This is a genomic window from Campylobacter sp. RM16188 (genome assembly GCF_012978795.1).
Taxonomy (GTDB): Bacteria; Campylobacterota; Campylobacteria; order Campylobacterales; family Campylobacteraceae; genus Campylobacter_A; species Campylobacter_A canis.
Window position 1 is genome coordinate 1 of the sequence record NZ_LIWQ01000009.1, and the last position, 115343, is coordinate 115343.

General features: G+C 38.8%; 116 protein-coding genes (1 of these 116 running past the window's edge). 31 read left to right on the plus strand and 85 right to left on the minus strand.

What is annotated here, in order from left to right; genetic code table 11:
- From CDOM16188_RS06290 to groES, 3 genes are all read right to left on the minus strand, one after another.
- On the minus strand, window positions 1-536 hold a 536-nt coding region (locus tag CDOM16188_RS06290), incomplete at its 3' end, for a retention module-containing protein (RefSeq protein WP_172200404.1).
- A gap of 222 nt (window positions 537-758) precedes the next feature.
- A complete protein-coding gene (gene groL / locus CDOM16188_RS06295; RefSeq protein WP_172200406.1) occupies window positions 759-2396 on the minus strand; it encodes a chaperonin GroEL in 1638 nt (545 codons plus the stop codon).
- Window positions 2397-2433: 37 nt separating this feature from the next.
- Window positions 2434-2694, minus strand: coding sequence for a co-chaperone GroES (gene groES, locus CDOM16188_RS06300; protein WP_169943145.1), 261 nt, complete (start codon window positions 2692-2694; stop codon window positions 2434-2436).
- Window positions 2695-2862: 168 nt separating this feature from the next.
- On the opposite strand from groES, the gene CDOM16188_RS06305 reads away from it, so the two are divergent.
- Entirely contained in the window at window positions 2863-5487 is a 2625-nt protein-coding gene (locus tag CDOM16188_RS06305) for a hypothetical protein (protein ID WP_172200409.1), read from the plus strand.
- A 472-nt stretch (window positions 5488-5959) separates the two neighbouring features.
- Here CDOM16188_RS06305 and CDOM16188_RS06310 read toward each other — a convergent pair whose 3' ends face one another.
- The 7 genes from CDOM16188_RS06310 to CDOM16188_RS06340 form a co-directional block, all read right to left on the minus strand.
- Window positions 5960-6478, minus strand: coding sequence for a tetratricopeptide repeat protein (locus CDOM16188_RS06310; RefSeq protein ID WP_172200412.1), 519 nt, complete (start codon window positions 6476-6478; stop codon window positions 5960-5962).
- A gap of 125 nt (window positions 6479-6603) precedes the next feature.
- Window positions 6604-7251, minus strand: a complete 648-nt coding sequence (locus tag CDOM16188_RS06315; protein ID WP_172200415.1) for a tetratricopeptide repeat protein — start codon at window positions 7249-7251, stop codon at window positions 6604-6606.
- 14 nt (window positions 7252-7265) lie between these two features.
- A complete protein-coding gene (locus CDOM16188_RS06320) occupies window positions 7266-7886 on the minus strand; it encodes a tetratricopeptide repeat protein (RefSeq protein ID WP_172200418.1) in 621 nt (206 codons plus the stop codon).
- A complete protein-coding gene (locus tag CDOM16188_RS06325) occupies window positions 7883-8524 on the minus strand; it encodes a tetratricopeptide repeat protein (protein ID WP_172200421.1) in 642 nt (213 codons plus the stop codon). Before CDOM16188_RS06325 ends, CDOM16188_RS06320 begins: the two co-directional genes overlap by 4 nt.
- A 141-nt stretch (window positions 8525-8665) precedes the next feature.
- On the minus strand, window positions 8666-9253 hold the full coding sequence (locus CDOM16188_RS06330) for an NUDIX hydrolase (protein ID WP_172200424.1): 588 nt from the start codon (window positions 9251-9253) through the stop codon (window positions 8666-8668).
- The gene (gene mgtE, locus CDOM16188_RS06335; protein ID WP_172200427.1) at window positions 9238-10611 is read right to left on the minus strand and encodes a magnesium transporter; all 1374 of its coding nucleotides are present in this window, start codon (window positions 10609-10611) and stop codon (window positions 9238-9240) included. The genes CDOM16188_RS06330 and mgtE overlap by 16 nt, the downstream gene beginning before the upstream one ends.
- Window positions 10598-11794, minus strand: coding sequence for a peptidoglycan DD-metalloendopeptidase family protein (locus CDOM16188_RS06340; protein WP_172200430.1), 1197 nt, complete (start codon window positions 11792-11794; stop codon window positions 10598-10600). The genes mgtE and CDOM16188_RS06340 overlap by 14 nt, the downstream gene beginning before the upstream one ends.
- Before the next feature lie 114 nt (window positions 11795-11908).
- Between CDOM16188_RS06340 and CDOM16188_RS06345 the strand changes: the two genes are divergently transcribed.
- Together CDOM16188_RS06345 and CDOM16188_RS06350 are read left to right on the plus strand one after the other, a co-directional pair.
- Window positions 11909-12628 carry a plasminogen-binding N-terminal domain-containing protein gene (locus CDOM16188_RS06345; protein WP_169943136.1) on the plus strand — a complete coding sequence of 240 codons (720 nt, stop codon included), beginning with the start codon at window positions 11909-11911 and terminating at the stop codon, window positions 12626-12628.
- The gene (locus tag CDOM16188_RS06350; protein WP_172200433.1) at window positions 12628-14010 is read left to right on the plus strand and encodes an FAD-linked oxidase C-terminal domain-containing protein; all 1383 of its coding nucleotides are present in this window, start codon (window positions 12628-12630) and stop codon (window positions 14008-14010) included. The genes CDOM16188_RS06345 and CDOM16188_RS06350 overlap by 1 nt, the downstream gene beginning before the upstream one ends.
- A 15-nt stretch (window positions 14011-14025) precedes the next feature.
- On the opposite strand, the gene CDOM16188_RS06355 is transcribed toward CDOM16188_RS06350, so the two are convergent.
- From CDOM16188_RS06355 to CDOM16188_RS06365, 3 genes are read right to left on the minus strand one after another with little or no spacing between them, the layout of a single operon-like run.
- Complete coding sequence (locus tag CDOM16188_RS06355; RefSeq protein WP_172200436.1) at window positions 14026-14406, minus strand: hypothetical protein; 381 nt, start codon at window positions 14404-14406, stop codon at window positions 14026-14028.
- Complete coding sequence (locus tag CDOM16188_RS06360) at window positions 14403-14942, minus strand: hypothetical protein (protein WP_172200439.1); 540 nt, start codon at window positions 14940-14942, stop codon at window positions 14403-14405. Before CDOM16188_RS06360 ends, CDOM16188_RS06355 begins: the two co-directional genes overlap by 4 nt.
- Window positions 14943-14957: 15 nt before the next feature.
- On the minus strand, window positions 14958-15347 hold the full coding sequence (locus CDOM16188_RS06365) for a hypothetical protein (RefSeq protein WP_172200442.1): 390 nt from the start codon (window positions 15345-15347) through the stop codon (window positions 14958-14960).
- Window positions 15348-15466: 119 nt separating this feature from the next.
- Between CDOM16188_RS06365 and CDOM16188_RS06370 the strand changes: the two genes are divergently transcribed.
- Window positions 15467-15667, plus strand: a complete 201-nt coding sequence (locus CDOM16188_RS06370) for a hypothetical protein (RefSeq protein WP_172200445.1) — start codon at window positions 15467-15469, stop codon at window positions 15665-15667.
- Between the two features lie 47 nt (window positions 15668-15714).
- Complete coding sequence (locus CDOM16188_RS06375) at window positions 15715-16542, plus strand: YihY family inner membrane protein (protein WP_172200448.1); 828 nt, start codon at window positions 15715-15717, stop codon at window positions 16540-16542.
- A gap of 15 nt (window positions 16543-16557) precedes the next feature.
- On the opposite strand, the gene CDOM16188_RS06380 is transcribed toward CDOM16188_RS06375, so the two are convergent.
- From CDOM16188_RS06380 to CDOM16188_RS06415, 8 genes are all read right to left on the minus strand, one after another.
- Window positions 16558-17838: a ComEC/Rec2 family competence protein gene (locus CDOM16188_RS06380; RefSeq protein WP_172200452.1), complete on the minus strand. Its 1281-nt coding sequence runs from the start codon at window positions 17836-17838 to the stop codon at window positions 16558-16560.
- Window positions 17839-17925: 87 nt separating this feature from the next.
- Window positions 17926-19305, minus strand: coding sequence for a replicative DNA helicase (locus CDOM16188_RS06385; RefSeq protein ID WP_216656255.1), 1380 nt, complete (start codon window positions 19303-19305; stop codon window positions 17926-17928).
- 168 nt (window positions 19306-19473) lie between these two features.
- Window positions 19474-20532 carry a flavodoxin-dependent (E)-4-hydroxy-3-methylbut-2-enyl-diphosphate synthase gene (ispG, locus tag CDOM16188_RS06390; RefSeq protein ID WP_172200458.1) on the minus strand — a complete coding sequence of 353 codons (1059 nt, stop codon included), beginning with the start codon at window positions 20530-20532 and terminating at the stop codon, window positions 19474-19476.
- A 114-nt stretch (window positions 20533-20646) separates the two neighbouring features.
- Window positions 20647-22500 (minus strand): primosomal protein N', encoded by a 1854-nt coding sequence (locus CDOM16188_RS06395; RefSeq protein ID WP_172200712.1) that lies wholly within the window; start codon window positions 22498-22500, stop codon window positions 20647-20649.
- Window positions 22500-22922, minus strand: a complete 423-nt coding sequence (locus tag CDOM16188_RS06400; RefSeq protein WP_172200461.1) for a type II secretion system protein — start codon at window positions 22920-22922, stop codon at window positions 22500-22502. The genes CDOM16188_RS06395 and CDOM16188_RS06400 overlap by 1 nt, the downstream gene beginning before the upstream one ends.
- A gap of 154 nt (window positions 22923-23076) precedes the next feature.
- A complete protein-coding gene (locus CDOM16188_RS06405) occupies window positions 23077-23523 on the minus strand; it encodes a type II secretion system protein (RefSeq protein ID WP_172200464.1) in 447 nt (148 codons plus the stop codon).
- Between the two features lie 117 nt (window positions 23524-23640).
- Window positions 23641-23871 (minus strand): hypothetical protein, encoded by a 231-nt coding sequence (locus CDOM16188_RS06410; RefSeq protein WP_172200467.1) that lies wholly within the window; start codon window positions 23869-23871, stop codon window positions 23641-23643.
- On the minus strand, window positions 23871-24104 hold the full coding sequence (locus tag CDOM16188_RS06415; RefSeq protein ID WP_169943128.1) for a hypothetical protein: 234 nt from the start codon (window positions 24102-24104) through the stop codon (window positions 23871-23873). The genes CDOM16188_RS06410 and CDOM16188_RS06415 overlap by 1 nt, the downstream gene beginning before the upstream one ends.
- A 69-nt stretch (window positions 24105-24173) precedes the next feature.
- On the opposite strand from CDOM16188_RS06415, the gene uvrB reads away from it, so the two are divergent.
- Window positions 24174-26150: an excinuclease ABC subunit UvrB gene (uvrB, locus tag CDOM16188_RS06420; RefSeq protein ID WP_172200470.1), complete on the plus strand. Its 1977-nt coding sequence runs from the start codon at window positions 24174-24176 to the stop codon at window positions 26148-26150.
- Between the two features lie 135 nt (window positions 26151-26285).
- On the opposite strand, the gene CDOM16188_RS06425 is transcribed toward uvrB, so the two are convergent.
- From CDOM16188_RS06425 to rpmB, 5 genes are all read right to left on the minus strand, one after another.
- The gene (locus tag CDOM16188_RS06425; RefSeq protein ID WP_301538607.1) at window positions 26286-28382 is read right to left on the minus strand and encodes an RNA degradosome polyphosphate kinase; all 2097 of its coding nucleotides are present in this window, start codon (window positions 28380-28382) and stop codon (window positions 26286-26288) included.
- Window positions 28383-28631: 249 nt separating this feature from the next.
- Entirely contained in the window at window positions 28632-28859 is a 228-nt protein-coding gene (locus CDOM16188_RS06430) for a YdcH family protein (protein WP_172200476.1), read from the minus strand.
- A gap of 56 nt (window positions 28860-28915) precedes the next feature.
- Window positions 28916-30097 carry a bifunctional glutamate N-acetyltransferase/amino-acid acetyltransferase ArgJ gene (gene argJ, locus CDOM16188_RS06435; protein ID WP_172200479.1) on the minus strand — a complete coding sequence of 394 codons (1182 nt, stop codon included), beginning with the start codon at window positions 30095-30097 and terminating at the stop codon, window positions 28916-28918.
- Window positions 30090-31220: a TrkA family potassium uptake protein gene (locus CDOM16188_RS06440; protein ID WP_169942099.1), complete on the minus strand. Its 1131-nt coding sequence runs from the start codon at window positions 31218-31220 to the stop codon at window positions 30090-30092. The genes argJ and CDOM16188_RS06440 overlap by 8 nt, the downstream gene beginning before the upstream one ends.
- 21 nt (window positions 31221-31241) lie before the next feature.
- Window positions 31242-31436, minus strand: a complete 195-nt coding sequence (gene rpmB, locus CDOM16188_RS06445; RefSeq protein WP_169942076.1) for a 50S ribosomal protein L28 — start codon at window positions 31434-31436, stop codon at window positions 31242-31244.
- Between the two features lie 186 nt (window positions 31437-31622).
- On the opposite strand from rpmB, the gene CDOM16188_RS06450 reads away from it, so the two are divergent.
- The 4 genes from CDOM16188_RS06450 to CDOM16188_RS06465 are packed head-to-tail and all read left to right on the plus strand — an operon-like array spanning window position 31623 to window position 35222.
- Window positions 31623-32408, plus strand: coding sequence for an HDOD domain-containing protein (locus tag CDOM16188_RS06450; RefSeq protein WP_172200482.1), 786 nt, complete (start codon window positions 31623-31625; stop codon window positions 32406-32408).
- Complete coding sequence (locus tag CDOM16188_RS06455; protein WP_172200485.1) at window positions 32398-33762, plus strand: STAS domain-containing protein; 1365 nt, start codon at window positions 32398-32400, stop codon at window positions 33760-33762. Before CDOM16188_RS06450 ends, CDOM16188_RS06455 begins: the two co-directional genes overlap by 11 nt.
- 12 nt (window positions 33763-33774) lie before the next feature.
- A complete protein-coding gene (gene rpe, locus CDOM16188_RS06460; RefSeq protein WP_172200488.1) occupies window positions 33775-34422 on the plus strand; it encodes a ribulose-phosphate 3-epimerase in 648 nt (215 codons plus the stop codon).
- On the plus strand, window positions 34419-35222 hold the full coding sequence (locus tag CDOM16188_RS06465; RefSeq protein WP_172200491.1) for a 3'-5' exonuclease: 804 nt from the start codon (window positions 34419-34421) through the stop codon (window positions 35220-35222). The genes rpe and CDOM16188_RS06465 overlap by 4 nt, the downstream gene beginning before the upstream one ends.
- A 70-nt stretch (window positions 35223-35292) precedes the next feature.
- Here the strand turns inward: CDOM16188_RS06465 and epsC are convergent, their stop codons facing one another.
- The 15 genes from epsC to yajC are packed head-to-tail and all read right to left on the minus strand — an operon-like array spanning window position 35293 to window position 51947.
- Entirely contained in the window at window positions 35293-35832 is a 540-nt protein-coding gene (gene epsC / locus CDOM16188_RS06470; protein ID WP_172200715.1) for a serine O-acetyltransferase EpsC, read from the minus strand.
- A gap of 9 nt (window positions 35833-35841) precedes the next feature.
- Window positions 35842-36753, minus strand: a complete 912-nt coding sequence (gene cysK, locus CDOM16188_RS06475; RefSeq protein ID WP_172200494.1) for a cysteine synthase A — start codon at window positions 36751-36753, stop codon at window positions 35842-35844.
- A gap of 9 nt (window positions 36754-36762) precedes the next feature.
- Window positions 36763-37866 carry a glycosyltransferase family 4 protein gene (locus CDOM16188_RS11435; protein WP_172200497.1) on the minus strand — a complete coding sequence of 368 codons (1104 nt, stop codon included), beginning with the start codon at window positions 37864-37866 and terminating at the stop codon, window positions 36763-36765.
- Between the two features lie 4 nt (window positions 37867-37870).
- Complete coding sequence (locus tag CDOM16188_RS06485; protein ID WP_172200500.1) at window positions 37871-38539, minus strand: 3-methyladenine DNA glycosylase; 669 nt, start codon at window positions 38537-38539, stop codon at window positions 37871-37873.
- 8 nt (window positions 38540-38547) lie between these two features.
- Window positions 38548-39354 (minus strand): TIGR00282 family metallophosphoesterase, encoded by an 807-nt coding sequence (locus CDOM16188_RS06490; RefSeq protein WP_172200503.1) that lies wholly within the window; start codon window positions 39352-39354, stop codon window positions 38548-38550.
- Window positions 39351-40115 carry an ATP-binding protein gene (locus CDOM16188_RS06495; protein ID WP_172200506.1) on the minus strand — a complete coding sequence of 255 codons (765 nt, stop codon included), beginning with the start codon at window positions 40113-40115 and terminating at the stop codon, window positions 39351-39353. Before CDOM16188_RS06495 ends, CDOM16188_RS06490 begins: the two co-directional genes overlap by 4 nt.
- A complete protein-coding gene (gene mfd / locus CDOM16188_RS06500) occupies window positions 40112-43060 on the minus strand; it encodes a transcription-repair coupling factor (protein WP_172200508.1) in 2949 nt (982 codons plus the stop codon). Before mfd ends, CDOM16188_RS06495 begins: the two co-directional genes overlap by 4 nt.
- A complete protein-coding gene (locus CDOM16188_RS06505; protein ID WP_172200510.1) occupies window positions 43050-44228 on the minus strand; it encodes a Mur ligase family protein in 1179 nt (392 codons plus the stop codon). Before CDOM16188_RS06505 ends, mfd begins: the two co-directional genes overlap by 11 nt.
- Window positions 44218-45774 carry a GGDEF domain-containing protein gene (locus CDOM16188_RS06510; RefSeq protein ID WP_172200512.1) on the minus strand — a complete coding sequence of 519 codons (1557 nt, stop codon included), beginning with the start codon at window positions 45772-45774 and terminating at the stop codon, window positions 44218-44220. The genes CDOM16188_RS06505 and CDOM16188_RS06510 overlap by 11 nt, the downstream gene beginning before the upstream one ends.
- Window positions 45758-46294: an LPS assembly lipoprotein LptE gene (locus CDOM16188_RS06515; RefSeq protein WP_172200514.1), complete on the minus strand. Its 537-nt coding sequence runs from the start codon at window positions 46292-46294 to the stop codon at window positions 45758-45760. The genes CDOM16188_RS06510 and CDOM16188_RS06515 overlap by 17 nt, the downstream gene beginning before the upstream one ends.
- Before the next feature lie 2 nt (window positions 46295-46296).
- Window positions 46297-48762, minus strand: coding sequence for a leucine--tRNA ligase (gene leuS, locus CDOM16188_RS06520; protein WP_172200516.1), 2466 nt, complete (start codon window positions 48760-48762; stop codon window positions 46297-46299).
- Window positions 48763-48770: 8 nt separating this feature from the next.
- Window positions 48771-49109 carry a DUF6394 family protein gene (locus tag CDOM16188_RS06525; RefSeq protein WP_169942044.1) on the minus strand — a complete coding sequence of 113 codons (339 nt, stop codon included), beginning with the start codon at window positions 49107-49109 and terminating at the stop codon, window positions 48771-48773.
- A gap of 9 nt (window positions 49110-49118) precedes the next feature.
- Window positions 49119-50090: a protein translocase subunit SecF gene (gene secF / locus CDOM16188_RS06530; RefSeq protein WP_172200518.1), complete on the minus strand. Its 972-nt coding sequence runs from the start codon at window positions 50088-50090 to the stop codon at window positions 49119-49121.
- Window positions 50091-50092: 2 nt separating this feature from the next.
- The gene (gene secD, locus CDOM16188_RS06535) at window positions 50093-51673 is read right to left on the minus strand and encodes a protein translocase subunit SecD (RefSeq protein WP_172200520.1); all 1581 of its coding nucleotides are present in this window, start codon (window positions 51671-51673) and stop codon (window positions 50093-50095) included.
- Complete coding sequence (gene yajC, locus CDOM16188_RS06540; protein ID WP_172200522.1) at window positions 51666-51947, minus strand: preprotein translocase subunit YajC; 282 nt, start codon at window positions 51945-51947, stop codon at window positions 51666-51668. Before yajC ends, secD begins: the two co-directional genes overlap by 8 nt.
- On the opposite strand from yajC, the gene CDOM16188_RS06545 reads away from it, so the two are divergent.
- Window positions 51920-53221, plus strand: coding sequence for an apolipoprotein N-acyltransferase (locus CDOM16188_RS06545; RefSeq protein WP_172200525.1), 1302 nt, complete (start codon window positions 51920-51922; stop codon window positions 53219-53221). The two genes, yajC and CDOM16188_RS06545, sit on opposite strands and share 28 nt — an antisense overlap.
- A 12-nt stretch (window positions 53222-53233) precedes the next feature.
- On the opposite strand, the gene CDOM16188_RS06550 is transcribed toward CDOM16188_RS06545, so the two are convergent.
- Together CDOM16188_RS06550 and metK are read right to left on the minus strand one after the other, a co-directional pair.
- A complete protein-coding gene (locus tag CDOM16188_RS06550; protein WP_172200528.1) occupies window positions 53234-53833 on the minus strand; it encodes a hypothetical protein in 600 nt (199 codons plus the stop codon).
- A 134-nt stretch (window positions 53834-53967) separates the two neighbouring features.
- A complete protein-coding gene (gene metK, locus CDOM16188_RS06555; RefSeq protein WP_169942032.1) occupies window positions 53968-55170 on the minus strand; it encodes a methionine adenosyltransferase in 1203 nt (400 codons plus the stop codon).
- 144 nt (window positions 55171-55314) lie between these two features.
- On the opposite strand from metK, the gene sstT reads away from it, so the two are divergent.
- The 3 genes from sstT to CDOM16188_RS06570 all read left to right on the plus strand — a co-directional run bounded on the left by sstT (window position 55315) and on the right by CDOM16188_RS06570 (window position 58840).
- Window positions 55315-56571 carry a serine/threonine transporter SstT gene (sstT, locus tag CDOM16188_RS06560; RefSeq protein ID WP_172200531.1) on the plus strand — a complete coding sequence of 419 codons (1257 nt, stop codon included), beginning with the start codon at window positions 55315-55317 and terminating at the stop codon, window positions 56569-56571.
- Window positions 56572-56684: 113 nt separating this feature from the next.
- Window positions 56685-58403, plus strand: coding sequence for a M3 family oligoendopeptidase (locus tag CDOM16188_RS06565; RefSeq protein ID WP_172200534.1), 1719 nt, complete (start codon window positions 56685-56687; stop codon window positions 58401-58403).
- The gene (locus tag CDOM16188_RS06570) at window positions 58397-58840 is read left to right on the plus strand and encodes a hypothetical protein (RefSeq protein WP_172200537.1); all 444 of its coding nucleotides are present in this window, start codon (window positions 58397-58399) and stop codon (window positions 58838-58840) included. The genes CDOM16188_RS06565 and CDOM16188_RS06570 overlap by 7 nt, the downstream gene beginning before the upstream one ends.
- A 31-nt stretch (window positions 58841-58871) precedes the next feature.
- On the opposite strand, the gene CDOM16188_RS06575 is transcribed toward CDOM16188_RS06570, so the two are convergent.
- Window positions 58872-59744, minus strand: coding sequence for a LysR family transcriptional regulator (locus tag CDOM16188_RS06575; protein WP_172200540.1), 873 nt, complete (start codon window positions 59742-59744; stop codon window positions 58872-58874).
- A gap of 182 nt (window positions 59745-59926) precedes the next feature.
- On the opposite strand from CDOM16188_RS06575, the gene CDOM16188_RS06580 reads away from it, so the two are divergent.
- The 13 genes from CDOM16188_RS06580 to CDOM16188_RS06640 all read left to right on the plus strand — a co-directional run bounded on the left by CDOM16188_RS06580 (window position 59927) and on the right by CDOM16188_RS06640 (window position 71180).
- Window positions 59927-62005 carry an ATP-dependent helicase gene (locus CDOM16188_RS06580; RefSeq protein WP_172200543.1) on the plus strand — a complete coding sequence of 693 codons (2079 nt, stop codon included), beginning with the start codon at window positions 59927-59929 and terminating at the stop codon, window positions 62003-62005.
- Entirely contained in the window at window positions 62002-62823 is an 822-nt protein-coding gene (truB, locus tag CDOM16188_RS06585) for a tRNA pseudouridine(55) synthase TruB (RefSeq protein WP_172200546.1), read from the plus strand. The genes CDOM16188_RS06580 and truB overlap by 4 nt, the downstream gene beginning before the upstream one ends.
- Window positions 62817-63047, plus strand: coding sequence for a carbon storage regulator CsrA (csrA, locus tag CDOM16188_RS06590; RefSeq protein WP_172200549.1), 231 nt, complete (start codon window positions 62817-62819; stop codon window positions 63045-63047). Before truB ends, csrA begins: the two co-directional genes overlap by 7 nt.
- Window positions 63044-63787: a 4-(cytidine 5'-diphospho)-2-C-methyl-D-erythritol kinase gene (locus CDOM16188_RS06595; RefSeq protein ID WP_172200552.1), complete on the plus strand. Its 744-nt coding sequence runs from the start codon at window positions 63044-63046 to the stop codon at window positions 63785-63787. The genes csrA and CDOM16188_RS06595 overlap by 4 nt, the downstream gene beginning before the upstream one ends.
- A gap of 7 nt (window positions 63788-63794) precedes the next feature.
- Complete coding sequence (gene smpB / locus CDOM16188_RS06600; RefSeq protein ID WP_172200569.1) at window positions 63795-64250, plus strand: SsrA-binding protein SmpB; 456 nt, start codon at window positions 63795-63797, stop codon at window positions 64248-64250.
- Window positions 64251-64305: 55 nt separating this feature from the next.
- On the plus strand, window positions 64306-64911 hold the full coding sequence (locus CDOM16188_RS06605) for a TlpA family protein disulfide reductase (protein ID WP_172200572.1): 606 nt from the start codon (window positions 64306-64308) through the stop codon (window positions 64909-64911).
- Entirely contained in the window at window positions 64901-65215 is a 315-nt protein-coding gene (locus tag CDOM16188_RS06610; RefSeq protein WP_172200575.1) for an ATP-dependent Clp protease adaptor ClpS, read from the plus strand. The genes CDOM16188_RS06605 and CDOM16188_RS06610 overlap by 11 nt, the downstream gene beginning before the upstream one ends.
- Window positions 65215-67380, plus strand: a complete 2166-nt coding sequence (locus CDOM16188_RS06615; protein WP_172200578.1) for an AAA family ATPase — start codon at window positions 65215-65217, stop codon at window positions 67378-67380. The genes CDOM16188_RS06610 and CDOM16188_RS06615 overlap by 1 nt, the downstream gene beginning before the upstream one ends.
- Before the next feature lie 23 nt (window positions 67381-67403).
- The gene (gene aat, locus CDOM16188_RS06620; RefSeq protein WP_172200581.1) at window positions 67404-68078 is read left to right on the plus strand and encodes a leucyl/phenylalanyl-tRNA--protein transferase; all 675 of its coding nucleotides are present in this window, start codon (window positions 67404-67406) and stop codon (window positions 68076-68078) included.
- Between the two features lie 65 nt (window positions 68079-68143).
- Window positions 68144-68581 carry a flagellar basal body rod protein FlgB gene (gene flgB, locus CDOM16188_RS06625; RefSeq protein WP_169942006.1) on the plus strand — a complete coding sequence of 146 codons (438 nt, stop codon included), beginning with the start codon at window positions 68144-68146 and terminating at the stop codon, window positions 68579-68581.
- An 11-nt stretch (window positions 68582-68592) separates the two neighbouring features.
- Window positions 68593-69087, plus strand: coding sequence for a flagellar basal body rod protein FlgC (flgC, locus tag CDOM16188_RS06630; RefSeq protein WP_172200584.1), 495 nt, complete (start codon window positions 68593-68595; stop codon window positions 69085-69087).
- Between the two features lie 5 nt (window positions 69088-69092).
- Window positions 69093-69389, plus strand: coding sequence for a flagellar hook-basal body complex protein FliE (gene fliE, locus CDOM16188_RS06635; RefSeq protein WP_172200587.1), 297 nt, complete (start codon window positions 69093-69095; stop codon window positions 69387-69389).
- Window positions 69390-69395: 6 nt separating this feature from the next.
- Entirely contained in the window at window positions 69396-71180 is a 1785-nt protein-coding gene (locus CDOM16188_RS06640; protein ID WP_172200590.1) for a penicillin-binding protein 2, read from the plus strand.
- A gap of 77 nt (window positions 71181-71257) precedes the next feature.
- Here the strand turns inward: CDOM16188_RS06640 and CDOM16188_RS06645 are convergent, their stop codons facing one another.
- The 5 genes from CDOM16188_RS06645 to CDOM16188_RS06665 all read right to left on the minus strand — a co-directional run bounded on the left by CDOM16188_RS06645 (window position 71258) and on the right by CDOM16188_RS06665 (window position 76928).
- Window positions 71258-71842, minus strand: a complete 585-nt coding sequence (locus CDOM16188_RS06645; protein WP_172200593.1) for a hypothetical protein — start codon at window positions 71840-71842, stop codon at window positions 71258-71260.
- Window positions 71843-71973: 131 nt separating this feature from the next.
- Entirely contained in the window at window positions 71974-72441 is a 468-nt protein-coding gene (locus tag CDOM16188_RS06650; protein WP_172200596.1) for a response regulator, read from the minus strand.
- Between the two features lie 100 nt (window positions 72442-72541).
- Window positions 72542-74800: a molybdopterin oxidoreductase family protein gene (locus CDOM16188_RS06655; RefSeq protein WP_172200599.1), complete on the minus strand. Its 2259-nt coding sequence runs from the start codon at window positions 74798-74800 to the stop codon at window positions 72542-72544.
- 308 nt (window positions 74801-75108) lie between these two features.
- Entirely contained in the window at window positions 75109-76041 is a 933-nt protein-coding gene (gene hemH, locus CDOM16188_RS06660) for a ferrochelatase (protein ID WP_172200602.1), read from the minus strand.
- Window positions 76038-76928, minus strand: coding sequence for a Gfo/Idh/MocA family oxidoreductase (locus tag CDOM16188_RS06665; protein WP_172200605.1), 891 nt, complete (start codon window positions 76926-76928; stop codon window positions 76038-76040). The genes hemH and CDOM16188_RS06665 overlap by 4 nt, the downstream gene beginning before the upstream one ends.
- 174 nt (window positions 76929-77102) lie before the next feature.
- On the opposite strand from CDOM16188_RS06665, the gene alaS reads away from it, so the two are divergent.
- From alaS to CDOM16188_RS06685, 4 genes are read left to right on the plus strand one after another with little or no spacing between them, the layout of a single operon-like run.
- Window positions 77103-79646, plus strand: coding sequence for an alanine--tRNA ligase (gene alaS, locus CDOM16188_RS06670; RefSeq protein ID WP_172200608.1), 2544 nt, complete (start codon window positions 77103-77105; stop codon window positions 79644-79646).
- A 51-nt stretch (window positions 79647-79697) separates the two neighbouring features.
- Entirely contained in the window at window positions 79698-80192 is a 495-nt protein-coding gene (locus CDOM16188_RS06675; RefSeq protein ID WP_172200611.1) for a 3-isopropylmalate dehydratase, read from the plus strand.
- On the plus strand, window positions 80192-80737 hold the full coding sequence (gene maf, locus CDOM16188_RS06680; protein WP_172200614.1) for a septum formation inhibitor Maf: 546 nt from the start codon (window positions 80192-80194) through the stop codon (window positions 80735-80737). The genes CDOM16188_RS06675 and maf overlap by 1 nt, the downstream gene beginning before the upstream one ends.
- Window positions 80734-82665, plus strand: a complete 1932-nt coding sequence (locus CDOM16188_RS06685) for a transglycosylase domain-containing protein (RefSeq protein ID WP_172200617.1) — start codon at window positions 80734-80736, stop codon at window positions 82663-82665. Before maf ends, CDOM16188_RS06685 begins: the two co-directional genes overlap by 4 nt.
- 88 nt (window positions 82666-82753) lie before the next feature.
- Here the strand turns inward: CDOM16188_RS06685 and CDOM16188_RS06690 are convergent, their stop codons facing one another.
- The 36 genes from CDOM16188_RS06690 to CDOM16188_RS06865 all read right to left on the minus strand — a co-directional run.
- The gene (locus CDOM16188_RS06690; RefSeq protein WP_172200620.1) at window positions 82754-83278 is read right to left on the minus strand and encodes a hypothetical protein; all 525 of its coding nucleotides are present in this window, start codon (window positions 83276-83278) and stop codon (window positions 82754-82756) included.
- An 18-nt stretch (window positions 83279-83296) separates the two neighbouring features.
- Complete coding sequence (locus CDOM16188_RS06695; protein WP_172200623.1) at window positions 83297-85675, minus strand: hypothetical protein; 2379 nt, start codon at window positions 85673-85675, stop codon at window positions 83297-83299.
- Between the two features lie 24 nt (window positions 85676-85699).
- Window positions 85700-87190: an NADH-quinone oxidoreductase subunit NuoN gene (gene nuoN, locus CDOM16188_RS06700; protein ID WP_172200626.1), complete on the minus strand. Its 1491-nt coding sequence runs from the start codon at window positions 87188-87190 to the stop codon at window positions 85700-85702.
- Entirely contained in the window at window positions 87183-88700 is a 1518-nt protein-coding gene (locus CDOM16188_RS06705; protein ID WP_172200629.1) for an NADH-quinone oxidoreductase subunit M, read from the minus strand. The genes nuoN and CDOM16188_RS06705 overlap by 8 nt, the downstream gene beginning before the upstream one ends.
- Entirely contained in the window at window positions 88693-90537 is a 1845-nt protein-coding gene (nuoL, locus tag CDOM16188_RS06710; protein ID WP_172200718.1) for an NADH-quinone oxidoreductase subunit L, read from the minus strand. The genes CDOM16188_RS06705 and nuoL overlap by 8 nt, the downstream gene beginning before the upstream one ends.
- Before the next feature lie 8 nt (window positions 90538-90545).
- Window positions 90546-90851, minus strand: coding sequence for an NADH-quinone oxidoreductase subunit NuoK (gene nuoK / locus CDOM16188_RS06715; RefSeq protein WP_169941973.1), 306 nt, complete (start codon window positions 90849-90851; stop codon window positions 90546-90548).
- Entirely contained in the window at window positions 90838-91371 is a 534-nt protein-coding gene (locus tag CDOM16188_RS06720; RefSeq protein ID WP_172200632.1) for an NADH-quinone oxidoreductase subunit J, read from the minus strand. Before CDOM16188_RS06720 ends, nuoK begins: the two co-directional genes overlap by 14 nt.
- Window positions 91364-92098 (minus strand): NADH-quinone oxidoreductase subunit NuoI, encoded by a 735-nt coding sequence (nuoI, locus tag CDOM16188_RS06725; RefSeq protein ID WP_172200635.1) that lies wholly within the window; start codon window positions 92096-92098, stop codon window positions 91364-91366. The genes CDOM16188_RS06720 and nuoI overlap by 8 nt, the downstream gene beginning before the upstream one ends.
- Entirely contained in the window at window positions 92095-93084 is a 990-nt protein-coding gene (gene nuoH / locus CDOM16188_RS06730) for an NADH-quinone oxidoreductase subunit NuoH (RefSeq protein WP_172200638.1), read from the minus strand. Before nuoH ends, nuoI begins: the two co-directional genes overlap by 4 nt.
- Entirely contained in the window at window positions 93081-95429 is a 2349-nt protein-coding gene (locus CDOM16188_RS06735) for an NADH-quinone oxidoreductase subunit G (RefSeq protein ID WP_172200721.1), read from the minus strand. Before CDOM16188_RS06735 ends, nuoH begins: the two co-directional genes overlap by 4 nt.
- 14 nt (window positions 95430-95443) lie before the next feature.
- Window positions 95444-96178: a hypothetical protein gene (locus CDOM16188_RS06740; RefSeq protein ID WP_172200641.1), complete on the minus strand. Its 735-nt coding sequence runs from the start codon at window positions 96176-96178 to the stop codon at window positions 95444-95446.
- A 10-nt stretch (window positions 96179-96188) separates the two neighbouring features.
- Window positions 96189-96413 carry an NADH-ubiquinone oxidoreductase subunit E family protein gene (locus tag CDOM16188_RS06745; protein WP_169941964.1) on the minus strand — a complete coding sequence of 75 codons (225 nt, stop codon included), beginning with the start codon at window positions 96411-96413 and terminating at the stop codon, window positions 96189-96191.
- On the minus strand, window positions 96410-97636 hold the full coding sequence (gene nuoD / locus CDOM16188_RS06750; protein WP_172200644.1) for an NADH dehydrogenase (quinone) subunit D: 1227 nt from the start codon (window positions 97634-97636) through the stop codon (window positions 96410-96412). The genes CDOM16188_RS06745 and nuoD overlap by 4 nt, the downstream gene beginning before the upstream one ends.
- Window positions 97637-98431 carry an NADH-quinone oxidoreductase subunit C gene (locus CDOM16188_RS06755; protein WP_172200647.1) on the minus strand — a complete coding sequence of 265 codons (795 nt, stop codon included), beginning with the start codon at window positions 98429-98431 and terminating at the stop codon, window positions 97637-97639.
- Window positions 98431-98940, minus strand: coding sequence for an NADH-quinone oxidoreductase subunit B family protein (locus CDOM16188_RS06760; RefSeq protein WP_169941957.1), 510 nt, complete (start codon window positions 98938-98940; stop codon window positions 98431-98433). The genes CDOM16188_RS06755 and CDOM16188_RS06760 overlap by 1 nt, the downstream gene beginning before the upstream one ends.
- A complete protein-coding gene (locus CDOM16188_RS06765; protein ID WP_172200650.1) occupies window positions 98922-99311 on the minus strand; it encodes an NAD(P)H-quinone oxidoreductase subunit 3 in 390 nt (129 codons plus the stop codon). The genes CDOM16188_RS06760 and CDOM16188_RS06765 overlap by 19 nt, the downstream gene beginning before the upstream one ends.
- Window positions 99312-99431: 120 nt before the next feature.
- Window positions 99432-100115, minus strand: a complete 684-nt coding sequence (locus CDOM16188_RS06770) for an aspartate/glutamate racemase family protein (RefSeq protein ID WP_172200653.1) — start codon at window positions 100113-100115, stop codon at window positions 99432-99434.
- Between the two features lie 64 nt (window positions 100116-100179).
- Complete coding sequence (locus CDOM16188_RS06775; RefSeq protein WP_172200656.1) at window positions 100180-101523, minus strand: anaerobic C4-dicarboxylate transporter; 1344 nt, start codon at window positions 101521-101523, stop codon at window positions 100180-100182.
- A gap of 93 nt (window positions 101524-101616) precedes the next feature.
- On the minus strand, window positions 101617-103017 hold the full coding sequence (locus CDOM16188_RS06780; RefSeq protein WP_172200659.1) for an aspartate ammonia-lyase: 1401 nt from the start codon (window positions 103015-103017) through the stop codon (window positions 101617-101619).
- 417 nt (window positions 103018-103434) lie between these two features.
- Window positions 103435-103767: a cupin domain-containing protein gene (locus CDOM16188_RS06785; protein ID WP_172200662.1), complete on the minus strand. Its 333-nt coding sequence runs from the start codon at window positions 103765-103767 to the stop codon at window positions 103435-103437.
- A gap of 534 nt (window positions 103768-104301) precedes the next feature.
- Window positions 104302-104658, minus strand: a complete 357-nt coding sequence (rplS, locus tag CDOM16188_RS06790; RefSeq protein WP_169973607.1) for a 50S ribosomal protein L19 — start codon at window positions 104656-104658, stop codon at window positions 104302-104304.
- Window positions 104655-105359, minus strand: coding sequence for a tRNA (guanosine(37)-N1)-methyltransferase TrmD (trmD, locus tag CDOM16188_RS06795; protein WP_172200724.1), 705 nt, complete (start codon window positions 105357-105359; stop codon window positions 104655-104657). Before trmD ends, rplS begins: the two co-directional genes overlap by 4 nt.
- Complete coding sequence (gene rimM, locus CDOM16188_RS06800; RefSeq protein WP_172200665.1) at window positions 105359-105889, minus strand: ribosome maturation factor RimM; 531 nt, start codon at window positions 105887-105889, stop codon at window positions 105359-105361. The genes trmD and rimM overlap by 1 nt, the downstream gene beginning before the upstream one ends.
- Window positions 105879-106124 (minus strand): KH domain-containing protein, encoded by a 246-nt coding sequence (locus CDOM16188_RS06805; protein WP_172200668.1) that lies wholly within the window; start codon window positions 106122-106124, stop codon window positions 105879-105881. Before CDOM16188_RS06805 ends, rimM begins: the two co-directional genes overlap by 11 nt.
- A 5-nt stretch (window positions 106125-106129) precedes the next feature.
- Window positions 106130-106360 carry a 30S ribosomal protein S16 gene (gene rpsP, locus CDOM16188_RS06810; RefSeq protein ID WP_169941939.1) on the minus strand — a complete coding sequence of 77 codons (231 nt, stop codon included), beginning with the start codon at window positions 106358-106360 and terminating at the stop codon, window positions 106130-106132.
- Between the two features lie 73 nt (window positions 106361-106433).
- Window positions 106434-107774, minus strand: coding sequence for a signal recognition particle protein (gene ffh / locus CDOM16188_RS06815; RefSeq protein ID WP_172127848.1), 1341 nt, complete (start codon window positions 107772-107774; stop codon window positions 106434-106436).
- 146 nt (window positions 107775-107920) lie between these two features.
- Window positions 107921-108679 (minus strand): pseudouridine synthase, encoded by a 759-nt coding sequence (locus CDOM16188_RS06820; protein WP_172200671.1) that lies wholly within the window; start codon window positions 108677-108679, stop codon window positions 107921-107923.
- Window positions 108657-109811 (minus strand): lipid IV(A) 3-deoxy-D-manno-octulosonic acid transferase, encoded by a 1155-nt coding sequence (waaA, locus tag CDOM16188_RS06825; protein ID WP_172200674.1) that lies wholly within the window; start codon window positions 109809-109811, stop codon window positions 108657-108659. Before waaA ends, CDOM16188_RS06820 begins: the two co-directional genes overlap by 23 nt.
- A 9-nt stretch (window positions 109812-109820) precedes the next feature.
- Window positions 109821-110531: a zinc ribbon domain-containing protein gene (locus CDOM16188_RS06830; RefSeq protein ID WP_172200677.1), complete on the minus strand. Its 711-nt coding sequence runs from the start codon at window positions 110529-110531 to the stop codon at window positions 109821-109823.
- Window positions 110532-110546: 15 nt separating this feature from the next.
- A complete protein-coding gene (locus tag CDOM16188_RS06835) occupies window positions 110547-111275 on the minus strand; it encodes a Nif3-like dinuclear metal center hexameric protein (protein ID WP_172200694.1) in 729 nt (242 codons plus the stop codon).
- Window positions 111276-112148 carry a glycine--tRNA ligase subunit alpha gene (gene glyQ / locus CDOM16188_RS06840; protein WP_172200697.1) on the minus strand — a complete coding sequence of 291 codons (873 nt, stop codon included), beginning with the start codon at window positions 112146-112148 and terminating at the stop codon, window positions 111276-111278.
- A gap of 8 nt (window positions 112149-112156) precedes the next feature.
- Complete coding sequence (locus CDOM16188_RS06845; protein WP_172200700.1) at window positions 112157-112579, minus strand: effector binding domain-containing protein; 423 nt, start codon at window positions 112577-112579, stop codon at window positions 112157-112159.
- Window positions 112579-113049: a DUF3972 domain-containing protein gene (locus tag CDOM16188_RS06850; protein ID WP_169941916.1), complete on the minus strand. Its 471-nt coding sequence runs from the start codon at window positions 113047-113049 to the stop codon at window positions 112579-112581. Before CDOM16188_RS06850 ends, CDOM16188_RS06845 begins: the two co-directional genes overlap by 1 nt.
- 11 nt (window positions 113050-113060) lie before the next feature.
- Complete coding sequence (gene purE, locus CDOM16188_RS06855; protein WP_170019159.1) at window positions 113061-113558, minus strand: 5-(carboxyamino)imidazole ribonucleotide mutase; 498 nt, start codon at window positions 113556-113558, stop codon at window positions 113061-113063.
- Entirely contained in the window at window positions 113555-114814 is a 1260-nt protein-coding gene (locus CDOM16188_RS06860; protein ID WP_172200703.1) for a peptidase U32 family protein, read from the minus strand. The genes purE and CDOM16188_RS06860 overlap by 4 nt, the downstream gene beginning before the upstream one ends.
- On the minus strand, window positions 114811-115343 hold the 3' portion of the coding sequence (locus CDOM16188_RS06865; RefSeq protein WP_172200706.1) for a chemotaxis protein. It continues 190 nt past the right edge of the window; 533 of the gene's 723 nt are visible here — the last part of the coding sequence; its start codon lies off the right edge, out of view — the gene reads right to left on this strand; the stop codon is at window positions 114811-114813. The genes CDOM16188_RS06860 and CDOM16188_RS06865 overlap by 4 nt, the downstream gene beginning before the upstream one ends.

Sequence of the window (115343 nt, forward strand, 5' to 3'; positions counted from 1 at the left end):
GACTCATTGCCTGAATTAGAATTTATCTCTTCAACACCTGCTTCCGAAGCAAAATTTCCATTTCCACTTGAAGAGCTAAATGGCTGAGCATCGGAGTAAGAATTGTCCAAATCTCCGTATCCTTCAAACACATTGCTGATATTGCCCGAACTTGTAAAATTCTCAGAACTCAAGCTTGTTCCTTCGCCGCCGGCTATTGATCCGCCACCCGCAGCCGTAGCTTCAAGAGTATTTAGATCTTTACCTTCAATGATAGCCTTTTGCAGATCGCTAATCTCATCGGCACTGGCAAACACATTTGAAATTCCTTGTGAAGATAAGAAATTTTGATCAAGCACAAGCAAATCTTCTCCTACCAGAACAACCTCTTCGCCATCTTTCATAGAAATTACGACTTTGGACTTGATATCAAGCGTTTCAACGCTCTCTCCTAGCAATATTTCATCGCCCAAATTTAGTGTCCTTGCTACTCCTAGTTCGTCTTTTGCAACTACGGAACCTGAAATTTCTTTTACTACACCTACTATATTTGGCATTTTTACACCTCTATATTATTTAAAATTTTAAAAGAATCTTACTAAATTTTTAAAAAATAGTATATTGTACTCAGGTACAATAGAAAACAAATTATATATAAATTGTAAACAAAACTCAATAATGTATTTTTAGAATTTAAATCATGAAATATCGTATAAACAAAAAAAGAATTCCCTTGCAGAAAGCAAGGGAAAGAAAATTATAAAATAAGGCAGAGTAAATTACATCATTCCGCCCATGCCACCCATTCCGCCCATATCAGGCATAGCAGGCATTGCAGGCTTATCTTCTTTTAGTTCGCTTATAGTAGCCTCTGTTGTAAGAAGAAGACTTGAAACGCTAACCGCGTTTTGAAGTGCCACACGCTCAACTTTAACAGGGTCGATGATGCCTGCTTCAAACATATTTACATACTCGCCAGTAGCTGCGTTAAATCCGAAATTCGCATCTTTGCTTGTGCTGACCGCATTTGCAACAACACCAGCATCAAAGCCTGCGTTTTCAGCTATTTGGCGAAGTGGAGCAGTTAAAGCGCGTCTTACGATAGCAGCACCGATTGCCTCATCACCGCTTAAATCAAGCTTTACTCTAGAGCTTGCTTGGATAAATGCAGCGCCACCGCCAATTACGATACCCTCTTCTACAGCGGCTTTTGTAGCGCTTAGTGCGTCATCTACGCGGTCTTTTTTCTCTTTCATCTCAGTTTCTGTTGCCGCACCTACTTTTATAACAGCCACACCGCCGCTTAGTTTGGCTAAACGCTCTTGAAGTTTTTCTTTATCATAATCACTTGTAGTTTCTGCGATTTGAGCCTTGATTTGAGCTATTCTTGCATCTATAGAAGCTTTTTCGCCCGCTCCGTTTACGATAGTCGTGTTATCTTTATCGATAACTACGGTTGAGGCTTGTCCAAGATCGCTTAAATTTGCTCCTTCAAGCGTTCTGCCAAGCTCTTCGCTTATCACTTCACCGCCTGTTAAGATAGCGATATCTTCAAGCATCGCCTTTCTTCTATCTCCAAATCCAGGAGCCTTAACGGCAGAGATATTTAGCACGCCTCTAAGTTTATTTACAACCAAAGTCGCAAGAGCCTCTCCCTCGATATCTTCGGCTATGATTAAAAGCGGTTTGCCGGTCTTTTGAATTTGCTCTAAAATAGGCAATAAATCTTTTAAATTTGTAATCTTCTTATCAAATAGCAATATATAAGGATTGCTTAGCTCTACTTGCATTTTTTCAGCGTTTGTGATGAAGTAAGGGCTTAGATATCCACGGTCAAACTGCATACCTTCAACCACATTTAGCTCATCATGGATTGATTTTGCTTCCTCAACTGTTATAACACCGTCTTTACCTACTTTTTCCATCGCGTCAGCTATCAATTCACCTATTGTAGCGTCTGAATTTGCAGAGATTGTAGCGACTTGAGCTATCTCTTTTTTATCCGTTACTTTTCTAGCCATAGCTTTTAGCTCGGCTATGATAGCAGCGGCTTCTTTATCCATTCCGCGTTTTACTTCGATTGGATTTGCACCTGCAGTGATGTTTCTAAGACCCTCTTTAAATATAGCGTTAGCTAAAACTGTCGCGGTTGTAGTTCCGTCACCTGCTTCGTCAGCCGTTTTGCTTGCTACTTCTCTTACAAGCCCTGCACCCATATTTTCAAGAGCGTCTTTCAGCTCAACCTCTTTAGCTACGCTAACGCCGTCTTTTGTGATGGCAGGAGCACCAAAGCTCTTTTGGATAAGCACGTTTCTACCGCGTGGTCCCATAGTTACTTTTACGGCGTCATTAAGCTTTCTAACACCTTCGTATAGTCTATTTCTAGCTTCATCTGAAAAAAATATCTCTTTTGCCATTTTCTTTTCCTTAAGTATTAATTTTTAAAATCAAAATTTATTTAATAACGCCCAAAACGTCGTCTAAATTTAACACAAGATAAGTTTTACCCTCAAGCGTTATCTCTGTTCCGGCATATTTGCCAAACACCACGTCATCGCCTGTTTTTACGTTTTCCACTTCGCTTGATACTGCTAGAACTTTACCGCTTAAAGGTTTTTCTTTTGCATTATCGGGTATAATAATACCTGTTGCTGTTGTCTTAACGTCTTCAAGGCGTTCAACTAAGATACGCTTGCCTAATGGTTGAAAATTCATAATTCATCCTTTGGTATAATATTAATTTTTAGCACTCTTGTTTTTTGAGTGATGAAATTATATGATAGTTTTTTAAATTTGTCAATGATTTCAGCTAAATTTATAATAAACTCTTAGTTAGTTAAACTCAACTTATATGAATTTATAAATTAAATTTAAAGGATAGTCATGAAAAAATTTTTAGTAGTTTTGCTCGGGCTAATAGTCGTTTTGATTATCGGCGCCTATACTGTTTTATTCACCGACTTTGGAAACGGTATAGTAAAGCCTTATGTTGAAAATATTATTAAAGAAAAAAGCGGATATAACGTAAAATTTGAGAAATTTCAAATTCGCCCGACTACAATCGATATAGTAGCTAAGGCAAATGACGAAATAACGCTAAACACAAACGGAACGCTTTCTGTATTTAGCCAAAGTATCGATCTAAAATACGATGTAGAAGTTGCGAATTTACGCTCGCTTGGAGTCGAGCTTAAAGAAAAAATGCTCTTTGCCGGACTCGTAAAAGGTGTATTTAAAGACTTTAACGCTAACGGCGTGGGCAACCTGCTTGGATCAAACGTTAAATTTAACGCAGATATCAAGGAACTTAAGCCGCTTGCTCTTAATCTAGACGCTAAAAATTTAGAGGTGGATAAAGCTCTTGCACTAGCGGGTAAGCCGATTTATGCTAACGGCAAGATCGATATAACCGCAGATATAAAAGATAACGGCGGCAAGCCTGACGGCATGGCAAACATAGATATCGTAAATATACTAACCGATAACGCCCTAATCGCAAAAGATTTTAACCTCACTCTGCCTGCAAATTTTAACCTAAAAGGCGCGATTAAAGCAGATGTTAAAGACTGGATAGTAAATGCAAAAAGCGCTTTTGTAACGCCGATTGCCGTTGCGGGGAGTGAAAAATCGATATACGATATAAATTCTCAAACTCTAAGCAGTGATTTTAGGCTTGTAGTGGATGATTTAACCAAACTTGAGCCGATAATAAAGCAAAAGATCGCAGGCGCGCTAAACGTAAAAGGCAACACGATCGTTGCGCAAAATCAGCTTAAGAATTTGGATGCGGACATAAACGGGTTTGGCGGCACGGTAAAGGCTGTTTTAAACAACGACAAGCTTACGGCCAAAATCGACTCGCTTAAGCTTGACGAATTAATAAAAATAGCCGCTCTTCCTGCGTTTGCAAGCGGGGTTATAAACGGAGAAGCAGTGCTAAACGATATAAAAAATACCAAAAATATCGCAGGCTCCCTTAAACTAACGACTCAAAACGGCAAACTTAACGCAGGCGAGTTTAAAAAACTTACAAATTTAAATATAGCAAACGGCGTAACATTTACTTTAAACGCCGATGCGGACGTGAAAAACGGAGAGGCGAAATTTGATGCGGCGCTGCTTTCAAATTTAATGAATTTAAAAAATCTAAAAGGCAGCTACAATATAGATAAAAAAGCGCTTGATAGCAAATTTACGCTAAATGTCGATGATCTTGGCAAGCTTGAGAGTCTAGTCGGTCAAAAACTAGCGGGCAAAGTCGATATAAACGGCGATGTAAGCTTGCTTAACAATCAGCTAAAAGGTCTAAATGTGGACGGAAATGCACTTGGCGGCAATATAAAGGCGAATTTAAAAGACGAGAAGTTGGTTGCCAGCTTAAATTCTCTTTTACTTAAAGACGTTTTTATCCTCATAGGCTCAAAACCGCTTGCAAATGCGACTTTAAATGCCGATATCAACCTAAACGGACTTGACGCTAAAAACCTAAACGGAACTATAAAAGCAAACGTTAAAGACGGAGTAGTATATGAAGCCGAAGCTAGCAAAGTGCTTGAAAAAAAGCTTCCAGCAGGGCTTAAATTTAACGCAAATAGCGATATAGCCTTGCAAAAAAGTGTAGCAAATTTTGATGTGCTGGCAAATTTAATATCAAGCAATAATACAAATTTAATAGCCGTCAAAAACACAAAAGGAAGCTTTGATATCAACCAAAATATCTTAAAAAGCGTTTTTGAGCTTGAAATTCCGGAACTTAAAAACATAAGCTTTTTAACAGACAGAGTGCTGCACGGAAATATAAATTTAAAAGGCGACATGCAAAAACAGGGCGAAAATTTAACCGCAAACGTTACATCAAAGCTGTTTAACGGGGATTTGAAAGCTAATTTAAAGGATGATAAGCTAGTTGCAAACCTAAGCAAATTTACGACCAAGGGCTTAACCGATCTGCTGGGGCTTGATCATATTTATGACGGAGTTGGTGACATGAATGCAAACTACGATCTTAAAACTCAAGGCGGAAAATTTGACGTGATTATAGATGAAGGAAGGCTTGCTAAGACAAAATTTACCGAAAATTTCATGACGTTTACCGGCAGGGACATAACGAGCGAAATTTATAAAAACAGCAAAGTTTATGGAACGATTGATAAGCAAATGATAAATTTTAATGCCGAAATGAACGCTACAAGAAGCAATCTAAACGTAGCAAACGGTAAATTTAATACCGCCACAAAAGCTATAAACATACCGGTAAAAATGAATTATGAAAAAACGGATATCGCCATTGATATCACGGGCACAAGCGACAATCCAAAATACAGCATAGGCTCGGAATACATCAAAAACAAAGCCTTAAAAGAGCTTGATAGATTTTTAGATAAAAAGCTTGGCGGCAAAAACCAAGAAGGAAGCTCTAGCACTGATAACGCCGAAGGCTCAAGCGGTCAAGACACAAAAGATCAAGGCAAAGATATCGTAAAAGATCTGATAAAAGGTCTATTTTAGATTCAAGGAGGGTTTGGCTACTTGCATGTCAAACCCTCCTTGCATAAGCCAATAAATTTTAGCGATCAAATTTAGCTATACTACTTAGTTTACTCCTCAAAGCATAAATTTAATGCAGATATCTTAATTATGTAGGTATAGAGATTTGACCCAGATACAAACAAATCGCTGTAAAAATTTTCTTTAACTACGAAAAGTACTTGTAGATGCTAATTTCGATAAATTTTGTTACGGCATTAATATATTGGAATTTAAAATTCCAAGAAAAACCAAAGCTATCTAGCCAAGCTTGATAAAATATAAAATTAAGTATTTTTGATTGTTTTGCGAGGTTTAATTACGAAATTTACTTTTAAATTTAATCTTTGCGGTCATTTTATAAAGTTTAATAGCTTAAGTAGCTCAAATTTTAAAATTAATTGCGACAAGAGGTCATTGCAAAGTGCAAATTCCTCTTGTCAAATAAAATTACTTATTTTAAAGCATTAGCAGAGTTACAGGCTTGTTCATTACCGTATCTGCAGCCTTTTTCAAATAGCTCAATTGCTTTTTTATTATCCTTTGCAACCTCTTTGCCTTCGCTATATATAAATCCGGCTTTAACGCAAGATACGTCATCGCCGTGAGCGCAACCCTTTTCATAAGCCTCTATCGCAAGCTTCATATCTTTTTGAACGGCACTGTTGCCCTTTTCATAAATTCTACCTACGGCGCCACATCCAAAGCCCAGCTTGTTCTCGCAACTTTTTTTGTAAATTTCAAGAGCCTTTTTTTCGTCTTTAAAGACACCTTTACCTTGCTCATAGAAATTTGCTAAGTTAAAGCAGTTGTACATATGTCCTTTTTCGCACGAAATTTGGAAAATTTCAACCGATTTTTTATACTCACCATCCAGTATCGGATCGGGCGAAATAAGCTCCATAGGATTGCCCGACCCCATAGAAAACGCAAAAGAACAAACCGTCGCCAGACAAAAAATAGTTTTTTTCATCCTTTTCCCCTTAAATTTGAATTTTAATCTTATTTTTTAACAATACGAATCTCATTGTAACAAACAAAGACTAAATTTAAGGATAAATTATGAAATTTAGCACTTAAAATATTCATTACAAAAGCTTATTTTTTATCTACGGTTTTAGATAGTTTTCTAAATTTAGAGCAAGCGTCACTTGCGCCGTAATCGCACGCCAAACCGTAAAATTCCATTGCTTCTTTAGCGTTTTTCTCAACACCTTCGCCCACTTCATACATATCGGCTAAATTGTAACATCCATCGCTATTTTTACCGTCGCAAGCCATTTTGTAGTATTTAGCCGCAGTTTTGAAGTCTGACTCCACTCCAAGTCCGCTATCATAAAGAGTGCCGACCTTTAAGCATGCATCGCTTACCTCAGCTTTGCAAGCCTTACTATAAAATTCCATAGCTTTTGCGTAATCTTGCTTCATGTCATTTAAACCATCATAATACATATCTCCAACCATCTTACAACCATCCATATCGCCCATATTGCAAGATTTTATGTATAGATCGCTTGATTTGTAAGCAGTCGAGTTATCGTCTAAAACACCGCCTCTTTCAAGCTGAAGCGCAAATATATAGCAAGCAGCCGCATTCTTTTCATCTTCACAAGAGCGTTTATATAGCTCCATAGAAGCTGTAGAATCATAACTATCCTTGACATATCTTTTTGTCGCCTGCTCAAACAAATTTGCACCAAATACGCCGCTTATCAAAGCAGCAATTAAAATCAATTTTTTAACCATCTCTTCTCCTTGTTTTAATTTTTACTTAAGCGTCTAAACTGGACGCACCCCTCATCATACCCAAGATCGCAAGCCTTTCCGTAAAATTCGGCTGCTTTTTTCATATCTCTTTTTATCTCTTCACTCCCATCTTTATAAACAATAGCGATAGTTAAACAGCCTTGCAGATTGTCCATATTGCAAGCCTTCTCGTAAAGCTCGGCAGCTTTTTTATGATCCTCCTTAATCCCGCCTATGCCGCCATTATAATGATATGCAAGCATCATACAAGCTGAGCTTATCTGGGCATTGCAAGATCTATCATAAAGCTCTCTAGCCTTAGCGTAATCAACCTCAAAACCGCCAAAACCTTCGTTATACATGTCGCCAACCGTCTTGCAAGCGTCCATATCACTCATGTCGCAAGCCTTTTTATATAACTCATCGGCTCTATTTTGATCGCCCATACTACCTAAAATAATGCCCGCGATATTACAAGCGGCGGCTACTTTATCATCATGGCATGATTTTTCATAAAGGTTTAAAGATACTGCATAGTTACTGTTGTGGAAAAGAAATTTCTTAACAGCCTTTTCAAAGTTACTTTGAGCATATACCAAAACCCCAAGCGACAATAAAACGATAAATTTTCTCATCTTCTATTACCTCCTATGATTTTGCTTATGCGATCAGAATCCTCGCAAGCTTCGTATATACCCCCGTCGCATGCTTGCATGAAAAACACCAATGACCTTTTTAAATCTTTTTTGATACCTGATTTTGAGCCTTCATACATCTGTGCAAGCATATAGCAACCGTAAGGAGAGTCGTTTTGGCAAGCAAATTCATAAAGCCTAACGGCATTTTTGAAGTCTTTATCAAGCTTATAAAAATGCCCAAGCTCAAAGCAAGCGTCGCCAAGTCCCGCTTCACAAACCTTTTCGTATGTCTCGCGAGCTTTTTTATGATCTGTTGCGACACCGTCTCTTCCTTCATTATATATATCACCTATAGCTTTGCAAGCATCCATATCGCCCATGTCGCAAGCTTTTTGATATAGTTTAAAAATTTGTCCGGTATCTTCTTGAGGCATATAGCCTTCTTCTTGCTTTTTTGCAACTATATAGCAAGCCGCGGCAACTTGATCTTCTTCGCACGCTTTTTTACAAAGCTTCAAAGCCACCTCTTGATCTCTTTCATCATGAAACATAAATTTCAAGGCCGCTTTTTCGAAGTTATTTTGAGCAAATGCGGATAAAGTAAAAAAGATAAATAGTATAAATTTTCTAGACACGCCATCTCCGATTGATATGTTTAGTTTTGATTTGTATATTTTATTTAATTAATATCAATACAAAGTATCACAAATAAAGATTTTTATCATATGGATTTTTGATTTATAAATATGAAATTTATCGCTTATAAACAGCTTTGCTTATTTTGAAAATTTATCAAAAAACCACATAAAAGCAAAGAGAAGTCCGGGTGCTTTTACTTTTTTCTCATCACGCATAAACTCTCTTGCATGAGAAATTTTTATATACACGCTTTCTATCTTTTCTCCGTCTATTCCACCGCCCTTTGAAACTCTCATACTCTCGTTTATTTTGGCAAAAAACATAGTTTGCTTATTGCCTCCAAAACCAAGCGCACCATGAGTAACGGCTATCTTTTCAACTTGATCCAGTCTAAACCCAACCTCTTCGATAGCCTCTTCCTTGATCGTCTCTTCTTCGCTTAAGCCTTTATCCATAAGTCCTGCGCAAAGCTCGTAAGTATAGCCCATATCCTCATATTTTTCACCCTCTTTTTGCAGGTTATACCAAACAGCCGGGCGAAACTGCTTAACCAGCAAAAAGGCGTCTTGTTCTTCATGATACAAAAGCACGGACACGCTACTATGCACATGAACGCAGTCCCAATATCTTTTAACTCCGTCCATCTTGTATCCAAGCCTATAAGGTCTAATAAATTTAGACTCCTTAAGTCCTAAAATTTCTATATCTTCTATAATAGTATCCATTTAGCAAGCCCCAAGAAACTAAAAAATCCCACCACATCCGTAACCGTCGTAAGAAGCACGCTTGAGCCTACGGCCGGATCGATATTAAATTTCTTTAAAGTTAAAGGTATGAAAGTCCCAAAAAACCCTGCAAAAAACAAATTTATAAGCATTGAAGCTCCTATTACAACGCCAAGCATAGGGCGAGAAAACCAGATGGAAGCGATAATACCCATCATCACGGCAAATATAAATCCGTTTAAAAGCGCTATAGAAAGCTCGCGCTTTAATACATCTTTGGCATCTTTAAATTCGATATCCCCAAGAGTTAGCTTTCTAACCGTTACCGTTAGCGCTTGAGTGCCGGTGTTGCCGCCCATGGAAGCTACTATCGGCATCAAAACGGCAAGTGCCACATAGCTTGCGATCGTCTCATCAAACAGCCCTATGATACTTGAAGAGACTATAGCCGTAAATAAATTTATAAAAAGCCAAATTCCACGCGATTTGGTTGCTTTAATAAGGCTATCTTCCTCTTCTTCGTCCGCATCACCAACGTTTGCAAGGTTATAAATTTGCTCCGTAGCGCTCTCTTGGATAAAGTCGTGTATATCGTCCGTTGTGATACGACCAAGTAAAACGCCTTTGCTATCAACAACCGCTATGGAGTTCATATCATAGTCCTGAACTCTCTCTACGACATCCTCTATAGGCTCATTATCAACCGCCACATGAGGCTTATACTTATCCTCTTCACTTCTTGCAATGATATCTTTAAGAGTGGAGTTAAAGTTAAATAAAATCAGATCCTCAAGCGGTATAGCATAACGCAAAATTTGCTCTTCATCTACGATAAAAAGCTGAGATACGTTTTCAAGTTCGCCGTTCTCTTTTTGAACTCTTAGTCTATCGACCGCAGATTGAAGTTTTTCTTGTAAATTTGCGCTAAAAAGCTCGGTTTGCATATAAGCGCCGGCTTCATTTTCATCATAACTTCTAATACGTAAAATTTCTTCTTGATCATCCCTATCAAGCCCGTCAAAAAGTTCCTTCGCCTTTTGCTCATCGATATCTTCGATATACTCTAAAAGCTCAGCGGCATCGTCGCTTTCTAGCTCCTCGATAGCTTCGATAATCTTTTCGCTAGGCAAGGTTTCAATCACATCTTTAAGCATGTGATCGGGAAGCTCGATAGCCACATCGCCTAAAATTTCAGGTTCAAGCTTTTCTATATATTCTGCAAATAGCTCTTCATCGTGCTTTTTAACGGTTCTTAGATGTTGAGCCAGATCGGCTGCACTAAGCTCCTCATCAATAGTGTCGTTTAGGTGAGAGTCTATAAGCTCTTTGGCTTCAAGCAGTTGATCATTTTCGTTCATCTATATCCTTAAACTCGATAAAGTTATCAAAGACTTCCTCTTTTTCGCTCTGAATATCTTCTACGATATATTTTTTCATCTTTGCATCGTTTTCATCGACAACTTTTTTAAATTTACCGCTCTCTTTTGAGCCGGAGCTCGTTACGATAGCCTTTTTTGACTTAAGCATTTTTTCGGGATTTATGGCTTGTTGGTTTTTATAAAGACCAAAGTGAAGGTGCGCTCCCGTGCTAAGCCCCGTATTTCCGACATAGGCTATAACCTGCCCCTGTTTTACTTTAGCACCTGATTTCATGCCTTTAGCAAAGCCGTTTACATGAGCGTAAAGCGTCTCGTATCCGCCGCCGTGATTTATGACTATGGTTTTACCGTATCCGTTTTTTCTGCCTACGAATTTCACCTTGCCGTCGCCTGCTGATTTGATAGGAGTTCCTTTTGGCGCACCGTAATCAACTCCTAAGTGAGCTCTATATCTCTTAAGCACGGGATGATATCTTTTAAGAGTAAAAGGCGATGTTATCTTAGCGTTTCCAAGCGGTCTTATTAAGAAAAATTTATCGTTTTTCTTACCGCTTTTGTTATAAAATTTATTTTCAAATTTATAAACCGAGTAGCGTTTTTTACTTGCTTCTACCATAGCCGAATGAATTTCAGGCATACCGAAAACTCGCCCCAAGCGACGCTTTTGAGTATAGACTATAATTATCTTATCGCCTTTTTTAAGCTTTCTAAAATCAACTTCACCCTTCATAGCCAAAGAAAAAGCATTTGCAAGTCCTATGCTTCCGGTGTGATCAACGATATCTTTATACGGAGAGCTTTCAAGCTTGATGCTTAAAATTTTATCCTCAAGCTGATAGGATATAGGGGTTAGTTGTATCTTAAATTTATCGTATTCGTCTTTAAAAATTTGAATCTGAAGCTCTTCGTTTACAGGTATTAAAACCTGACGAATGCCGTCTTGTTCATCTCTTAAAATTTGATACTTAACGCCCGCCATGATCTCGCTTGCGATCTCTTTATCTTCTCTGTCAAGATTATAATAAAGCGAAAGAGGGATTGAATTAGCTTCTAAAAACGTTAAAAAAGTAGAGCCGTTTGGCCAAGAAAGCTCTTCTACGCTAAGTTTAGCGGCGCAAAGTTGAAGGCTTAAAAATATACCGACAAAAAAAATTCTAACCATACGCTCCCCTGAATAAATAATAGGGATAATTTTACTTTATGCTTGCTTATATTTTGCAAAACTAAGCTGTTTTAAGTTATAATCGTTTGAAATTTTTAAATTTTAGGAGCAAATTTGAGACGGATTTTGTTTATCTTAACTGCAATTTTTACATTTGTTTTCTCGGCGGAATTTAACATAAAAGAGTATCAAACTCCGATAATTGAAGCAAAAGACGGATTTGGAACTATCATCGACAGTCCTGATATAGTAGTAGGTTCAAGTGGCATAGTCGTGCATAAATTTGACGCTCGCAAAAGCTCTATCATAGCTCGCGTTAGCGTAACCGAAAAAGGCGGCGGATTTGCAAAAATTCGCTTTGAAGTATTTGACAGCCTAACTCAAAAAGCGCTTCCGATCCCGGGAATTCTTCCCGCAAGCGGAGATACGGTCATACTAAACTACCTTTACAACCGCTCTTTAATCATAGTTCCAAACAAAGAAATTTACAACGAAGTCATAAGCGCTTTTAAAGATATGGAGTTTATTCACCCAGATATAGTGGGCTCATACTTAAGTTACGAATATAAACCAAACCCGAGCCGAGACGATTTCCGCAAGATGTGCTCACAAAGCGCTGCGGGGCTTATATTTATCGCGATGAATAACGAAAGTCTGTTTGCGGACTGCCAAAGCTTTGAAGTGCTTAAAAAATTTCAAAGCGGAAGCGTGGCGTACTATCAGCTACCTTTTTATACGAGAGTTAAAGATATAGACACGGTATTTTGGAAGCTTGGATCAAGCAAGATAAGCGACTTTGATCGCCATTATAAATCACTTTTGAAAGAGAAGTAATGGAAAAAAGACATATTGATTTTTTCACTAAACTACTAAATCAAGATAACGCATATTTTGATAAAGCACACTTGCTGGCTTACAGCTATGATGCGACCAGAAAGCGCCATTTGCCTGATGGAGTGCTATTTCCAAGAGATGAAAGCGATGTAAGCGAAATTTTAAAATACTGCAACGAGCATAAAATCCCAGTTATCCCAAGAGGTGCCGGAAGCGGCTTTACGGGAGGATCTTTGGCGATAGACGGCGGTATCGTGCTTGGATTTGAAAAGCATATGAATAAAATTCTTGAGATCGATATGCAAAACATGGTCGCAGTAGTTCAACCCGGCGTTATAAACATGGACTTGCAGCGTGCAGCCGAAGAGGTAGGGCTATTTTATCCGCCAGATCCCGCTAGCCAAGACTACTCAACAATAGGCGGCAACGTAAGCGAAAATGCAGGCGGCATGAGAGCCGCAAAATACGGCATAACCAAAGACTACGTAATGGCGCTTCGTGCCGTGCTTCCAAACGGAGAGGTCATAAGAGCGGGCAAACGCACGATAAAAGATGTCGCGGGATATAATACGGCGGGAATTTTGATAGCTAGCGAAGGAACTCTTGCAGTGATAACCGAAATCACCCTAAAACTAATCGCAAAACCTAAATTTCAAAAAACGGCGATGGGTGTATTTGATAGCGTAAATTCAGCCATGAACGCCGTTTATAAAACTATGGCAGCGGGCGTAACTCCAGTGGCGATGGAATTTTTAGACAATTTAAGCATAAGAGCGGTTGAAGAGAAATTTCAAAAAGGCTTGCCTGTAAATGCGGGCGCTATCTTGATAACTGACGTTGATGGCGATATACAAACGGGGCTTGATCAGGATTTAGCGACGATAGAAAGAGTATTTAAAGAAAACGGCGCAAGCGAATTTAAAGTCGCACGCGATGATGCCCAGAGGCAAGATATCTGGTTTGCACGTAGAAACTGCTCGCAAAGCATTACGATTTACGGAAATTTAAAGCTAAACGAAGATATCACCGTGCCACGCTCAAAGCTTCCCGAATTGCTTGATAAAATTTCAGAGGTTTCTAAAAAATACGGCGTTAAAGTTCCGTGTTTTGGTCATACTGGTGATGGAAACGTCCATACGAACGTAATGGTTGTGGATAAAACCGATCCCTTTCAAGTAGAAAACGGACACAAAGCGATAGAGGAAATTTTTAAGATCACGGTTGATCTTGGCGGCACGCTTAGCGGCGAACACGGTATAGGAATAAGCAAAGCAGAATTTATGCCGCTTGCTTTTAGTGAAGCTGAAATGCAGCTTTTTAGAGCGATAAAAAAGGCGTTTGATCCAAACAATATCCTAAATCCAAATAAGATGGGGCTATAAAAGCCCCCGTAAAATTTATAAATTTAGATAATAAAACTGCACGGGAGCTTTAAATTTAGGATCAATATCTTTAGGATCAAGAGATTCTTTATATTTCACTGCTTTTTTAATCTTAACGGCATATACTATTTCACTATCATAATACTTATAAAATTGACCCTTGCTCAAGCATGAATTTTCTCCTGTAGCCTCCCAGATACTATCTCTATCCGAGCTTAAAATTTGCCCCACTTCAAGCTCTCCTATTATTTTAGCAATAGGCTTTGGTGCATATACATAAATTTTTTGAAATCCTTTTGAAAATTTACGCTTTCTATGAATAACACTCTTTTGCCCCGATACAAGCATATCACAAGACGGTCTGTGAATAGACATCACTATCGCAGAAACTTTCATCTATTCTCTACCTCTACGAAGCTCTCGCCTCTACCGTTATCATACATATCATATACAACAACTTCTTGTGAGCTAGGATTTTCATTTATACTTTTTATTAGTTCATCTTTTCTAAACTTCAAACCCTGTTCTATCTCTTGAAAAAATTTATCTTTTATCTCTGAATTATTTTTTGCATTTAATATCATGCCGTTAGTCTGAATAAGCTTTTCCATGACAAGAACAACCTTTGCCATAACTTCAAATTCTTTTTCGTTTTTTGGATTATCTATTATATAAGTGGCCTTGCAAGTTGAGCGTTTAGTTTTATCGTCGATATTTAAAATTTCTCTTTTTTGAATTTTTATAGCAGAGAGCGAATCGTCTAGAATTCTATCTAGTCTTGGATCAAATTTATTATACATAGCATCATATGATTGAATTCTTATCGCGGTTAAACTTGCATCATCGCTATCACAGTTATAGCTACTATCATTACCGCATCCTACCAAGAGCAACATCGCAGTTATAGGTGTTAAAATTTTTACTTTTTGCATTAAGTTTTTCTCCTTTTAAATTTCTTTTTTACTACTTACTATATAAGAATTGCTAAATCCACAGTTCTTGCATTGAGTATAGACTCTAAATTTGCTTATCTGAAAGACGGCATTAACAGTTTTTTTATTGCCATTTTTAAGCTTTATTTCTTTGTTTCCTTGGACAATATCTTCGTTTAAAAGCTTTTTCTCTATTATTTTGGTACTAAATTTTTTATTACACTCTTTGCATTTTGAAAACCAAGCCATAATACAAAAGGCAACAAACCACCCAGAAATACTCCACATAAACCGATCATAGTTAGCATACTCGTATCCCAAAACAAACCAAACAATAACTCCTAGTATTAAAGCTAAAAAGGTAGCTTTAAGTTCGCTCATAGCACGAAAATCAACTTCACTCATTCTCTTTCCTATTAAATTTTAAAATAAGCATATTCTAAGACATTATTTCTAAATTTACTATAAATTTAAGAATTTATGTCGCAATTTACTATTAAATTTATAAAAGCTAAACTTTCAATATGAAATATAGCCAGCAAGATAAAGCAAGAATTTTAAAGATCACGACCAGAACCCTACAAAGATGGAAAACTACAAAACCCGAGCTTTATGCCATCATAGAAGCAAGCTTTAAAATGCGTGAATTTATCGATATGGAAGAAGAAAACATATCTGAAATCAAAAATATTATAAGAAGCTCAATCCCATCTCAAAAACCATAGTTTCAACTTAAAAATAGTAAAATAAGCCTTAAGACAAAAGGATTATTATGATAAAAAAACTCAACAAAGAAGAACTAAAAGCATATGTCAAAATCGCACTTAGTATCAAAGACAAACAGCTCTTTCACTACGCCTCAAGCCTTAGCTTTCACACTATGCTTTCGATTATCCCTGTGCTTCTCATCTCATTTTCCATTTTTACGCAGATGCCAAGCTTTAAAGTGTATTACACCAAGATCAAAGAGTTTATTTTTTCCTCTCTTTTGCCTTCAAATCAAGACGTGATAAGCGAATACATAGAGACATTTTTGCAAAACAGCTCAAGTCTGGGCATGCTAGGACTTGGCGCTATCATATTTACCTCGGTAATGTTTTTCGTAGATTACGAATACGTCATAAACAAAATCATGAAAACCGAGGGCAGAAGCTTTTGGCACTCTTTAAGTTCGTATTGGACGCTTATCACCCTTGCTCCGCTTGGACTTGGGCTTAGTTTTTATCTGTCAAATTTGCTTCAGGATTTCTTAAATGCGACATACTACACAAAGTGGATAAACTTCTTAAGCATATTTCCGTATCTTATAATTTGGGCGATATTTTGTATAACGTATCTCATCTCCGTAAGTCGTCCTATAGCGGTTAAAAACGCCTTGTTTAGCTCGTTTGTAGCATCTTTAATCTGGTATTTTGGCAAAAGCCTATTTGTGTTTTACGCAGTAAATAACAAAACCTATCTTAGCATTTACGGCTCTTTTTCGGTTGTACTGTTCTTTTTCGTATGGGTCTATGTTTCGTGGATTATATTTTTATACGGAGTGAAATTATGCAGCTTTTTAGAGCAAAAAGATAGGGCGAAAAAGACTATCGACAAATAACAAATTTTGCAAATTTCAAAGCAAGACTAAAAAACAAAACAAATTTAATACCACGACAAAAATAGCCAAATTTCGGCTTTTAATGCTGATTAACGCGCAGATGTTATATGCTAAAAATATCCAAAAATTAATATTTAAATTTACGCTTGGCAAACGCAAAGACAAAAACCAAACTAAAAATTCATCAAATACTCCGCCTAAATTTAGCACGTGCAGCAAGGCGGAAACAGGATAAAAAACAGTAAAAATTATGCTTAAAGGAAGCAAGCTAAACTGCTGAAAGCTAATAAGCGGGAAAAAATAAAGCACAGGAATAATCATCGCAAAAAACACCCACAAATTTAAAAGCAAGACGTGAATTAAATTTGAAAATTTATCCTTAAAATGGTGCAAATAAAGATAGATAAAAAACACTCCCGCGCAAGAGAAATAAAACCCCACACTAAAAGCCAAGCTTGGCATAAAACTAACCGCCAAAGCAACTATAACGGCGAGGATTTCAAAGCTTATTATGCGTATATTGCGGCTAAAGAGATAAAAGACGAGCAGGCTCATCAAAAACGCTCGCAAAAACGACGGCACAAAATCAATAAGCCACAGATAACTAAACAAAATAGCAAAAATCACCGCGCTTAAATCAAATTTTTCACTTCGATACGGAAAATATCTAGCCTGAAAATATCTATAAAAAGGACGCAAGCAAAAATACATCACGCCAAAAATCAGACCCAAATGATAGCCTGAGATCGCCACGAGATGAGCGATTCCAAAGTGATTTACATCATCTCTAAGCTCTTTTGAAATCGGCGTTGCGAGAAAAAGTGCCGCATAAAGCTCTTTGGCTTTTGATTCATCATGCTGACCTGCGATAAATTCATAAAATTTATCCCTTAGATTTTCTTGCAAACTGTTTTGTGAGTTTTTACTTTCCCTAAGCTCAAGCAAGCCGAAGTTAGGCATATAAAAATTCTCGCTTAAATACTCTATGAATTTTACGTTTTTTTGAGCGGGACGAACCAAAATTCGAGCATTTATCTCAGGCTCAAACTCCGCTTTTGAGGTGGTGTAGAAGCTAAATTTATGAGTCTTTAGCTTAAGAACTCGGTAATTTTTGCCCTTATCGTTTTGTTTAGTATAGCTTTGAAGCACTTTTGCGTTTAGTACAAGATATCTGTCTTGTTTAAACTGATGAAAATCATAAAATTTAAGGCTTAAATTTATAGATAGTATGATTATGCAAAATAGACAAAACAGCCCTATTTCGGCTCTATTTTCAAAAATTTGGTTTTGCTGCACGGGATTTAAAGCTTTAAAATTTGAAAATCAAAAGCTTTAAGCAAATATAAATTTTCAAATTTGAAAAGGATGTCAAAAAAACTTACCTCAGCCGGTAAATTCCGTAACTTGAGGCGCGAAACTCTTATCCACAAAGCGCGTAAATTCCTTTTGAAAGATGACTTCAACCGTCCCGACAGGTCCGTTTCTGTTTTTACCGATGATGATCTCGGCATCCTCTTCAATCTTATTTGGTATAAATTTGCGCACATACTCCTTGCCTTCGGCTTTTGCGCGCTTTTCACGCTCTTTTTCCTCTTGCTCAAGATAAACTTCATCGCGATAAACAAAAAGTATCATATCCGCATCCTGCTCAATCGCTCCCGATTCTCTTAAATCACTTAGCATAGGACGTTTATTTGCCCGCGCTTCTAGGCTACGATTAAGCTGAGATAAGGCAATTATCGGCATATCAAGTTCACGCGCAAGAAGCTTTAGTCCGCGTGAAATTTCAGCTATCTGCAAGTGGCGATCGGCATAGTTTGAAGTAGCCATCATAAGTCCGATATAATCAATCACGCAGAGTGAAATTTCAGGATGGCTTGATTTTAGCTTGCGCATTTGAGTGCGAATTTGATGGATATTTACATATCCGCTATCGTATACAAAGAGCTTTTTGTTTGCCATATCGTCGCACGCATCACTCATCCTGTTCCACTCGTCATCATCCATCTTGGCAGTCATGATGTTTTGAAGCGGGATTGAAGTTTTAGCGCTTAGCATTCTTAGCATGATCTGCTCGGCAGGCATCTCAAGCGAGAAAAACACGACTCCGTTTCCGCGACTTAGCACGTGGTTCATCAAATTTAGACAAATCGTCGTCTTGCCCATGCCAGGGCGTGCGGCAATGATGATAAGATCGCCGTTTTTAAAGCCCTTCGTCATCTCGTTTAACTGCCTAAATCCGGTATCGATACCTACGATATCTTTATCCTCAAGCAATTTTTGCTTCTCAAGATGAGCCAAAACATCAACTATAATCTCTTTACTGTCTTTTATCACGCCTGCGGCAGAGCCTTCAACAAGCGAATAAAAACTCTGGCTAAGCTCATCGACCATGTCGCGACTTGGCTTATCTTCGCTTACTTTGTTAGGTATCTGATGAGCTATCTTTACAAGAGAGCGTTTTATCGACTTTTCACGAAGTTCGGTTGCATATTTTTTGATGTCAAGGATTGAATTCGTGCCGATAATGTTAGCTAAAATTTCCTCGTCAAATTTGTTTGCGAGCTTAGTCTTTAAAAAGCTAGTTTCGATAGGCAAATCGGCGTTCATACACTCAACCATCGCGGTATAAACGTCGCAGTGTCCTTTAAGGTAAAAATCTCCTGCCGAAATAATGTCAAAAATTTCAGCCAAATTTTCACTGCTATAGATAATCGAGCTTAGTATCGCACGCTCCATATCAAGGTCATAAAGGTTGTGCATATCGATATTTTGGGCTTTTGCCACGTTTTTCTCCAATCATTTATATTTTAAATTTCAGCTATACAAAAGGGCTAAATTCTTTAAATCGCTTGCAAATTTGGTTGAAATTCCACCGCTAGTTAAAAACCAACGGCAAATTTATCTCGTCCAAATCGCAACCAGACTAAATCAACTACGAGATTTTATCTCCTCGTCAAGTTCCAAAAGAAATCTATCCACAAGCTCGTACTCTTTCAGCCTTGCAACGACTTCACCTCGGCGCATTATGAGTCCGCTTTCTTTGCCAAAAGCTATGGCCACGTCAGCACCCTTAGCCTCGCCTATCGCATTTACCACGCAGCCCATAACCGAGACGTTAAGCGGCTCTTTGATATGCTTTGTCTTTTCCTCGACTATCTTAATCGCCGCCATTAGATCGCTTTGAAGCCTCCCGCAAGTAGGGCAAGATATGATATTTAGTCCCTCTTTTTGCCTTCCGCTATCTTTTAAAATCGCTTTTGCGACTTTTATCTCTTCTTCAAGCTCGCCCGTGATACTTACTCTCATCGTATCGCCGATACCTTCAAGCAAAAGTCCTCCAAGAGCTATAGCTGACTTTATCGTAGCATGAAAAGTTGTGCCGGCCTCCGTGACGCCTAAGTGAAACGGATAATCAACTTTTGGACGAAGAGCGCGGTAAGCCGCCATAGTGCGCTCGACATCGCTTGATTTAAGCGAAATTTTAATGTCTGTGAAATCAAAATCCTCAAGCAAATTTATATTATACATCGCGCTTGCAACCATCGCTTCAACGGTTCGTCCGAATTTGTTCTCAAATTGCTCTTCAAGCGAGCCTGAATTTACGCCTATTCTGATAGGCAAATTTCGCTGCTTACACGCTTCGACGACAGCCTTTATACGCTCTTTTGAACCGATATTGCCCGGATTTATCCGCACAGCATCGACAAATTCGCTCACTATGAGCGCATATCGGTAGTTAAAATGAATGTCGGCAACCACGGGAAGCGGGCTTTGTGCCACTATCTGCTTCAAAGCGCTCGCGTCGTCCTTGTCAAGCACGGCGCAACGGACTATATCACATCCCGCAAAATACAGCCTATTTATCTGCTCTAGCGTGCCTTTTATATCTTTTGTCTTTGAAAAAGTCATCGACTGCACCGATATAGGAGCGTCGCCACCGATTAAAACATCGCGAATTTTTATCTGTCTGGTTGGATATCTTTGCAAATTTAGCCTTTAAATTTTTGAGTAATTATAAAAAATTTTCTCTTTTAACCCGCTTTTGTACGTGAAAATAAATTATAAAACTCCAAACAAGTAAAAATATGAAAATATATAAACTCAAGAGAAGTTAAGCGGATCCATATCGACATCAAAGCCGAATTTTAAGCAAATTTTACCAGCTTTTATAAGTGGAATATGCGAACCGGAGCGAAGCAAAATTTCAAACCGATATTTTTGCGAGAGAATTTCTATCGCGCATTTTCCGTGTCCTACTATCTGCAAATTTGGCTCTTTGGTTTGAAAATTTTTAAGCTCATTTACACACTTATCCAAAATTTCCTTAGCGGTTTTTTCATTTTTATGCGCGATAACAGCTCTTAAAAGCCTAACAAATGGTGGATAAAGCCCTTTGCGTGCGCTCATCTCATCTTGTAAAAAGCTATCATAATCCTGCATAAATTTCTCAAAAAACTCTCTTTGTAAGCTTTGTATCACGACTCTGCCTGCTCCGCTCCTACCGGCCCTGCCTGCAACCTGCATAGCAAGCGCAAGCACCCGCTCACGTGCACGAAAATCGGGAAAATTTAAAAGTTCATCAACGCCCATCACAACTGCCAAATCAACATTATGATAGTCATGTCCCTTGCTAAGCATTTGAGTGCCCACAAGCACATCTATCTCGCCTGCGTTAAAGGCTTTGAGACTATTTTCTAGCTTTTTTTGCGTGGTTATCTCATCTCTATCAAATTTAGCTATGCGAGTGCTTGGAAGTGCGTCTTTAAGCAGATTTATAAGCTCATCGGTACCAAGATTTTTTGCTTCTATCATTTCACTGCCGCATTTTTCACAAGAATTTGGCACAGGCGTCATGAAGCCGCAATACTGACACTTAAGAGCATTGCGCTTTTTGTAAAAGCTCATGCCGACACTACAAAACGGGCATTTTATAGTACTAAAACAATCCTTGCAAACCAAATAGCGAAAATTTGCTCTTGTAGGCAGAAGTACGACAGCTTGTTTGCCGTTTTCAAGACTAAATTTAAGCTCGTTTAGAATAGTCTCGCTAAGAGTAGTTTGGCTCTCATCATAGATAAAGCTTTTATCGCTTTTAAAAAATGTGCCTTTTAATCTAAAATTTGGCTGTTTATAAAAGCTAGTTAAACTCGGAGTGGCTGAGCCAAGAAGCACTTTTATATCAAATTTGCTCGCTAAAAATAGAGCTAAGTCTCTTGCATTATAATGCGGATTTTGAGCTGATTTGTAGCTATCGTCATGCTCCTCATCTACGATTATAAGTGATAGGTCGGTAAAAGGTAAAAATAGAGCCGATCTGGCACCTGCGATGAGTCTTATCTCGCCACTCATAAATTGAGCTAAAGTTTCTTTGCGATTTTTAGGTGTTATCTTAGAGTGCCAAAGAGCAAATTTATCGCCAAAATATTCGCTTAACCTCTTTTGCATTTGCGGAGTGAGTGAAATTTCAGGCATAAGAAACAAAACTTGCTTGCCATTGTTTAACTGCTCTCGTATTAACGAGATATAAATTTCACTCTTTCCACTTCCGGTATCACCAAAAAGAAGGCTCGTTTTATGCTCTTTCGCAAATTTTAAAGCTCTATTTTGATCCTTACTTAAATTTGGCTCTTTGTCGAATTTATTATTTTGATTTAGTTGTTGCTCACTATCATCAAGCGGAATAAACAAATTTGAAGCGATAGATAAATTTGAGATGTAGTAATGCGAGATAAAATTTAAAAGTTCGATTTGAATTTGAGTTAGTTTGCTTGGTAAAATTTCTAAAATTTCAGATGTTTTAAAATTTGGCTTTTGGGTCTCTCTTAAAACATAGCCAAGAGTTGTTTTGTTTTTTAATTTTAGCCTTACTTGAGTGTAAGGCTTTATGATTTCGCTACTATGATAAGTAAGCGGTTCTATGTTTAAACCGCTTAACAAAATTTCATAGTAGCACATTATTCTGTTAATTTTTTGCAACCATATTTTGTATTGTCACAACCAAATGTTCCATTGGCAATATTGTAAGTAAATTGAACGCTTCCTATGCTTGGATTTGTAAAAGTATATGTGGTTCCACTTCTTTCCCATCCTGACGTATCGCCTGAATCTTTTTGCTTGATACCGCCCTGCAAAACATTATCAAACAACTTTTGACTAGTAGGGCTTGAATCAAGATTAGGAAAAACGAATCTTCCACTTAGCATATTTGTATTTCTAGCATTGACTATTGCACTTTGTATGGATGCTATATCAGCTCTTGCTTTTGCTATGATAGCATCATCTCTAGTTGCAAAAAGTCTAGGGGCAGCAATACCTGCCAAAATTCCCAAAACAACTATAACAAAAACGAGCTCAATCATTGTAAATGCTTGTTTCATAATAATCCTTTGTGGTTTCAAAGATTATATTGTATATAAACTTATAAAAAATTTTGGTAAAAGAATATTAAAGAGCTAAATTTAAAAAACCCAATCCTAAAAATAGGATTGGGTTTTTCTAAGTAATTATATATTTATTATAACATTAACTTAATTATTTAGTTGGTCCGGTAAAACTAACACCTTGACCACCAAATTTCAAAGTAGCTGTCTTTTTTCCACCATCGGTACTTTTTATATACGCCAACACTTGAGCCAAACCAGGAAGCTCCCATACTTGTTTGCAAAGACCTTTTTTATCTTCAACTGCCACAGTAACCTCTCCTGTATTGCTATCAAATTTTGTAGCATTAAAGCAAGTTTCTTTTTTAACTACTACAGGATTAGCAACATTAGTCATTTTTTCAGCTTTATCAGCAAAAGCGCCTTGTGAAGTATAATACGCATTTAAGTCAGAAATCATTGTTTGAATGTTTGTTGCAGCTTTTGTTATCTCTGCATCATCTCTTGTTGCAGCTAGTCTTGGGATAGCTACAGCAGCCAAAATACCTAGTATAACGATCACGAAGATCAACTCAATCATTGTAAAACCTTTTCTCATAAGAGACTCCTTAAATTTATTTCTACATACATTTATGTAGTTGAGAGAATTATATAACTGTAAAACTTAAATGATTATTAAATTATTATAAATTTTTGGTAAATTTTGAGTAATATTTTAGCTATGATTTATCTCATCGCTTAGTTTTTGTGCTAAGCTTTGCAGATCGCGCTCTTGTTGGTAGTTTTCGTAGCTTTTTTGCACAAAAGCGCTTAACAGCTCTTTCACATCAAGATATTTCTTCCCGCCTAAAAAGACCTCCCAGTCGCGCTCAAAGCTCTTGGCGAAGTCATCTTCAAGGCTGATAGTATAGTCTCTTGATGCGATTGTGACTGTTATCTTTTTCATTATTTTCCTAAGACTGCCTCGATCTTGCGCACGATGTCGTCTGATTCAATATTTTTGCTCTTAACCTCTTCTTCTAGTCTTAAAATTTGATTTGATTTGGCCTCATTTTGCGCTTTTAAGCTGATTAGCTCGTTGCGAAGCTGTTCGTTTTCTTCGCAGACTTCATTGTATCTGGCAAGCAGGTCATTAACCTTATCGGTTAGGGTGTTTAGCACCTTATCGTTTTCAAACATATCGTCCCTTTATTTGGTATAATCTCGGCATAATTGTAGCAAAAATAAGCTCTTTTTTAAAGGCGTTTAATGACAAATTTTGAAATTTCATCCAAATTTAGCCCAAGTGATGATCAAGCCAAGGCTATCAAAAACATAGTAAAATCGATAAATTCAGGCTCAAACTACCAGACTTTGCTTGGAGTAACGGGCTCAGGCAAGACTTTTACGATGGCAAACGTGATAAAAGAGCTAAATATGCCGACTCTCGTGATGACTCACAATAAATCCTTAGCGGCACAGCTTTATAGCGAATTTAAGGGATTTTTCCCGCATAATCACGTAGAATACTTCATCAGCTACTACGACTACTATCAACCAGAAGCTTATATCCCGCGCCAAGACTTGTTTATAGAAAAAGATAGCTCCGTAAACGAGGAGCTTGAGCGCATGAGACTGTCGGCTACTGCGAGCATTCTAAGCTTTGATGATGTGATATGTGTAGCTTCGGTGTCTGCAAACTACGGCTTAGGAAATCCAAGCGAGTACCAAGGCATGGTGCTGTATCTAAAAACAGGCGAAACGCTAAATCAGCGCAAACTGCTTAGCAAGCTTGTGGATATGGGCTATAAGCGAAATGACGCTTACTTTGACCGCGGTGACTTTCGCGTAAACGGCGATGTAGTCGATGTCTATCCTGCATATTATCACGACGAGGCGCTTAGGATAGAGTTTTTCGGCGATGAGATCGATGAGATGTATCACTTTGATGTGCTGGAAAATAAAAAAACCAAAAACGTGACGAAATTTACGCTTTATGCCACAAGCCAGTTCGTCGTTGGCGAGGATAGGCTAAAAATCGCTATAAAAGAAATAGAAGTCGAGCTAGATGAAAGGCTTAAGGAATTTAACACTCAAGGCAAGCTGGTAGAGGCTCAAAGGCTAAAGCAGAGGGTTGAGTTTGACCTTGAGATGCTAAGCTCAACAGGCATGTGTAAAGGAGTTGAGAACTATGCGCGACATCTTACGGGACAAAAGCCGGGCGAGACGCCTTATACGTTGTTTGATTATTTTGAAGTTAGCGGCAAGGACTATCTCGTGATAATCGATGAAAGCCACGTGAGCTTGCCGCAGTTTCGCGGAATGTATGCAGGCGATAGAAGCCGCAAGGAAACGCTTGTAGAGTATGGTTTTCGCCTACCTAGCGCACTTGATAACCGTCCTTTGAAATTTGATGAGTTTATCTCTAAAAAAGCGAAATTTCTCTTTGTATCGGCAACTCCAAACGAGCTTGAGCTAGATCTTAGCAAAGGGCGTATTTATGAGCAAATTTTACGTCCTACGGGCTTGCTTGATCCGCAAATCGAGATAAAAGATAGCGACAATCAGGTTGAAATTTTGTTTGATGAGGCAAAGCGAGTGATAGAGCGTGATGAGCGCGTTTTGGTAACAGTGCTAACCAAAAAAATGGCAGAGGAGCTAAGCCGATACTACACAGAGCTTGGCATCAAAGTCAAATACATGCACTCGGATATCGACGCAATAGAGCGAAACGAGATCATAAGAGGGCTTAGAAGCGGGGATTTTGACATGCTAATAGGCATAAATTTGCTTCGCGAGGGGCTTGACCTGCCTGAAGTTAGTCTGATAGCGATAATGGATGCCGATAAAGAGGGCTTTTTGCGCTCTACTACGAGCCTAATCCAAACTATGGGGCGAGCGGCTAGAAACGTAAACGGACGCGTGCTGATGTTTGCAAAAAAAATCACGCGCTCTATGCAAGAAGCGATGGATACAACCTTAGCTCGAAGAAAGCTGCAAGATGAGTATAACAAAAAGCATGGCATCACTCCGCGCTCCGCAAGCAGAAACATTGAAGAGAGTCTAAAGATCGAAAATGAAGGTGAAATTTATCGCCAAGGCGAAAATCTAGAAAAGATGCCTGCAGCTGAGCGAGCTAAAATAGTAAAAGAGCTAAGAAAACAGATGCTTGAAGCCGCAAGCAAGCTTGAGTTTGAAAAGGCGGCTGCGCTTAGAGATGAGATAGCAAAGCTTCGTAAAATTTGATCTAGGCTAATCAAATTTAATATATTTGGTGTAGATATGGCTTATTTTTGATGTAGATAAATTTTAGATTCTTGGATATAAGATTATATTGATTTTAAGGCAAAGCCAAATTTAGCTCTGCCTTAAATTTAGATTCTAGCTCTCTTTAAAAAGCTTCGAAGCTATCTGTTCTCGCTTAACTTTATCGGTATCTTTCTTGGTAGTTTTATAAATTTTACTTACGTACTCTTCAAAAATTTCTTGCGAATTTATGCTTGATTCGCCATCTTTTGGAGTTATTTTGCGGTATTCGCCGCTATTTTCAAGCACAAACGCAAGCTCATTATCGCTTAGCTGAAGTTTTAAAAATTCCAAAAGCCTATCTTGCAAATTCGGATCAAAAATCGGTGTCATAAGCTCAAGTCTGCGCTCTAAATTTCTTGGCATCCAGTCCGCACTTGAGATGTAAATTTGTGGGCTTGCATGCTTAAAGTATAAAATTCTCGCGTGTTCTAAGTATTTGCCGATAATAGAGCGCACTCGGATATTTTCGCTTACGCCTTTTATACCGGGACGTATACAGCAAATCCCGCGCACGATAAGATCGATACTAACCCCCGCCGCACTTGCCTCGCTTAGCGCGTTTATGATATCGCTATCTACCAAAGCGTTCATTTTAGCTATGATTTGCCCGTCTTTGCCGTGCTTGGTTTCGGTCTTAATCATCTGCAAAATTCGCTCTTTTATCTGCATCGGCGACATTGAAAGCGTGCTTAATCTGCGATGCTTGGAAAAACCGGAAAGTATATGAAAAAATGTCGTCGAATCGCTTGCAAAAGGGCTTTTACTCGTAAAATAACTAACATCTGTATAAATTTTAGCAGAGCCGCCGTTATAATTGCCCGTACCAAAGTGCATATAAAATTTAAGCTTATCGCCCACTTGACGGATAACCTGACTAACCTTAGCATGCACCTTAAAGCCCGCTATACCGTATATCACGTGCGCACCTGCGTCTTCAAGCGCCTTAGCCCAATGAAGGTTGTTTTCCTCATCAAAGCGCGCCTTAAGCTCAACCATGACCGTTACCTGCTTGCCATCGCTTGCAGCATCTATCAGAGACTGAATGATAGGCGAATTTTTATCGGCTCTGTAAAGTGTCATGCGTATAGATATTACTTTAGGATCCTTGCTTGCCTCTTTGATAAACTGCACTACAGGATCAAAGCTCTCGTAAGGGTGGATCGCGACCACGTCTTCCTTATCGATCACGTCAAAAATAGAAGAGTGCTCGCTAAAAGGAAGCAAGGTCCTAGGCGTATATGGAGGAAGCGCAAGATGAGAAAATTCTTTATTTCCTACTATCTGCCATAGCGAATTTAAGGTAAGCGGAACCGTGTATTCGTAAATATCCTTGTAAAAAATCTTCATGTGAGTATTTAAAAACTCGACTATATCCGCATCGGCGTCCTTTTGTATCTGCATACGTACAAAAGCGCCCTTTCGTCTTAGCTTAAGGCCTTGCTCAAGTATGAGCATAAAGTCATCGGCCTCTTCTTCTTCGATGATGATATCGGCATTTCGCGTAACTCTAAAGGCGGCGGAGCTAATGAGCTTATATCCAGGGAAAATTTCTTCCGCATGACGCTGAACGATAGTCTCAATAGGCACATAGACATTATCGCTTGCTTGATAAAAGCGAGGTAAAACGCGAGAAATGCGTATCATGCCGTATTTTAAAATTTCAGGATGCTCCATGTCTGCAAGCTTAACGGCAAGCGAGAAGCTAAGGTTGTTTAGATGTGGGAACGGATGCGTGGTATCTACAGCGATCGGAACTATCACGGGAAGTATATTTGAAAAGAAATAATCATCGCATTTTTTCTTAAGATCGGGCGAAATTTCATCATAATTTTTTATAAAAAGATTATGCTTTCCAAGCTCGATTAAAGTATCTTTGTAGTGCTTTTCTACGACGGCTAGCTCTTCTTTTATATATTTTCTTATATCTCTTAACTGATCAAGCGGACTCATGCCGTCACTACCGCTAGAAACAACTCCTGCGGCAAAAAGTTGCTTAAGCCCCGCTATGCGTATCATATAAAATTCATCCAAATTTGTCATATAAATAGCGATAAATTTGAGCTTTTCAAGCGGAGGCAAATTTTTATCGCATTGCGCTAAAACGCGCGAGTTAAATCTAAGCCAGCTAAGCTCACGATTTATAAAAACACTTCTTTTTTCTGTCATCATATTCCCTTTTTTACGGCAATTTAAGTGGATTTTATCAAATTTCATTTTAGAAAGCTCTTATTATTTGATAATTTTTCTTTATGTGTGTATAATACGCTTTATTTAAGTTGTTATAAAGGATTTGCGGTGGCGGAGTATGTTACGGCTACGGGAATTTTGATTGTTTGTTTGGTGATTTTTTATATTCTTAAGAAAATTTCAGTGGATTAAAGCCCGCTTCAAGTTTTCAAAGCGGGCTAATTTTAGAGCTTAGAGTCCTTTTTCTTTTTTATACTCTAAAATGATCGCATACGCTTCATCTTTTAGTTTCAGCTTCTCTTTTTTCATCGTTTCAAGACGGAGTTGATCGACATATTCTCTGCCCTCTTCAACGTCTTTTATTTTTTGATCCAGTTCGTTATGTTTATCAAAGATAGACGCAAATCTAGCGTTTGAAACTTTTAGTTCTGTTATGATATCCCTATATTCGTGTAGCATTTTTTCTCCTTGAGGATTGTTTATAGAATTTTAGCAACTCAACCCTAAATAATGGGTTAAGAACGGTAATCTGCGTTTATGCTTACGTATTTATGTCCCAAATCGCATCCGTAAGAGCTAAATTTAGCCTCTCCTGCGTTTAGATTGCATCTTATCTTATAACTTGGTTTTTTCATAACCTCATGAGCAGCTACTTCTCTTTTGGCATCGAGCTCTTTATGAAATTTATCATACACAAGCACATCATCATAATAAATTTCAAGCTCTTCTTCGTCGCATTCAACGCCACTTGCACCGATAGTTGAAGCTATCCTGCCCCAGTTTGGATCCTCTCCGAATAAAGCGGTTTTTACAAGAAGCGAATTTGAAAGAGCTTTGGCTGCCTTTTTGGCTTCATTTAAATTTAATGCTCCGATAATTTCAAATTCCACTACTTTAGTAGCTCCCTCGCCGTCACGAACAAGCATCAAGGCAAGCTCTTTAGTTATTAAATTCAACGCTCTCCTAAAAGCCTCTTTATCATAAAATTTAGCCTCTTTAGAACTTAAAAGCATGACAGTATCGTTCGTAGAAGTGTCACCATCTACGCTTACACAGTTAAAGCTCGCTTCGCAAGCATCCTTTAAAAGCTCGTCCATATCGCATTTTGGGATATCGGCATCCGTTAAGATAAAGCAAAGCATAGTTGCAAGCGCAGGATTTATCATGCCTGCGCCCTTGCAAATCGCAGCTATCTTAAATTCTCCATCTTTTGTCTTAACACTTAAAGCAAGCTCTTTTTTAAAGCTATCTGTCGTCATTATCGCACTTGCGACGCCGTTTGAATCTCGTAAATCAAAGTCAAATTTATCAAACGCCGCACAAATTTTTTCTTTATTTAACCTATATCCTATGACACCCGTTGAGCTCATTACAGGATTTATCAAATTTGTGTTTTTGCCTAAATTTGCAAAAATTTCATCGATATCATTTATACCAGCTTCGCCCGTCATCGCATTTGCATTTTTGGAATTTAGCAAGATGAAATTCGTCTTGAAATTTGGCTCTTTTTTTAAAAAATGCCTTATGGGGGCGGCTTTAAATTTATTGCTAGTAAAGACGGCTGCAACATCTACAGGCTCATCCGTGCGGATAAATCCTAGGTCGTTGCCCTCTTTTTTAAAGCCAGCATTTACGCCGCCAAAGTAAAATCCGCCGATATTTTCAAATCCATTTTCAAGCCATTTTATCTCACACATATTTAAATTCCTCAGGCTTATGTTTGTTTTTTACTACCTTTTTTGTAAGACGAATCGCCTCCGCAGTACCTATAACAAGCAGTTTGGTGCCTGTTCCTATGAGAGTATCACCTCTTGGCATCGGTATAAATTTATTATTTACATCTCTAATGCCTACCACATCGGCATTTGTGATATTTCTTAAATTTGTCTCTTTAAGACGCTTAAATCTTATCCAAGAGTAATCAGGCACGCTAATCTCTTCGATATCGATAGGCGAATCCTTCTTATACAAAAACTGCTCAAGCAAATTTTCCATATCAGGGCGCACGCTCATGGCGCTAAGGCGCTGTGCGACGAGTTTTGAAGGCGAAACCACGCTATTTGCTCCAAGTTTTTTAAGGCGCTCGGTATCATCGTCGTTGTCGGAATTTGTCATTATAAAATACGGTCTTTTTCTTCCGATCTCTTTTTCATATAGCCTTACGGTTGCGATAAGGGCGATATTATCGGCTATATTTGAGCTAAGAGTGATAAGTCCTTTTGCGCTTGATAAGTGGGTTTTTAAAAGCGCTACTTTGGTATGCGGCTGAGAGATGATATAGTAAGGATAGCGATATTTTTCTGCGATCTCAGGCAGATCTTCGCGCGGGTCTATAACGACAAAAGGTATATGATTTTCCCTAAACTGCGCACTTAACTCAATGGTGTATAAATTATGATAGCAGATGACAAAGTGATTTTTGAGCCTTGCAATCTTATAAAGCATTTGCCTCTCCTTGATAACTGAAACTAACGCACCTTTTTTTAAAACTTCCACCAAAAGACCGATGGAAAAAGTAAAGACACAAAATCCAAGCAAGATAAAAGTGATAGTAAAAAGACGTCCGGCAGGAGAAATCGGAGCGACTTCCGTAAATCCTACCGTTGTAAAGGTCATTCCCGCCTGATAAATAGCGTCTATCAGGCTGAAATTATCTATAAAAACATACCCCGCCGAGCCTATCATCATCATCAAAACAACTAAGATAAGAGGAAGGCGAAATGGGCGAAGCTGTTCGTATAGTTCCGTGTTTAGGTTTATTTCCGGTTTTGCGAAGCTAGACCAGTTGAGGAATTTTTTAATCTTTCTTAACAAAGATATATTCCTCCTTTACTTAAAATTTTAAGAGCGTGACTGTTTTCTCATTGTTCTAAGCGTAGAAGCGGCTACTTTAATCTTTCTTGTCGTGCCGTCTTCAAGCATAACTCTTATAGTTCTAAGATTTGGTAAAAACCTTCTTTTGGTTCTGTTTTTGGCGTGGCTTACGTTGTTTCCAACCATAGGACCTTTGCCTGTAATTGCGCATATTCTTGACATAATCTTTCCTTCGAAACAAAAATTTCTGCTGATTTTATCCAAAACAAACCAAATATTAACTTAAATAAATTCTTAAGTCCTGCCTAAAAAGCAACTATAAACTTTTGAATTTTAATCTTTTTTTATGAATACAAAGGTTAAAATATCCAATTATTAATAAAATTTCAATAGAAGCGAAATGCGATAATGATAAATCAAGCGGACATAGATAGGATAATATCTCAAATTCCGGCAATTCCTGCTATATTAAAAACCTGCCAAAGCGCTCTTGCAAGCGGAGATTTGGCCAAGGCCGCAGCAGTTGCAAGCAACGACTTAGCACTGGTAGGATATATGCGCTCTATCATAAACAAACCAATCTTTGGCTTCAAAAAAGAGATAAAGGACATATCCCAAATTTTCGCAACGCTTGGAGTGGACGAGACTATAAATGTGCTTTATTCTTATTATGTTTTGCTAACAACCCCTAAAAAATGGCAAATTTTTGATATGGATACGCATAAATTTGCAAATTTACAGGCTAATTTTATGTTTAATTGGGGGCAAATTTTAAAAGAAATTTCAGTAAACGATAAAGAAATTTTAAAATCTATCACTCTAATTCCCGCAAGCATCTGTCTATGCGAAAAAATTTTTGAAACGAATTTGGATGATTTAAGGCTGATAAACAAGACAAGCGGAGTTAGTTATAGCGAAATTTTAAGAAGGCAAAGCGGGCTTGATATATTTGAGCTATGCTGTCTGGTAGGTCAAAAGTGGCAGTTAAGCTCCACTATCATAGACATATTTTCAAGACTCGGCAAAAAAGACAGACAAGATAAAATAACAACCTATATAAATTTGCTGATCTCTTATGAACTCTCAAAGTCGGAATTTAGAAACGCAGGTTTTGGAGAGCTCTTTGAGTTTGATTTGGAGCCAAGCGAAGACGAAATGGAAATTTTCATGAGAGCCGTATCTTATGAAGCCTAAATTTAAAGAGAGCGTGGTTGTCTTTTCTCCGCACGGATTTCTTGACGGAGACGGCTCAAAATATGAAATCGAAGCTATCGACAAAGAGCTAATCCTTTCTAGAAAATTTGAGTGCATTCTAATCTCTTTAAAAAAAGTCGTTTATTTTAACAAAAGAGGGCTAAGCTCTATCGTAGAGTCCGTCTACGAACTTGCAAAAAAAATCGACGCAAATATCGCATTTTGCGACTATAACGAAACGAAATTTAAAGCGATAAAAAGCATGTCGGCAAACAACTTGAATTTTTCGCTCTTTGAAACTCAAGAGATAGCGATGCTGTTTTTTACAAGTCCGAAAAAAAACTCTAAAAATAAAAAAATTCTGCTATTTCACGACAATCAAGAGCAAAAAAATCAGATCGCACTAAGGCTCGTTGAGCGAGGATATGATATCCATGTGGCAAAAGAGATAAAAGAATTTAGAAGGCTTTATGACGAGTACGATATAAAAATTTCGCTAATTCATATCAATTTAAACGAACGAAATTTAACGATAAAAGTGCGAGAAAATGTCATCATTTACAAGCTAACAGGCTATATAGACTCAAATTTCGCCGAAAATTTCGATATGAAAGCTCACACCAACTCGCTTAAAGTCGGTTTTAAATTTTTTGTATTTGATGCGGCCAAGGCAAGATCGATCAATATCCACGGAGTTAGCTTCCTTGCCAAGCTTTCAACCGCAAGCGCGGAATACGGCGCTACAATCGCTATTTGCGGACTTAGCGACGCAAATACTTCAGAAACTTTAAAAAACGATTTAGAGGATTCGGGAATTTTACTATATAATGGCGTTGAAGATTTTTTTAGCGATGAAAGCACTATAGAAGGCGGCGCAGGTATGCTTGAAGCAAAGCCCAGAAACATCACAAAAAGCCTTGTAGAGCTGCTTCCGCTCGTGCTAAAAACGACCATGGATACTATCTCGCTAATTGCAAAAGCAAGCGTAAGCAGAGGCGATGTAAGCATAAAACAATTTTGCTTTAATAAAGATGTGCTCACAGGCTGCATTGCATTTTACGGCGATGTAGATGCTAAAATTTTGCTCTGTCTTGATAAAAAGACGGCAACAAAATCTTGCAGCGTCTTACTGCAAGACGATGACGAAACGTCTCTAAACGACGCTTACGGGAATTTGATGGTAATAATCGCAAATAAGCTTTTAGCGTGGTTTGAGTCAAAGCGTCTTAAGGTAGAGCTTACGATGCCTAATGTATTTGATGATTATATAAGTTACGGCGACACCGTAAGCAAGGGTGCGTTCGTCGAGCTTAAAGTCGACGGCACCGACGGTGCGCTATTTTTAAGTAGATAACAAAGGAATTATATGTACGTTGCTCCGAGTATTTTATCGGCTGATTTTGGAAATTTAAGAGCGGAGATAGAGGCCATCTGCGAAGCGGGTTGCGATCTTGTGCACGTTGATGTGATGGATGGGCATTTTGTGCCGAATTTAACCATCGGACCGCTTGTGGTAAGTGCAGTTGCAAAGGCTTCCACAAAGCCTCTTGATATACACTTGATGGTGCAAAACAACACATTTTTTGCCGATCTTTTCTTACCGCTTAAGCCTAAATTTTTAAGCTTTCATATAGAGGAAGAAAAGCACCCGCTAAGACTAATAGACCATATCAGAAAAAACGGCGTAAGCCCTGCTATCACGCTAAATCCGCACACGCCTATTGAAACTCTTGAATACATCATAAACGAGATTGATATGGTGCTTTTAATGAGCGTAAATCCGGGCTTTGGCGGACAGAAATTTATCCCTTCAGTGCTTGAAAAAGCCCGAAAACTACGCGAAATGATAGAGCGCAAAAACGCAAAATGCCTCATAGAAGTTGACGGCGGAGTAACGGGACTAAACGTAGCCGAACTTGATGAAGCCAGCGTTGATATCGTCGTTGCGGGCAATTATATATTTTCATCAAACTCTTACGCGGAGGCGATAAGAGCGCTAAAGCTTGAGTTTTGAACCAAAAGCTAGAAAATCTCATAAATTTACTCTGCAAGCAAAATTTAAGCTATTATGAATTTATCTCAAAAGCAAACGAGATAGAAGAATTAAGCTCGATATTTGACGTAAGAGACCTTGTTATGTGGCAAATTTTAGGGCTTGACATCAAGCGAAACGGCTTAAACGAGATAGAGTTAAACACAAGAAAAAGAAATATAGACGATCAAACTTTTTGCGTCGTGGATATCGAAACGAGCGGCGGTATAAACAGCGGACAGATCATAGAAATCGGCGCGATTAAGATAAAAGACGGAATTGAGCTTGATAGATTTGAAACTCTCGTGTATGCAAGCAGCATACCTGAAAATATCTCCGCGCTTACGGGCATACGAGTAGATGATCTCAAAGGCGCTCCAAGCCTTGCGAGCGTGCTTGAGAAATTTAGACTCTTTTTAGGCGAGTGCGTTTTCGTAGCGCACAACGTGAAATTTGACTATGGATTTATCAACGCCAGCTTTGAGAAATTTGGACTTGGCACTATGCTAAATCGCAAAATTTGCACTATCGATCTAGCTCGTAGAACAATCCCTTCGCTTAAATACGGACTTGGCGCACTAAAAGAGGTTTTAGGCATACAAAACACTCATCATAGAGCGATGAACGACGCTATCGCCGCAGCTGAAATTTTTAAAGCCGCAGTTAAAAATACTCCAAGTGTAGTAAGGTACACGGAAGATCTTATAGAGTTTAGCAAGACCGCAAATACGGTCAAAAGACCTGCTGTTAGCGCTCAAACCGTGATAAATTTTGAAGAGTGATTTTTAAGCTCTACCTGCTCGCAATTAATCTAAATTATATAAAAAACTTAAATTTTAGAGTTTATGGGCTTTAGCTCTCGATTTTCTCGCCGTTTATCCTAACTACTCTAGCGGGTATACCGACCACCGTTGCATTATCGGGCACATCCTTAAGCACGACGGAATTTGCGCCGATTTTTGAATTTTCGCCTACCGTTATAGCTCCAAGTACCTTTGCGCCTGCTGCTATGACAACACCGTTTTTAATAGTCGGATGACGCTTGCCTACTTCTTTACCCGTTCCGCCAAGAGTTACTTGATGATACATCGTAACATCATCTCCGATCTCGGCTGTTTCTCCGATAACTACCCCCATGCCGTGATCGATAAAGAACCTTGAGCCGATCTTTGCGCCCGGATGTATCTCAATGCCCGTTATAAATCTTGAAATTTGAGAGATAAATCGAGCAATAAAAAAGAATTTCTTCACGTATAAAAAATGCGAAAATCTATGAAAAACCACCGCATGAATGCCCGGAGTATTTATAAGCACCGCCCAAAAGCAGCATCCGTTTGCGGCGGGATCTTTCTCGCCGACAGTGGCAACCAGCTCTTTTATCTCTTCAATTATCTTCAAATTTTAAGCCTCGTAAAGTGGCGTGCTTAGGTATCTCTCGCCATTATCGGGAGCTACAAACAGCACTTTTTTGCCCTCGCCTAGCCTTTTTGCCGTTCGGATAGCTACCGCAAGAGCGGCACCTCCGGAGATCCCAAGCAAAATTCCCTCGCTTTTTGCCAAGGCCCTAGCCGCCTCAAAGGCCTCTTCATTGCTAACTAGCTCTATTGTGTCGATTAAAGAAGTATCAAGTGTATCAGGGATAAATCCCGCTCCTATGCCTTGAATTTTATGCGCACCTGCCGGATTTCCCGAGATCACGGCTGATTCTTTTGGCTCAACTGCGATTATCTGTGTGTTGTAGCCATTTTCTTTAAGCACTTTAGCAACACCGCTTAGTGTCCCGCCCGTACCGACACCGGCTACAAAAGCGTCAAGCTGCTTAAAATCACTCATTATCTCAACTGCGGTAGTTTTTACGTGAGCTTGCGGGTTATAAGCGTTTTCAAACTGGCTTAGCATTACGTATCCTGGCTGTTTTGCAAGCTCATTTGCCTTTTCTATCGCACCTTTCATGCCTTTTGCACCCTCGGTTAGCACAAGCTTGGCTCCATAAGCGGCTAAAATTTTACGCCTTTCTATGCTCATTGTTTCAGGCATAGTTAGCACGACCTCATATCCAAGCGCGCTTGCCGTCATGGCTATGCCGATGCCAGTGTTTCCGCTTGTGGGCTCTACTATGATATCACCATTTTTCAAAGCACCGTCTTTTTGCATCTCAAGAATCATATTTGCAGCGATTCTATCCTTAACCGAGCCGCCCGGGTTAAAAAACTCAAGCTTAGCGTAAATTTCTGCCATGCCTGCTTGCTTTAAGCTATTTAATTTTACTATAGGCGTCTTTCCTATCGTTTGAATTATATTCTCATATATCATTTTATTCCTTTAAATTTTGCTTAAAATTTTATCTATATCACGGATATAGTTATCCATGCTAAATCTTTTTATGATTTCCTCATCGGGCGTTTTTTGAATTGGCTTTTTAAGATTTTCAAGGCATTTTAAAAGCTCTGCGCTATCTCGATTTAAGATATGAAAATTTTCTTTATTTGATGAAATTTCATAAATTTCTCTTATCGCAGCGATATCTGAAAATATCACTCCAAGCCCATAGCCAAGAGCTTCTAAAACTACGCGCGGCATACCTTCCGTGCTTGAAAAACCAAGCAGATAGTCGTTTTGCGAGTAAATTTCATCCATGTTTTTAACAAAGCCAAGATTTGTTACTTTGCCATCTTTTTCTAAACGATTTAGCTTTTCTTGCGCCCTCTCTTTAAATTTACCGCCACCTGCTAAAGTAAGTTTGATATCATCTCGCTTCAGTCCAAGCAAGGCGTCAAATACAAGCTCATGCCCTTTAAGTTCTAAAAAATTCGCACTCATTATCAAATTTATACTATCTTTTGAGCTATTATCTTTAAAATTCGAGTTAAAAATTACAGGATCATAAACTACGTTCTTTTCTATCTTTAGCTGATTGTCATAAAATTGATGTGTCGAATTTGAAACACTGATAGGGGTAAATTTAAGCTTTTTTAAAATTTCAACTTTAAAATTTTCCACTTCGGCATTTTTTCTTAAATGTTGAATTACTTTAATGCCAAGAGTATTAGCCGCATCGATATATGCCAAATTCGTTGAAAAATGATTATTTAGATAAATTATGTCCGTTTTCACGCTTTTAAGCAGACTAAGAGCAAATTTAAACTCGTTTTTGTATATTTTTTTAGCTAAAATTTCTTTCGAAAAAGCTCTTAAAACTTCTCTTTTAAACTTGGAAATTTGCGGTTTTTCTTCAAATTGTATAAACTTAACACCGATATCGCTCATAGCTTGCGACACTCTCTTGCCGTCTATATCGTAATCATTTTCAAAAAATACCGATATATCGTAGTTATCTTTTTTTGTAAGCTCAAGCAAAAGATATATAAGACTTCTCGTGCCTCCTCCGCACTCAAGACCGGTATCGATAAATAAAACTTTTTTCACGATATCACCTTAACGTATCAAACAGTTTAGCGCCTGCTTCGTCAATCTTCTTTCCCTTGAAGTGAGCTTTACCAAATTCCACTATCTTGCCGTGATAGCGTGCAAAAATTTGATTTAGACTAAGCTCCTTTCCGTAAGCTTTGCAAACTGCGCTTGTATCGATATCTTCAAGCCACTCGCGCGCCTCTTCGTAGCTTTGAAATTCATATCCGAAATGAGCCAAAATCCTAAGTGCGTAGCTATCCACGCACATCACTTCGCGCTCGCAAGCATAGCAAAGTATCGCGTCACAAGTCTCGGCACCTATGCCTCTAATGTCAAGAAGCCACTCTCTGCTCACGTTTTGCTTAAAGCTCTCAAAGCTACCAAATTCCTCGTATATCGCCTTGCAAAGCGCACTTAATCTCTTTGCTTTGGTGTTGTAAAAGCCGCTTGGCTTAATCATAATCGCAATACTTGCGGTGTCTAAATTGGCTAAACGTTCAAGAGTTAAATTTCCGCTATTTTTTAGATTATCAAGCGCTTTTTGAGCGTTTTTCCATGCGGTATTTTGCACCAAAATCGCTCCGACAATCACTTCAAAGCTACGCGAATTTGGCCACCAAAGCTCATCTTGCAAATCCGCTTTAATTCCCGCATTTAAAAGCGTTATTAATAGCTCTTCGCTTCTCAAATTTCAACCTATCTATCAAATTTAAGTGCGTTTTGCACTTGCATATCTTCTATGTCGTCTATGACTCTAACTTTAAAAGCGTCTATACACCTGCCCTCTTCGCACTCAAAAACTATCATTTGAAAGATCCGCCTGCACTTTTCATTTACCTTAAAAGAGTGCTTAAAGCCCGTTAAAAACGTCTTAATAGGCGCTTCTTTGTCCATACCGATAACTCCGTCAAAGGCTCCGCTTAAACCCACATCGCTTGCATAAGCGGTATGATTTAAAATTTGCAAATCATCAGTGCCTACGTGAGTATGCGTGCCAAATATCGCGCTAACTTGTCCGTTTAGATAGCCAAATATCGCATTTTTCTCACTCGTGGCTTCCGCGTGAAAATCAATAAGTATATTTTGGCTCTCGCACTCTTTTAGAGCGTTTTGCACCTCTAAAAAGGCGTTATTCGTATGGGGCATAGCGTAATGCCCCATTAAATTTATGACACTCAGGCTTGCTTCGCCTCTTTTTAAATTTATCACGCCTTTGCCGGCAGTGCCTGCGAAGTGGTTATACGGACGAATGATCGGCAAGCTGTCCATAAGCGAAGAAATCTCTTTTTTATCAAAGCTATGGTTACCTCCCGTTATCGCGTCTATTCCGCACTCAAGGAGTTCGGCTGCGTTTTGAGCGCTTAGTCCAAAGCCACCGCTTGCATTTTCGCAGTTTGCGATGACAAAATCAAGCTCAAATTTATCCCGCATCTTTTTAACGTTTTCAGCCACAATCTTACGACCCGCTCGCCCTACGATATCGCCTATAAATCCCGCTCTCACAAAAGCTTCTCTTTATAAGATAGATAAAACTGCTTTGCGGTTCGCCCTGACCTGCTAGCCCTAAGCGCGGAGTAGTTTTTAGCAAGCTCGTGAAGCATCTGCCTATCGCCCGTGTAGTCTTTAAAATAAAAATCCACGATCTTAAGATACTCGGCAAAGCTTCCCTGATAGAAACTTATCCAAAGACCGAAGCGATCAGATAGCGAAATTTTCTCATCCACACTTTCTGCATAGTGGATCTCGTCGCTAGTTACGCTTGTGCCTTCGTTGTCGCTTTTTAGCTCGCTGATTAGATGACGGCGATTTGAAGTGGCGTATATAAGCACATTTTTAGGAGCTTTTTCTATCGAGCCTTCTAAAATCGGCTTTAAAAATTTATAGTTAGTATCTCCCGCTTCAAAGCTTAGATCATCGCAGTAAATAATAAATTTATAATTGCTTCTGCGAACCTCATCGATGATATCAACGATAAATTCAAGTTCATCGCTTCTAAGCTCTATAAGTCTTAAACCCTCGTTATGAAATTTAGTAAAAACAGCCTTAACCAAGCTGCTCTTGCCACACCCTCTTGCACCCCACAATATAGCGTTATTAGCCTCTTTACCGTCAATGAAATTTTGCGTGTTGGCGATTAGTTGTTCTTTTTGTCTTTCCATGCCGACAAGGTTATCAAGCTCAACAAAATCAATCTCATGCACAGCCCTTAAAGCCCCTATCCTACGCCTAAAAACAGCAGCGTGACTCAAGCTCCAATCAATCATCTTGACGCCTTTCTTAGATGGATTAAAATTTCATCTATTATATCGTCATCATCTTTGCTTTTTGATTTTAAAACCGTTTTCTCGTCGTTTAAATTTGTAAGAACGATGTTTTGACCGCTGTTTGAGATAAGCTTAAAGCCAGCTTTTACGGCTAAAATTTTAATTATTATGAGTGATAAAAACTGCTTGGTATAAATGTCAATCTTTCCGAATCTATCCTCAAGCTCGCCCTCTATGGCATGCACTTCGCTTACCTCTTCGCACTTGCTAAGACGGCGGTAAAGCTCGAGACGAAGCCTGTCTTCACGGATAAAATCTTGATTTAAAAATGCGTTTATACTGAGCTTGAGATCAACTTTTTTACTCTTGAAATTCTCTTTGTTTAAAAGCTTATTTATCTCGTCTTCAAGCATTTTAATATAAAGCGAATACCCGATAGCCTCGATATGCCCGCTTTGAGCCTCTCCGATTAAATTTCCTCCGCCTCTAATCTCTAAATCATGATAAGCAAGTACGGAACCCGAGCCTAAAAATGAATTGCTCTCAAGTGCGACAAGCCGCTTTAATGCCTCTGGCGTAAGCTCGCTTCTATCCTCAACCAAGAAATAACAATACGCCTGCTTGTCGCTTCTACCCACGCGGCCTCTTAGCTGATGAAGATCCGCCATACCGAATTTGTTCGCATTTTCTATGATTATCGTATTTACGTTTGGCAGGTGAATTCCGCTTTCAACAATGCTTGTGCAAAGCAAGATGTCGTATTCGCCCGCTTTAAATTTCATCATCTCGTCTTCTGTGGTATTTGCATCTATCTTTGAATGAAGTATGAGGATGCGCAAATTTGGCAAAATTTTCTTAATCTGCCTTTTTGCCTGATCCATAGTGGCGATGTGATTGTGGATATAAAAAATTTGCCCACCTCTTCTTAACTCCCGCAAAATCGCCTCTTTAATCACTTTTTCGTCCCACTCCCTTACGCTCGTTCTCACGTCTAAACGAGAGCTTGGCGGAGTTTGAAGCACGCTATAGCTTTTTACGTTGCTAAGCGCCATATTTAGGCTTCTTGGGATAGGTGTCGCGCTCATTGAAAGGATATGCGAGTTACTTGAAATTTCTTTTAACTTCTCTTTTTGCTTAACGCCGAATTTATGCTCTTCGTCAATTACAATAATGCCTAAATTACGAGCCTTTAGCCCCAAAAGCGAATGAGTTCCCACGCAAACGCAAGCAAGCCCCTCCTCAAGCGCTCTTTTAACGGCTGATTTTTCTTTTGCCGAACTAAATCTATCAAGTCTAAAAACCGGAATTTCAAATTTGTCAAACCTGTCTTTTAAGCTCTTAAAATGCTGAGCCGAAAGCAACGTCGTAGGCACGAAAAATAGCGCCTGAAATCCTGATTTAACGCATTTAAATATCGCATTCATCGCGATTTCAGTCTTGCCAAAGCCAACATCTCCGCTTAAAAGCCTATCCATAACCTTACCGCTTGCAAGATCTTTTGAAATTTCGCTTGCGGCCTTTTCTTGATCAATCGTATAATCAAAGCCCGCATTTTGCAAGAAATTTAAGTATTCGGCATCATCTTTTTGTATGATTTCGGCACGAATCAGCTCTCTTTTAGCGGCAAGTTCGATGATCTTGGAAGCGATTATAAATAGCTTTTGACGAACCTTCTCTTTTATCTTGGCAAAGCTAGCCTTACCAAGCCTATCAAGTGCCGCTATACAGCCGCTTTGAGCTATATAGCGATCGATTAAATTTATATTTTCGACAGGCAAAAGAAGCTTGTCGTCGTTTTGATAAACGATAACTACGAATTCACGCATGCTTCCTAGCACGGTTATCTTCTCAAGTCCCGCAAATCGACCTATACCATACTCTTCATGCACGACGTAGTCATTTATCTTTAGTTCGTCGATCACTAAACTTGCACGCTTAACGCGGCGCTTCTTTTCAAATTTATTAAGCGAAACGATGATTTCGTTACCGGAAGTTAAATTTACGACAACGTCGCTTTTAATAAATTCTATATTTTTATATTCGCTTAAATTTAACGAGTTAAAAAGCCCGTCGTTTCGGGCTATGACCTTGATATTTTTATTGGCGTTAAGTTCAAAAAAGTCCTTATTAGGCGTTACGGACAGGTCTTTGTAAATTTTTGCTTCAGGAATCACGGGCAAATAATGAAGAGCGCTCGTATCCCTATCAAAATCCTCGAATTTAAACTCTTTTGCAAGGACGGTCTTAAACTCCTTGCTATAGTCTATAAAACCATCAATCGCCCAAAAACCAAGCGAATTAAGGTCATTTATCAGAGCCTCGCTTTTTAGCTGCTGCGCTTTTTGACTTGCTTTTTCAAATTCATCCTTGCTAAGCGCTGCGATAAATGGTGAAATTTCAACGCTTTCAAGTTCGGTTTTGTTTGAAATTTGAGTGCTTGTAGAGTAGTTTCTGATGCTTTCTATCTCGTCATCAAAAAGCAAAATTCTATGAGGTTCATCGCTTCCTATGCAAAATATATCAATGATATCTCCGCGCAAGCAAAACTCGCCCTCGCTCTCAACGATATCCACAGGCTCGTAACCAAAGCGCATAAGCTCGTCGGTTAGATCGTTTAAGTTTAACTTATCGCCAAATTTCAGAGTAATTTTTTGTAGATGTTTTTTACCGGGAAGTTTGTTTAAGATAGTTGAAATAGGAGCTATAAGAAGCTTTTTGCCCTCAAATTCGTAAAATTTAGAAAGCTTAGCCGAAAGCTCGTAAAGCTCTGCGCTAAAAGAGCGTAGATCATCACCAAAATGCGCTCTAAAATCAGGCAAGCTAAACGGACAAACGCCTGCAAATTTAACCGCATTTTCAATAAGCAAAGCCTCCTTATCGTCTTCACAAACGATAATCTGGGCTTCATTTGGTTTTAAAAGATATTCATATATCCTAGCTTGCATCAAACTGCCTTAAAAAGGCTTCAACTAAGAAAAATGAGCCAAAGGCCAAGTATCTCTCTTTACTTTTTTGCGACTCCGTAAATTTTAACCCCTTAAATTCATCATAAGCAACGCCCATATCATCAAGCACTAGCTTTATCTGATTTGTCGCAAGCTCTCTTTCGGGGCTTTCGTATTCGTAGATTAAGACATCTTTTATGATAGGCTTTAACGCCTTTAAAACCGCTTTAAAATCCTTATCAGCAAATGAGTTATAGATCAGAGTTAGCTTCTTGCCTCGAAATTTTTTAGCTATAGCAAACGCCGCAAGTTCGTTGTGTCCTACGTCAACCCAGACATTTGAAGCTATCCTTTCGCATCTTCCGTGCAAATTTAACTCATCTAAATCAGATATCTCAAATTTACCCAAAAGCGCCTTACTGGCAGCTCCTGCTAATGTCAAATTCGAAGCTAAAAACTCAGGCAGGCTAAATTTCAAGGCATATTCAGCTATGGCTTCTTTGTCGGCTTCATTTAAAATTTCACTTGCAAATTTTACCGAAGCGCTCTTTTTTTGTGCGATTTGATTTAGTATCTTAACGCTTTTTTTATCCATACTGTCGCTTAAAAGAGCTTTGGCATCATACTCTAAGGCATTAAATTTAGTAGTTGATATCTCTTCGATATTATTTCCAAGAACGCCTACATGATCAAGTCCGATAGGAGTGAAGATGTTAAATAGCTTCTCATAGACGTTTGTCGCATCAAGCTCGCCTCCCATCCCGGCTTCGCAAATAAAAAAATCACATTCATGAAATAGCACCGCAGCAAGTAAGGTGGCGTATTCAAAATAGCTGGTTTTTATCTTAAATTCATCGCTTAGCATAGCCTGCAAACGCTTATGCGCAGCCTCTAAAACATCTGCGGAAACGACATCTCCGTTTAGCCAAAATCTTTCTCGAAATTCAAATATATGAGGGCTTGTGTAATGCCCCACGCTCTTGCCTTGAAGATGCAGAATTTGAGCTAAAAACCTTCCTGTTGAGCCCTTACCGTTTGTACCTATTATATGTATTATCTTAAAGGGATTTAGGCTATCTTTTATACTTTCCCATGCACGCGGCATGCGAGTATAGTCGATCTCTTTATAAAAAAGCGGCTTTTGGCTTAAAAATTTATCAAGCTTCATTGGATTTTGGCATTACCATATTTCTGCCTGATTGTTTTGCTGAGTAAAGCATTTTATCCGCCGTTTCAAGAGTGGAAGCCAGATCGTTATTTTCACTTCTTACCGCAACTCCGCAGCTTATAGTTACATTAATGCGTTCATCTTTATACATAAATTTAGAGCTTTGGATTATTTTGCGAATTTTATTTGCAAATTTAACGCTGTTTGCAGGTGGAGTTTGAGGAAGCATTACTACAAATTCCTCTCCGCCGTATCTTCCTACTATATCTATTTGGCGGGAGTATTTTCTAAGCATCTTGCCTACGCTTGATATAATTACATCGCCCGCCTCATGCCCGTAAGTATCATTAATCCTCTTAAAATGATCAATATCAAAAAAGCATATCGAATAATCCGTACCAAATCTTTTATAAACCTCTTCATTGCGATCAAGCTCTTCCATGAGAGCTCTTCTAGTCGCCGTTTTAGTTAAGAAATCCTCCTTACTCTCGGCTTTTACGTTCTCAAGTTCGCCCTCAAGTCGATTTACCCTATCTTGAAGCTCTTTGATGGTTTTTTGATTGGAGCTCATCTGATTACCAAGCTCTCTAGTCTCGCTATCAAGCATATCGGCTATGCTCATAAGCTTATTTCTAATACCCTCAAAACTATCTTGCTTTAAATTTATCTCGCTTAAGTCTCTTTTGATGCTTTGCATCTTGGTTGAGCTTATGGTGGAGCTACCCATGAGATTTGTAACACGTATATTGATACTCTCAAGCACTTCGTTTAGCGCCGAAACCTTGCTTGAAATTTCCGCCTTATCAAGCTCTATACGCTTTTTAACAAGTTTTTGTATCTCGGCTTTTACACTCTCTTGCTCAATAGATTTCGGATCGCTTTTTAAATTTAGCTCAAAGGCGCTAATTTCACTATCCATCTGATCTGATATCGAAGGAGTTAGCATTAAAGCTATAAGAGGTATCATCTTTTGGCAGACATAAGAGCTATCGTGCGATCTCATAAGCGAGTTATCAAGATCTATGATAAGGCTTTGTATATCGTCATAATTTTTAACTCCATAGCTATTAAGTCTGTTAAAAAACGAATCGTCATAATTCGTCAAAAACTCAAACCATTTGTCTTTAACTTTTTCTACCGTAGCCACATCAAGCTTGCGATTAAGCGCCTCTATGCTCATGTCAGATAACTTCCTAGCTTCTTTGTTATGAAGCGCGGCAGTGGCTTGGAGAATTCTTTTACTCATTAAAGATAGAGCATTAACAAGCTTTAACGAGTCGTTTGAACCTGCTGCGTTTAGCCTAGCGCTAAGAAATGCAAAAAGCTCGTCTAAATTTTTAACTTTTTTGCTTTTAAGCTGCTCTTGCAAGTCTGAATTTAGCCTTGAGATATACTTATCAAGTTTCTGGCAATCAGGCACTACTACACCGTTTTTCTTGGCTATCTCGCAAAATGTTTCAGCATAGTTATCAGGAGTTAGGATTAAATTTCTATCCTTCATAGCTCCTATGGTATCTCTAATTATCTGATTAATCTTTGTTGACATCTTTAAATCCCTTAACGGCAAGAGTAGCTATGTATTCATCAAAGGCCTCTTGCGAAGCTGCTTTTATAGCGTTATACTTATCTGTCTCGCTGATAACGCTATCTGCATAACGAACGTCTTTAATCTTCCTTGATATACTAAAGTCATGCTCTCCACTGGTAACTATCTTGTAGCTTTTGCCGTTTTTAAATTTCGTATCAAACTCCAAATTTAACACCGCCTTATAAAGCGAAACATACCCGTCCTCATCATAAAGAAGTGCTTGAAAATTCATAGATCTGATACTTACGTTTATAGTTGTGCCCGCATTTTTATCGTCGCTTAAATTTCTATTCAGCCTTGATACGATGCCCTCTTTTACGCTGTCTTTTATCCAGACGCTATTTTTAGGCTCTGATTTATCGATGAGCACATCTACATACACACTCTCATCCATTATCTCGTTAGCTATCTTTGAAACAGGCTTATATCCGCACCCGATTAAAAAAACAGCGATAAAAATTGCGGCTACAAATCTCATATCTAACCTTTTACCACCAAATTTACAAGCTTTCCTTGCACATAAATTTCTTTTACAAGCTCTTTTCCTTCAAGCCATTTAGATACGGCTTCTTTGGCCGATTTTAAAATTTCAGCCTCGCTAGCGTTGCTTGGCACTTCAACCTCGCCTCTTCTTTTACCATTTACCGTAATGGCTAAATTTAGGCTATCTTTTTCAAACACCTCTTCTTTTATCTCAATAGTGCCAAAATTTGCTTTGTTAAATAAATTTTGGCTTAACTCGTTTGCGATATGAGGCACGATCGGCTCAAGCAAATTTAGTATGATAAAAAACGCTTCAGTAGTTACATCTTCGTTGTTTTGCGCGTTTACCGCGTTTAAAGCCTCCATGCACGCAGCTATGAGTGTATTAAAAGTAAAGCTTTGAGTATATACCTCTTGAGATTTCTTAAGTGCCTCATAGACTTTCGCGCGAGCGTATTTTTCTTCTTTATTAAGTTCAGAGTGATTAATTTCGGGAATTTTAGAGCACTTTTTAACGCTTCCTGCTTTATCATAAAGCCTATTTAAAAATCTAAACGCACCTTCAACTGCGCTATCGTTCCATTCAAGCTCTTTTTGAGGAGGTGCGGCAAATATTATAAACAGCCTTGCGGTATCGGCTCCGTAGTTTTTAATGATATCGTCAGGATCTACTACATTGCCTTTGCTTTTACTCATCTTTTTACCGTCTTTTAGCACCATTCCTTGAGTAAGCAGTCTTTCAAAAGGCTCATCATCACGCAAATACCCAAGATCTCTGAGCGCCTTTTGGAAAAATCTCGCATATAAAAGATGTAGTATCGCATGCTCTATCCCGCCGATATACTGATCGACGTTCATCCAGTAATTTACGCTCTTTTCATCAAAGGCTTTTTCATTCCAAGTCTTATGATCACTTGCATATCTGGCGAAATACCAGCTGCTCTCAAAAAACGTATCCATAGTATCGGTCTCACGAATTGCATCGCTGCCGCATTTTGGACACTTGGTATGTTTCCAGCTTGGATGTTTATCAAGAGGATTGCCTTCACCCGTTATCTCAACATCATCAGGCAGAGTAACAGGCAGATTTTTTATATCTTCACAAACTACGCCGCATTTATCGCAATGAATCATAGGAATAGGCGCACCCCAATATCTTTGGCGAGAAATTCCCCAGTCGCGAATTTTAAAATTTACAACTCTTTTTCCGATCTTTTCGCTCTCAAATTTTTCTATGATCTTAAGCTTTGCTTCTTCGTTATTTAGCCCATTTATAAGTGGCGAATTTATACAAATTCCACTTTCAATAAATGCTTTTGAGCTGTCCGCTTCGCTATCAATAGGCTTAATTACCCATTTAATAGGCAAGCTAAATTTACTAGCGAATTCAAAATCTCTCTCATCATGCGCAGGAACCGCCATAACGGCCCCGCTTCCATAGTCAGCCAAAACAAAATTCGCCACCCAAACAGGCACTTTATCGCCCGTTAAAGGATGAATTACGTAAATTCCTAAAAAGACACCGTCTTTTTCGCTTGCTTGGCGCTCTCTTGGGCTTTGATTTAGCATCGATTTTATTTTCTCATTTGCCTCATCGCTTAAATTTCCGCTCTCAAGCAGCTTTTTAACTATCTTGTGTTCAGGAGCAAGTGCAGTATAGCTAACTCCGTAAATCGTATCGGGACGAGTAGTAAAAACCTCAAATCCTTGAATTTCTCCACCCAAAAGATCTTTTGAAGCCTCATCAAGGCTAAATTTAAACTCTAGACCAAAGCTCTTTCCGATCCAGTTTTCCTGCATGGTGATTACTTGATTTGGCCACTTATCTTTTAATTTTTCAAGATCGGCCAAAAGCTCCTCGGCATAATCGGTTATCTTTAGATAATACCCCGGCAACTCACGTTGGATGACGCTATTTCCGCATCTCCAGCAGCAGCCATCCTCAACCTGCTCGTTTGCAAGAACGGTTTGATCGTGCTCACACCAATTCACCACGGCATTCTTGCGGTAAACAAGTCCCTTTTCATACATTTTGATGAAAAATTCCTGCTCGTATTTGGTGTAAAGCGGATCAGACGATGCAAATTCACGGTTTTTAGAAAATGAAAATCCAAGAGAGTAAAGCTCTTTTCTCATATAATCGATATTTTCATAAGTCCAAATTTTAGGATGAATTTTATGCTGTATAGCCGCATTTTCGGCAGGCATGCCAAAGCTGTCAAATCCTATCGGATGAAGCACGTTATAGCCTTGCTTTCTATAATATCTTGCCAGTACGTCGCCTATTGAGTAGTTTCTTACGTGCCCCATGTGGATACGTCCGCTCGGGTATGGAAACATGCTTAATATATATTTTTTAGGCAAGCTATAATCATCCTTTGGCTCAAATTCTTCATCTTTCAACCAAATTTCTTGCCATTTTTTCTCAATTTTTAAGGCGTCATACTTCAAATTTTCAGCCATTTTATCTCCTAAAATTCTTCTTGAGTCTTACTTGCTTCAACTAAAACAAGCGAAAGTGAAAAAAAGTTTGCGATAGCAGCGCCGATTGCAAGCGAATAAACAACGGTCATATTTCCTGTTGTTTGAAGCACTACAAACGCAGGTATAAGGTGCAAATCAGCCACAAGCGAACTAGCGAACAGCTCGGCTGATAAGACATTTTTTACACCGATTTTAAGCAATGTAGAGACTAAATTTACGCTTGCCGCTACAAATAGCGCTATCTCGTTTTTATCATACAAAAAGCCCGCCGTAGTCGTTAGACTCATCAGCGCGAAAAATATATAAACAACTTTTCCCCAGTTCATAAATCCTCCTTACACAACGCCTTTTTCAAACATAGCCCTATGTCGCTCTCGCTCTTTTCTTGCTTTCATCTTTTCAGCCTCTTTGGCTCTATAGTTATCTACGCTAAATTTAAACCAAAGAAGTATAGGAGAAGCGATATAAATAGAGCTGATAGTACCTGCTAAAATTCCCACTATAAGCGCTAAGGCAAAGCCGTTTATCATGTCGCCGCCATAAAGGAATAATATAACAACGACAACCAAAGTCGTTCCTGAGGTTAATATAGTCCTTGAAAGAGTTGCGGAAACCGATTCGTTGATGATAACGTCAAGATCGGAGTTCTTGCTGGTTTGAATACCCTCTCTAATGCGGTCAAATATGATAATAGTATCATTTAGCGAATATCCAACCACCGTAAGAATAGCCGCAAGAGTGTCTAAATTCACATCTATGCCAAAAAGACTAATGGCTCCAAGAGTAATTACAACGTCGTGAATTTCAGAAGCGATAGCCGCCATGGCAAATCTCCACTCAAACCTAAATGCTATATATAGTAAAATTCCCACAAGAGATATGCCGATAGCCATCATTCCCTTTTGTCTAAGCTCGCTTCCTACCTTTGGTCCTACGACATCTACACGGCGAATTTCAAATTTGCCCGTATCTTTAATAAGCTCGCCTACACTAGCGCCCACGTCGCTTCCGATACTTGAATTTGAAGACGAAAATCTAATAACAACTTCACTGTCAGAGCCGAATTCGGTAACCGAAGCGTTTTTAAACGTCTCATCGGTAGCAAGTGCGGCCCTAATCTTATCAAGAGGCGCTTTGTTTTCATATTTTACTTGTATAAGCGTTCCGCCGGAAAAATCAATACCGTAATTTAGCCCCTTGGTAACAAGCAAAAAAATCGAACCGAAAAACAAGATAGCGGAAAACGCAAGAGCGATATAACGCTTGCCCATAAAATCATAAACATGTGCTTTTGAAAAAATTTGCATTATTATCCTCTCTTGTAACCAAACCAAATTTGCGTATTGCCACTTTTTTCTATCCTATTCATAAGCGCGTCAAACATTCCGCGAGTGCCGAGTATGGCGGTAAGCATGGAAGCTAGGATACCTATACTCATAGTTACGGCAAACCCCTTAACGGGACCCGTGCCGTATGCGTAAAGAACTGCAGATGTTATGAGGGTGGTTAAATTTGCGTCTATTATCGCGCTCATGGCATTTTCATAGCCCTTTTTGACGCTTGCCGCTATACCGTGCCCGTCTCGTAAAAATTCCCTTATACGCTCGTTTATAATTACGTTTGCGTCAACCGCCATACCTATGGTTAAAACCACGCCCGCCATGCCAGGCAGGGTTAAAGTGGCACCAAACATGGCCATAACAGCAACAAGTATCAAGATATTTGCGATCAGAGCAAAATTTGCCAAAATTCCCGCAAATCCGTAATAAACTATCATAAATAGCACTACAAGCACTCCTGCGCTTGCAAGAGCCGTCATGCTTTGATTAATGCTATCAGCGCCCAAACTTGGCCCGATGCTCCTTTTTTCAAGCATCTTTACAGGAGCCAAAAGCGCACCGCTTCTAAGAGCGATAGCCACGTCATGAGCTTCTTCTACGCTAAATCCGCCACTTATCTGTCCGTTTCCTCCGCCTATGCGCTCATTTATGACAGGTGCGGAATAAACCTTGCCGTCAAGCACTATAGCAAGACGCTTGCCGACATTTGCACCCGTAAAATCACCAAAAATTCTAGCACCTTCTGCATTTAGCGTAAAGCTGATCACGGGAGCGTTCGTGCGCTGATCAAAAGCCACTCTGGCGTCAGTTAGCATAGAGCCGTCAAGAACGGGGATATTTTTTACTACGTATTTTTGTTGCTCATTTTTAACGTCAGGATAAACGATACTACCGTAGCTTTCGGCCTCTGCAGCACTTAGAGTATTTGCTTGAGGTTGTCTTTTCTCATCAAGAGCCATCAGTTGCAAATGCGCCGCTTTTGCGATTAGCTCTCTAGCGCGTTGCTCGTCCGCTTGTGTTTTTACGCCCGGAAGCTCTACAAGTATCTTTTCTTCGCCTTGTCTTGCCACGGTAGGTTCTGCTAAACCAAACTGATCAAGCCTGTTTCTTATGGTTTCAACAGCTTGATTTATGGCATACTCTATCGTTTCAGCCTTTTCGCTATCACTTAGCCTTATGGTGTATTTGAGGGCTTCTTTGGTTACATCAAGCCCTTTTATTTCCTTAAGCATGTCATCTATCTTGCGCTGATCATCGCTATCTAAAAGCTCAAAATTTACATAATCTTGGCGAATTTTGAAGTTATCTATCAGGATATCTTCTTTGCCTGCATAGTAGTTAATGCTTGAAGCGATTGATTTCACTTTAGAGTGTATCGCCTCCTCGGTCTCTACGCCAAGTAGCATATGAAGTCCGCCCTGAAGATCAAGCCCGAGGCTAATCTTAGCTCCGCTCATATCCTTAAAAAACGAAGGTGCGGAAAAGCCTATACCTAAAACTAAAGCGATGATAAATATAACGAGCCTATACGTTACCTTTGCGCTACGCATTGACTTTGGTCTCGATTTTTCTAGCGACAAACTCGCGTCCTATGCGCACTATTACATCGTCATTAAGTTTAACTTTGATAAAATCGTCTTCAGGTTTTATGACTTCACAATAAAGTCCGCCCGCAGTGATGATCTTATCGCCCTTTTCTAGGGCTGAAAGCATCTTTTGATGCTCTTTTTGCTGTTTTTGCTGCGGTCTGATAACCAAAAAGTAAAAAATCGCGAAAAGCACGATCAGAGGTAGTAATGAAGCTAAAAAATTGCCTTCTTGCATTGTATTCCTTAGTAAAAAATTTTTTAATCAAATATTTTAGCACTAAAATTATAAGAAAAGCCTTTTTTAGTGCATTTTTGATATCAAATTTTATATTTCTTTCGCTTTTTGATTCTGAAGTGCTAAATTTCATCTCGCCGTTTCTTGCTATTTTGGGCTTTTACCTACTTTTTAACTTCAATCGCTATGAGTTTTTTACGACAGGATTTTTCGTAGGAATTTTGTGGTTTTATTGGATCAGTTTTAGCCTTATTTATTACGACTTTGGCTACCTAATCCCGATTGAAATTTTATTTATCGGTATCGTGTATGCAATTATGTTTTTTATCGCAGGAATTCCTAATCAAATTTGGCTTAAAGCGATCTTGCTTATTTTAATTTCAAATTTGCATCCGTTTAATTTCAACTGGCTAAATTTTGAGGCGATATTTGTTGTTGGAATTTTTAAGCCGAATTTATACGGGCTTGTTTTTGTATTTGTTGCGATTTTATCGCTGTTTTACATAAAAACCAAGCTTAAATTTTTAGCTTTCATCACGCTTTTACTTTTTGCTGTTCAGTATGATGATGCTAAAGCTAAAATTTTACCTTTTGAAGTAGCTCTTACAGCCACAAATGTCCCTCAAGCTTTAAAATGGGAAAAATCACTTAAAAACGAGTTTATAAATGAAAATTTAAAGATGATAGATGAGGCGATAAATGAGGGCAAAAGAGCCATAATTATGCCTGAAAGCGTATTTCCGACATTTATGACGCAGGAGCGAAATTTAACTGCCGAGCTTAAAGAGAAATCTCAAAAAATCGCTATCGTCGCAGGCGCTCTTGCTTACGAAAATTCTCAAAGCTACAACTCTACTTTTTTCTTTGATAAAGGCGAAATGAAGCGCTTTGATAAACTTGTGCTAGTACCCTTCGGCGAAGAAATTCCGCTTCCAAATTTTATGAAAAATTTGATAAATAAGCTCTTTTTTGACGGTAGTAAGGATTTTAAAACCGCAAATTCGGTTAGCGATTATGAGATAGACGGAGTTAAAATTCGCAATGCAATCTGCTATGAAGCTACGCGAGACGAGCTGTTTAAGGGTGAGTTTGACGTAATGATAGCTATCACAAACAACGGCTGGTTCGTGCCTTCAACGGAGCCAAATTTACAACGCCTTTTGCTTAAATACTACTCAACTAAATACAACAAAACGATTTATCACAGCGTAAATGGCTCGCCATCTGAGATAATCACGCCAAAACGCGGCTTGTTCGATAAATTTTTTAAGTAATTTTTACTAAATTCAGGCGTTATTACGCTTGTGAAAAAGTAGCTGAATTTGCAATGCTACGTAAAGTATACAAGCTGCCACAATAGCTAAAAATATAAGATCAAACATCATCTGCCAAAACAGCTCACCGGGAAACTTCAAAATCCATTCGTATCCGGGCGAGTTTCTTGGCTTACGATATCCGATATCATAACCCGTAAAATCCCTATTTGTCAAAAAACAAACCCACAAAATACAAAAAAATGAAATAAAAACTCTTACTACGGGATTTTCTTTTCTTACTTCTTTTATCGCGCAAGCTTTATTTTCTTTACTGCCACACAGCAAACAAGCCGCAACGAAACCCGTAAGCGTGACAACTTTCACGATCCCCATATAAGCGATATAAAATGCAGCTTTTTGCGTAAAATCAGTATGAGTAAAGGCGCGCTCAACGGCGGGATAAATTTCAAGCATAGCCTCCACAAACCAAAACGCAAGAGACGAGTGCGACAGCACGTCAAAAGGCAGAATAAAAATGCCTAGCGCCAAAAGAAAATAAAAAATGCAAAGTCCAAGTAAAACGAGTCTGAGCGTCTTGCTTTTGCCGTTTTGATTTATCGCCGTTTGCATTTTTAAATCTCTTTAAATTTTGCCGCGCGGTTTTTTAGGTAAAATTTAAGATGCAAAGCTAGGCGAATTCTCATACAAAGCCTTAAATTTGAGGGTAAATTAAGCCCGCGTTAAATTTAGCGGGCTTGCGAAAATTATTTAATCAAAGCTTTAAATGTATCTATCGCGTCAAGCTTCTCCCAAGGATATTTAGCATTTCCGACTTGTCCTTTTGCGGCTACCTTTGCATATAAAAACGTATCTTTGCCGGGTTTATCAAGTCCGAATTTGTCCTTTATCCAGCGTGGAGTCAAAGAGAAATTTTCGCTTACAAACGCAGATAATTTATCGTCATTTACGCCTTCTATATGCGTTCCCATAGTATCTACACTAACGGAAGTAGGCTTAGCAACTCCTATAGCATAGCTTAGCTGCACTATGCACTTTTTAGCAAGTCCTGCAGCAACGATATTTTTAGCTATCCATCTAGCGGCATATAGTCCGCTACGATCAACTTTCGTATAGTCTTTTGAGCTCTGAGCGCCGCCTCCTATCGGAGCGTATCCGCCAAAGCTATCTACGATAAGCTTTCTGCCTGTTAAGCCACTATCATGAAGAGAACTGTGATTTACGTATCTGCCTGTAGGATTTATATAAATAAGCGTTTTTTCTTTTTTGTAAAGCTCTTTTGGTAAATTTGAGCCATCTATAAGTTCTTGCACAAGAGCTCTAAGCTCTTCTATCTTCATTGTCTCTACGCAAGGAGCCGAAACCACTATGGTATGTATGCTTTCTGGCTTACAATTTTCAAAGTTATCCTTAGTGCCGTAATCAATCGTAACCTGAGTTTTGATATCAACTCCAAGCTTATCAGGATTTGCCTTGGCAAATTTATATACTTTATCGCAAAGCATTCTTGCGTAAGTTATAGCTGCGGGCATGTATTCGCTCGCTTCGCAACTTGCAAAACCAAACATTATGCCCTGATCGCCTGCCCCTATCTCGCCGCTAGCTTGATCTACTCCTTGATTGATATCGCTACTTTGCTGATTAATGCAAACCTTAACTTCGATATCATCAGGGTGCAAACACTGCTCTTTAGTGAAATTTGACTTGCCGTCATACCCTATTTTAGCTAGCGCATGTTTGACTATGGCTTCATAATCCTTAAAGCTTAATTTTACTTTCGAATTTATCTCTCCGCCGATTATTACGTTTTTGCCCGCTACAAAAACCTCGCTTGCGACTCTTCCGTTTGGATCTTGAGTCAAGATGGTATCCACGATGCTATCTGCTATGATATCTGCGCATTTATCGGGATGCCCCGGGCTTACGACTTCAGATGTAAATAGATACATATTTTTCCTTAAAATGGGTATTTTTGAAACTTTGAAATTGTAACATTTCAAAATAAAATCCATATTAATCGCTTAGAATTTGTTTAAAATTTCAGGTTTGTTTGCTATACTAGGCTTTTTCAAATTTAAATTTAAGGTAAACACATGAGTGCAGTTTGCAATATGGCAAGAAAATTTGCCGACGGAAACCTAATCGTTCAAATTCTAATCGGAATTCTTCTGGGCGCCGTTATAGGCTTTTGGGGTAATGCCCAAGTTGTTTCAGGCGGCGAATCTGCCGAACTTGCTAATAAAATCGTAAATTCCATCTCGATACTTGGAAACTTGTTTGTCGGCGCTTTAAAAGCAGTTGCTCCTATCTTGATCTTCGTTCTTGTTGCAACTTCGATAATAACCAAAGACTTTGGCAACGCAAAAGGCATGCAAAAAGTCGTTGTTTTATATCTTATTAGTACATTTTTAGCAGCTTGCGTTGCGGTTGCGGCCAGTTTTCTTTTCCCTGTCGAACTTGTGCTAAAAGGAGTCGAGAGTGCCGCCATGAGCGCACCTCAAAACGTAGTTGATGTCTTAAAAGATCTTATGTTTAAAATAGTTCAAAACCCTCTTCAGGCTATAGCTACGGGCAACTATATAGGTATCATCGCTTGGGCTGTTGGCGGCGGTATAGCCATGAGAGGATGCTCGGCTGAGACTAAAAAAGTATTTTCAGACGTAAGTGAGGGAGTTACTAAGATAGTAAGATTTGTTATTCGTTTAGCACCTTTTGGCATCTTTGGACTTGTTGCTATCAGCATACACGAAACAGGATTTGAGGCTCTTAAAGGCTACTTCAAGCTAATCGCCGTTCTGGTAGGAGCCATGCTTGTAGTTGCGTTTATCGTTAATCCGATTATAGCTTTTGTAGTAACTAAGAAAAATCCTTTCCCTCTTATCATGACTTGCATCAAAGAAAGTGCTGTAACAGCGTTTTTCACAAGAAGCTCGGCTGCAAACATCCCTGTAAATATCGCACTTTGCAAAAAGCTTGGTCTTAAAGAGGAGCTTTACTCTATCTCTATACCGCTTGGAGCTACTATAAATATGGCCGGAGCTGCCGTTACTATCAGTATCCTTGCGCTTGCTGCAGTAAATTCTATCCCTGAGATAACGGTAACTTTTGGTGATGCTTTACTTCTTAGCTTCATTTCAGCTATTGGTGCTTGCGGAGCATCAGGTGTTGCCGGCGGATCGCTTCTTCTTGTGCCTCTTGCTTGCGCGCTTTTTGGAATTTCAAACGATATTGCGATGCAAGTTGTTGCTATCGGATTTATCATCGGCGTTATACAAGACTCGGTTGAAACAGCGGTAAACAGCTCTTCTGACGTTGTATTTACGGCTATCGCTTCACAAACTACAGAATAAATATTTAATAAATTTAGCGTCTTTTTGGCGCTAAATTTCCTCTTTTAACTATAACTTTTATAAATTTAAGACAAATTTTGTGTAAAATACTCTAAAAATTTTAAGGAAAATATATGACGAGTTGGGATCTAAAACCTCTTTTTAAAGATGAAAAAGAGCTTGAAAAATCAGCATTAAACTTAAAAAAAGAGTGTGAAAAATTTGAAAAAAATTATTCGGATAAATTTGCAAATTTAAACACAAATGAATTTTTAAAGGCGTTTAGCGAGTATGAAAAACTGCTTGCTAAAATTTCAAAAGTTATGACTTATGCCTTTTTGGTATTTGCTAAAGACACTTCAAAAGGAGCGTTTTACGCTAAATTTGAAGAGATTGCCACAAAGGCTCAAGAAAATTTGCTCTTTTTTGAGATCAAATTTAACGAATTTGAAGATGAAAAACAACAAGAGATTATAAAAGCTTCAAAAACCCATGGATACTATTTAAGCAATCTTGCCAAGTCAAAGGCTCATCAGCTGAGCTTAAAAGAAGAGCAGGTCTTGCTTCGCACGGCAAATACCGGAAGAGACGGCTTTGCAAGACTATTTGACGAAACAATGAGTAATCTTAAATTTAAATTCAAAAATGAGCTTTTAAGCGAAGAGCAAATTTTAAGCAAGCTTCACGATAAAGATAGAAGCGTGCGCAAGCTTGCAGCCAAATCGTTAAGCGATACGCTAGCTAAAAATCAGCATTTGCTTGGATACATATATAATATGATAAAAACTAGCCTAAAAACAAGCTGCGAGCTACGCAAATACAAAAGCGCCGAAGAGCCAAGACACGAAAGCAACCAGATCACAAAGCAAAGCGTAGATGCGCTAATAAAAACAGCTGAGAAGAATTTTAATTTAGTTAGTAAATTTTATGAGAAGAAGCGTAAAATTTTAGGCTACAAAAAGCTTTATGATTACGATAGATACGCACCTCTTGAAGGAGATGGCGAGTATAAATTCGACAAATGCAAACAGATAGTTTTAAAAGCGTTTAACGACTTTAGTCCCGAATTTGCAAAGATCGCCAAAAGAGCGTTTGAAGAAGGCTGGTGCGATGTCTATCCTACTCCAAACAAGCGCGGAGGAGCATTTAGCCACTCAGGCTCAAGCGACGCCCATCCTTATGTGCTGCTAAATCACACGGACGGCAGAAGAGATCTGTTTACCTTGGCTCACGAGCTGGGCCATGCGATACATCAGCATTTATCTTACAAGATAGGTTACTTAAATTCGGATACGCCGCTTACTACGGCCGAGACCGCATCGGTATTTTGCGAGATGCTTGTGTTTGACTACATCAAGAAAGATTTAAGCGATAAAGACAAAATTTCACTTCTGGCAGGAAAGATAGAAGATATATTTGCCACGCTTTATCGCCAGATAAATTTTACTACTTTTGAGCGCAGAGTTCATGCGTATGAAGGCGAAATTTCACTTGAGGAGCTAAACAAAATTTGGCTTGAAGAGAGCAAAAAGATGTTTGGCAAAAGCGTTACCTTAAATGATTATTATAAAATTTGGTGGAGCTATATACCGCACTTCATACACTCGCCATTTTATTGCTATGCATACTCTTATGCGCAACTTTTAGTCCTTGCGATATTTGGGCTTTACAAGAGCGGAAAATGTGAAAATTTCGTGGAAATTTATACCGAATTTTTAAGTCTTGGCGGAAGCATGAGCCCAAAAGATATGGTTGCAAAATTTGGCTTTGATATAGAGAGCGAAAAATTTTGGGATATCGGCATAAAAGAGGTTAAGAAGCTTGTTGATGAATTTGAGGAGTTAAAATGCTAGAGGATATCTTAGACGACGAGAAATTTGGACTGCTTATGAAAATGCACGTTTATGAGTGCATTGATTATCTTTTGCAAAACGATCAGCCGTTTTCCGTGATGGCAAATTTGGACTTGGTTAAATTTAATCCCGAGCTACCCACAGAGATAAGCTCGGCGTTTAGGCCTCCGGTGATAGTTTTTACACTTGACGGATATACGTTTCAAAGTGCAAAACTTAGTGGGGATGAGCTTAGCTTTGAAGCGGGTTTTGGGGCGGACAATTTCGCCTCTTTCGTTAGCTTTCCGCTTGGCGCGATAGTTCAAATTTTGGTTGAAAACAGCCCGATTTTAATAAATTTTGCAATTTATAAAGAAAAAGGAAACAAAAACAAAACGGAAAAATCCATGTCAATGTTCATGTCAAATCCAAAAAATAGAGAGCTTTTCAAGAAATAAATCCGTTGCAAAACGGATTTATTATTAAATTTTAAAATTGAAAGCCGTCTTTGATCTTTATAAAGTTATTTAACGCCTCTTCATTTTCCTTAAGAGCAGCAGCATAAACCGTTCTTACAAGCTTTATTTTATTCATTTTAATTTCAAATAGCTTTCCGCTTTTAATATGCTCTTCAACCAAAAATCTAGGCACAAACGTTACATAATCATCTGCAAAGTTGTTTAGTATCGCACGCTGAACCATTATCGAGCCGTCAAGCAAATAAGCGCTTTTTAAATCAGCGTAATTAATACCGTATTTGCTAAAAAAGTCGTTTAGATAAGACTTGGTTCTATCTTTAATAAATTTAAATTTATAAAGCTCCTCAAGCTTGACGCTATCTACGAGTTTTTTGTTTGAGACCAAGATAATTTCGTAGTCAAAGAGCTTTTTGGTAATCAAATTCTCATCAAGCGACTGCTCCAAGATGATACAGATATCGCTTCTTCTGTCTTTTAAATGCGCGATCAGTTCGTTTTGCTCTTTTATCCTTATATCAAGCTCGGCGTCAATCACTTCTGAAATTTTATCAAGCATAAGCGGCATAAAAGTCTCGCCTATGAGCTGTGTAGTTGAGATAACAAGAGGCGCTTTATCGTTTTTGATATGAGAAATTTCATCCTTAAACCTAAACATTGCATTTTCAAAGCGAAGACAGAGTTTGTAAAATTTCTCACCCTCTCTGGTTAAGATTATGCCGTTTTTCTTACGCATTATAAGAGTTACTTTTAAGATTTCCTCAAGCTTTTTGATCTGTAAAGTAACTGCCGGTTGAGAGATACCAAGGGACTTTGAAGCTTTTGAAAAGCTTCTTTCTTTAACTATCTCCATGAAAGTGTAAATTTTACTAAAATCGTTAATCATACTCTTGTTCTCTTTTCTTTTTTTAAGATAACATAATATTATTAAGAAAAATTATAATATCACGCATCGAATAATTATAGTAATAAATACTAAAATTACACTGAAATAGATATTAAAAACACTGATTTTTAAGGTTGTTGTGTTACAATCTAAATACACTAAATATATTTCTTGGAAATTTAATGGAAAAATTTTTAAAATCTTTAAATGATAAACAAAGAGAAGCGGCAACTCATTTAGACGGCGCTATGCTTATACTTGCAGGCGCAGGAAGCGGCAAAACAAAAACGATAACCACTCGCCTTGCCTATCTTATAAGCGAAGTAGGTATAGATCCTGCAAATACACTTACTCTTACTTTTACAAACAAAGCCGCAAACGAAATGCGAACAAGAGCTATAAATATGCTTGGCGAAAACAGTAAAAATTTAACTCCCCTGCTTTGCACCTTTCATAAATTCGGGCTTTTATTTTTAAAATTTTATATAGACAATCTCAACCGCAAAAATAGCTTTGTAATAATCGATACCGATGATAAAAAAAGAATTTTAAAAAGCTTTGAAAGCCAAATTCCAACCCCTGCCCTATCAAGCGAAATTTCAAATTTTAAAAACTCTCTTTTAAGTGTTGAGGATGTATTTGCAAATTTAAGCCTTTATAGTGACACGTCCAAAAACAAAGACGGATACTATCTTAAGATCGCAAATTCATACAAACAATACGAAGAGTATCTAAGCTCAAACAATCTTGTTGATTTTGACGATTTACTCTGCCTAACCTATAAAATTTTAGATCAAAACGAAGGCTTGGCTGACGAAATTTCCAAAAGATACCGCTATATAATGGTAGATGAGTACCAAGACACAAACGATTTGCAGTATAAGCTACTTCGCAAGCTGTGCAAGACTCACGAAAATATCTGCGTAGTAGGCGATGATGATCAAAGCATCTATGGTTGGCGAGGTGCAAAGATAGAAAATATCTTAAATTTCAAAGATCAATTTAAAAACACGAAAATAGTAAGGCTAGAGCACAACTACCGCTCCACAAGTGCGATTTTAAAAGCTGCAAACGAGCTCATAGATCACAACAGGAACCGCCTTGGCAAGAAGCTTGTAAGCACTAAAGAAGCAGGCGAAGAGATAGTGTTTCTAGAATCAAACGATGAGAGTATGGAAGCTAGCAAGATAGCAAAGCATATAAAAGATCTTTTAAATAAAGGCGTAGATGCAAGCGATATAGCTGTTTTATACCGCATAAACGCCCTTTCTCGCTCGCTTGAAGAGGGTCTTAATAAAGAAAAAATCCCTTACAAAATGGTCGGCGGAGTGAAATTTTATGAAAGAGCCGAAGTTAAAGACGTCATCAGCTACCTAAGGCTTATCACAAATGAAAACGATGATTTTTCAATCAAGCGCATCATAAATCGCCCAAAACGAGGACTTGGTAAAGTAAGTCTAGCCAAAATAGAAAAGATAGCCTACGAAAACAAAATTTCCATTTTTGAAGCGATTTTAAATTTAGATGAAAAAGATGAAGCGTTTAGCAAAAAAATCATATCCACACTTAACGAATTTGTCCTAAATTTAAAAGATCTGAAAGAGTGCGACTCTTTATATGAGCTCATAGATAAGCTTGAGGCGAAATTCGGTATCAAAAAATACTACGAAAGCCTGCCTGACGGAGCTGAAAGAGTAGCAAACATCGATGAATTTTATGCGATGATAAAAGATCAGATAAAGCAAAATCCAAATTTCGAGCTTGAAGAATTTTTAAATGAACTAACTCTTCAAAGCGAGCAAGATGGCATAAGCGAAGACGCCATATCAATCATGAGCATACACGCAAGCAAAGGGCTTGAATTTGATCATCTTTTCGTAATCGGTCTTGAGGAGGGATTTTTCCCGCTAATCGGCGAAGGAAGCGACATAGAAGAGGAGCGAAGACTGGCTTATGTAGCCATAACAAGAGCCAAAAAGACTCTCACGCTAAGCTGCGTAAATTCAAGATTTTACAAAGGGCAGCGCACAAGGCTTGAAAGAAGCAGGTTTTTAAATGAAGCGGGTGTATGCTCCGGAAGCATTATAATCCAAACGCAAACTTCAAACGAATATAAAAAAGGCGATTTGGTAAAACATAAAATTTTCGGCATAGGTCGCGTTACAGGCGTTAGCAAAGTCAAAAAAGAGCTTAAACTCAGCATAAATTTCGGCGGCATAGAGCGTGATATCATGTCAAGCTTCGTTGAAAAAGTCGTATGAACGCAATTTTTGTTGCAAATAAACCCATAGGAGTTAGTTCAAACCGCTTTTTAACACGCTTAAAGCGTAAATACGGCGTGAAAAAGGCAGGCTTTTCAGGCACTCTTGATCCTTTTGCAAGCGGGTGTCTTTTAGTAGCGCTCGGAAGCTATACTAGATTTTTTAACTACATAAATAAAACGCCAAAAGTTTATATAGCTACCATTTGGTTTGGGGCGCAAAGCGAGAGTTTGGATAATGAAAATATAAGCGAAGTAAAAAACGTAAAAGAGCTAAATTTAAGCGATATAAAGCGAATTTTAAGCGATTTAACCGGCGAGATAGCTTACACTCCTCCAAAATTTAGCGCAAAACATATAAACGGCACAAGAGCCTATAAACTAGCTCGCGAAGGAGTAGAATTTAAGCTTAAAGAGCAGATCATGAGAGTATATGAGGCTCAAATTTTAAGATATATGCATCCGTTTTTAACGGTAAAGCTAAGTGTAAATGAGGGCTCATACATCCGCTCTTACGCGCAAATTTTAGCCTCAAAACTAGGCGAAGTAGCTACACTTAGCGCGCTTCATAGAGTAAGCGAAGGTGGGCTAAAATTTGAAAACGAAAAATTCCTCAATCCTCTTGAAATTTTAAACCTACCGCACAATGAATACCTAGGCGATATAGGCGACTTAATGGACGGCAAGAAGCTAAGCGTGGCGGATTTCAAAGAGAGAGAAAATAAAATATATTTAATATCTTTTGATAAATTTTTAAGCATCATTGAGATAAAAGATCAAACGGTTACGTACCGATTAAACAAGGCTAAACTATGCTAATACTTTCAAGGAAAGAAGAAGAGAGCATACTTCTTGGTAAGGATATCAAGATCACGGTCGTTGGCATATCAAAAAGCGGCGTTAAGCTTGGTATAGAGGCTCCTAAAAATATGATTATACTACGCTCCGAGCTTGCTCAAGAAGTTGCAAGCAAAAATAAAGAGGCTATAAATTTAGCCGATGATGCAAGTCTAAGCGAGCTTAGTAAAAAAATACAAAAATGAAAAGCTTTGCAAAGATAAATATCTTTTTAAAAATTATCGGAACCAGAGGAAACTATCATGAGATAGTTTCTAGGTTTGTGCTTTGGCGCAGGCTTTTTGACGAGATAAATTTCGTTCGCTCGGACAAATTTAGCGTAGAGTGCAATAATCAAAACATAAAAAACAATATAGTCTTAAAAGCAAAAGAAGCACTAGAAAACGCAGGCTTTAAAGACGAGCTTAATGAATTCTTTAGCTCGCATAAAATAATCATTAATAAAAACATCCCGATAGGCGCAGGACTTGGCGGCGGAAGCAGTAACGCAGCGACATTTTTAAAGATGACAAACGAGGAGCTTAATTTAAAAATTCCTCGCGAAAAACTTTACAAGATAGCCGAGCAAATCGGAGCTGACGTGGCGTTTTTCGTAAGCGACTTTGAGGCTGCAAACGTAAGCGGTATAGGCGAAAAAATAGAGGAATTTAAAGATGAAATTCCAAGTTTAGAGCTATTTACTCCTGAAATTTTCGCTTCAACTCCTGCGGTTTATAGCGAATTTAGAACAAATTTTATAAACAAGATAGACGCAAATTTAGCGAATAAAATGTCAAATTTGACTAGCGAGCAACTGCTTGCAGGCTATAAAAATAGCGAACTAAACGATCTTTATGCACCATGCTTTAAACTTTATCCGCAAATGCAAAAATATAAAGATATGTTTTTAAGCGGAAGCGGAAGCAGCGTGTTTTGTTTGAAATGAGAGAAAAATGGGCAAGGACTTAGCAAAAAATAAAAAAGCGCTTCATGATTTTACTATACTTGAAACTTTTGAAGCGGGTATCGTACTAAAAGGTAGCGAAGTAAAGGCTTTGCGCGCAGGAAGGGCAAATCTAAAAGACAGCTTCGTGCGTGTGATAAAAGGCGAGATGTTTCTGCTAAACGCTCACATCAGCCACTTGGATACGACGCATTCGCACTTTAGACCCGATGAAAGAGCGCCAAGGAAGCTTTTAATGCACAAAAAGCAGATAGATAAGCTGTTTGGCGCGGTTACGCAAGAGGGGCTAACGCTGGTTGCGCTGGTACTTTATCTAAACGATAAAAATATAGTTAAAGTAAAAGTTGCTCTTGCAAAAGGTAAAAATTTGCACGATAAGCGCGAAAGTCTAAAAAAACGCGAAGCCGATAAAGAGGCTCGTGCCGCCATGAAAAGATATATCTAACCTTGCAAATTTGAGCGTTTTTTCGTAAAATCTACAAAAACTAAAAAGGAAAGAGATGAAAAAGATATTTGTAGCGCTTTTATGTGCGCTATTTTTAGTAGGTTGTGGCAAAGAGGATGAGAGCGCAAAAGCTCCTAAAAAAATAGAAGGATACAAAACAGGTGAAGAGATTAAGCTTACAAGCGTATTTGGCAAAGACCTAACTCTAAAAAGAGTTGATGGCGGATTTGTGATAAAAGGCGATGAAAGCAAAATTATTATGTTTGATATCTTTGGAACTTTTTGTCCGCCATGTCAAAAAGAAGCGCCTGAACTTATGGATTACCAGCTTAAAAACGACAAAGATTTCATACTTATCGGACTTACTCATTTTGAAAACGTAACAAACGAGTACGTAATCGAAAATTTCGCACAAAAATACAACGCTTACTATTTCATATCAAACGATATGCCTATAAATGACAAGATAAGCGCGCAACTGCTTGAAGACATTAAATACCCGCGTCTTGAATCGGTGCCGATTAAAATGGTGCTTAAAAACGGCATTTATCAAACGCTGACCGATATCGGAAGCGGGAATTTCGGAGTGCCTTACTATCTTGGCGGAATTCACATGGGCAAGCTTGAAAAGGATATGGAGCGCATTAGAAATGCCAACTAAAACAGGCAAGCAAGAACACGAATTTACAAGCCTAAAAGACAAATTGGAGTTTCCGAAGAAATTTAAAGTCATCTTGCTAAACGATGATGTTACTAGTATGGATTTTGTGGTTGATGTATTAACGCAAATTTTTCATCATAGCGCCCAAAATGCTATAACGATAATGCTTAAAGTGCATAATGAAGGAAGTGCGATTTGTGGAGTGTATCCTAAGGAAATTGCACTCAGCAAGCAAGAAGAAGTGCGCAAGGCTGCCATTGGCGCCGGGTATCCTTTAAAAGTAAAGGTTGAGGAGGAGGAGTAATGCTGGATTCAAATTTAAGCTATTTTTTAGAAAAAGCGGAGCAGTTTGCTTACTCGAATTCTCACGAATACTTAACTAGCGAACACATACTCTTCGTACTTATAAATCTAAACGAAGAGAGCAGAGATATACTCATAGCAGCTGGTCTTAACGATATGGAGTCTCTTAAAAACGACTTAAAAAAATATCTTTCGCAAAATAACGAGCGCATAACGCCGGTTAAACATCCTCGCATGACTCTTTTGCTGGAGCAAATTTTCAAAGAGCTTGGAGATGAAGTAAAAACTCAAAATAAAAATATCGGAATAAAAGATCTGCTCTATAAAATCGCCACAAGTAAGGATAGCTTTTGTGCAAAAGCGCTTGAATTTTATGGGGTTGAAGCAGACAAGCTAAAACAAGAAAAAGAAGAAAAAGGTGACAAAGCTCAAAATTTATCAAAATTCTCTATAGATTTAACTGATCTTGCAAGAGAGGGCAAGATAGATCCGCTTATCGGAAGAGAAGTTGAACTTGAACGCATGATGCAAACCTTAAGCCGCAGAAAGAAAAACAATCCCCTGCTTGTAGGAGAAGCGGGTGTCGGAAAAACTGCCATAGTTGAGGGCTTAGCGCTTAAGATTGCAAATAAAGAAGTGCCCGATAAGCTTCAGGATGTACAAATTTTCGCTCTTGACTTGGGCGCTATGATAGCAGGCACAAAATATAGAGGCGACTTTGAAAAACGCCTAAAAGACGTGATAGATGAGGCAAGCGAGCAAGAAAACGCGATAATCTTTATAGATGAAATTCACACGATCATAGGCGCGGGCTCTACAAGCGGCGGAAGCCTCGATATGTCAAATTTACTAAAACCTGCCCTTGCAAGCGGTGCTCTTCGCTGTATCGGCGCTACTACTTATGCGGAATACAGAAGCTTTTTTGAGAAAGAAAAAGCTCTCTCAAGACGCTTTGCAAAACTTGACATAGAAGAGCCTAGCATAGATGAGAGCTTTGAAATTTTAAAAGGACTTAGAAGCAAATACGAGAAATTTCACGGTGTAAAATATAGCGATGAAATTTTAAAACTAAGCGTGGAGTTAGCTAAAAAATATATAAACGATCGCTTTTTGCCCGATAGTGCCATTGATCTAGTAGATGAAGTCGGAGCCAGCCTCTCGCTAAAACAAGCCAAAAATACCAAGGTCAAACAAAGCGATATAACCGCGGTCGTAAGCAAGATAGCAAACATCCCTGATACAAATTTAAAGACTGACAATATCTCATTCCTTAAAAATTTAGAAAGCAAACTAAAATCTGAAATTTTCGGTCAGGATAGCGCGGTTAAAACTCTAGCCGATGCGATCAAACGTTCATACGCAGGGCTTAAAAACCCAACCTCTCCGATCGGAGTGTTTTTATTTACAGGCTCAAGCGGAGTCGGTAAAAGCGAGCTAGCCATATCGCTGGCAAGAAATTTAAGCATAAATTTCGAGCGCTTTGACATGAGCGAATACATGGAAAAGCACAGCGTTTCAAGACTCATCGGAGCACCTCCGGGGTATGTCGGCTTTGAAGGTGGAGGCATGCTTACAAATGCTATCAAAAAGCATCCTCATAGCGTGATCTTATTTGACGAGATCGAAAAGGCAAACGACGAGCTTGTGAACGTATTTTTACAAATTTTTGATAGTGCAAGCCTAACCGACAATACCGGCGCAAAGAGCGATTTTAGAAATACCATCATCATAATGACATCAAATTTAGGCTCAAAAGAGGCTCCTAAAATGGGCTTTAGCAAGGATGAAAGCGGCAAAGCAGACAGTGCGGTTAAAAATTTCTTTAGTCCGGAATTTAGAAATAGAATCGACGCGATAGTGCATTTTAACGACCTAAACGAAGACGTGCTAGCTCTCATAACTCAAAAGATACTAGATGAGATAAGCGCAAGCTTGCAAGATAAAAAAGTGGTCATCAAAGCCGACATGAAAGCCAAAAAATACCTTTGGAAAAAAGGATACAGCAAGGAATTTGGCGCTAGAAATCTAAAACGCGTGGTCCATGATGAAATTTCAACCAAGCTTAGCGAGGAAATTTTGTTTGGCAAGCTTAAAAACGGCGGTGTTTTAAATATCGGTGTAAAAGACGGCAAATTAGATTTTAAATTTGATAAATTAGCAAAATAAAACAGATAAGAGCGAGCCTGGAAGTGGAATTTACAAGAATTTACAACTTCCCCGATCCAAGCCTTGCTCCTTCAAATGCTCCGCTTTGCATAGGCGGGGATTTGAGCATTGAGGCGCTTTTACAAGCTTACGACAAAGGAATCTTTCCTTGGTTTTTACCGCACGAGCCGATATGCTGGTGGTGTCCAGATCCACGAGCAGTGCTGTTTCCAAAAGATATCAGAATCCAAAAAAGCATAAAATCCGCACTTAAAAAATTTAACGTCAAATTTGATCACGACTTTGCAAGTTTTTTACAAATTTGCAAAAACGAACGCGCCGCAAAGGAAGACACTTGGCTAAGCGATAACATCGTAGAAGCCTACATAGCGATGTTTGAAGCCGGATATGCTCATAGCGTGGAAGTTTATGAAGATGAAAAACTAATCGGCGGACTTTACGGGCTAGTTTTTGGCAAAGTCTTTTGCGGAGAGAGCATGATAAGCCTAAAAACAGGCGCTTCAAAAGTCGCTCTCATAAAGCTTTGCGAGGCTTTAGGCAAATTTGATTTTATGATTGATTGTCAAGTGATGAATGATCACCTTAAATTTATGGGCGCAAAAGCTATGAAGCGCGATGAGTTTTTAAAAAGATTTGAAATTTTAAAAAAAGAGACAAGCGGATTTGAAAATTTCAAAGATTTGGAAAATTTAGTTTAAAATTTAGAATTTTAGGAACAAAACTTGCTTGTAAATCTAGTGAAATTTAATCAAAAAGGCTAAAGATGTTTGCAGGAATATCAAGTTCAAAATCAAAACAGCTAGTAGAAAGCGCACTGGCTAGCAGAAATTTGCGCCAGCAGCTCATATCAAGCAATATCGCAAACATCAATACGCCGTTTTATAAATCACGCGATATCGCATTTGAAAGAGCTCTAAGCGAAAGAGCAGCTGAAATTTACGGCAAAAAAGAAAGCAAAGAGCTTGAGCTTGCCAATACTGACGAGGCTCATTTGCCAAAAGTAAAATTTCCGGACTCAAAGCTAGCTACGATCTTTCTTCGTGACGGACACATGGCTAGAAATGACGGCAACACAGTCGATCTTGATGTAGAGACAACAGAGCTTAGTAAAAATGCGATCATGATAACTGCACTTGATAACGCAATGAAGCGCGATAGCGCGAACTTTAAAAGCGTGATTGAAGCAAGTAGCAAGATTTAAAGGAAATTAAGATGAGTTATTTAAGCGATTTTGATATAAGCGGATACGGACTAAGCGCACAGAGATTTAGAATGAACGTAATTAGCTCAAACATAGCTAATGCAAACACTACAAGAACGGCTGAAGGCGGACCTTATCGCCGACGCGAAGTGATATTTAAAGCGGTTGATTTCGATAGCACGCTAAATGAGCAAATCGCAAAAAAAACAAACATGCTTGAGTATGAAAACCCGCTTGATGACAGCTTTTGGCAAAAAGACGCAAAACCTGCTATAATGAGCGTCGTAGTTGATAAAGTGGTGCGCGACGATAAGGATTTTAAACTAAAATACGATCCAAGCCACCCCGACGCCAACGCACAAGGATACGTCGCATATCCAAATATAAATCCAGTCATCGAAATGGCTGATCTGATCGAGGCTACAAGAGCCTATCAGGCAAACGTCTCTGCATTTCAAAGCGCAAAGACGATCGCTCAAAGTGCGATAGAACTATTAAGAGGTTAATAAAAATGACAAATATAGATAAAATCAGCTCTGTTGCTTCGCCATTTAAAAAAGAAAATGCAAATTTAACTCAAAAAAGCCAAAATGAATTTGCAGCCATGCTTGATAATTCGCTTAAAGAGCTAAACGAAGTACAAGTAAATGCCGATAAGGCAATCGCCGATCTAGCAACAGGCGAAGTAAAAGACCTTCATCAAGCCGCAATCGCCATAGGCAAGGCAGAAACCAGCATGAAACTAATGCTTGAAATTCGTAACAAAGCGCTAAGCGCATACAAAGAGATATCAAGGACACAAATTTAGCCTTAAATGAATTCCAAAAAATCAAAAATTTTAATTTTATTTTCACTAATTGTATTTGGGATATCTATATTTTTAGCGGTTATCTTTTATAGGGCAAACATCGAAAGACGCTTGCCAAAGCTTGAAACAAGCGAAGTAAACACCGCACTTCGCGGCAATATAGTCACAAAAGACGGATTTAGCGTCGCAAGTAGCCAAAAACTTTATAAAGTAATGGTCGATACGAGAAATATCGATCCAAACAAAAAAGATCTCTTTGTTAAGCTTTATTCGCTTTACAGCGGAGATGATCCAAAAAAAGTTAAAAAAAGCATAAACAGCACAAAAGGTCTTGTAACTCTCTCTTACAAGATCGACTCCAAAGGCGCCGCTTACCTTCAAGAGCTTGCAAGAAAGCTATACAGAAAGAAAATTTTTGTGCCTTACGAAGATCCTAATACCGGCATAGCCTCTCTTCGTGGCATGAGTATAGTCGAAAGCGGCGAAAGCAGGCAGTATATGGCAAAAGACGCCTTAACTCCGCTTATAGGCTACGTAAAAAAGATAGAAAAGGAAAATATCACCAAAGTTACCGGCGTAAAAGGTGTTGAGAAGTCATACGAATACTACATTTCGGCTATTCAAGATGCTAAAATTTTAGGGCCCAAGGATATCGGAAATAATATCATCTTAACAAGCGATTCAAATTTAGCCAACCGTGTAGATGGGTATGATACCATCTTAACCGTTTCTCTTAAATTCCAAAGCGCGTTAGAACAAATCATAGACGAAAGAAAAGAATTTCTAAACGCAAAAGAGATAATTGTAGGCGTTATGGAGTCTAAAACCGGCGAACTGTTGGCGCTTGCAACTACTTCAAGATACAATCCTTCAAATATAAAAAAGCAAGATTATAAATCCTTAAATTCATCGGCAACCGAATATGCTTACGAGGTGGGTTCGGTATTTAAGCCGTTTATTTTTGCACTTTTGCTTGCCGAAGATAAGCTAAATCCCTTCGAGCGCATAAACACCTATAACGGCAAATATCAGCTTGGCAAACGTATAATAAGAGATACTCATCCGCAGCCCTTTATGACCGCAGAAGACGTGCTTGCGCACTCATCAAATATCGGCATGATACAAATAGCCCAGCGTCTTGAAGGCTCGCAAATTTACTCGGGGCTTTTAAATTTCGGCTTCACGCAAAAAACGGGTATCGATATGCCGTACGAACAAGTGGGCAATATGCCTCCCGTAGCAAAGCTAAACTCGCAAATTTATAAGGCAACTATCAGCTACGGATACGGGCTTCAGGCGACTTTTATACAGCTTTTAAAAGCATATAACGTCTTTAACAACAAAGGAGTTATGGTAACGCCAAAAGTTGTGAGCTCTCTTTACAAAAACGGTAAATTTTATGTAGTAAACAATCCTGAGCCTACGCAGGTACTCACTCAAGATGTAGCAAAACGCATGAAGCGAATACTCATCAAAGCCGTTGAGAGCGGAACGGGCAAAAAAACAAAAACTCCCGGACTTGAAATAGGCGGCAAGACAGGCACGGCTCACATCGCGTCAGCAGGCGGTTATTCAAACAGATATAACGGTTCGTTTTTTGGATTTGTAAATGACAGCGAAGGCAACAGCTATACTATCGGGGTTTTAGCAAGAGAGCCGAAGAAACCATACTATCACTTTGGAGCTCAAAGCGCCCTACCCGTATTTAAAAAGACGGTTGATCTGATGATCGAAGAGGGATTTTTAAAACCAAGCGATGAGAATTTAACCCAAAATAAAAACGCCAAATAAAATCTTAGTCTAATAAAAATTCTAAAACAAAATGCTTTATTGGCTTTGATGGAAAAATAAAAAGCTAAAAACTAACTTTAAATTTTGATATCCAAACTATTCATGAGAAGTATAGACGAGCAAGCCATAAAAACCATCAAAAGCCCTGCTATCAAAAGCCTATCTTTTATAAAATTTCCGCTTACTATATCTCTTAAATTATAAGCCGTTACGCATATCACGACAATCGAGCTAAAATAATAAACAAACCAACTAAGTCCGTCAAGACTAAAAGAGTGAAGCAACACAAGAGCGTTAAACAAGATAGATATCACGGCACAAATGACGGCTATAGTAAATGAAACTCCGTAGGATATGAAGCCCGCGTGATCTTTCATATATGATTTCAAAGCTCTTGAGCAAAAAAATATAAAAGTAATGGCTATGATGATATAGTTTTTCATAAAATCAACCGCCATATCGTATAAGACGGTGATTCCGCTTGTAAGCAGATCAAGCTCCATCATTATGTTATAAACTATGGCTATAAAAAGCATAGATACAACCAAAACGATAAAAGTAATAACCAAGGAGACAATCAGCGTTAAAAGCACCGCCCAAAAAGTTTCAAGCACTCCGTAGGGCTTAAGATCGCTATTTTTTATAAATTCTTTTAAATTCAACCCAAAACTTCTTTTATAAATTTCTTAATCCATATAAATAACAACAGAGCTTATCTAAACTCAAATTTAAAGCCAAAAGCAAACTCAAATATATTATAAATAAAAATTTAAGGCTGAAGTATTAACATAATTTAAATTATATTCAAAATGAAGCTTAAGGGTGATGCGTGTCTAGCAAGCTTTTGCTGTTTTTCAAGAAGTGAGTTATCCTGAGCTTTGGCAAGCAAATCCTTTCTAAATTTTTCAAGCATATCCTCAAGCACGCCAAGAAGCTCTTTAATCTCATTTATGCTTTTGCTTTTTGCGCTCTCTTCATCAAGCCCAAGAGTTTTGATGAGTTCTGCTCGCTTTGCCTCGACCTTCTCTTCTATCTTTAGCTCGTTTAGATAGCTTATAAATTTAATTGACCCCATCTTAGTTAAATTTTGTCTAAAGCTATCTACATCCATGCTCTTTAGCGAGCTTTTAGCCTTTAAATTTATGCTTTCTAGCTCTTTTTGAAATTCACTTTTGTCGTTTTGAATGATTTTTTGAGACTTATAAAGGCTATTTAAATCCTCTAAAAATTTAAGTGCGGAATTTTCGCTTGATATCTTCAAATTTTCTCCTTACGGTAAATAGTCATTAAAGATAAAAAGCAAATTTTATTCCGTTTAAATTTGGTGCCGCCAAAATCAATCAGCGACACCAAAGGCGTTTTTAAGCGTGATGATAGTCGTCGTATATTACTTTGTTTGTTTGAAATTTCTCGCGTTTTAGCTCTCTAACGCGTAAAAATTCATCCTCATCTATCTTTTTGATCTGAATCGCCGCTTTAAATGTAGGAGTTTTACTTATAAAGTCCCATCCGCTGCTTGTTATCTCATTACAGCAACTCTCCCAGTAGTGATAAGTCATTTGTATGATTCCATCGGGCACGATATCGGTCACATCAGCCTTAACTACGATGTAGCCGTATCTGCTCCAAGCCTTTATAAAATCACCGTGTTTTATGCCGTATCGCTCCGCCAGCGCAGGGCTCATCTCTGCTATAGGCCCTACACTGTCACCACCTTCTTCTATCGCCTTTGAGCGACGAGTCATCGCTCCGCCTGCATACTGATAAACTTTGCGAGTAGTAAGTAGCTGGATAGGATACTCCTCATCCACAGGCTCATCGACACTTCCTGCCATTATCGGATAATCGGTCGGCATATTCATTCGTTTTGCAAATTCCGCTTTAGCAGGCTCTATATCGGCGACACTTTTTACATGTAAACACGGAACAAATTTGCCTTTGCCATCAGGTGTGAAAAATTTCCTGTCTAGATACAAGCTTTGTCCGCCCATATCATCCTCTGTCGGACATGGCCAATGAAGCCCGTAATACTTCTTAATACGATAATAGCTCATTCCGCCGTATCTATAAGGATCGCACTTGCGTTCCTCTTCCCAAATTTCTTCAGGAGATTTGAAGTTAAATCCCTCTTTGGCACCAAGCCTTCTAGCTATCTCACAGATGATCCACCAGTCTTGTCTAGCGTCTCCAGGAGGCGTGATGACGGCTTCATTGTGCTGCACACGGCGCTCCGCGTTGGCAAAGAGACCTTCCTTTTCACTACTTGCGACACCAGGTAAAACAACATCCGCCTTGCGCGAAGTTTCAGTTAAGAATATATCTTGCACAAGATACATATCAACTTTTGATATCGCTTTTAAGAAGTGGTTTGTGTTTGGATCGGTCATTACGGGATTTTCACCCATTGTCCAGAAGAAATGCACCCTGCCATCAAGTATCGCGTCAGGAACTTCGGTCTTATGGATACCTATCTTGTTGCTTAAAAATCCCGGCTCTAAATTCCAAACCTTCTCAAACCAAGCAAGCTGCTCAGGGTCAGTTACTGAACCCAAATTTGGCAATACGTTTGGAAGAACACCCATATCGCAACAACCTTGGACGTTTACTTGACCACGTATAGGAAGATCGCCGCTTCCAAGCTCGCCGATATTGCCGGTCAGTAAAAATAAATTTGATATATCACAAACTCCGCCTACACCGTGGTTAAAGTGAGTAACACCCATACCGTGAGTAATAACCGCAGGTCTTATAGTAGCATACATTCTGGCGGCTTTTCTGATATCTTCGGGGTTTAAATTTGTATATTTCGCAACCGCTTCAGGTGAATAATCCTTAACCGCTTCGCGCACGTACTCTACGCCAGTCGTGCACTCATTTACAAAATCCCAGTTTACCAAATCCTCTTCAAAAATGACATATAAAAGCGCATTTATAACAGCAATATTATGCTCTGGTGCAAGTTGTAAATGCACGTCCGCACGGCTGGCAAATTCCGTCTTAATCGGATCGATTACGATTAGTTTTGCGCCTCTGTTTAGAGCCCTTTGAATATGCATGGCAGCTATCGGGTGTCCGTTTTCAGGATTTGATCCGATCATCATGATGCAGTTGCTATAAGAACCTATCTCTATAAAGCTATTTGTCGCAGCTCCGTTACCGATTGTCTTGGCAAGACCTGCCACAGTCGGAGCGTGTCAAATTCTAGCACAGTGATCTACGTTATTTGTTCCTATTACTGCACGCATGATCTTTTGAGCTACATAGTTATCCTCAAGCGTACATCTTGCAGAGAAATTTCCTACGATCGCATCTGGACCGTATTTTTCCTTTACTTCTTTTATCTTTGAAACAACCAGATCAAGTGCCTCATCCCAACTCGCTTCCTCCAAGTCTCCATCTTTACTAAAGACGCCGTCTTTTTTTCTTATAAGCGGGGTGGTGAGTCTATCAGGAGCTCCTACATAATCCCACCCGTAAAATCCTTTTAAGCAAAGATTTCCTTGATTTACAGGATTTTCTTCAACTCCGGTTGCATATTTGATAACATTGTTTTCAACATGCAACTTGATCTGACAGCCTGTTCCGCAATACGGACAGATTACTTTTCCTTCTTTTGTCATGTTTTCCCTTTTTTAAATATGCAAATACGGCATATATTAGATATGCTATATTTGCATATATCTGCTTAAATTTAAATAAATTTATTAAGAAAAAAATCAATTTATAAATTTAATATTTATTTAATATTATTTGAATTTAATTAGTATTAATTGCCTATATTTAGGGATTTAAAAATTTTATATTAAGTATTTAAATTTTAGAATTATTGATAAAAATAGACAATATGAGAATGTAAGATATTAAATCTTAACCATATAATAAAATATATTTTTTAATTTATACAGTTAAGATTTTAATGATAATAAATTTATTTTAAGGCTATCTGAATTAAAAATTTAGCAAATTCTTCGCTGTCGTTAGGGCAAGCGACAACATCATAATACTCAAATTTAAGCTCATCGGCTACATCTTTATACTCTTTTGCCAGCTCAAAAACGCTCTCTGAATTATCTATACAAAAAGATATAGGATAGATTAGCGCTTTTTTATTTTCAAGTTTTGTCAGTTCGTCTCCAAGTGCCGGTTCAAGCCATTTTACCGGTCCTAAACGCGACTGATAAGCAACGCGAATTTCTTTAAATTTCATATCTTTGCGAATTAGATCGGAAAGAATTTCAACATGCTCTAAAGTATGCTTTTCATAAACATCGCCATTATCTATAATCTTTTGAGGCAAAGAGTGAGCCGAAAATATAAGCGTTATCTCCTCTGTTTTTAAATCCTTTACCATATTTTTTATAGAATTTACTATGACCTGATTATAAAGTTCATCTTTATAAAACGGCTCTATGATTTTCACTTTAGCCTTTAAATTTAGCTCTTCAAACGCTTTGTTAAAATCATTTAAGCTTGAAACTACGGTTGTTATAGAGTGATGAGGATATAAAGGCAAAACTATAATCTCATCAAAATTTTCATACTTTTTAAGCACCTCTTTTGCAAAAGGCGGAGTGTAGTTCATAGCAAAATCAACCGCATCAAATTCATCGCTTAAGCTTGAAATTTTACCGCATAGTCTTTGGGTTATCTCGCAAATGGGCGACTTGCCTCCGATTTGTTCGTAGTTATGCGTAGCCTCTTTAAGTCTAGAGCGAGTTATCATAAAGGCTATAAATTTACGCAAAAATTTATTTTTAATCCCTAATATACAGGGATCGTTAAACATATTTTTTAAAAATACCTCAACCTCGCTCAGATTATTTGGTCCGCCCATATTTAAAAGCAGCAAAAGCCTTTTCATGCGCACACTCCATAAACCTTAAGCACCTCGTCAAAGCTTGCCAAATTTTCGAATTTTCCCAATTCGCAAAGCTTACCAAATTCTATCTGCGCCATTCTTGCAGGCGATATATCACAATTTACTTTCAAATTTTGCTGTCCTTCGGCAGTGTATTTATTAAGTTTGAGTCCAAGCAAATCGCCAAAATAAATTCCGCTCTTTGCCGCTACTTCCACTATAAAACGGTTGATAGGATACTCTTTTGAGCCGTGAATACTAACCAAAGCTTGATTTTTCATCTTTAGCTCATAAAGCATACTAAGAGCCTCTTTTTTGTTGTCGTTTTTGGATTCGAATTTAAAAAATCCCCCCACTTCACTGCTTGTTAAATACCTTGCCAAATCGATATTATAAAGCATTTGCATAGACAAATTTTCATCCTTGCAAATACCGCAAGTAATATTTATAGAGTAAATTTTATCCTCTTTTTCAAGAGATTTTTTTAAAGAGGCTATCACGGGGTTAAATCTATCGCAAAGACACATAGCGCTTACAGCTCCGCTTAAATTCGAGCGGTATTTCATCTCCTGAATAGCGCTACTGCTTTTAGCCAAAGGTGCATTTATAAAGATAAATTTAGATGCTTTTACACACTTTGAAAACAGATCAAAATACTCTATTCCGTCAGTTATTATAAGCGCTTCGGGATTTGTTATCTCAAAAAGCTCGTTTATATCATCGTAAATTTCAACTCTGGCATGATTGTCGCCGCATTTATTACTATAAATTCCCACCAGTTCAAAATCATCAGATCTTCTAAGCTCGTTATAGTGCATTTTGCCGATATCTTCAAAGCCTATGATCGCAAGGCGTTTTTTCATAATCTCATCCGTTTTTTTGATAGACATTATATTTTATTTTGGTAATTATATGTTTAATCCACTTTAAATTTCGTAAAATATATTTTACAATGTAACAAATTTCAAACCCTCTTACCTCTAACTTTAAAACCAAGCCTTTAAAAATTTAATGAAAAATATGGTAAAATCAGCACTATTTTATAAAATTTGATAGGAAAAATTATGGATATCAGACAGGCTTATTTGGATTATTTTGCAAGCAAAGGTCACGAGATCATACCTTCATCGCCGCTTGTACCAAACGATGCGACGTTGCTTTTTACAAACGCGGGAATGGTGCCCTTTAAAAGCATATTCACAGGCGAAGTTCCACGCCCTACTCCGCCTATCCGCACTAGTTGCCAAACCTGCATAAGAGCGGGCGGTAAGCATAACGATCTTGATAATGTGGGCTATACTGCGCGCCACCACACGTTTTTTGAAATGCTTGGGAATTTCAGTTTTGGCGAATACTTTAAAAAAGACGCGATCGCTTACGCTTGGGAATTTGTTACAGATGTGCTAAAGCTGCCTAAAGATCGCCTCTATGTCACGGTTCATGAAAGCGACGACGAGGCTTATGCTATGTGGCAAGAGCATATATCAAAAGAGAGAATTTACAAATTTGGCGACAAAGATAACTTCTGGCAGATGGGCGATACGGGTCCTTGCGGTCCTTGTTCGGAGATTTTTTACGATCAAGGAGCGGAGCACTTTAACTCAGATGAGGACTATATGGGCGGTGACGGAGATAGGTTTCTTGAAATTTGGAACCTTGTCTTTATGCAATATGAAAGAAGCGCAGACGGCAAGCTAACTCCGCTTCCAAAACCGTCAATTGATACAGGTATGGGTTTAGAGCGCGTAACTGCGATAATGGAAGGCAAATTTAGCAACTACGATAGCTCGCTTTTCATGCCGATTATAAATGAAGTGGCTAAAATTTGCGGCAAACCTTACAAATACGAAAGCGGTGCTAGTTACCGTGTGATTAGCGATCATATACGCTCGGTTACATTCCTGCTTGCTCAAGGCGTAGGCTTTGACAAAGAGGGGCGCGGATACGTCCTAAGAAGAATTTTACGTCGCGCGATTCGCCACGGATACCTGCTTGGTATTAAAGAGCCGTTTATGTATAGGCTGGTTGATCAAGTATGCGAGCTGATGGACTCTCACTACACTTATCTAAACGAGAAAAAAGATGCGGTTAAAGAGCAAATTCGCCTTGAAGAGGAGAGGTTTTTAACCACTATCGCTTCGGGTCTTGAGCTATTTAACGACGAACTGGCAAAAACAAAAGAAATTTTTAGCGGAGATGCGGCGTTTAAGCTTTATGACACTTTCGGTTTCCCGCTTGATCTAACTGCAGATATGCTTAGAGACAAGGGATTAAAGGTTGATGAAGCAAGGTTTGATGAGCTTATGAATGAGCAAAAAACTCGTGCAAAAGCCGCATGGAAAGGAAGCGGAGATAAAAGTGCAAAAGGCGATTTTAAAGAGCTTTTAGAAGAATTTGGCGAAAATAAATTTAGCGGTTATGAAACCTTAGAGCAAAAGAGCAAAATTTTAGCTCTGCTTGATGATGATTTCAAACGCGTTTCAAGCTTAAAAGCAGGCGAAGTCGGCTGGGTAATGCTTGATGTAACGCCGTTTTATGCTCAAAGCGGCGGTCAGTGTGCGGATGAAGGCGAGATAAAAAATTTTGCCAAAGTGCTTGATACGCAAAAATTCTTCGGGCTAAATTTATCTCAAATTTCAGTTACTAAAGAGTTAAAAGCAGGAGATGAAGTTGAGGCGGAAGTTTCTAACGAAAGAAGCGAGATAGCGCGCCACCACAGCGCAACTCACCTTTTACACTCGGCTTTGATTAAAATTTTAGGCAGTCATATAGCCCAAGCCGGCTCAAGTGTAGAAGCAAATAAGCTTAGGTTTGACTTCTCGCATCCTAAAGCGCTAACAAGCGAAGAGCTTGAAAAGATAGAAAACTTCGTAAATAACGCGATAGCCAAGGGAGCGCAAGCCAAAATAGAAATAATGGATCTAGACGAAGCCAAAAATAGCGGAGCCATAGCTTTATTTGGCGAAAAATACGGCGAAAAAGTGCGCGTGCTAAGCTTTGGCGATGTGAGTAAAGAGCTTTGCGGAGGAACGCACGTAAAAGATATAAGCGAGATCGGAGCCTTTTTTATCGTTAAAGAAAGCGGAGTAAGTGCTGGCGTAAGAAGAATAGAGGCAGTTTGCTCTAAGGCTGCGCTAAATTTAGCAAGAGAATTTAGAGCCGAACTTGACGAGCTAAAATCCGAGCTAAAAAGCGTCGAGCCTATAAATGCGGTTAAAAAACTAAAAAATGAAATAAAGGCGCTAAAAGACGAGCTTAAAAACGCAGGCGGGTCAAAAGCCATAAATTTAAGCGAGCTAAACGGCGTAAAATTTGGAGTCGAGATCCTTCAAGGCGGAGATATCAAAACCGCAATTGATGAGATAAAAAATGCGAACGAACGCGTTGCAGTGCTGTTTATGCAAGAAAAAGAAGGCAAAGCGATAATCGCCGCAGGAGTCAAAAACGCAAATTTAAAAGCTGGAGAATGGGTTAAATTTATAGCTCAAATTTTAGGCGGCAACGGCGGAGGAAGAGATGACTTTGCTACCGCAGGCGGAAAAGACATCGGCAAAATGAATGAAGCAAAAGAGGCGGCGGTGAAATTCGCAAAAGAAAAACTAGCATAGTGAGCAAAGATAGCTTGCGTCCTTTGCCGTATTATTTTTAAAAGGATAGAAATGCCCGAATTTAACATCGCATTTGCAAAGTTAAGCCACATCATTCCGTTTTTGCACATAAGCGCGACTATAGTATTTATAGGATTTCAGGCTTGCTTTTGGTTTATGTGTAAATTTTTCATGCAAGGCATAGCAAACAACCACAAAAGATACTTGATGGTTATAGAGGCTCTTAAGCGCCTTGGATACGCGGTTTATGCGGCTTTATCGGTGATGGCGATAACGGGCATTCTTATCAAGGATAGCGACTATTCAAAGATCGCAGATCCTATGTCAAACACGATAATAGCGACAAAATGGACGATATTTGCCTTCTTGCTCATAAACGTCCTTTACGTAACATATAGGCTAAAAAAAGCTATCAAATCAATCGATGATAGCGAGTATATCGAGCTTCACGAAAATTTAATCGTAATAATTTATTATTTTATACCGCTTAACGTTGTTGCGGCTTTATTTGCGACCTATCTTGGTGTCGCATACAGGGGGTTTTGATGATAATTTTAGCTTCAAGTTCGGTTACTAGAGCTAAAATTTTAGAAGAAAACGGGTTAAATTTCAAGCAAATTTCCTTTGAATTTGACGAAAGCGGTATAAGCAAGAAACTGCCTCCCGCAAGCTATGTCCTAAAAATAGTTCAAAGCAAAAAAGAGCAGTTTTTAAAATCTCATCCGAATCTAAAAAACATACTTCTTGCAGATAGCGCAGTCGTGTGCAGGGATGAAATTTTAGGCAAGGCAAAAGATGCCAAAGATGCTATCAGAATGCTAAATTTACAAAGCGAAAGCGTAACTAAGATAATAACCGCGATGATATTTTTAGGCGAAAATTTCGAGCTTATAAACGTAAGCGTAACGGCCTATGAGTTTGGTAAATTTGACGAAAAAGAGCTTGAAGCCTACATCAAAAGCAGCGAGTGGCAAGGCAAAGCCGGAGCCATGATGATAGAAGGATTTAACAAAAAATACATCCTAAAACAAACAGGCAACGAAAGCACCGCCAGAGGGTTAAACTACGAACAATTAAAGGCATTTTTATGAGATATATAGTTTCGTTTCTTTTTATCGTATTTGTTTCCGCGTGCGCGGCAATTATCTATCTTTACTCGCAAATTCGATTTGATGCGACAAACATCATCGAATTCAAGCCAAAGCTAACGACTCAAATTTACGATAGAAACGGCGAGCTAATCGCTAATATCTTTGATGAAGAAAATAGAATTTACGCAAGATACGACGAGATACCTCCGCGCCTTATAGAAGCTCTTGTGGCGATCGAAGATACTAGCTTTTTTGAGCATGGCGGAGTAAATCCAGAAGCCATCACAAGAGCGATCATAAAAGACATCAAGGCTAGAAAGCTTGTAGAGGGTGCTAGCACCATCACTCAGCAGCTCGTAAAAAATATGGTCCTAACCCGCGAGAAGAAATTTACAAGAAAAATAAAAGAGATGGCTCTTGCCATGAAGCTTGAAAACGAGCTTAGCAAAGAAGAAATTTTAGAAAGGTATCTAAATCACGTATATTTCGGACATGGTTATCACGGCATAAAAACAGCGGCAAAGGGGTATTTTAGAAAGGAGCTAAACGAACTTAGCCTAAAAGAGATAGCCATACTCGTGGGTCTTCCAAAAGCTCCAAGCACATACGATCCTACCAGACATCTTGACTTGTCGCTAAGTCGCGCAAACAACGTTCTTTGGAGGCTGAATATACTTGGCTGGATAAACAAAGAAGAGTATGAAAAGTCTCTCATGGAAACGCCTGTCGTATATGATGATACCCTTACGCAAAATAAAGCTCCTTATATCGTAGATGAGGTTATAAAAGAGGCTTCAAAACACTTTAACGACATAAAAACAGGCGGATATATCATCGAAACAAGCGTTGATCTAAAGATTCAGGATATGGCGATAGAGGCGCTTAAATTCGGGCACAATGAAATTTTAAAGCGAGATAAGGACGCAAACGCTTCGGTGCTAAACGGAGCTATCGTAGTAACATCACCCAAAGACGGGGGTATCTTGGCGCTTGTCGGAGGAGTTGATTACTCCAAAAGCAACTACAACCGCGCTACGCAGAGTATGAGGCAGCCGGGCTCTAGCTTTAAGCCATTTATCTACCAGATAGCGCTTGATCTGGGCTACTCGCCGATGAGCAAGGCTGCTGATATCTCGCGTGTGTTTGATACGGGTAAAAATCAAGAGGCGTGGAAGCCTAAGAACTATAGCGGCGGCTTTCAAGGCTATATCACACTTAAAGAAGCGCTTCGTCAGTCAAGAAACTTAGCAACTATAAATTTGCTTAGCGAAATCGGACTTGATACTGTTTATAAACGCTTAAGCGAGCTTGGCTTTAAAAACGTGCCAAAAGATTTGTCAGTAGCACTCGGAAGCCTTGGGATCTCTCCGCTTGAGTTTTCTAAATTCTACTCTATATTCTCAAATCAGGGCGAGATGGTTGAGCCAACGCTCATTCGCAGGGTTATGAGCGCGCAAAACATAGAAACTATCTTCGAGCCAAAACGCACAAGAGTAACCGAACCTGAGCAGGCATACCTAATGAACGATATGCTAAAAACCGTCGTAAACAGCGGCACCGGACAAAACGCCAAAATCGCGGGCGTGCAGGTTGCGGGTAAAACGGGAACCACAAATAACAACATAGACGCATGGTTTTGCGGTTATACTCCTGAAATTCAAGTGATCGTCTGGTACGGCAACGATAACAACACTCCGATGAGAAAAATCGAGGGTGGCGGACGAACAGCCGCGCCTGTATTTAAAAAATTTGTGCAAAGTTATATGAAGGAATTTCCAAATTCAAAGAAAAATTTTACCGAACCAGAGGGTGTTTTTCACACGATATATGAAGGCAAAGACGAACTTTATACGAAAATTTCACCACTTCCAAAGCAAGACGCTCAGGATAATCTAATCAAGCAGGATAACGAAGGGATGATATTTTAATCATCCTCTTAATTAATACATTTGCTTAAAAGATAATTCCAAAATTTAGATAACAAGAAGAAATAGGAGCAGCACATTTCAGCTCTTGTTAAACTTCACTTTTTGGTTCAAATTCAATTTTATTCGCCCAAACGCAAGCTATAAAAACCAAAAAACAGATAGGATATGAAAATGCAAGAAAATTTTCCACAATCCCAACATCCAAGTAATCAATAAAAAACAACATAATAAACAAAATCAGTAAATTTCCGATAAACATAAAAAACAACACAGCCATTTCAAGTTTAAAAATTCTAAGGCTAAGTCTAGGGTTATTTACAAACAAAAGGCTAAATTTTAGGCTCTTATCTCTCCTTACTCTACGCAAGAAAAAAGCAAGCGAAAAAATAAAAGCACCGATACATAAAGCCCAATAAACAGTATGCTCAGGAGTTTCAAGCAAGCTTGCGATAGACTTTAAAGCAAATTCAAAAGGCATAAGCAGGATAAACAAGGCAAGCACGCAAATCCACGCGTAAAAAGGAGCTAAAACGTAAGCTCTAATTTTTCTTAGCTTATTAAATTTTAGCTTTAGATATCCCGGTATCAGGCTAAATTTCTCGTCCAAATTCAAGAACGGCTTCCTTGCGCCCTACTCCACGAGCCTTAATTGCTGCTCGCAGATACTCTTCCATGAATTTTCAAAATTTAGCTCCAAGCACTCTTTTATATAAGGCTTCGCCTCGCTTGGTTGCTTACGCTTGATATAAATCTCTGAAATTTGAGCAAGCGCTCTGGCTCTATCGCTTGGCAAAAGTCGCGAGCCTACAAGCTCTTTTGATGCTTGCACCGCTTCATCAAGCCTATCAAGCCTATTTAAAGAATCAATGTATTCAAAATTTATTTTCGGGCTAAAGGTAGTGATATTTAGCCTTTTTTGTAGATCAATGGCTTTTTTGGCATAGACGGCGGATTTTACAAAATCGCTACTTGCATAAGTTGCGCTTGAAATTTTATCATAGGTTTCAATAACCTTAAAATCATCTTCTCTAAGCGTCTCTATCGCGCTTATGGTAGCTACCGCGTCGCTTATTCGGTTAAGTTTAAGTAAAGCTTCAAAGCGATAAAAAAGCACAGGCGAAACGTCCGCATACTCTTCTTTAGTTGCGATAGCAAGCGCCTCATCAGCCACGCGCAAAGCCTCGGCATACTTTTCTACTTTAATAAGTGCGGAGCTTAAATTTATGAGCCACTCGATACGATCAAGCATATCTTGCGAATTTATATTAGCACGTGCTAGCTCATAAGCGCTTTCAAACCTTAAAAGCCTCATATAGCAATTAAACAGCTTAAATTTCGCCTCTATACGACCGCCTATATCATAGTTTTCCACTAGCGAAACCACCGTTTTGCAGTTGTCTTGGCGAATCATCTCATTAGCAAGCGCCAAAGCCGCATTATTTACGCTAATGATCGCCTCCGTATCGTTCATATCGCGAGCCGTGTTTGTATAGCGAAGCACATCGCTGAATTTTCCCTCTTTTAGATATAAGCCGGTCTGCTCTTTAAGAGCTCTTTGGGCTATTTCATTTTTACCGTATTTATCCATAAGAGTATCGTAGTATTCGTGAAGTTTGGTTGCATTATTTTCGTTAAGTTCAAAAAACAGTCTATCAAGCCCCATTTGAACTTGCGAGATAAATTCGCCCTCCTTAAACTCATCTTTATAGCGTTTTAAGTAGTCGTACGCCTTATTGACATCTTTTGTATTACTTAAGCTAAGGGCTAAATTTTTAAGCACTATTTCATAGTGATCATCGTTTCTGTTAGAGTTTTGGGTTATGATCTCATAAATTCTTGAAGCCACATCGTCCATTTTGCGCTCGTGAAACACGGCAGCAAGCTCCATGGCTTGAGATATATCGTTTAGCAGATAGCTCTCATTTGCGTTTAGAATTTTTAGTATATAATCTTTAGCTTGCTCAAATTTCGCCGCATTTATACTGGTTTGCGCTAAGGCTAAAGCGGCTCTGCTTGCCACATCTACGCTACTAGTTGAGTAAAGAACCTTTTCATACATTTTTATAGCGTCGGCGGCTTTGCCCGTTTTGTAAATTTTATCTGCAAATTCAAGTATCGCCATCTTCGTCCAAAGCGAGTTTGAATGCTCGTTCATCAGTATATCAAGAGTGTAGTTCGCATCGCTCATCATATCCTGCCTGATGTATGATTTAGTAACGAGATAAAGCACTTCGGAGTAATTTTCATCAGAAGCAAATCGTCTCATCCATGCTTTGCCTTCGTTTGCGATATCCATAGGCAAAATTTCATTATAATTCTCTTCTTTTTCTAAAATTTTATCAAGAGCTCGCAAGCGATAAAGCATAAACTCGCTTGCAAATATACTGTTTGCATATCTTTTTAAAGCCGTTTGAGTTGAAACTAAAACCGCTTCGTAGCGCCTAGCGTCATAGTCTTTTTTGATTTCAAGATATAAATTTATATCGTGGCTATCGGGGTTTTCTATCGGAGCTTTGTTCAGATCAAGAGCTCCCACGCTTGGAAGTTTCATATCATTAAAGCTGGGAGCGAAATTTATGCCGTCTCGTTTTGGCTTATCAAATTCGCTTAAAGCAGGATCTATGAGTATCGTATGATGAAGAGCGAATTCATCTTTGCTTTCTTTTACGTCGCTACTTCCAAAAAGCGGACTTTTATAGCTTATCAGCTTTGAATTTGCGTGCGGAGTTATGGTTATCTTGGTCGTATTTTCATCTTGAGTGAAATTTATCTTAACCAAAGAGAGTATCTTGTCATCTATTTTAGGGATTGAACTACTAGAAATTTCGCATACATAAAGCTTTTTATCGTAAGCTAAAATTTGCTCCTTGCAGCTAAATTCCTTCTCGTCTTTTAGATGAAGGACGCTATAAGTTCTATTTGCCTCTTTGCCTGAATTTAAGGTCAAAGAAAAGCCAAACGCAAGAAGCGGAGCAAGAAGGAAAATAGATAAAATGGCTAATTTTTTCATATTGATATTATATGATGTTTAATTTTAAAAACCACTTGCAACTACAAATTTAGCGATAAACTCAAGCAGCGGATTTATCATAAGCATCGCCGTTAAAGTAGTGATGACCGCAAAGCCGACGATAACTTTAAGAGCGTTTGAAGTATTTGCTATGTAGAGGTTTTTATCTTTAACCACAGGCTCTTTTAAAAACATATAAACAACAAGCTTTAGATAATAATAAATCGCCAAAGCGCTGTTTAAAACCATAATCACGGCTAAGACGATGTGATCGCTTGCAACGGCTGCAAAAATGAGATAAATTTTGCCCCAAAAGACGCTAAAAGGAGGAATCCCAGCAAGCGCAACCATAAAAATAGCCATTATCACGGCATAGCTTGGCAAAGTCTTTATAAGTCCTGCAAATTTCTCGTAAGGGTGCTTAAATCTCCTGTCCCAACACACCGTATCATCACAGCGTGCAACCCAAAGCATCGAAAATGCGCCCAAATTCGCAAACAAAAACATAATCCAATACAAAAACAGCGCAGTATTAGCCCCACTTGTGCCGACAACTATCGCGCAAAGCACAAAGCCAGCGTGAGCTATGGAGCTAAGAGCAAGCATTCGCTTGACGTCGCGTTGCACAAGAGCCATCGAATTTGCTATAGTCATCGTTAAAACCGCGCTTATATAAAGCATATCGTGCACCCATTGGATGCCGGAATTTGCAAGACTTTCAAAAAGCCTCATCGCCACTATAAATCCTGCGACTTTAGGCACTACCGACATGTATCCTGCAAGAGGGGCGTTTGTGCCCTCATAGACATCGGGCACCCATGTATGAAAAGGTATCAAAGATAGTTTAAATCCAATCGCACTAAACATAAAAACGCACCCTAATATAACCACCATGCTATCTTGCAAATTTAAATCCCTGATAACCTCTCCGGTGAAATTTATCTCCAAACTTCCGCTTGCAAGATAAAACATCGCCGCACCAAACACGAAAAATCCGGCACCCAAAGCACCCATAGTAAAATATTTAATCGCAGCTTCTATGGATTTTAGTTTATTATGAAGCGCGATAAGCGTATAAAGCGCAAGAGATGAGGTCTCAAGCCCGATAAATATCAAGATAAGGTTGTTGCTACTAACCATAAATTCAAATCCGGCTATCATAAACAAAAATAGCGCGTAATACTCGCTCATCTCGTATTCAAAAAACCGCTTCGTACTAAGTGCAAGCGGTATAAACAGCGCAGAAGCCGTAAGTATGACAAGCTGAGAGATGATAGATATGCCGTCTATCACCATAAGACCGAAAAATCCACTCATCATGCGGTTTGAATCAATAACTATGCCGATATTTAGCATTATGGCGATAAGGCAAAAAACAGTATAAAAAGTGCGCGAAAGATCCTTTTTAAAAGTGCCGATGCATAGTATAAACAGCCCAAAAACTATAAGCGAAAGCATAGGCGCTATGGAGGCTAAATTTAGCTCTTGTAAATTTAAAAGAGTAAGATTACTCATCGCTCCCTCCTAGCTTGTTTGAATGCTCTATAAATTCCTTTGCTTTTTTGGTTTTTGCATTTACATGCATCTTCTCAACCATGGTTTTCACGCTTAAATCAATAGGCGCTAAAACCGCATTGGGTCTAACGCCAAGATAAATAACAAGCAAGCAAAGCGGTACAAGAGCGACTAATTCGTTTAAATTTAGATCCGCAAGCTTTAAATTTTCTTCTTTGCATTCTCCGTAAAATACCCTAGCAAAAAGATGAAGCATATAAACAGCGCCCACTATCACGCCCACCGTGCCTAAAATTCCATAAACGAAATTCGCCTTAAAAATTCCAAGCAGACTTAAAAATTCTCCCACAAATCCTATCGTAAGAGGAAGTCCTATGCTACCAAACATCACTACGCCAAAAGCAAGAGCAAAACGAGGCATTACCGCGGCAAGCCCACCAAATTCGGCTATCATCTTGGTATGTCTTCGCTCATATATCACGCCTACAAGCAAAAACAGAGCGCCACTAGTTACGCCGTGGCTTATCATTAAAAATATCGCCCCGCTAACGCCTTCTACGTTCATAGAAAATACGCCAAGCACCACAATACCCATATGGGATATCGAACTATAGGCGATTACTTGCTTCATATCATCTTGAGCGTAAGCTATAAACGCGGTATAAATCACCATTATAACGGCCAATATCGCTACCATATCAAACATCATCACGCTTGCGTCGGTAAATAACGGCAGTAAAAATCTCACTATGCCGTAAGTGCCCATCTTAAGAAGCACCGCGGCAAGCAGCGTAGAGCCTATGGTAGGGGCTTGTCCGTGAGCGTATGGAAGCCATGTGTGAAACGGAAACATCGGTGTTTTTATTGCAAAAGCTATAAAAAATGCTAAAAAGAGCCAAATTTGAGTATTTTCGGGCAAATTTAACCCCTGCCAATCAAGAAGCGAAAAGCTCCAAACTCCGTTCATATCGTAGTGATAATAAGCCATCACCAAGATCGCAACAAGCATAAACACAGAGCCAAAAAACGTGTATATAAAAAACTTAACCGCAGCGTAAATTCGCTTGCCGCTTCCCCATGCGCCGATGATATAAAGCATAGGAAGCAGACTAAGCTCCCAAAATATATAAAACAAAATCGCATCAAGCGCTAAAAATACGCCCATCATAGTCATCTCTAAAAACAAAATCGAGATGATAAGATGCTTTAAATTTTCTTTTATAGTAAGAGTGATTAAAGATACAAGAGTCATAAACGCACTTAAAACAACCAAAAACAAAGAAATTCCGTCGATACCCACAAGGTAATTTATGTTTAGAAATTCAATGAGCGAAATTTGATTTACGAAGCTGTATCCGCTATTGGTCGAGTCAAAACCAAGCCATATAAAAAGAGTAAGCAAAAGCTCTATAAACGCTATGCAAACCCCATAGACCTTGATACTTTTTTCCTCTATCAAAAACCCAAGCATCGCGGCAAGCGCAGGGAAAAATACAACCAAACTAAGCATAAACAACCTTAATAAAAAACGCCAAAGTAAGCAGTATGACAAAACCTATAACCATGAGGCGCAACATAAGAGATAGATTTCCGCTTTGCATGCTGTTTGAAAAATTTGCAAATTTATATATCACAACCGCAACCAAATCGACACTCTTATCTATAACCGCTTCGTCTAATTTCTTACAAATTTTAGCCAAATTAAAGTATCCGTTTATAAAAACTCTCCTATAAATTTGCGGGATAAAATACTCGTTTTTTAGCAGCTTGTAAATTTTAAGCTCCTCTAAACTACTTTTAAAAATCTCTTTTTTGTAAGCAAATACCGCAAAAATCGTAGAGATCAAAACAAGCGCAAGCGTGGCAAATATCATAATTAAACTCGTGCCGCTTGGTATATCAAATTCAAATTTAGGCAAGATATTTTCCGTTAGAAGTTCGAATTTATGTTCAAAAAACCCTGCAAACAGGGCCAAAATCACAAGCGGCATAAGCGATATGAGAGCTGATCTGCTTGCTTCATGTGGTTCATGCTCAAATTTAGCTTTGCCAAAAAATACAAGCACAATCAGCCTAAAACTGTAAAATGCCGTCATAACCGCACCGGCTAAAAGCAAAGCATAGATAACAAATTTATCGCTGCTAAAAGCCGCTTCTAAAATTTTATCTTTTGAGAAAAAGCCGGCAAACGGATAAAATCCCGCAAGCGCTACAGAGCCTATTATCATAAATATCGCGGTTATTTTCATAAATTTATAAAGCCCGCCCATCTTTTTTATATCAAGTTCATCGTTCATGGCGTGCATTACGTTGCCCGCGCACAAAAACAGAAGCGATTTAAAAAACGCATGCGTAGCAAGGTGAAAAAGCGCCACCCAATACGCTCCAAGCCCTGCGGCTACGAACATATATCCAAGCTGAGATAGCGTCGAGTAGGCGATTATCTTTTTCAAGTCGTTATTTACAACCGCCATAGAGGCTGCAAAAACCGCCACAAATACTCCAAGATACGCTATGAAGTTTGAAATTTCAGGCACGGCGGCAAAGATGGAATTTGCTCTAATTACCAGATAAACTCCTGCCGTTACCATAGTAGCTGCATGTATAAGCGCTGAAACGGGCGTAGGTCCCTCCATAGCGTCGGCAAGCCAAGTGTGAAACGGAAACTGCGCACTCTTACCCATCGCACCTATAAATAAAAACGAAGCGATCAAAGCAAGCAAGGCGCCGTCTGAATTTGGCACCATCCTAAACACATCTACATATCTCACGCTTGCAAATTCGCGGTATATCAAAAATATCGCCACAAGCATGCCAAGATCCGCGATTCGGTTCATGATAAAGGCTTCGTTTGCAGCCCAGCTTGCACGAGGCTTTTTATACCAAAACCCGATAAGCAACCACGAGCAAAGTCCTACGCCTTCCCAGCCGATAAACAGCCCTATAAAATTATCGCTTGAAACCAAAACGAGCATAGAAAAGACAAAGAGTCCAAGATAACTAAAGTATCTGTTAAACCCGCTATCATTAGCCATATAGCTGATAGAGTAGATATGCACGACACTCGCTACTACACCCACTACGCACATCATGATCACGCTTACGTCATCAAGCATAAAGCTAAAATCACTCTCAAACCCACCCGCTATAATAAAATCCATAAGATAAACTTCTATCGCACCCGCAACGCTTACTAAAGTAAGCAAGGCTATGGATGCAAGCGCGCTTGAAACTATCAAAAACGAGCAAGCTATACCCACAAAAGCAGATCGTGCGGTATGTGAAAACGCACCAGCCAAAATGCTTGCAAAAAGCGGAGCAAATAAAGCCACGGCAAAAAGAGTCATTATACTCATCACTCGCTCCTCATGCTTTTTAAGCTTGAAATTTCGATCGAGCCCGTCTTTTTATACCAAAGCACAAGCAAGCCAAGACCTATGGCTACTTCACTTGCGGCAACAGCGATAATAAAAAACGCAAAAATTTGCCCTATCATGTCGCCGTTAAATTTTGATATCGCGGCAAGAGCTACGTTTGCCGAATTTAGCAAAATTTCGGTTGAAAAAAAGAGCATTATAAGATTTCCTCGTTTTATTATACCCACAAGCCCGAGCGCAAACATCAGCGCAGCGACGATGAGATAGTGACTAAGCGTTATCATCGCTCACTCCTTTATCCATATCCTTATGCACAAGTGCGATAGCTCCTACCATAGCTACAAGCAGCATAACAGCAGCCAGCTCAAAGACGACAAGATACTTGGTAAAAAGCAAAATTCCAATCATCTCTATATTGCCCATAGTTTCAACGATAGGATATCTAGCCTCCAAATTTGCAGAAGCTATCGGAGCTGCAAATATAAGCACAAGTATAAGTGCGCTAAGTGTGCCAAGCGTATATATGAGCCTTGAAGCGGCCTTGCTTCTGCTTTCTTTTACATCTTTACTAAGATCAAAAAACATCATCGAAAAAGCGTATAGCACCATAACCGCACCCGTATATACGATGATCTGTACCACTCCTAAAAACTCCGCATCAAGCAAAAAGAAAAATCCCGAAACAAATATCATGCCTCCGGCAAGCGAAGTCATCGCGTAAAGGACATTTTTGCTAAACACGCTTATAGCAAAACAAGCAAGAGTAAATGCGGCAAAGATATAAAACGCAACAGCCTCAAGCATCGCTTCCGTCCTTTTTATCTTTGCCTTCTTTAACCGCTTGCTCGGCATTTAAATTTTCATCCGAATTTAGCTCTTTGCGCTCTTTTTCTTTCAAAGCTTCCTCTCTTGAAATTTCCTCATAAACCTCTTCACGTAAAATTTCATCTAAATTTTTATACGCAGTAGGCGTTTTTTTCACAAACCTATCCGCATCTTCGCCAAGCGAACCAAATCCGCTAAATTCGACTTGGCTTTTAAGCTCGCTAATTGGAGTTAAAAGATCTTCTTTAAGCCCAAAATACGCTCTTTGTTCGCTTGCGTTTTCGTATTCGCTTCCGTGCACGATAGCGAGCTCGGGACAAACTTCCGCACAAAGCCCGCAATAAACGCACCTGCCGTAGTTTATGGAGTATTCAAGCACTTTTTTGCGTCCATCTTCGCCCTCTTTAGTCTGCATAGCGATACAGTTGCTTACGCAAATTTTCTCGCACAGCCCGCACCCTATACACCGCTCATTTTCGCTCTCGACAAACCTCATGAGTCTATGCACCGAGCGATATCTTGGGCTTAGCTCGATCTTTTCAAGCGGATATAAAACGGTATGAGACTTGCCCCATATCATCTCGCGTAAAACGACCCAAAGCCCCGCAAATAGCTCAAATTTTATCGCGCGAGAGGCAAATCTTTTAAATTTCTCAAATTTACCGCTCGGCGGAGTCGGAGTATCTATCAAAACATATTCGCTCATACCAGCACCAGCCCCGTTATCAAGATATTAGCCACGGCTAAAGGCATCAAAACCTTCCAGCACAGACCCATTAGTTGATCGGCTCTTACGTGAGGCCAAGCCGCTCTCGTCCAAAGAAAAAAGAAAAATATAAATGCCGTTTTTAAAATGATCATAATAGCGCCTGGCACGAACCAGACGGGATTAAATCCGCCTAAAAATATAAGACTAACAAGAAACGACGCGGTTATCATATTAGTATATTCGCCGATAAAAAACATACCCCAGCGCATGCCCGAATACTCCGTGCCATATCCCGCTACAAGCTCGGTTTCATTTTCCGTTAGACAAAACGGCGTTCGATTGGTCTCCACAAATGCGGCAATCAAAAAAAGTCCAAACGCAAGTGGCTGTCTAAAGATAAGCCAACCGCCAAGCCCCGCGTCTTGGTAGTTGTTTATGTCTATTAGCGAAAGCGAACCTACCATCATAATGACGCTTAAAAGCGAAAGTCCCGTAACGACCTCAAAACTAACCAGCTGCATGCCCGCACGAGCAGCCGCGATAAGAGCGTATTTATTGTGGCTTGCAAGCCCTGCAAGAAGCGGAGAAAATACGCAAACGGCACCTACTCCAAGCACATAAAGCACTCCGACTCCCACATCGGCAAGTATTGGCCTAACCGTATGTCCAAACAGCTCAAATTCTGGCAAAAACGGCACCGTAGCAAGCGCTGCAAAAGCTCCTATGGCCGAGATTAAAGGCGCTATTAAAAATACTTTTTTATTGGCAAATTGCGGCACGATATCCTCTTTAGTAAAGAGCTTGATCATGTCGGCGACAAGTTGAAGTATGCCGGCAGGTCCTACCATGCTAGGTCCAACGCGCCTTTGCATATAAGCTAGCACCTTTCGCTCTGCATAGGTTCCAAGTCCCGCAAGAGTAGCAAAAACCGTGATGATGATAAGAGCTTTTACGATGGTTTCTACGATATAAAATCCGCTCATCTATCACCCTTTAAAATCTCTAAATTTGCATATCTGCTCTCAAAAAACGCGTCTATATCTATCTTTTCGTCAAATTCACCGATATATGCCACGCATGAGCTTAAATTTTTATCAAGCTTAACGTGAAGGGCTAAAATTTTATCACCCAACTTTATCTTTGCCGCCTCATTTTCGCAGAGCTCAAATTTATCCAAAAATGCCTGCGAAGCATAAAGAGCTCCTACTTCGTTTAACTGCGAAGCTCTGTTTGTAAATTTTGAAAACTGATGAATAGGATTTGCTTTATAAACGCTAAATTCCTGCTCATCAAATTTCAGCTTATCAAACTCAAATTTAGCCTGCGCCTCTATATCTACGGCATTTAAAAGATATCCGCGATGCGAATTTCCCGCATTATCGTAATAGTTTTGCAAATCATCAAATTTCACTTCGCTAAATTCGCCAACTCTAGCAAGCTTTGGCGTGTAGTCTATGGTATAGCGAGACTTAAGCCCAAGCTCGTTTGCAAGATCGTTTAGCGTATAGCCAAGATATGGCAAAGCCGCATTTGTAGGCACTACGCGCTTGTCGTAACTTACAAATGTGCCCTCTTGCTGCGTTAGTGCAGGCGCACAAAGATCACCTCCATATACGCTCATACTAAAGTCGGCTTTTTCGTTGTAGCCGAAGCTAAAGCCGCTTTCGCGCTCACTCAAAGTGCAAATTTTAGCAACTCCTAGCGAGTTTGTGCGAGGCGGCAATATAACAACCTTAAATTTGCTGAATTTAGCGATCATTCCTAAAAGCGAAGCCAAATTTAGCGCCTCTTCATGATAGATAAAGTCCTCTCCGACAACAAGAGCAAAGCTCTCTTTTTTAGCTCTAAGTTCGGCTATTTTAGCTTCATCAATCCCAAGCTCGTCGGCAAATTTTAGCTGCTTTTTGATCTTAGTCTCTTCACCTTCAGTCACTTCAATATCTATCAAATTTCTATCCAGAAATTCCTTTGTATCCTCATCTAAATTCTCGCCAAATTCATGCAATATCCATAGCAAAATTTTAGCCTCAACGCCCGCCTTATGCTCTATGAAAAGCAAATTTTTAGAGTAGGATTTCACAACCTCATCAGCAACCGTATGAAAATAGATCGCCGATGATTTGTTTATCTTAAGCGCATTATTTAAGGCATAACTAGCGTTTGGAGCGTCGTATCTTAAGAAGCTTCCCGCGGTTATAATAAAGTCCGTTTTGCTTAGACTTGCCGCGTCGCCGTTATACAAGCTCTCGCTGCTAAATTTAGCATACTCGTTTAAAAATTCCTGATATCTTTTTGCCTCGTTATTTACCAAATTTAAGCCAAATTTCTCCCTTAAAAGCTCTAAAATAAGAGCCTCTTCGTTTGTTATGAAGCTGTTAAATATGATATTTTTAACCTCTCCTAGGCGAAATTTCCGGGTTATATTTTTAAAATTCTCTTCATCTTTTGAGGCGTTTTCATTGGCAAAGTCATATCCGTATCTTGCAGCGGGATTTAGTGTAGCGAAGTGAAAATCGTTACTGACTCTATAAATTTTCCTTTTTCGCTCGCTTATGCCAGTAGTTTTTACATCATAATAAATCAGCTCGCAGTCGCTTGAATGAGGATTTGCAGCGGGAATTTTTTCTAATTCCCATACGTTTGAGCTGTATTTAAATTCACTTCCCACAAGCGCTCCTACGGGACATACGCTCGTACACTCCCCGCAAAAAGAGCAGTCAAGCTCCTCGCCGCCGCTTGGCGCAATAAGGCTCTTTTGAAATTTACTCCACACGGCAAAGGCGTCTTTTGGCATGAGATCTTTCATCTCTTTTGCGACCTGATCGCCTCCGCGCGCAGTGGTTTTTAAAGCGCCCTCGCCTATTTTGTCCTTACAAACCGTTATACATCGCTCGCAAACTATGCAAAGAGCGGGGTCATAGCTTATCTTGCCCCATTTTACGTGTGGTTTATGAGTGTCTTTTATCGCGTAGTTTTGAGCGGTAACCTGCATAAGAGCGGTTAAATTTTGCAATTCACACTCGCCGCTTTTATCACATACCCCACATTCTAAAGGGTGATTTATGCAGTAAGTTTGCATAATGGCGTTTCGCTCGGATATTATCTCTGGCGAATTTGTAACCACTGCCATGCCGTCTTTTGCCTTGGCGTTACAGCTATATACTCGCTTCCCTTCTGCTTCGACCATGCAAAGCCTGCAGGCAAGCGTAGGCGAACAGCCGCTAAGATAGCAAATCGCAGGGATATAGATACCGTTGCGTCTTGCGATATTTAGTATGCTCTCGCTTTCATCCGCCTTGCAGTGGATACCGTCGATAAAAACGCTTATTTGCTCGCTCATCTTTAGCCTATTTTTGAAATTTTTGCAACTTTAAAGTTATAGCCATCAACCTTTGCGTCGTTAAAAATTCCAACCGTTCCTTTCATCAAGCTATCAAGCCTAAATTTACGCGTTATGTCAAGATTGCACGCTTTTATACTCACCTCATCGCCATCTTTTATCTTAGCAGCCGCCGCAAACGAAGCAGAACCTACAAGTTCGCCGCTCTCTCCGACAAGCCCAAAAACAACGCTTCCGTCAAAGCTTTCAAGCTCTTTTAGTTCGGTTAAATTTCCGCTAGTCTCAACCTCTTTAGCTTCGCCGTCCGCTAGCACGATGTTTAAATCAAGCAAATTTAAAAACTCAAAGATAAGCTTTGAATCAGGATGAGTAAAAAACGTGCTGTCGATGATGATGTTTTTGGCATCACCTAAAAACTGGGCAATAGCTTCAAATTCCTCTTCTCCTACGCTACTTTCGCCGCTTAAAAATCCCTCATCAAGCTCGCTTAGATATTCGCGCGCCTTAGGAGTTAAATTTAATCCCTCCGCGCAGTATTTGCAAATAAGAGCAAGCACATAGCTAATGGCTCCTATCTCGCATCTTATTAGATTTTCGTTGCCTAAAATTTGATCCTCAAAGCATGAGATATACAAAAACTCGTTTTGTTTTAACCTCTCAGCCAAATTTGGATTTTGCACGCTAAGCAAACTTGCCATACTTAAAGTCTTACCGCCGTTAAATTCACTAAATTTCATATCCCGCCTTTTAATTCTTCTTTATCGCCATCATCCAATCAACTTGGTTAAATTTAAGCGAATTCATTATCTCACACCCGTTTCTAACAGCCAAATTCGCACACCTTTCTATACACTCAAAATCCCCGATCTCAAAAAGATAGATACAGACCTCACCGCTTCTTAGCTTCAAAACGCATCGTTCAAATTCGCGTTCAAATTTGGCTTTTAAGTGCCTCAAATCAACCCTTTTCATCTGTCTATCTCGCCTAAAATGATATTTGAACTGCCGATTATGGTAACGACATCGGCGATATATTGCCCTACTAAAAGATGCTCGTAAAGCGCACAGTGAAAGAAGCTAGGAGCGCGAATTTTAAGCCTATAAGGGCTTGCTTCGCCGGTTGAATATATATAAAATCCAAGCTCGCCCTTTGGCGACTCGGTAGCGTGATAAACTTCTCCCTGCTTTGCTCTTAGTCCTTGAGTAACAAGCACGAAATGCTGCATCAAAGAGTAGTTTTGAGTCATGATCTGCTCTTTGCTTGCGCTTACGAACTGCGGCGAATTGGCTAAAATTTCAGGGCTAGTAGTATGATAAAGCTTTGCGCATTGAAGCAAAATCCTAACGCTTTGCCTCATCTCCTCCATATAAAGCTTGTATCTAGCGTAGCAGTCCCCGCTGGTAGCGTAAGGAACGTCAAATTCAAGCTCATCATAGATAAGATAAGGTTCTGCCTTTCTGATATCCCAAGGCACTCCGCTTGCTCTTAGCATAACGCCCGAGCAGCCCATACCAAGAGCGTCTTCTTTGCCTAAGACGCCAACTCCTTCAAGCCTCATACGCCAAATTCTATTATCGCTTAAAAGAGTTTCGTAAGTCTTGATATCGTTTGGAAATTTATCACAAAACTCAGTCATCTGCGCAAGCCAACCGTTTGGCAAATCAAGTGGCATGCCGCCTATGCGAACGCTTGAATGAGTTAGCCTAGCCCCGCAATACCCTTCCATCAGATCAAGGACATATTCACGCTCTCTAAAAGCATACAAAAACACACTCATAGCGCCAACATCAAGTGCGTGAGTAGCCAAAAAAAGCAGGTGCGAACTTATGCGATTAAGCTCTAATATAATCGTTCGAATCACCTGCGCTCTTCTTGGCACTTCTATATCACAAAGCTTCTCAACCGCTGCGCAAAGTGCGTAGTTGTTCGCACTTGAGGCTATATAATCAACTCTATCCGTTACCGGCAAAAACTCCTGAAAGGTCATGTTTTCGGCCATCTTTTCAACGCCTCTATGCATAAAGCCCACTTCAGGCATGGCGCGCACTACCTTTTCGCCGTCAAGCTCAAGCACGAGCTTAAGCTGCCCGTGAGCCGAAGGGTGCTGAGGACCGAAATTTAGTATCATCTTGCCGTCATTTTCTTCAAATTCGATATTTTCAAAAAACGGCTTAAGTTTGCTTGGATTTTGCATTTACGGTCTTTTCTTTAAAATTTTAGCTTTGTCGCGCTTTGCTTTTTTTACAAACGCCACGCCCTCATCCTCTTGGTACTCTTGTAGCACTCTGTCATCTCTTGGAGGCTCGCCCTTGCCAACCTCATGATAAATTCTTGAAAAATTAAACGTATCTTTACTATCAACCCTTGCGCTGTCGCGATTTTCAGGACCTATGACCTCTCGATATTCACGTCCGAAAATTTTATCGACCTCATACCACTGCGCCTGCTCGTCGCCGTGAAGCGGATAGCTCTTTAAAAGCGGGTGCGAGTGCCAATCATCAGGCATTATAAGACGCTTTAAATTCGGATGATCTTTGATTAAAATTCCAAACATATCATACATCTCTCGCTCGGACCAATTTGCGCTTTTATACAGTGGCGTCACGCTTGCAAGCATTTCGCGCTCTTTTACGAAGCACTTTAGCCTTGCGCGCTTTATTTTTGATACGGATAAAAGCTGATAAAACACTTCAAAACCGCCCTTGCCGGCGATAAAATCAACAGCTGAAATTTCACATAAAATTTCATATCCAACTTCTCTTAAAATTTCAAGCGCTTTTAAATTTTCTTCGCTATTTACATACACTACAAGCTGATCAAGCTCTATATATGAGTCTAAAATTTGAACTCCCACACTAGCCAAAGCCTCCATGTCTTCCTCAAATTTACTCCCGTAAACGTCAAATTTCTGCGTCTTTTCAGGTATGTAAAAGCTGTCTTTATAGTAGTGCTTTTTCTGAGCGTTATTTCTATCTTTATACTCCCTCATCATATCAGCCTCTTTGGTTTTGCAGCTCTAAAGGCGCTTTGCTTGCGAATTTTCTTTTGAAGTATCATGAGTGCGTATTGAAGAGTTTCTGGGCGCGGAGCACAACCCGGCAAGTAGATATCAACAGGTATTATTCTATCCACACCCTGCACCGTTGAATAGGTATTAAACATACCGCCCGTGTTTGCACAACTTCCCATGGATATGACCCATTTTGGCTCAGCCATTTGATCATATAGTCTTCTTGTAAATTCGGCATGCTTTTTTGTAAGGGTGCCTGCGATTATCATCACTTCCGAATGTCTTGGCGAGGCTCTAAAAATAGTTCCAAACCTATCAAAATCATACCTGCTAGCCCCGCTTGCCATCATCTCTATCGCGCAACATGCAAGCCCGTAGCTAAGCGCCCAAAGCGAGTTACTACGACCCCACTGCACAAGCTTATCGACTGTCGTTAAAACTACCGGCAAACCGCCGTTTGCGGCATAATTCATTTCACGCCCTGCCACTCAAACGCTCCTTTCCCCCAAGCATAGATGAATCCGACCGATAAAAGCGTGATAAAAAGCAGCATCTCAACAAATCCGAAAACTCCTAAAATTTTAAAATCAACCGCCCACGGAAACATAAATACAACCTCAACGTCAAAAAGAATAAAAAGTATCGCGTATGTAAAATAGTGAGTATTTATGCGGTTTGGCTGCTTTATCGTTTCAGGTCCGCACTCGTATATGGCAAGCTTTAGACGCTCGGAGTTTTTATTTGCTAATTTTGCGCCTATCTTGCTTGATAAAAAGACAATCAAGCTAAAAACGAAAGTCGCTAAAAAAAGTATGACAAAAGCGCCGAAATATAAACCGCTAGTTTCGGAGTGTGACACGAAAAACCTTTGAAATTTTATAATTAACAAAGATTTTATAAAAATTTATTTTAATTGAGAGTTAAATTTGAGAATTTAAGCGCAAATTTGACTGATCGGCTTCAAATTTGCGCTTAAATTTTACTTTTGAAGTCCGAATTTCACAGCCGCTTTTGCAAGCTCAAGAGTCGCATCTACAAATTTATCCTTTTTATCCGCATAAGGTAAAAACAGCGGAATTTCAGTGCAAGCCGCTATATAAGCATCAGCCTCTATGCGTTCTATCGTTTCGTTAAAAAGCGAAACATAAGCTTCCAAGTTGTTTGCTTTAGCGCCTTTATATATGCAATCCATGATATTTGAAAGTAAATTTTCAGGGATTTGGACACACTCAAATCCGTTTGCAACCAGCTCGTCTTCATAAATTTTAGCTTTTGTAGTCCCGGTAGTCGCTATGACGGCTATTTTTTTAGCATTAGGGAAATTTGTGCTTATCGCCTTAGTGGCTATTTTTGCTATATGAAGGATATTTATACCGCACTCTTCTTCAAGCCTAGGAGCAAAATAGTGAGCGGTATTGCAAGATATGCAAACAGCCTCGCATCCTGCGTTTTTAAGCCTAAGTGCTGCTTCTTTCATAAAAGGAAACGGATCTTCGCCACTGTGAAGTATATAAGCCGTTCTATCAGGAATTTGAGGGTAGTTATCTATGATGATAGGTATGTTGTCTTGATCTTTTTTTGCGTCCGTTAGCTCAACTATCTTTGCATAAAGATCAATAGTCGCAAGAGGTCCCATTCCGCCCATAATTCCGATTCGTTTCATTTAATTTCCTTAAAATTTAAAAGCCAAGAGATTTTCTCTTGGCTTAATGTCTATTATAAAGCTCTTATATCAACACAGGAGCTATTAAAAATCCAAGTGCAACAGATATCGCAACCATTATAGTACCAGGAACAAAGAACGAGTGGTTAAATACGAATTTGCCCACTTTCGTAGTTCCCGTATCATCCATTGCGATAGCGCCAAGCGTTGTCGGATATGTAGGAAGAACAAATAGTCCAGAAACAGCTGCAAATGAAGCAACCAAAATCCAAACGTGCTGTGCATTTTCAGGACTTGTCATACCAAGAGCAACGGCAACCGCAGGCATCATAACGCGAGTTGTTGCAGCTTGTGAATAGAGCAAGCAACTTAAGAAGTAAAGCGCTACGGCCAATATAAACGGATACTTAGTAACAACCGCTTGAGCTATATCTTTGATACTCTCAATATGTCCGTTTACAAATGTCGTTCCAAGCCAGGCAATACCGATAACGCAGATGCACGCATTCATACCGCTTTGGAATGTGCTGGTTGAAAGCAATTTGCCTGTATCAACCTTGCAAAGCACTACGATAACAAAACCGATAGTTAGCATGAAGCTGATAATAGCGTTATCTCTTGTTAGGATAGGATTTTCGATAAGTCCCACACTCTTTGAAATCATAAGAGCATAAGCTACGATAATCAAAACGCCTATACCAAATATCGCAACCGATCTTTTCGCATAAGGTTTAAGCTCTTTATACTCGGCATCTTTAACCTCCTCCACAAGACCTTTTGCTAGTCTTTCTTGATATATAGGATCTTTTGAAAGGTCAAGATCGTAAAATTTATTTACGAAAAACGATGTTGCAATCATAGCTACAAATGTCGTAGAGATGCAGATAAATAAAAGCATCGGATAGCTAACGCCAAGAGGCTCTACAACGCCTGTCATAGCAACGAAAGCCGCTGAAATCGGGCTTGCGGTAATTGCAACCTGAGATGATACGACGGCAAGTGCAAGAGGTGCGCTAGGCTTGATGTTTTGTCCTTTAGCAACTTCGGTAATAACAGGAAGCATTGAAAAAGCCGTATGTCCGGTGCCCGCAAATATCGTTAAAAGATAAGTAACAATAGGAGCTAAAAAGTTAATTTGTTTTGGATTTTTGCGTAAAATTTTAGACGCAACCTGAACAAGATAATCAAGTCCTCCGGCAACTTGCATAGCAGTAATTGCAGAGATAACCGATGCGATGATGAGGATAACGTCCATAGGAATACCCTTCATCTCGACTTTCATGCCAAGCATTGCTAAAATGACAACACCAAGACCGCCTGCGTAACCAACTCCCATACCTCCTAGTTTAACACCTAGGTAGATACCCCCAAATAGGACTATAATCTGTAAAATCAGCATTATATCCATAAGAATCTCCTTTATGAAATTTATTTTTCACTATTTAATCAAATTTGGTGCGCCGACCAAATTTGACACGCCAATTATCAAATAAGCCTAATTTTACTCGCCCATGTGTGGGTTTAGCATATTTTTAGGCTCTAAAATTTTATCTATCTCTTCTTTAGTCAAATAACCTCTTTCTAAGCAGATGTCGCCGACCGCTTTACCTGTAGAAAGAGCTTCTTTAGCGATGCTTGCTGATTTTTCATAACCTATATAAGGGTTAAATGCCGTAACTATACCGACTGATCCTAGAACTGATTTTAAGCAAGCTTCAGGATTTGCAGTTAGTTTTTTGATAGCTTTTTCAGCTAGCGTATTCATAGCATTTTCAAGAATTACCAAAGAGTTAAATAGCCCATAAGCAATTCCCGGCTCAAACGCATTTAGTTCAAATTCGCCTCTTTCAGAGCAAAGCATTATAGTTACGTCGTTGCCGATAACTTCATAGCAAGCCTCGCCTACAACTTCTGCGATAACTGGATTTACTTTACCCGGCATGATTGAGCTACCTGGTTGCATTTGAGGTAAATTTATCTCGCCAAGACCGCATCTTGGGCCTGAGTTCATAAGACGAAGGTCGTTTGCGATTTTGCTTAGGCGAACCGCAGCTGTTTTTAAAGCGCCGCTTACATGGACAAAATCACCGGTATCTTGAGTAGCTGCGATAAAATCCTCCGCAGGTTTAAAATCAACACCCGTAATTTCGCTTAAAATTTTATGAACTGCCGCTTTATAGTCAGGATGGCAATTTATACCTGTACCTATCGCGGTAGCACCCATATTTAGATATGTCATGCTCTCTCTAGCCGCTTTAATCTTTTCTATATCGCTTTTTATGTAGCTTGCAAATGCGTTAAAAGTATTTCCAAGTGTTGTAGGAACAGCATCTTCAAGCTCTGTTCTACCCATTTTTATTATATCTTTAAACTCTTTTGCTTTAATTTCAAGTTCGTTTTTTAAATTTTCCATAGCTTTTAGCAGGTCTGTTAGCTTCGCGTAAGCTGCCACTTTAATAGAGCTTGGATATGTGTCATTGGTACTTTGACCCAAATTTGTATGATCGTTTGGATGAAGGTATTGATATTCGCCTTTTTTGTGACCCATGCTCTCAAGAGCAACGTTTGTGATAACCTCATTTGAGTTCATATTTGTAGAAGTTCCTGCACCACCTTGGATCATATCAACTACAAATTGATCTTGGAATTCTCCCGCGATTAATCTATCGCAAGCTTTAGCGATAGCATCGGCCTTTGTGGCATCAAGTACTCCTACTTGTTTATTTGCTAGAGCTGCCGCTTTTTTGATTTGAGCAAATGCTTTTATAAAATAAGGATACTCGCTTAGCTTTCTTCCTGTCATGTGGAAATTCTCAAGGGCTCTAAAAGTCTGAACGCCATAATAAACGTCATCAGAAATTTCAAGCTCACCTATAAAATCGTGTTCTTTTCTAGTTCCCATAATGGATTCTCCTTTGAAAAAATTTAATTATTGAAACTATACTACAACTTTTATAATTTTTAAATTAAAAAATTAATTTTTAAGAGGTTTTTTGCATATTTAAATTTATTTTTTATTTATAATTTTAGACTTTGCTTAAATTATATTTAGATTAAGGATTGTTTTTATTTTTATATGTAAAAAATATTATTGAAAAAATTTCGATGTTTGGTATAGGCGAAATTTCAAGCTCAAGATGAGATATTTATCAAAAAATAATATACAGATCATACTATCTTTAGTGTAAAATAAAATTTATATTCAAGCATGTTGTTTTAAATAAAGAAAATATAAATGCGTAGTTAATATATTCTATCAACTACGCACAATAATTAGATATTTTATAAAATATAAATTTTAATTTTTTAAATTAAGTTTTTAACCGTTTAAAACTTTAAAAACTCGACTTACGTCATCATTTTTACTTAAGCTTAATCTAACGATACTATCTTCAAGTGCATTTAATGCATGCGGGATATTGGCATCAAGTGCGATCATATCAAGAGAATTTAAAATTTGCACATCGCTTCCTACGCTAAATTCGATTTTTCCACTAAGCACTTGAACCATTATAGCTCCAGGCGCTTGATGCTCTTTCATTTCATGCCCTTTTTGCAAATTTATGCGTATCTCTTTACTGCCTGAGCCTTCAAATAGTTTTACTACCTTTATACCGTTAAAATTCTCGTCTTTCCAAACAATCTTTTGCATTTGCATCCTTTTAAAAATATGCGGTAATTTTAACTTTTGGATATTAATTTTTTATTGATTTAAATTAAGAATATTTTTGTATTTTATAAAAGACTTTAGATGGAAATCATTTTTAGGCATAAAAGCCGATTAAATTTATATTCTATTAGCCTAACTAAAACTCCACTATAAACAACAGGATTGCATATATTACAAGCCCAAAATCAAATTCAAATTTATATCTTTTTACTTTCATGTTATTGAACTAGAAAACAAAAACTTAATTGTAATAAAAATTTAATATTATAGCTAGACAAATAAATTCCGACAATCAACAAAAGCTCTTTTTATTTTTACTCCTTGCTTTTAACTAAAAAATAAAAAGTTTAATTCAAGCTAATGCAGCTTTAAAAGTTACAATAATAAAAAAAGAGAGGTGCTATATAGCCTCTTGTAGATATTAAATTAAAAATTATTTAATATAAAATCAAAGTTCTAAGTTAATTAGAAAAAGTTAAAAAGCCAAAAGAAAAATCTCTTTTGGCAAGTATGAAATTATTTTTTAAGCTCTCTAATACGTGCAGATTTACCGCGTCTATCGCGTAGATAAAATAGTTTCGCACGTCTTACACGACCGCGTCTTAATACGGTTATACTCTCAAGGCTATCGCTATAAATAGGGAAAATTCTCTCAACGCCAACGCTGTTTGCGCCGATCTTTCTGATCATAAACGTTTCACCTGTTCCGCTTCCGCGTCTAGCTATACAAACACCTTCAAAGTTTTGAACTCTCGTTTTATCGCCCTCTTTAATGCGAATGGCTACACGAAGTGTATCGCCGGCACGAAATTCAGGCACAGACTTACTTGCGATTTGAGCATTTTCAAATGCTTCAATATACTTATTTCTCATCTTTTATCCTTCATCAGCGGCTTGTATTTTCGGTATAAATCAGGACGGAAAAACCTAGTTTTGAAGCACGCCATATCATTTTTTAAAGCCCTGATTTTAGCATGATTTCCCTTTAAAAAGTCTGAAACAACATTTAAATTTTCATATATATTTGGCTTAGTAAAAGCTGGAGATTCTAAAAGTCCTTGCTCAAAACTCTCCTCACTCAAACTCTCTTCATTACCCAAAACTCCGCTTATATTCCTGGATATCGCATCACTCATACAAAGAGCCGGCAACTCTCCACCGGTAAGCACAAAATCGCCTATGCAAAAAACTTCATTCACGTATTTTTCGACAATTCTCTCATCAACCCCTTCGTATCTACCGCAAATAAAGCAGATATGCTCTTTTTTGGACAACCTTTTTGCATCTCCTTGTTCAAATTTCTTTGCAGCAGGAGTTAAAAAAACAATATGAGTATTTGAGTTTTTTGCTTTTACAGATTTTATCGCATATTCAAGGGATTGAACGCTCATAAGAAGTCCCGCTCCGCCTCCTATCATATAATCATCAACTTTTTTATGCTTATCTTTACTAAAATTTCTTGGATTTACAAACTCAAGCTTTATTAGCCCTTCGTTAGTTGCACGACCTAAAATAGAGTCCGTAAAATAAGGCTTGATTAAATTTTCAAAAAGCGTGATAAAAGTGAATTTAATCATGAATTTTCTAAGATCAAAAAAGCGTTTTTGGTATAAATTATCTTGTTTTGTATATCTATTTTTTCTACGTAGGCATTTATATAGGGTATGTAAAAATTCTTAGCAAATCCTTGTTTCACAAGTTCTTCATCTGTTTTTATATAAAAAAGATGATTTGCACTCGCATCTTCTATATCCTCAACTACTCCCAAATTTTGATCATTTTCGTAAATTTTACATCCCAAAATATCAAAGTAAAAAAACTCATCTTTTTTTAGCTTGCAAGTTTGACGAGTAAGTTCTTTAGTGGTATATATGGTGCGATTTGTAAGAGTTTTAGCCAAATCAATATCTTCAAAATCATAAAAAAGGATAGAGCTATTTGCACTATTAAAGCTTTTTACAACTAGCTCATTACCGTCTTTATCTATAAATTTCGCATCTTTTTTAAATTGTTTAGGAAAATCGCTCTTATCATGAAGTTTAAGAAATCCCTTTAAGCCGACGCTTTTACCGATTATGCCGACTTCTACCAGATCACTCTTCAAGAGGCTTTACCGTAACCCTATATGAAGTCGCATCTTTTGCTTTGCAACCTATTATTACAGTTTTTATAGCATTTATCATTCTACCGTCTTTTCCTATAAGCTTGCCGGTATCTACCTTATCGGCATAGACTATCACTTCAGCAAAATTTTCTCCTAGCTCAACTCTTTCGACTTTTACTTTGCCCGGAAAATCTGCTATAAGTTTTGCGTATTCGCGTAAAAAATCTTCAACCATTGTTATTATTTGCTAGTTATTTTTGCAACTCTATCGCTAAGTTGTGCACCCACACCCTTCCAGTAAGCAAGGCGCTCAGCATCAAATTTAACAACTTCAGGCTCAACCATTGGATTATAGTATCCTATAGACTCTATCCAGCCACCGTCTCTTCTTTTTCTGCTGTCTGTTACAACTATACGATAAAATGGTCTTTTCTTGCGTCCCATTCTTGTTAGTCTTACTACTGTTGCCATATCTTGTTTCTCCTTCTAAATTTTAAATAAGGCTTAAATTTAGGCACAATTATACCCAAATTTAAGCCCATTTTTAACTAGGGCGATTTATCTTGGCTTGAGAGAGTAAATTTCCAAGTCCTCTCATGCCGTCTTTTCCTGAAAATTTCTTAGCGATTTTTGAAGCGTTTGTAAATTGCTTAAGAAATCTATTAACCTCCACCTGGCTAAGGCCCGCGCCTTGCGCCAAACGTCTTTTTCTGCTGTTATTTAAAAGATCGGGATTTTCACGCTCTTTTAAAGTCATGGAATTTATCATGGCTCTTATATGAATTATCTCTTTTGAGTTATCCAAATCTATATCTTTTATCTGATTTGCCACGCCTGAAAGACCAGGGATCATGCCTATGAGCGACTTCATATTTCCAAGCTTTTTAACGCTTTCCATCTGCTCTAAAAAGTCGTTAAAGTTAAACTGGCCCTTTTTTATCTTTTTATTAAGTCTTTTTGCCTCTTTCTCATCGATAATAGCGCTTGTTTTTTCAGCCAAAGTCGCCAAGTCGCCCTCACCCATAATCCTGCTTACTATGCGATCAGGTATAAAGCTCTCCAAATCAGCTGTTTTTTCGCCAATTCCAACGAATCTAAGTGGTATATTTAGCTGCTTTGCTATTCCTATAGCGACACCACCTTTGCTGTCTGAGTCAAATTTAGATAGCACAACGCCTGTTATCGACAAAGCATCATTAAATCCTGCTGCTGATTTTATACCGTCCTGCCCGCTCATCGCATCAGCAACATAGAAAATTTCATGCGGATTAAGCTCTGCTTTTATACTTTTTATCTCACTCATCAAAGCTTCATCTATAGCCAGACGTCCTGCAGTATCAACCAAAAGCACGTCATAAAGTCCGCTTTTTGCCTTTTCAAGTGCCGCTTTAGCAACTTTTATAGGGTTTGTTTCGTTTTCTATGCTAAAAAGCTCTATCTCATTAGCTTCGCAAAGTTGGCGAAGCTGCTCAACTGCTGCAAGCCTTTGAAGGTCGCAGGCCGCCACTAAAACTTTCTTTTTTCTAAGTTTTAGATAGCTTGCAAGCTTTACGGTCGTAGTTGTCTTACCGCTACCTTGAAGTCCCGCCATCAAAACCACAGTTGGGGCGACAGGTGCATAGACAAATCCTTGATTTCCAGGAGCCGTTAAAATTTTAGTCAAATTTGATTTTATAGAGTCTAAAAACTGCTTTTGCCCTATACTGCTTTGTTTCAAATCAGCCTCAATTAGCGCCAGCAAATCTTTAGTAACTTTGTGATGAACGTCAGCTTTTAAAAGAGCTTTTTTAAGAACATCAAGAGCGTTTTTTAACGCTTTTTCATCATCAACAAATCTGATTTTACTAACGGCCAAACGAAAAGATTCACTGATTTGTTCAAACACAACTTTACCTTTTTTAATTTTATTTGCTAGCCAAATATGGCTTTTGGCTTATCCTAAGCACTTTAAAATGCCTAAAATTTTGCCTATTTATAATTAATTTAAACACATAAGGGACGCATTTTACTAAATTTTAGCTTTATCACTCTTTAAACTTCAAAATTCTTGCCTATCTCAAAGCCAAAATCATTAAAATCAATTCCCAAATTCGCCCTGAATTTATATCCTAAAATTTCTATCTTATACGCATGCAAATACATTCGCTTTGATCTGTTTTTAGCGTATTTTTCATCGCCGACTATACCAAATCCGATATGATTTAGGTGCACTCTTATCTGATGAGTTCTGCCTGTTGGGATTTCAACTCTCACCAAGCTTTTTTTGCCTGCCACCATAATGGGAGAGATTATAGAAACAGCCTCTTTCCCGTCTTTTGAAATTTTCGAATACGCTCCGCCTTTATTTTTAAGAGTGATTATAGGTTCATCAACCCTTACATCTTCGCTTAAAATTCCTTTAACCATCGCGATATACTCTTTTTTCACTCGGTGATGTTTAAATTCTTCAATGGCTTTTTTTTGAAATTCCTCGTTTTTAACGAGTAAAAGCACTCCGCTAGTCTCTTTATCAAGACGATGTAAAAGCGGAAATTTATAGATTTGACTTACTTTTTCGGATGTCAAAAACGCAGGCTTATTGATAGCGATTAAATTTTCATCTTCAAATACCACGCTAGGCTTTGGCATCTTCTGCACGCTAAATTTAGTAGTAACACTCATCATAGCTCTTGCAACTACGATTTTTTGACCCCTTGCGCTTACTAATCCGCTATCTATGAACTCCTTTGCTTCGTTGTTTGAAATTCCCTCTTGCAAAGCAAGGAGTTTATAAGCTTTTTCCTCTTTCACAACTATCCTTAATGTCTTTTATGATCTCATCCGCACTTCCAAGCGAACGGATTTTACTCTTTTTTAGCTCTTTTTTAAGCAAATCGCCGACATCCCCCGCTTTAGAAAACACAACGTCATCAACCTGTTCAAAAAGAGCCTTTTGGTTAAATATAAACTCGCCCGTAATTATACTATTTTCAAACTGAGCCGCCTCAATCGGATTGTGTCCGCCGACATTTGGCACAAAGCTGCCGCCCAAAATCACGATATCCGATATCGCATAGATATTTACAAGCTCACCCATAGTATCAACAAGAACGCATTTGGCGCTAAAATTTTGAGATTTTGAAAATCTCTCAAAACCAAAGCCGTGATTGCGGGCAAATTTAGCCAAAATTTCACCTGCTTCATCAAACCTTTCAGGGTGGCGCGGAACCAAAATAAGCTTATCGCTATCTCTTAAATTTATACGATTTAGCAGTAGCTCTTCTTCGCCTTTGTGCGTGCTTGCAAGTACTATCACGCGTGCATTTGGCTTAGTATAATTTTTACTAACAGTAGGCAAAAAAGCTGATTTGATATTTCCGCTTACGACTAAGTTTTTTGCACCGAGACTGATTAATCTTTGCTTATCAAGCTCGCTTTGCGCATAAATTTTATCTATAAATTTAAAAATTTCATTATAAAAAAACCTAAATTTCAAGTATCTTTTATAGCTTCTATCTGAAATTCTAGCATTTATTAAAATAACTCTTGAGCCTTTAAATTTAGCCCAAAATACAAGCATAAGCCAAAGTTCTGCTTCAAAGATAACTAAAATTTTAGATCTTTTAAGCCAAAAAGGGATAAAAATTTCAAACGGCAAAAATCTTGTATTTGGAGTTATCTTTTTAGCCTCGTCAAATCCTGTTTTTGTTATCACGCTTACGGCAATGTTTTTAAATTTTTTTAAAAGTGGCACAATAGAGCGAATTTCACCAAACGAGCAAGCATGAAAATGAATGTCTGATTCATCAAATTTGGGATTGTTGAAAAGAAAAAATCTAGCGGGAATCGAGCGGTGATATTTTGTTTTAAAAGCGATAAAAAGAAGCGGTAAAGCCCCGATCGCAAATGCAATCAGAGCTAAAATATAATATATTATTACCAAATTTTAGGGCTATTCAGCCGTCTCTTTATATAAAATTCTTCCGCAATGCGGGCAAGTAACGACATCTTCGCCCTTTATAACCGCAGAATAAGTTTTATCATTTATCTGCATGAAACAGCCATAGCATGCTTGTTTTTTTACAGGTACTACGGCGGTGTTGTGAGCCCACTTACGAATTTTCTCGTAAAATGTAAGAATTTTTTGATTCATATCGCCGATTAATTTATCTTTTTTTGCATAAATTTCAGCTCTTTCTTTTTCTATCGCACTTACCTCTTGAGCGATGTCGGCTTCAATTTTTTGCAGGCTTGTTGTAAGCTCGGCACTTTTAGCTTCAAGCTCGGTTTTTAGATCGTTTTTATTTGCTATTATCTTTTCAAGCCTTTCAATCTCCTCATTCGCAGCCTCAAGTTGCTCTCTGGCAAGCTCATCTTCAAGCTGAAGGGCTTTGATCTCTTTTTCTGTCTTTGCTGCCGAGCTTTTCTTTGAGACATCTTTGATCTTGGCAGAAAATTCAGCGATATGAGCGTTGGTTTGTGATTTTTGAGATTTTAACTCGGCTACGGCTTCGTCAATATTTGAAATTTGCTCGGCAATGCCTGCTTGCTCATCTTTTGTCGCTCTTAAAACACGCTCGACTTTTTCTAGTCTAGGTCCAAATCCATCAATCTCTTTATCGATTTGGGCAAGATCGACAAGCTGCTCTAAATATTTATTCATAACTTTCCTTTTTGTTTAGCGGTATACAAATGGGTTTTTTGAGTTAGTTATTATAATGAAAACTCCCAAATTTTGCAAATATTTTGCCAAGGATTCCCCAAAATAGCGCTCTGTTTCAAAATGCCCTATGTCTATCAAATTTAGTCCATTCATCTTGGCTTCAAGCGCTTGATGATATTTAAAGTCCCCGCTCAAAAATGCGTCGGCTTTAACTTTTGATATCAGATCTCCGCCGCTTCCAGTGCAGAGTGCAAGACGGCGAATTCTATTTTCGCTAGTAGTTTTTGCAACTCTTAAAGTTTGCAGGCTAAATTTATCCTTTATAAAATCACAAAGCTCATCAAAGCTAAAATTCACATCCATATAAAGCAAAAATTCATCTTTTTCATACTCTTTAAAGCCCAAAATTTCGCTTGCTACATATTCGTTTAGATGGCTTAAATCGTAATTCGTATGAAGGCTTATTAATGAAATTTCTTTTTTTATCATTTGCGTTATGAGCGAGCTTGGATAAAGGCTTGAATTTATGCTTTTTAGTCCTTTAAATATCAGCGGATGATGGGTAATTATAAGCGAATTTGGCTTAACTTCGCTCAAAAGCTCAAAATCAATATCAAGGCTTAGATAAATTTGATTCACTTCATCATAAGGCGAGCCGATTATAAGTCCGCTATTATCCCAACTTTCTTGATTTTCAAACGGGCTTAGCTCATTTAAAAATTTATAAATTTCAGCTATTTTCATTTACGAATTAGCCTCTTGCTCATCTATGCTAGCCTTGTAAGTTAGAGCACACTCTTTAGCTAGCTCGCGAATTTTAAGTATATAGTCTTGTCTTTGAGTTACGGAAATCGCTCCACGCGCGTCAAGTACGTTAAAAGTATGCGCCGCAAGCATGCAATAATCATAAGCAGGAAGTGAAATTTTAGCCTCCAGGCAGTTTTTGCACTCGTTAAAGGCGTTTTCAAACTGATTAAAAAGCATCTTCGTATCGGCAACTTCGAAGTTATATTTACTCCACTCATACTCGCCTTGCTTATGCACATCGCCGTAAGTTACGACATTGCCGCCATTATTGTCCCAAACTATATCATATACGCTATCAACATCTTGCAGATACATAGCAAGGCGTTCAAGCCCGTAAGTTATCTCGGCACTTACCAGATCGCATGTGATACCGCCTACCTGCTGAAAATACGTAAATTGCGTTACCTCCATACCGTCAAGCCAAACTTCCCAACCAAGCCCCCATGCACCAAGTGTAGGGCTCTCCCAGTTGTCCTCAACAAAGCGAATATCGTGCTTTTTAAGATCAAAACCAAGCTTTTCAAGGCTTTTTAGATAAAGCTCTTGGATGTTTTCAGGACTCGGTTTTATTAGCACTTGAAATTGATAATACGCTCCCAAGCGGTTTGGGTTCTCTCCGTATCTACCGTCGGTCGGGCGGCGAGACGGCGCTACATAAGCTGTCGCCCAAGGCTTCTTGCCAAGACTTCTTAAAAATGTCGCTTGATGATATGTTCCTGCACCTGCGGGCATATCATATGGCTGAAGTATCACACAGCCAAGCTCTTGCCAGTAGTTTTGCAGTGTTAAAATAATTTGTGAAAATGTCATTTTTATCCTTACTTTATAGATACATAAATTTCTATTTTGTCTTTTAAATACTTTTCAAAATCTGTCACGTAAGCTCTTTTTAAATTCGAGTTTTCAAAAAACTCCCAAATTTCACGCCAGAGCTCTATCACGGTATTTTCGCCGGCGCCTTCTTTGCTAAATACGGCATATTTGCCCGCTTTTGCAATCACTTTTTCATAAACTCCGCGCGGCGAGCCTTTAGTGCCTACAAGCAAAGAGTAAGAGCCGTTTAGATCGCTTTCATACTCATGATAAACAGCGCAAATTTCATCTGTTCCGTTATAGCCAGAGTTTAAAAATTCTCTCCATAAATCAGCTATTCTGCCCTCGCCGTTCATCTCGCTAGCGTTATCTGTGCGAATTTTTAGTCCGCAAATTTCAAAGCCTTCTTTTAACTCTACTATTTGCACTAACTATCCTTGAAGTTTTCTACAGCCTTATTCCACATGAGCTTATATTTACGCTTTAAGAACTCAATCTCTTCATTAGCCTTTTTAAGCTGTTCATTAAGCGTATCTATCGTCTTTCTATCCTCATCGTAAAGCTCTTGCATCGAATAAAGCGCCTCTTTTAAAAATTTATTCTCATTTCTTAAGGCCTCAAGCGTTTCGTCTTTAGCGTCAAGCACTTTTTCGTGCAAATTTAAGATAGTGCCAATTGTTTTTTCAACGAAACTAAATCCCTCGCTTGGCTTGCTTGTTATGCTTAAATTCGCGCTTACGCTTGGAACTACACTCATTGTGCCTTCGTTTGCCTCTATGTAAATTTTGCCGTCTTGCTCTTTTGTATTTAGCACTCCGCGCTTTATCATGCCTTCTATCACTTCACGATCCAAATGCACGAGCTTGCAAAATTCATCGATGCTTAAATAAGTCTGCATTTTTGCTCCTTTTACGCGAGTAAGACCTCCACTTTTTTCGAGTCTTCCTCGACCGCTTTTGCTTTAGCGTCTCTATCGGCTCTTAATCTCTCATCAAGAGAGCTATCGTTCAGCGCTAAAATTTGAAGCGCAAGATAGGCCGCATTTACCGCTCCGGCCTTGCCGATGGCGACAGTTCCTACCGGCATGCCCGCAGGCATTTGCACCGTAGAATAAAGCGCATCAACACCGCTTAATGAGCTTCCGCCCATCGGTATGCCGATAACGGGGCGAGTTGTATTTGCAGCGATCGCTCCTGCCAAGTGAGCCGCCATACCCGCTGCTGCGATAAATACCTGAGCTCCTCTGCTTTCCGCGCTTGATACATATTCACTGGTTCTCTTTGGGCTTCTATGCGCCGAAGAGATGATAAGCTCGTAACTTACTTCAAATTTTTCTAAAACTTTCGCCGCTTCGTTTACTATCTCGTAATCGCTCTTGCTTCCCATTATAATCGAAACAAATTTCATCTTATCTCCTCTCTCAAAAAGCTAAATTCAGGTAACTTCACGCCTAAATTCACCTCATTTTCATTTCCGCTATGAATTTCGCTCATCTCTTTGCCTTTTTTTGTGATGAGTTTCTTAAATTCTATAAATTTTTTGCCATCTTTGGAGTAAATTTTACAAATTTCATTTTCCGTTTCGCTTGCGTCTTTGCCGATTGGCATTACAAGCTCGTAAGGTCTGTTTAAAACTATCTTAAATTTGCACTTAAAGAACTCCCCGTCCTCGCTTATGGCATTTACCTGATGAGTGCCCTCTTCTAGGCTACTAAAGTGATTTTGAGTGCTCGGTCTTTCAAAGGGTCTATGCACTAAATATCCGTCGGTAAAGCCACGATTTTTAAGCGTATTTAGCTCTGCGTCATAAATTTGTGCGTCAAATTTACCCGCCACAGCGTCATCTATCGCCATTTTATAAGCTCTTGCAGTGCAAGCCGCGTAGTATTCGCTTTTGGTGCGACCTTCTATCTTAAAGCTATCGACAACGCCTGATTTTATGATATCTTCTACGTGAGCAGCGAGCTTTAAATCCTTTGAATTCATGATGTGCGTGCCGTTTTCATCCTCTTCAAGGCGAAATAGCACTCCGCTTTCATCGTTTTTGGCATAAAGCTCGTATTTAAAGCGACAGTCATTCGCACAGCTTCCGCGATTTGCCATACGACCGCTTTGAACGGAGCTTACCAAACACCGCCCCGAATACGCAAAACACATCGAGCCGTGCACGAAAATTTCGATATCAAGCGTAGGGATTGCCTCTTTTATCTTGATCACGTCTTTTAAATTCATCTCGCGTGCCACGACTATGCGCTTTGCGCCCATGTCATGATAAATTTTAGCGTCCAAGAAATTTAGCACGTTTGCCTGCGTAGAGAGATGAACCTCTATGTCAGGCGCTATCTCTTTAGCTAGACTCATAACGCCAGGGGTTGCGATGATAAAAGCATCCGGCTTCATCGCTGAAATCGTCTTTAAATGGCGCTTTAAAGGCTCGATTTGCGAGTTAAAAGGAAAGGCATTGACGGTAGCGTAAAATTTCTTGCCCTTTGAATGAGTATAATCTATCGCCTCTTCAAAGGTTTGCAAGTTAAATTCTCTAGCCGAGCGGGTTCTAAGCGAAAAGCTAGCTACACTTGCATATACGGCGTCCGCTCCGTATTCAAGCGCAATTTTTAGCTTGGTTAAATTTCCTGCAGGACTTAGTAACTCGGGTCTTTTCACTTCTTACCCAAACTTTCGATCAAAGCTTCGATATCATCATTACTTACCAAATTTTCAGTAGTAGTATCGCCCGCGATATGTACCGCAGATCCTACGCGCTTTTCATCATCGATCTTGCCCTCAAACAGGCTGCTCATATACTTGCTAAGCGCACGCATAACGTTTATAACGCGTTCTATCTTTTGGCGATGGATGTCTTGATACTGCATCATATCCATGGTCATCATCACTTCATCTTCGCCCATTTGGATATTTACCAGCACGTCCTCAGCGCTATTTTTAAGCTCGTTGTTTTTATCAAGAGCGTCTTTAAAGGCGGCTACGTTAGGAAATTTATCATTTAGCTTCGTAAAAATTTCTATGTTGCTTTCAAGCCCTTTGATGATAGCGTTACAACCGCTTTCGGCATCCATGAAAAAGTTATTGATCGCATCAAGCTTGTCAAACATCTGAGTGGCTTTTTCTTCGCTATCCTTAGTCACGTCATCAAGCTGATGAACCATCTTGTGATCGTCAGTCGGCGGAGGCG

What these genes read in the sequence shown, in the direction of transcription:
- groL (WP_172200406.1), bottom strand. Translation starts at nt 2,396, where the DNA reads ATGGCAAAAGAGATATTTTTTTCAGATGAAGCTAGAAATAGACTATAC.
- groES (WP_169943145.1), bottom strand. Translation starts at nt 2,694, where the DNA reads ATGAATTTTCAACCATTAGGCAAGCGTATCTTAGTTGAACGCCTTGAA.
- CDOM16188_RS06305 (WP_172200409.1), top strand. Translation starts at nt 2,863, where the DNA reads ATGAAAAAATTTTTAGTAGTTTTGCTCGGGCTAATAGTCGTTTTGATT.
- CDOM16188_RS06310 (WP_172200412.1), bottom strand. Translation starts at nt 6,478, where the DNA reads ATGAAAAAAACTATTTTTTGTCTGGCGACGGTTTGTTCTTTTGCGTTT.
- CDOM16188_RS06315 (WP_172200415.1), bottom strand. Translation starts at nt 7,251, where the DNA reads ATGGTTAAAAAATTGATTTTAATTGCTGCTTTGATAAGCGGCGTATTT.
- CDOM16188_RS06320 (WP_172200418.1), bottom strand. Translation starts at nt 7,886, where the DNA reads ATGAGAAAATTTATCGTTTTATTGTCGCTTGGGGTTTTGGTATATGCT.
- CDOM16188_RS06330 (WP_172200424.1), bottom strand. Translation starts at nt 9,253, where the DNA reads ATGGATACTATTATAGAAGATATAGAAATTTTAGGACTTAAGGAGTCT.
- mgtE (WP_172200427.1), bottom strand. Translation starts at nt 10,611, where the DNA reads ATGAACGAAAATGATCAACTGCTTGAAGCCAAAGAGCTTATAGACTCT.
- CDOM16188_RS06340 (WP_172200430.1), bottom strand. Translation starts at nt 11,794, where the DNA reads ATGGTTAGAATTTTTTTTGTCGGTATATTTTTAAGCCTTCAACTTTGC.
- CDOM16188_RS06350 (WP_172200433.1), top strand. Translation starts at nt 12,628, where the DNA reads ATGGAAAAAAGACATATTGATTTTTTCACTAAACTACTAAATCAAGAT.
- CDOM16188_RS06355 (WP_172200436.1), bottom strand. Translation starts at nt 14,406, where the DNA reads ATGAAAGTTTCTGCGATAGTGATGTCTATTCACAGACCGTCTTGTGAT.
- CDOM16188_RS06360 (WP_172200439.1), bottom strand. Translation starts at nt 14,942, where the DNA reads ATGCAAAAAGTAAAAATTTTAACACCTATAACTGCGATGTTGCTCTTG.
- CDOM16188_RS06365 (WP_172200442.1), bottom strand. Translation starts at nt 15,347, where the DNA reads ATGAGTGAAGTTGATTTTCGTGCTATGAGCGAACTTAAAGCTACCTTT.
- CDOM16188_RS06370 (WP_172200445.1), top strand. Translation starts at nt 15,467, where the DNA reads ATGAAATATAGCCAGCAAGATAAAGCAAGAATTTTAAAGATCACGACC.
- CDOM16188_RS06375 (WP_172200448.1), top strand. Translation starts at nt 15,715, where the DNA reads ATGATAAAAAAACTCAACAAAGAAGAACTAAAAGCATATGTCAAAATC.
- CDOM16188_RS06385 (WP_216656255.1), bottom strand. Translation starts at nt 19,305, where the DNA reads ATGCACAACCTTTATGACCTTGATATGGAGCGTGCGATACTAAGCTCG.
- CDOM16188_RS06395 (WP_172200712.1), bottom strand. Translation starts at nt 22,500, where the DNA reads ATGTGCTACTATGAAATTTTGTTAAGCGGTTTAAACATAGAACCGCTT.
- CDOM16188_RS06400 (WP_172200461.1), bottom strand. Translation starts at nt 22,922, where the DNA reads ATGAAACAAGCATTTACAATGATTGAGCTCGTTTTTGTTATAGTTGTT.
- CDOM16188_RS06405 (WP_172200464.1), bottom strand. Translation starts at nt 23,523, where the DNA reads ATGAGAAAAGGTTTTACAATGATTGAGTTGATCTTCGTGATCGTTATA.
- CDOM16188_RS06410 (WP_172200467.1), bottom strand. Translation starts at nt 23,871, where the DNA reads ATGAAAAAGATAACAGTCACAATCGCATCAAGAGACTATACTATCAGC.
- CDOM16188_RS06415 (WP_169943128.1), bottom strand. Translation starts at nt 24,104, where the DNA reads ATGTTTGAAAACGATAAGGTGCTAAACACCCTAACCGATAAGGTTAAT.
- uvrB (WP_172200470.1), top strand. Translation starts at nt 24,174, where the DNA reads ATGACAAATTTTGAAATTTCATCCAAATTTAGCCCAAGTGATGATCAA.
- CDOM16188_RS06425 (WP_301538607.1), bottom strand. Translation starts at nt 28,382, where the DNA reads ATGATGACAGAAAAAAGAAGTGTTTTTATAAATCGTGAGCTTAGCTGG.
- CDOM16188_RS06430 (WP_172200476.1), bottom strand. Translation starts at nt 28,859, where the DNA reads ATGCTACACGAATATAGGGATATCATAACAGAACTAAAAGTTTCAAAC.
- argJ (WP_172200479.1), bottom strand. Translation starts at nt 30,097, where the DNA reads ATGTGTGAGATAAAATGGCTTGAAAATGGATTTGAAAATATCGGCGGA.
- rpmB (WP_169942076.1), bottom strand. Translation starts at nt 31,436, where the DNA reads ATGTCAAGAATATGCGCAATTACAGGCAAAGGTCCTATGGTTGGAAAC.
- CDOM16188_RS06450 (WP_172200482.1), top strand. Translation starts at nt 31,623, where the DNA reads ATGATAAATCAAGCGGACATAGATAGGATAATATCTCAAATTCCGGCA.
- CDOM16188_RS06455 (WP_172200485.1), top strand. Translation starts at nt 32,398, where the DNA reads ATGAAGCCTAAATTTAAAGAGAGCGTGGTTGTCTTTTCTCCGCACGGA.
- rpe (WP_172200488.1), top strand. Translation starts at nt 33,775, where the DNA reads ATGTACGTTGCTCCGAGTATTTTATCGGCTGATTTTGGAAATTTAAGA.
- cysK (WP_172200494.1), bottom strand. Translation starts at nt 36,753, where the DNA reads ATGATATATGAGAATATAATTCAAACGATAGGAAAGACGCCTATAGTA.
- CDOM16188_RS06495 (WP_172200506.1), bottom strand. Translation starts at nt 40,115, where the DNA reads ATGATTGATTGGAGCTTGAGTCACGCTGCTGTTTTTAGGCGTAGGATA.
- mfd (WP_172200508.1), bottom strand. Translation starts at nt 43,060, where the DNA reads ATGCAAGCTAGGATATATGAATATCTTTTAAAACCAAATGAAGCCCAG.
- CDOM16188_RS06505 (WP_172200510.1), bottom strand. Translation starts at nt 44,228, where the DNA reads ATGAAGCTTGATAAATTTTTAAGCCAAAAGCCGCTTTTTTATAAAGAG.
- CDOM16188_RS06510 (WP_172200512.1), bottom strand. Translation starts at nt 45,774, where the DNA reads ATGTCAACAAAGATTAATCAGATAATTAGAGATACCATAGGAGCTATG.
- CDOM16188_RS06515 (WP_172200514.1), bottom strand. Translation starts at nt 46,294, where the DNA reads ATGAGATTTGTAGCCGCAATTTTTATCGCTGTTTTTTTAATCGGGTGC.
- leuS (WP_172200516.1), bottom strand. Translation starts at nt 48,762, where the DNA reads ATGGCTGAAAATTTGAAGTATGACGCCTTAAAAATTGAGAAAAAATGG.
- CDOM16188_RS06525 (WP_169942044.1), bottom strand. Translation starts at nt 49,109, where the DNA reads ATGAACTGGGGAAAAGTTGTTTATATATTTTTCGCGCTGATGAGTCTA.
- secF (WP_172200518.1), bottom strand. Translation starts at nt 50,090, where the DNA reads ATGCAAATTTTTTCAAAAGCACATGTTTATGATTTTATGGGCAAGCGT.
- secD (WP_172200520.1), bottom strand. Translation starts at nt 51,673, where the DNA reads ATGCGTAGCGCAAAGGTAACGTATAGGCTCGTTATATTTATCATCGCT.
- CDOM16188_RS06545 (WP_172200525.1), top strand. Translation starts at nt 51,920, where the DNA reads ATGAAGCTAAAAAATTGCCTTCTTGCATTGTATTCCTTAGTAAAAAAT.
- yajC (WP_172200522.1), bottom strand. Translation starts at nt 51,947, where the DNA reads ATGCAAGAAGGCAATTTTTTAGCTTCATTACTACCTCTGATCGTGCTT.
- CDOM16188_RS06550 (WP_172200528.1), bottom strand. Translation starts at nt 53,833, where the DNA reads ATGCAAACGGCGATAAATCAAAACGGCAAAAGCAAGACGCTCAGACTC.
- metK (WP_169942032.1), bottom strand. Translation starts at nt 55,170, where the DNA reads ATGTATCTATTTACATCTGAAGTCGTAAGCCCGGGGCATCCCGATAAA.
- sstT (WP_172200531.1), top strand. Translation starts at nt 55,315, where the DNA reads ATGAGTGCAGTTTGCAATATGGCAAGAAAATTTGCCGACGGAAACCTA.
- CDOM16188_RS06565 (WP_172200534.1), top strand. Translation starts at nt 56,685, where the DNA reads ATGACGAGTTGGGATCTAAAACCTCTTTTTAAAGATGAAAAAGAGCTT.
- CDOM16188_RS06570 (WP_172200537.1), top strand. Translation starts at nt 58,397, where the DNA reads ATGCTAGAGGATATCTTAGACGACGAGAAATTTGGACTGCTTATGAAA.
- CDOM16188_RS06575 (WP_172200540.1), bottom strand. Translation starts at nt 59,744, where the DNA reads ATGATTAACGATTTTAGTAAAATTTACACTTTCATGGAGATAGTTAAA.
- CDOM16188_RS06580 (WP_172200543.1), top strand. Translation starts at nt 59,927, where the DNA reads ATGGAAAAATTTTTAAAATCTTTAAATGATAAACAAAGAGAAGCGGCA.
- truB (WP_172200546.1), top strand. Translation starts at nt 62,002, where the DNA reads ATGAACGCAATTTTTGTTGCAAATAAACCCATAGGAGTTAGTTCAAAC.
- csrA (WP_172200549.1), top strand. Translation starts at nt 62,817, where the DNA reads ATGCTAATACTTTCAAGGAAAGAAGAAGAGAGCATACTTCTTGGTAAG.
- CDOM16188_RS06595 (WP_172200552.1), top strand. Translation starts at nt 63,044, where the DNA reads ATGAAAAGCTTTGCAAAGATAAATATCTTTTTAAAAATTATCGGAACC.
- smpB (WP_172200569.1), top strand. Translation starts at nt 63,795, where the DNA reads ATGGGCAAGGACTTAGCAAAAAATAAAAAAGCGCTTCATGATTTTACT.
- CDOM16188_RS06605 (WP_172200572.1), top strand. Translation starts at nt 64,306, where the DNA reads ATGAAAAAGATATTTGTAGCGCTTTTATGTGCGCTATTTTTAGTAGGT.
- CDOM16188_RS06610 (WP_172200575.1), top strand. Translation starts at nt 64,901, where the DNA reads ATGCCAACTAAAACAGGCAAGCAAGAACACGAATTTACAAGCCTAAAA.
- CDOM16188_RS06615 (WP_172200578.1), top strand. Translation starts at nt 65,215, where the DNA reads ATGCTGGATTCAAATTTAAGCTATTTTTTAGAAAAAGCGGAGCAGTTT.
- flgB (WP_169942006.1), top strand. Translation starts at nt 68,144, where the DNA reads ATGTTTGCAGGAATATCAAGTTCAAAATCAAAACAGCTAGTAGAAAGC.
- flgC (WP_172200584.1), top strand. Translation starts at nt 68,593, where the DNA reads ATGAGTTATTTAAGCGATTTTGATATAAGCGGATACGGACTAAGCGCA.
- fliE (WP_172200587.1), top strand. Translation starts at nt 69,093, where the DNA reads ATGACAAATATAGATAAAATCAGCTCTGTTGCTTCGCCATTTAAAAAA.
- CDOM16188_RS06640 (WP_172200590.1), top strand. Translation starts at nt 69,396, where the DNA reads ATGAATTCCAAAAAATCAAAAATTTTAATTTTATTTTCACTAATTGTA.
- hemH (WP_172200602.1), bottom strand. Translation starts at nt 76,041, where the DNA reads ATGAAAAGGCTTTTGCTGCTTTTAAATATGGGCGGACCAAATAATCTG.
- CDOM16188_RS06665 (WP_172200605.1), bottom strand. Translation starts at nt 76,928, where the DNA reads ATGTCTATCAAAAAAACGGATGAGATTATGAAAAAACGCCTTGCGATC.
- alaS (WP_172200608.1), top strand. Translation starts at nt 77,103, where the DNA reads ATGGATATCAGACAGGCTTATTTGGATTATTTTGCAAGCAAAGGTCAC.
- CDOM16188_RS06675 (WP_172200611.1), top strand. Translation starts at nt 79,698, where the DNA reads ATGCCCGAATTTAACATCGCATTTGCAAAGTTAAGCCACATCATTCCG.
- maf (WP_172200614.1), top strand. Translation starts at nt 80,192, where the DNA reads ATGATAATTTTAGCTTCAAGTTCGGTTACTAGAGCTAAAATTTTAGAA.
- CDOM16188_RS06685 (WP_172200617.1), top strand. Translation starts at nt 80,734, where the DNA reads ATGAGATATATAGTTTCGTTTCTTTTTATCGTATTTGTTTCCGCGTGC.
- CDOM16188_RS06695 (WP_172200623.1), bottom strand. Translation starts at nt 85,675, where the DNA reads ATGAAAAAATTAGCCATTTTATCTATTTTCCTTCTTGCTCCGCTTCTT.
- nuoN (WP_172200626.1), bottom strand. Translation starts at nt 87,190, where the DNA reads ATGAGTAATCTTACTCTTTTAAATTTACAAGAGCTAAATTTAGCCTCC.
- CDOM16188_RS06705 (WP_172200629.1), bottom strand. Translation starts at nt 88,700, where the DNA reads ATGCTTAGTTTGGTTGTATTTTTCCCTGCGCTTGCCGCGATGCTTGGG.
- nuoL (WP_172200718.1), bottom strand. Translation starts at nt 90,537, where the DNA reads ATGACTCTTTTTGCCGTGGCTTTATTTGCTCCGCTTTTTGCAAGCATT.
- nuoK (WP_169941973.1), bottom strand. Translation starts at nt 90,851, where the DNA reads ATGATAACGCTTAGTCACTATCTCATCGTCGCTGCGCTGATGTTTGCG.
- CDOM16188_RS06720 (WP_172200632.1), bottom strand. Translation starts at nt 91,371, where the DNA reads ATGCTTGAGGCTGTTGCGTTTTATATCTTTGCCGCATTTACTCTTGCT.
- nuoI (WP_172200635.1), bottom strand. Translation starts at nt 92,098, where the DNA reads ATGAGCGAATATGTTTTGATAGATACTCCGACTCCGCCGAGCGGTAAA.
- nuoH (WP_172200638.1), bottom strand. Translation starts at nt 93,084, where the DNA reads ATGAGCGGATTTTATATCGTAGAAACCATCGTAAAAGCTCTTATCATC.
- CDOM16188_RS06740 (WP_172200641.1), bottom strand. Translation starts at nt 96,178, where the DNA reads ATGAAATTTAGTGAATTTAACGGCGGTAAGACTTTAAGTATGGCAAGT.
- CDOM16188_RS06745 (WP_169941964.1), bottom strand. Translation starts at nt 96,413, where the DNA reads ATGAAAAGGGTTGATTTGAGGCACTTAAAAGCCAAATTTGAACGCGAA.
- nuoD (WP_172200644.1), bottom strand. Translation starts at nt 97,636, where the DNA reads ATGCAAAATCCAAGCAAACTTAAGCCGTTTTTTGAAAATATCGAATTT.
- CDOM16188_RS06755 (WP_172200647.1), bottom strand. Translation starts at nt 98,431, where the DNA reads ATGAGGGAGTATAAAGATAGAAATAACGCTCAGAAAAAGCACTACTAT.
- CDOM16188_RS06770 (WP_172200653.1), bottom strand. Translation starts at nt 100,115, where the DNA reads ATGAAACGAATCGGAATTATGGGCGGAATGGGACCTCTTGCGACTATT.
- CDOM16188_RS06775 (WP_172200656.1), bottom strand. Translation starts at nt 101,523, where the DNA reads ATGGATATAATGCTGATTTTACAGATTATAGTCCTATTTGGGGGTATC.
- CDOM16188_RS06780 (WP_172200659.1), bottom strand. Translation starts at nt 103,017, where the DNA reads ATGGGAACTAGAAAAGAACACGATTTTATAGGTGAGCTTGAAATTTCT.
- CDOM16188_RS06785 (WP_172200662.1), bottom strand. Translation starts at nt 103,767, where the DNA reads ATGCAAAAGATTGTTTGGAAAGACGAGAATTTTAACGGTATAAAGGTA.
- rplS (WP_169973607.1), bottom strand. Translation starts at nt 104,658, where the DNA reads ATGAGAAATAAGTATATTGAAGCATTTGAAAATGCTCAAATCGCAAGT.
- CDOM16188_RS06805 (WP_172200668.1), bottom strand. Translation starts at nt 106,124, where the DNA reads ATGGTTGAAGATTTTTTACGCGAATACGCAAAACTTATAGCAGATTTT.
- rpsP (WP_169941939.1), bottom strand. Translation starts at nt 106,360, where the DNA reads ATGGCAACAGTAGTAAGACTAACAAGAATGGGACGCAAGAAAAGACCA.
- CDOM16188_RS06830 (WP_172200677.1), bottom strand. Translation starts at nt 110,531, where the DNA reads ATGAATAAATATTTAGAGCAGCTTGTCGATCTTGCCCAAATCGATAAA.
- CDOM16188_RS06835 (WP_172200694.1), bottom strand. Translation starts at nt 111,275, where the DNA reads ATGAAAATAGCTGAAATTTATAAATTTTTAAATGAGCTAAGCCCGTTT.
- glyQ (WP_172200697.1), bottom strand. Translation starts at nt 112,148, where the DNA reads ATGACATTTTCACAAATTATTTTAACACTGCAAAACTACTGGCAAGAG.
- CDOM16188_RS06850 (WP_169941916.1), bottom strand. Translation starts at nt 113,049, where the DNA reads ATGCAGACTTATTTAAGCATCGATGAATTTTGCAAGCTCGTGCATTTG.
- purE (WP_170019159.1), bottom strand. Translation starts at nt 113,558, where the DNA reads ATGAAATTTGTTTCGATTATAATGGGAAGCAAGAGCGATTACGAGATA.